Annotated in this window: 109 protein-coding genes (1 of these 109 running past the window's edge); 62 read left to right on the forward strand and 47 right to left on the reverse strand. The window is 59.6% G+C overall.

Annotation, left to right across the window (positions count from 1 at the left end):
- Positions 1 to 50 precede the first annotated feature (50 nt).
- Complete coding sequence (locus ACP3TY_RS24990) at positions 51 to 1,271, reverse strand: CaiB/BaiF CoA transferase family protein (protein WP_053116419.1); 1,221 nt, start codon at positions 1,269 to 1,271, stop codon at positions 51 to 53.
- A gap of 13 nt (positions 1,272 to 1,284) precedes the next feature.
- Positions 1,285 to 2,466 (reverse strand): acyl-CoA dehydrogenase, encoded by a 1,182-nt coding sequence (locus ACP3TY_RS24995; RefSeq protein ID WP_426618724.1) that lies wholly within the window; start codon positions 2,464 to 2,466, stop codon positions 1,285 to 1,287.
- 158 nt (positions 2,467 to 2,624) lie between these two features.
- On the opposite strand from ACP3TY_RS24995, the gene ACP3TY_RS25000 reads away from it, so the two are divergent.
- The 10 genes from ACP3TY_RS25000 (at position 2,625) to ACP3TY_RS25045 (ending at position 12,534) form a co-directional block, all read left to right on the forward strand.
- Positions 2,625 to 3,524 carry a LysR family transcriptional regulator gene (locus ACP3TY_RS25000; RefSeq protein ID WP_426618725.1) on the forward strand — a complete coding sequence of 300 codons (900 nt, stop codon included), beginning with the start codon at positions 2,625 to 2,627 and terminating at the stop codon, positions 3,522 to 3,524.
- A 434-nt stretch (positions 3,525 to 3,958) separates the two neighbouring features.
- Positions 3,959 to 5,080 (forward strand): Re/Si-specific NAD(P)(+) transhydrogenase subunit alpha, encoded by a 1,122-nt coding sequence (locus ACP3TY_RS25005; RefSeq protein ID WP_122604768.1) that lies wholly within the window; start codon positions 3,959 to 3,961, stop codon positions 5,078 to 5,080.
- Positions 5,081 to 5,095: 15 nt separating this feature from the next.
- Positions 5,096 to 5,416, forward strand: coding sequence for an NAD(P) transhydrogenase subunit alpha (locus tag ACP3TY_RS25010; RefSeq protein WP_003187417.1), 321 nt, complete (start codon positions 5,096 to 5,098; stop codon positions 5,414 to 5,416).
- Positions 5,416 to 6,849, forward strand: coding sequence for an NAD(P)(+) transhydrogenase (Re/Si-specific) subunit beta (locus tag ACP3TY_RS25015; protein WP_008081130.1), 1,434 nt, complete (start codon positions 5,416 to 5,418; stop codon positions 6,847 to 6,849). The genes ACP3TY_RS25010 and ACP3TY_RS25015 overlap by 1 nt, the downstream gene beginning before the upstream one ends.
- Positions 6,850 to 7,063: 214 nt before the next feature.
- Entirely contained in the window at positions 7,064 to 8,557 is a 1,494-nt protein-coding gene (locus ACP3TY_RS25020; RefSeq protein ID WP_426618726.1) for an acetyl-CoA hydrolase/transferase family protein, read from the forward strand.
- Positions 8,558 to 8,878: 321 nt separating this feature from the next.
- Positions 8,879 to 9,094 carry a DUF1127 domain-containing protein gene (locus tag ACP3TY_RS25025; protein WP_053116413.1) on the forward strand — a complete coding sequence of 72 codons (216 nt, stop codon included), beginning with the start codon at positions 8,879 to 8,881 and terminating at the stop codon, positions 9,092 to 9,094.
- Positions 9,095 to 9,470: 376 nt separating this feature from the next.
- Positions 9,471 to 9,788, forward strand: a complete 318-nt coding sequence (locus ACP3TY_RS25030) for a DUF2388 domain-containing protein (protein WP_008081137.1) — start codon at positions 9,471 to 9,473, stop codon at positions 9,786 to 9,788.
- 107 nt (positions 9,789 to 9,895) lie between these two features.
- Positions 9,896 to 10,213 (forward strand): DUF2388 domain-containing protein, encoded by a 318-nt coding sequence (locus ACP3TY_RS25035; RefSeq protein WP_053116412.1) that lies wholly within the window; start codon positions 9,896 to 9,898, stop codon positions 10,211 to 10,213.
- Between the two features lie 42 nt (positions 10,214 to 10,255).
- Positions 10,256 to 10,576, forward strand: a complete 321-nt coding sequence (locus ACP3TY_RS25040; RefSeq protein ID WP_007911662.1) for a DUF2388 domain-containing protein — start codon at positions 10,256 to 10,258, stop codon at positions 10,574 to 10,576.
- Entirely contained in the window at positions 10,573 to 12,534 is a 1,962-nt protein-coding gene (locus tag ACP3TY_RS25045) for a DUF4105 domain-containing protein (RefSeq protein WP_400650721.1), read from the forward strand. The genes ACP3TY_RS25040 and ACP3TY_RS25045 overlap by 4 nt, the downstream gene beginning before the upstream one ends.
- A gap of 95 nt (positions 12,535 to 12,629) precedes the next feature.
- On the opposite strand, the gene ACP3TY_RS25050 is transcribed toward ACP3TY_RS25045, so the two are convergent.
- The 3 genes from ACP3TY_RS25050 to trpB all read right to left on the reverse strand — a co-directional run bounded on the left by ACP3TY_RS25050 (position 12,630) and on the right by trpB (position 15,267).
- A complete protein-coding gene (locus ACP3TY_RS25050) occupies positions 12,630 to 13,085 on the reverse strand; it encodes an anti-virulence regulator CigR family protein (protein WP_426618727.1) in 456 nt (151 codons plus the stop codon).
- 122 nt (positions 13,086 to 13,207) lie between these two features.
- Positions 13,208 to 14,020, reverse strand: coding sequence for a tryptophan synthase subunit alpha (trpA, locus tag ACP3TY_RS25055; RefSeq protein ID WP_159813327.1), 813 nt, complete (start codon positions 14,018 to 14,020; stop codon positions 13,208 to 13,210).
- Positions 14,020 to 15,267: a tryptophan synthase subunit beta gene (gene trpB / locus ACP3TY_RS25060; RefSeq protein ID WP_426618728.1), complete on the reverse strand. Its 1,248-nt coding sequence runs from the start codon at positions 15,265 to 15,267 to the stop codon at positions 14,020 to 14,022. The genes trpA and trpB overlap by 1 nt, the downstream gene beginning before the upstream one ends.
- Before the next feature lie 114 nt (positions 15,268 to 15,381).
- On the opposite strand from trpB, the gene ACP3TY_RS25065 reads away from it, so the two are divergent.
- Entirely contained in the window at positions 15,382 to 16,299 is a 918-nt protein-coding gene (locus ACP3TY_RS25065) for a LysR family transcriptional regulator (RefSeq protein WP_053116407.1), read from the forward strand.
- Here ACP3TY_RS25065 and ACP3TY_RS25070 read toward each other — a convergent pair.
- Positions 16,272 to 16,598, reverse strand: a complete 327-nt coding sequence (locus ACP3TY_RS25070) for a DUF883 family protein (RefSeq protein WP_007911686.1) — start codon at positions 16,596 to 16,598, stop codon at positions 16,272 to 16,274. The two genes, ACP3TY_RS25065 and ACP3TY_RS25070, sit on opposite strands and share 28 nt — an antisense overlap.
- Positions 16,599 to 16,755: 157 nt before the next feature.
- Here ACP3TY_RS25070 and ACP3TY_RS25075 point away from each other — a divergent pair, with 157 nt between their 5' ends.
- Both ACP3TY_RS25075 and ACP3TY_RS25080 read left to right on the forward strand, forming a co-directional pair.
- Positions 16,756 to 16,971, forward strand: a complete 216-nt coding sequence (locus tag ACP3TY_RS25075; protein WP_159813329.1) for a dodecin — start codon at positions 16,756 to 16,758, stop codon at positions 16,969 to 16,971.
- A 128-nt stretch (positions 16,972 to 17,099) separates the two neighbouring features.
- Positions 17,100 to 17,324, forward strand: a complete 225-nt coding sequence (locus ACP3TY_RS25080; protein WP_053116405.1) for a DUF1161 domain-containing protein — start codon at positions 17,100 to 17,102, stop codon at positions 17,322 to 17,324.
- A gap of 157 nt (positions 17,325 to 17,481) precedes the next feature.
- On the opposite strand, the gene ACP3TY_RS25085 is transcribed toward ACP3TY_RS25080, so the two are convergent.
- A complete protein-coding gene (locus ACP3TY_RS25085) occupies positions 17,482 to 18,483 on the reverse strand; it encodes an LLM class flavin-dependent oxidoreductase (RefSeq protein ID WP_426618729.1) in 1,002 nt (333 codons plus the stop codon).
- Positions 18,484 to 18,726: 243 nt separating this feature from the next.
- Here ACP3TY_RS25085 and ACP3TY_RS25090 point away from each other — a divergent pair, with 243 nt between their 5' ends.
- Together ACP3TY_RS25090 and ACP3TY_RS25095 are read left to right on the forward strand one after the other, a co-directional pair.
- Positions 18,727 to 19,158: an OsmC family protein gene (locus ACP3TY_RS25090; RefSeq protein ID WP_053116403.1), complete on the forward strand. Its 432-nt coding sequence runs from the start codon at positions 18,727 to 18,729 to the stop codon at positions 19,156 to 19,158.
- Between the two features lie 259 nt (positions 19,159 to 19,417).
- A complete protein-coding gene (locus ACP3TY_RS25095) occupies positions 19,418 to 19,657 on the forward strand; it encodes a DUF1161 domain-containing protein (protein WP_426618730.1) in 240 nt (79 codons plus the stop codon).
- Positions 19,658 to 19,663: 6 nt separating this feature from the next.
- Here the strand turns inward: ACP3TY_RS25095 and ACP3TY_RS25100 are convergent, their stop codons facing one another.
- Both ACP3TY_RS25100 and ACP3TY_RS25105 read right to left on the reverse strand, forming a co-directional pair.
- The gene (locus ACP3TY_RS25100) at positions 19,664 to 20,083 is read right to left on the reverse strand and encodes a hypothetical protein (RefSeq protein ID WP_008081161.1); all 420 of its coding nucleotides are present in this window, start codon (positions 20,081 to 20,083) and stop codon (positions 19,664 to 19,666) included.
- Between the two features lie 40 nt (positions 20,084 to 20,123).
- Complete coding sequence (locus ACP3TY_RS25105; RefSeq protein ID WP_053116402.1) at positions 20,124 to 20,546, reverse strand: hypothetical protein; 423 nt, start codon at positions 20,544 to 20,546, stop codon at positions 20,124 to 20,126.
- 60 nt (positions 20,547 to 20,606) lie between these two features.
- Here ACP3TY_RS25105 and ACP3TY_RS25110 point away from each other — a divergent pair, with 60 nt between their 5' ends.
- Positions 20,607 to 21,683, forward strand: coding sequence for an aminopeptidase (locus ACP3TY_RS25110; RefSeq protein WP_426618731.1), 1,077 nt, complete (start codon positions 20,607 to 20,609; stop codon positions 21,681 to 21,683).
- A gap of 98 nt (positions 21,684 to 21,781) precedes the next feature.
- On the opposite strand, the gene ACP3TY_RS25115 is transcribed toward ACP3TY_RS25110, so the two are convergent.
- Both ACP3TY_RS25115 and ACP3TY_RS25120 read right to left on the reverse strand, forming a co-directional pair.
- The gene (locus ACP3TY_RS25115) at positions 21,782 to 22,432 is read right to left on the reverse strand and encodes an HAD family hydrolase (protein ID WP_053116399.1); all 651 of its coding nucleotides are present in this window, start codon (positions 22,430 to 22,432) and stop codon (positions 21,782 to 21,784) included.
- Between the two features lie 29 nt (positions 22,433 to 22,461).
- Positions 22,462 to 23,007, reverse strand: a complete 546-nt coding sequence (locus ACP3TY_RS25120) for a gamma carbonic anhydrase family protein (protein WP_053116398.1) — start codon at positions 23,005 to 23,007, stop codon at positions 22,462 to 22,464.
- 88 nt (positions 23,008 to 23,095) lie between these two features.
- Here ACP3TY_RS25120 and prlC point away from each other — a divergent pair, with 88 nt between their 5' ends.
- The 3 genes from prlC (at position 23,096) to ACP3TY_RS25135 (ending at position 27,599) form a co-directional block, all read left to right on the forward strand.
- A complete protein-coding gene (gene prlC, locus ACP3TY_RS25125; protein WP_212545472.1) occupies positions 23,096 to 25,147 on the forward strand; it encodes an oligopeptidase A in 2,052 nt (683 codons plus the stop codon).
- Positions 25,144 to 25,437 (forward strand): YheV family putative zinc ribbon protein, encoded by a 294-nt coding sequence (locus ACP3TY_RS25130; RefSeq protein WP_053116396.1) that lies wholly within the window; start codon positions 25,144 to 25,146, stop codon positions 25,435 to 25,437. Before prlC ends, ACP3TY_RS25130 begins: the two co-directional genes overlap by 4 nt.
- Positions 25,438 to 25,550: 113 nt before the next feature.
- Positions 25,551 to 27,599, forward strand: a complete 2,049-nt coding sequence (locus tag ACP3TY_RS25135; protein ID WP_426618732.1) for a M3 family metallopeptidase — start codon at positions 25,551 to 25,553, stop codon at positions 27,597 to 27,599.
- Here the strand turns inward: ACP3TY_RS25135 and ACP3TY_RS25140 are convergent.
- Positions 27,586 to 28,230 carry a dual specificity protein phosphatase family protein gene (locus tag ACP3TY_RS25140; RefSeq protein ID WP_159813343.1) on the reverse strand — a complete coding sequence of 215 codons (645 nt, stop codon included), beginning with the start codon at positions 28,228 to 28,230 and terminating at the stop codon, positions 27,586 to 27,588. The genes ACP3TY_RS25135 and ACP3TY_RS25140 overlap by 14 nt on opposite strands.
- Positions 28,231 to 28,539: 309 nt before the next feature.
- Here ACP3TY_RS25140 and ACP3TY_RS25145 point away from each other — a divergent pair, with 309 nt between their 5' ends.
- The 3 genes from ACP3TY_RS25145 to ACP3TY_RS25155 are packed head-to-tail and all read left to right on the forward strand — an operon-like array spanning position 28,540 to position 32,357.
- Entirely contained in the window at positions 28,540 to 29,286 is a 747-nt protein-coding gene (locus ACP3TY_RS25145) for a gluconate 2-dehydrogenase subunit 3 family protein (RefSeq protein ID WP_426618733.1), read from the forward strand.
- A 2-nt stretch (positions 29,287 to 29,288) separates the two neighbouring features.
- Complete coding sequence (locus ACP3TY_RS25150; RefSeq protein WP_212550237.1) at positions 29,289 to 31,073, forward strand: GMC family oxidoreductase; 1,785 nt, start codon at positions 29,289 to 29,291, stop codon at positions 31,071 to 31,073.
- A gap of 12 nt (positions 31,074 to 31,085) precedes the next feature.
- On the forward strand, positions 31,086 to 32,357 hold the full coding sequence (locus tag ACP3TY_RS25155) for a c-type cytochrome (RefSeq protein WP_426618734.1): 1,272 nt from the start codon (positions 31,086 to 31,088) through the stop codon (positions 32,355 to 32,357).
- A 150-nt stretch (positions 32,358 to 32,507) separates the two neighbouring features.
- Here the strand turns inward: ACP3TY_RS25155 and ACP3TY_RS25160 are convergent, their stop codons facing one another.
- The gene (locus ACP3TY_RS25160; RefSeq protein WP_400650692.1) at positions 32,508 to 32,810 is read right to left on the reverse strand and encodes a hypothetical protein; all 303 of its coding nucleotides are present in this window, start codon (positions 32,808 to 32,810) and stop codon (positions 32,508 to 32,510) included.
- Between the two features lie 227 nt (positions 32,811 to 33,037).
- Between ACP3TY_RS25160 and ACP3TY_RS25165 the strand changes: the two genes are divergently transcribed.
- A complete protein-coding gene (locus ACP3TY_RS25165; protein ID WP_426618735.1) occupies positions 33,038 to 34,096 on the forward strand; it encodes a PA0069 family radical SAM protein in 1,059 nt (352 codons plus the stop codon).
- A gap of 85 nt (positions 34,097 to 34,181) precedes the next feature.
- Here ACP3TY_RS25165 and ACP3TY_RS25170 read toward each other — a convergent pair whose 3' ends face one another.
- A complete protein-coding gene (locus tag ACP3TY_RS25170) occupies positions 34,182 to 34,760 on the reverse strand; it encodes a hypothetical protein (protein ID WP_156316116.1) in 579 nt (192 codons plus the stop codon).
- A 499-nt stretch (positions 34,761 to 35,259) separates the two neighbouring features.
- On the opposite strand from ACP3TY_RS25170, the gene ACP3TY_RS25175 reads away from it, so the two are divergent.
- The gene (locus ACP3TY_RS25175) at positions 35,260 to 35,988 is read left to right on the forward strand and encodes a carbonic anhydrase (protein ID WP_053116387.1); all 729 of its coding nucleotides are present in this window, start codon (positions 35,260 to 35,262) and stop codon (positions 35,986 to 35,988) included.
- Between the two features lie 90 nt (positions 35,989 to 36,078).
- Positions 36,079 to 37,605: a SulP family inorganic anion transporter gene (locus tag ACP3TY_RS25180; RefSeq protein WP_053116386.1), complete on the forward strand. Its 1,527-nt coding sequence runs from the start codon at positions 36,079 to 36,081 to the stop codon at positions 37,603 to 37,605.
- Positions 37,606 to 37,730: 125 nt separating this feature from the next.
- Here the strand turns inward: ACP3TY_RS25180 and ACP3TY_RS25185 are convergent, their stop codons facing one another.
- On the reverse strand, positions 37,731 to 38,381 hold the full coding sequence (locus ACP3TY_RS25185) for a hypothetical protein (RefSeq protein ID WP_053125446.1): 651 nt from the start codon (positions 38,379 to 38,381) through the stop codon (positions 37,731 to 37,733).
- A gap of 369 nt (positions 38,382 to 38,750) precedes the next feature.
- On the opposite strand from ACP3TY_RS25185, the gene coxB reads away from it, so the two are divergent.
- The 4 genes from coxB (at position 38,751) to ACP3TY_RS25205 (ending at position 43,258) form a co-directional block, all read left to right on the forward strand.
- Positions 38,751 to 39,878: a cytochrome c oxidase subunit II gene (gene coxB, locus ACP3TY_RS25190; protein ID WP_008081192.1), complete on the forward strand. Its 1,128-nt coding sequence runs from the start codon at positions 38,751 to 38,753 to the stop codon at positions 39,876 to 39,878.
- A gap of 82 nt (positions 39,879 to 39,960) precedes the next feature.
- Entirely contained in the window at positions 39,961 to 41,547 is a 1,587-nt protein-coding gene (ctaD, locus tag ACP3TY_RS25195) for a cytochrome c oxidase subunit I (RefSeq protein WP_016986466.1), read from the forward strand.
- 246 nt (positions 41,548 to 41,793) lie between these two features.
- Positions 41,794 to 42,345 carry a cytochrome c oxidase assembly protein gene (locus ACP3TY_RS25200; RefSeq protein ID WP_426618736.1) on the forward strand — a complete coding sequence of 184 codons (552 nt, stop codon included), beginning with the start codon at positions 41,794 to 41,796 and terminating at the stop codon, positions 42,343 to 42,345.
- Between the two features lie 25 nt (positions 42,346 to 42,370).
- Positions 42,371 to 43,258 carry a cytochrome c oxidase subunit 3 gene (locus ACP3TY_RS25205; RefSeq protein WP_053125435.1) on the forward strand — a complete coding sequence of 296 codons (888 nt, stop codon included), beginning with the start codon at positions 42,371 to 42,373 and terminating at the stop codon, positions 43,256 to 43,258.
- A 95-nt stretch (positions 43,259 to 43,353) separates the two neighbouring features.
- Here ACP3TY_RS25205 and ACP3TY_RS25210 read toward each other — a convergent pair whose 3' ends face one another.
- On the reverse strand, positions 43,354 to 43,557 hold the full coding sequence (locus ACP3TY_RS25210; RefSeq protein WP_102902573.1) for a twin transmembrane helix small protein: 204 nt from the start codon (positions 43,555 to 43,557) through the stop codon (positions 43,354 to 43,356).
- A 71-nt stretch (positions 43,558 to 43,628) separates the two neighbouring features.
- Here ACP3TY_RS25210 and ACP3TY_RS25215 point away from each other — a divergent pair, with 71 nt between their 5' ends.
- From ACP3TY_RS25215 to ACP3TY_RS25235, 5 genes are read left to right on the forward strand one after another with little or no spacing between them, the layout of a single operon-like run.
- Entirely contained in the window at positions 43,629 to 44,369 is a 741-nt protein-coding gene (locus tag ACP3TY_RS25215) for an SURF1 family protein (protein WP_426618737.1), read from the forward strand.
- Positions 44,335 to 44,928, forward strand: coding sequence for a hypothetical protein (locus ACP3TY_RS25220; protein WP_159813363.1), 594 nt, complete (start codon positions 44,335 to 44,337; stop codon positions 44,926 to 44,928). Before ACP3TY_RS25215 ends, ACP3TY_RS25220 begins: the two co-directional genes overlap by 35 nt.
- A 10-nt stretch (positions 44,929 to 44,938) precedes the next feature.
- Positions 44,939 to 46,018 carry a COX15/CtaA family protein gene (locus tag ACP3TY_RS25225; RefSeq protein ID WP_426618738.1) on the forward strand — a complete coding sequence of 360 codons (1,080 nt, stop codon included), beginning with the start codon at positions 44,939 to 44,941 and terminating at the stop codon, positions 46,016 to 46,018.
- On the forward strand, positions 46,006 to 46,905 hold the full coding sequence (gene cyoE, locus ACP3TY_RS25230) for a heme o synthase (protein ID WP_426618739.1): 900 nt from the start codon (positions 46,006 to 46,008) through the stop codon (positions 46,903 to 46,905). The genes ACP3TY_RS25225 and cyoE overlap by 13 nt, the downstream gene beginning before the upstream one ends.
- Positions 46,902 to 47,537 (forward strand): SCO family protein, encoded by a 636-nt coding sequence (locus tag ACP3TY_RS25235; RefSeq protein WP_007911741.1) that lies wholly within the window; start codon positions 46,902 to 46,904, stop codon positions 47,535 to 47,537. Before cyoE ends, ACP3TY_RS25235 begins: the two co-directional genes overlap by 4 nt.
- 253 nt (positions 47,538 to 47,790) lie before the next feature.
- Here the strand turns inward: ACP3TY_RS25235 and ACP3TY_RS25240 are convergent, their stop codons facing one another.
- The 3 genes from ACP3TY_RS25240 to ACP3TY_RS25250 form a co-directional block, all read right to left on the reverse strand.
- Complete coding sequence (locus ACP3TY_RS25240) at positions 47,791 to 48,561, reverse strand: MetQ/NlpA family ABC transporter substrate-binding protein (protein ID WP_159813371.1); 771 nt, start codon at positions 48,559 to 48,561, stop codon at positions 47,791 to 47,793.
- 76 nt (positions 48,562 to 48,637) lie between these two features.
- Positions 48,638 to 49,348: a methionine ABC transporter permease gene (locus ACP3TY_RS25245; RefSeq protein ID WP_172680176.1), complete on the reverse strand. Its 711-nt coding sequence runs from the start codon at positions 49,346 to 49,348 to the stop codon at positions 48,638 to 48,640.
- A 5-nt stretch (positions 49,349 to 49,353) separates the two neighbouring features.
- A complete protein-coding gene (locus ACP3TY_RS25250) occupies positions 49,354 to 50,361 on the reverse strand; it encodes a methionine ABC transporter ATP-binding protein (RefSeq protein WP_007911748.1) in 1,008 nt (335 codons plus the stop codon).
- Positions 50,362 to 50,620: 259 nt separating this feature from the next.
- On the opposite strand from ACP3TY_RS25250, the gene katE reads away from it, so the two are divergent.
- Positions 50,621 to 52,762, forward strand: a complete 2,142-nt coding sequence (gene katE / locus ACP3TY_RS25255) for a catalase HPII (RefSeq protein ID WP_426620524.1) — start codon at positions 50,621 to 50,623, stop codon at positions 52,760 to 52,762.
- 82 nt (positions 52,763 to 52,844) lie between these two features.
- On the opposite strand, the gene ACP3TY_RS25260 is transcribed toward katE, so the two are convergent.
- Genes ACP3TY_RS25260 through ACP3TY_RS25275 form a run of 4 tightly spaced genes read right to left on the reverse strand, consistent with a single transcriptional unit; the run spans position 52,845 to position 55,644 of the window.
- Positions 52,845 to 53,558, reverse strand: a complete 714-nt coding sequence (locus tag ACP3TY_RS25260; RefSeq protein WP_426618740.1) for a PA5502 family lipoprotein — start codon at positions 53,556 to 53,558, stop codon at positions 52,845 to 52,847.
- 37 nt (positions 53,559 to 53,595) lie between these two features.
- A complete protein-coding gene (znuB, locus tag ACP3TY_RS25265; RefSeq protein ID WP_426618741.1) occupies positions 53,596 to 54,384 on the reverse strand; it encodes a zinc ABC transporter permease subunit ZnuB in 789 nt (262 codons plus the stop codon).
- Positions 54,377 to 55,162 carry a zinc ABC transporter ATP-binding protein ZnuC gene (gene znuC, locus ACP3TY_RS25270; RefSeq protein ID WP_053125416.1) on the reverse strand — a complete coding sequence of 262 codons (786 nt, stop codon included), beginning with the start codon at positions 55,160 to 55,162 and terminating at the stop codon, positions 54,377 to 54,379. The genes znuB and znuC overlap by 8 nt, the downstream gene beginning before the upstream one ends.
- On the reverse strand, positions 55,162 to 55,644 hold the full coding sequence (locus ACP3TY_RS25275) for a Fur family transcriptional regulator (protein ID WP_053125415.1): 483 nt from the start codon (positions 55,642 to 55,644) through the stop codon (positions 55,162 to 55,164). Before ACP3TY_RS25275 ends, znuC begins: the two co-directional genes overlap by 1 nt.
- Before the next feature lie 66 nt (positions 55,645 to 55,710).
- Between ACP3TY_RS25275 and ACP3TY_RS25280 the strand changes: the two genes are divergently transcribed.
- The gene (locus ACP3TY_RS25280) at positions 55,711 to 56,631 is read left to right on the forward strand and encodes a zinc ABC transporter substrate-binding protein (protein WP_158959395.1); all 921 of its coding nucleotides are present in this window, start codon (positions 55,711 to 55,713) and stop codon (positions 56,629 to 56,631) included.
- Positions 56,632 to 56,729: 98 nt separating this feature from the next.
- Here ACP3TY_RS25280 and ACP3TY_RS25285 read toward each other — a convergent pair whose 3' ends face one another.
- Positions 56,730 to 57,683, reverse strand: a complete 954-nt coding sequence (locus ACP3TY_RS25285; protein WP_426618742.1) for a homoserine kinase — start codon at positions 57,681 to 57,683, stop codon at positions 56,730 to 56,732.
- 54 nt (positions 57,684 to 57,737) lie between these two features.
- Positions 57,738 to 58,028: a DUF2782 domain-containing protein gene (locus ACP3TY_RS25290; protein WP_159813381.1), complete on the reverse strand. Its 291-nt coding sequence runs from the start codon at positions 58,026 to 58,028 to the stop codon at positions 57,738 to 57,740.
- A 74-nt stretch (positions 58,029 to 58,102) separates the two neighbouring features.
- Here ACP3TY_RS25290 and polA point away from each other — a divergent pair, with 74 nt between their 5' ends.
- On the forward strand, positions 58,103 to 60,907 hold the full coding sequence (gene polA / locus ACP3TY_RS25295; RefSeq protein WP_159813383.1) for a DNA polymerase I: 2,805 nt from the start codon (positions 58,103 to 58,105) through the stop codon (positions 60,905 to 60,907).
- 408 nt (positions 60,908 to 61,315) lie between these two features.
- Here polA and yihA read toward each other — a convergent pair whose 3' ends face one another.
- A complete protein-coding gene (gene yihA, locus ACP3TY_RS25300) occupies positions 61,316 to 61,960 on the reverse strand; it encodes a ribosome biogenesis GTP-binding protein YihA/YsxC (protein WP_122604724.1) in 645 nt (214 codons plus the stop codon).
- Positions 61,961 to 62,151: 191 nt separating this feature from the next.
- On the opposite strand from yihA, the gene ACP3TY_RS25305 reads away from it, so the two are divergent.
- From ACP3TY_RS25305 to ACP3TY_RS25335, 7 genes are all read left to right on the forward strand, one after another.
- Positions 62,152 to 62,442 (forward strand): c-type cytochrome, encoded by a 291-nt coding sequence (locus ACP3TY_RS25305; protein WP_053125398.1) that lies wholly within the window; start codon positions 62,152 to 62,154, stop codon positions 62,440 to 62,442.
- 43 nt (positions 62,443 to 62,485) lie between these two features.
- On the forward strand, positions 62,486 to 63,097 hold the full coding sequence (locus ACP3TY_RS25310) for a c-type cytochrome (RefSeq protein ID WP_426618743.1): 612 nt from the start codon (positions 62,486 to 62,488) through the stop codon (positions 63,095 to 63,097).
- A gap of 266 nt (positions 63,098 to 63,363) precedes the next feature.
- Positions 63,364 to 64,005, forward strand: a complete 642-nt coding sequence (dsbA, locus tag ACP3TY_RS25315; protein ID WP_159813385.1) for a thiol:disulfide interchange protein DsbA — start codon at positions 63,364 to 63,366, stop codon at positions 64,003 to 64,005.
- 14 nt (positions 64,006 to 64,019) lie between these two features.
- The gene (locus ACP3TY_RS25320) at positions 64,020 to 64,898 is read left to right on the forward strand and encodes an endonuclease/exonuclease/phosphatase family protein (protein WP_426618744.1); all 879 of its coding nucleotides are present in this window, start codon (positions 64,020 to 64,022) and stop codon (positions 64,896 to 64,898) included.
- Positions 64,895 to 66,919: a diguanylate cyclase gene (locus tag ACP3TY_RS25325; RefSeq protein ID WP_426618745.1), complete on the forward strand. Its 2,025-nt coding sequence runs from the start codon at positions 64,895 to 64,897 to the stop codon at positions 66,917 to 66,919. The genes ACP3TY_RS25320 and ACP3TY_RS25325 overlap by 4 nt, the downstream gene beginning before the upstream one ends.
- A gap of 101 nt (positions 66,920 to 67,020) precedes the next feature.
- On the forward strand, positions 67,021 to 67,803 hold the full coding sequence (locus ACP3TY_RS25330; RefSeq protein WP_212545456.1) for an N-acetylmuramoyl-L-alanine amidase: 783 nt from the start codon (positions 67,021 to 67,023) through the stop codon (positions 67,801 to 67,803).
- A 75-nt stretch (positions 67,804 to 67,878) separates the two neighbouring features.
- The gene (locus tag ACP3TY_RS25335; protein WP_426618746.1) at positions 67,879 to 69,492 is read left to right on the forward strand and encodes an EAL domain-containing protein; all 1,614 of its coding nucleotides are present in this window, start codon (positions 67,879 to 67,881) and stop codon (positions 69,490 to 69,492) included.
- Here the strand turns inward: ACP3TY_RS25335 and ACP3TY_RS25340 are convergent.
- Positions 69,489 to 71,279, reverse strand: a complete 1,791-nt coding sequence (locus ACP3TY_RS25340; protein WP_426618747.1) for a KinB sensor domain-containing domain — start codon at positions 71,277 to 71,279, stop codon at positions 69,489 to 69,491. The two genes, ACP3TY_RS25335 and ACP3TY_RS25340, sit on opposite strands and share 4 nt — an antisense overlap.
- Before the next feature lie 10 nt (positions 71,280 to 71,289).
- On the reverse strand, positions 71,290 to 72,636 hold the full coding sequence (gene algB / locus ACP3TY_RS25345; RefSeq protein WP_053125387.1) for a sigma-54-dependent response regulator transcription factor AlgB: 1,347 nt from the start codon (positions 72,634 to 72,636) through the stop codon (positions 71,290 to 71,292).
- 430 nt (positions 72,637 to 73,066) lie between these two features.
- On the opposite strand from algB, the gene ACP3TY_RS25350 reads away from it, so the two are divergent.
- The 5 genes from ACP3TY_RS25350 (at position 73,067) to ACP3TY_RS25370 (ending at position 77,553) form a co-directional block, all read left to right on the forward strand.
- Positions 73,067 to 73,354, forward strand: a complete 288-nt coding sequence (locus tag ACP3TY_RS25350) for a hypothetical protein (RefSeq protein WP_053125385.1) — start codon at positions 73,067 to 73,069, stop codon at positions 73,352 to 73,354.
- A gap of 78 nt (positions 73,355 to 73,432) precedes the next feature.
- Entirely contained in the window at positions 73,433 to 73,597 is a 165-nt protein-coding gene (locus ACP3TY_RS25355) for a DUF1328 domain-containing protein (protein ID WP_003177151.1), read from the forward strand.
- A 2-nt stretch (positions 73,598 to 73,599) separates the two neighbouring features.
- A complete protein-coding gene (locus ACP3TY_RS25360) occupies positions 73,600 to 74,064 on the forward strand; it encodes an inhibitor of vertebrate lysozyme family protein (protein WP_053125383.1) in 465 nt (154 codons plus the stop codon).
- 712 nt (positions 74,065 to 74,776) lie between these two features.
- A complete protein-coding gene (gltP, locus tag ACP3TY_RS25365; RefSeq protein ID WP_053125381.1) occupies positions 74,777 to 76,108 on the forward strand; it encodes a glutamate/aspartate:proton symporter GltP in 1,332 nt (443 codons plus the stop codon).
- 215 nt (positions 76,109 to 76,323) lie between these two features.
- Entirely contained in the window at positions 76,324 to 77,553 is a 1,230-nt protein-coding gene (locus ACP3TY_RS25370) for a nucleoside recognition domain-containing protein (protein ID WP_426618748.1), read from the forward strand.
- Positions 77,554 to 77,637: 84 nt separating this feature from the next.
- On the opposite strand, the gene ACP3TY_RS25375 is transcribed toward ACP3TY_RS25370, so the two are convergent.
- The 9 genes from ACP3TY_RS25375 to ACP3TY_RS25415 all read right to left on the reverse strand — a co-directional run bounded on the left by ACP3TY_RS25375 (position 77,638) and on the right by ACP3TY_RS25415 (position 88,228).
- Complete coding sequence (locus tag ACP3TY_RS25375) at positions 77,638 to 78,261, reverse strand: ABC-type transport auxiliary lipoprotein family protein (RefSeq protein WP_426618749.1); 624 nt, start codon at positions 78,259 to 78,261, stop codon at positions 77,638 to 77,640.
- A complete protein-coding gene (locus ACP3TY_RS25380) occupies positions 78,258 to 79,196 on the reverse strand; it encodes an MlaD family protein (RefSeq protein WP_212545451.1) in 939 nt (312 codons plus the stop codon). Before ACP3TY_RS25380 ends, ACP3TY_RS25375 begins: the two co-directional genes overlap by 4 nt.
- A 1-nt stretch (position 79,197) precedes the next feature.
- On the reverse strand, positions 79,198 to 80,001 hold the full coding sequence (locus tag ACP3TY_RS25385) for an ABC transporter ATP-binding protein (RefSeq protein WP_053125373.1): 804 nt from the start codon (positions 79,999 to 80,001) through the stop codon (positions 79,198 to 79,200).
- Complete coding sequence (locus ACP3TY_RS25390; RefSeq protein ID WP_053125372.1) at positions 79,998 to 81,146, reverse strand: ABC transporter permease; 1,149 nt, start codon at positions 81,144 to 81,146, stop codon at positions 79,998 to 80,000. Before ACP3TY_RS25390 ends, ACP3TY_RS25385 begins: the two co-directional genes overlap by 4 nt.
- 54 nt (positions 81,147 to 81,200) lie before the next feature.
- Entirely contained in the window at positions 81,201 to 82,229 is a 1,029-nt protein-coding gene (locus ACP3TY_RS25395) for a DUF5924 family protein (RefSeq protein WP_053125370.1), read from the reverse strand.
- Positions 82,230 to 82,413: 184 nt separating this feature from the next.
- On the reverse strand, positions 82,414 to 83,793 hold the full coding sequence (locus ACP3TY_RS25400) for a M16 family metallopeptidase (RefSeq protein WP_053125368.1): 1,380 nt from the start codon (positions 83,791 to 83,793) through the stop codon (positions 82,414 to 82,416).
- A 166-nt stretch (positions 83,794 to 83,959) separates the two neighbouring features.
- A complete protein-coding gene (locus ACP3TY_RS25405; RefSeq protein ID WP_053125366.1) occupies positions 83,960 to 85,618 on the reverse strand; it encodes a Na/Pi cotransporter family protein in 1,659 nt (552 codons plus the stop codon).
- 464 nt (positions 85,619 to 86,082) lie between these two features.
- A complete protein-coding gene (locus ACP3TY_RS25410; protein ID WP_159813404.1) occupies positions 86,083 to 86,850 on the reverse strand; it encodes a TerC family protein in 768 nt (255 codons plus the stop codon).
- 70 nt (positions 86,851 to 86,920) lie between these two features.
- Complete coding sequence (locus ACP3TY_RS25415) at positions 86,921 to 88,228, reverse strand: CitMHS family transporter (RefSeq protein ID WP_053125357.1); 1,308 nt, start codon at positions 88,226 to 88,228, stop codon at positions 86,921 to 86,923.
- Positions 88,229 to 88,551: 323 nt separating this feature from the next.
- On the opposite strand from ACP3TY_RS25415, the gene ACP3TY_RS25420 reads away from it, so the two are divergent.
- Complete coding sequence (locus tag ACP3TY_RS25420) at positions 88,552 to 88,953, forward strand: GFA family protein (RefSeq protein WP_426618750.1); 402 nt, start codon at positions 88,552 to 88,554, stop codon at positions 88,951 to 88,953.
- Here the strand turns inward: ACP3TY_RS25420 and ACP3TY_RS25425 are convergent, their stop codons facing one another.
- Complete coding sequence (locus ACP3TY_RS25425) at positions 88,954 to 89,280, reverse strand: DOPA 4,5-dioxygenase family protein (RefSeq protein ID WP_426618751.1); 327 nt, start codon at positions 89,278 to 89,280, stop codon at positions 88,954 to 88,956.
- A gap of 82 nt (positions 89,281 to 89,362) precedes the next feature.
- On the opposite strand from ACP3TY_RS25425, the gene ACP3TY_RS25430 reads away from it, so the two are divergent.
- Entirely contained in the window at positions 89,363 to 90,028 is a 666-nt protein-coding gene (locus ACP3TY_RS25430; protein WP_400650273.1) for an NAD(P)-dependent oxidoreductase, read from the forward strand.
- A gap of 80 nt (positions 90,029 to 90,108) precedes the next feature.
- Here ACP3TY_RS25430 and ACP3TY_RS25435 read toward each other — a convergent pair whose 3' ends face one another.
- Positions 90,109 to 91,059 carry a choline sulfate utilization transcriptional regulator gene (locus ACP3TY_RS25435; protein WP_426618752.1) on the reverse strand — a complete coding sequence of 317 codons (951 nt, stop codon included), beginning with the start codon at positions 91,057 to 91,059 and terminating at the stop codon, positions 90,109 to 90,111.
- Between the two features lie 114 nt (positions 91,060 to 91,173).
- Between ACP3TY_RS25435 and betC the strand changes: the two genes are divergently transcribed.
- From betC to ACP3TY_RS25450, 3 genes are all read left to right on the forward strand, one after another.
- Positions 91,174 to 92,688 carry a choline-sulfatase gene (gene betC, locus ACP3TY_RS25440; protein ID WP_426618753.1) on the forward strand — a complete coding sequence of 505 codons (1,515 nt, stop codon included), beginning with the start codon at positions 91,174 to 91,176 and terminating at the stop codon, positions 92,686 to 92,688.
- Between the two features lie 16 nt (positions 92,689 to 92,704).
- Positions 92,705 to 93,625 carry a choline ABC transporter substrate-binding protein gene (choX, locus tag ACP3TY_RS25445; protein ID WP_426618754.1) on the forward strand — a complete coding sequence of 307 codons (921 nt, stop codon included), beginning with the start codon at positions 92,705 to 92,707 and terminating at the stop codon, positions 93,623 to 93,625.
- A gap of 171 nt (positions 93,626 to 93,796) precedes the next feature.
- Complete coding sequence (locus ACP3TY_RS25450; protein WP_426618755.1) at positions 93,797 to 95,365, forward strand: SulP family inorganic anion transporter; 1,569 nt, start codon at positions 93,797 to 93,799, stop codon at positions 95,363 to 95,365.
- A gap of 116 nt (positions 95,366 to 95,481) precedes the next feature.
- On the opposite strand, the gene aroE is transcribed toward ACP3TY_RS25450, so the two are convergent.
- Entirely contained in the window at positions 95,482 to 96,303 is an 822-nt protein-coding gene (gene aroE, locus ACP3TY_RS25455) for a shikimate dehydrogenase (protein ID WP_426618756.1), read from the reverse strand.
- A gap of 9 nt (positions 96,304 to 96,312) precedes the next feature.
- Complete coding sequence (hemF, locus tag ACP3TY_RS25460; protein WP_053125461.1) at positions 96,313 to 97,227, reverse strand: oxygen-dependent coproporphyrinogen oxidase; 915 nt, start codon at positions 97,225 to 97,227, stop codon at positions 96,313 to 96,315.
- A gap of 149 nt (positions 97,228 to 97,376) precedes the next feature.
- Between hemF and ACP3TY_RS25465 the strand changes: the two genes are divergently transcribed.
- Positions 97,377 to 98,354: a quinone oxidoreductase family protein gene (locus ACP3TY_RS25465; RefSeq protein WP_008084345.1), complete on the forward strand. Its 978-nt coding sequence runs from the start codon at positions 97,377 to 97,379 to the stop codon at positions 98,352 to 98,354.
- 100 nt (positions 98,355 to 98,454) lie between these two features.
- On the opposite strand, the gene ACP3TY_RS25470 is transcribed toward ACP3TY_RS25465, so the two are convergent.
- From ACP3TY_RS25470 to ACP3TY_RS25480, 3 genes are all read right to left on the reverse strand, one after another.
- Positions 98,455 to 99,012: an L-threonylcarbamoyladenylate synthase gene (locus ACP3TY_RS25470; RefSeq protein ID WP_053125335.1), complete on the reverse strand. Its 558-nt coding sequence runs from the start codon at positions 99,010 to 99,012 to the stop codon at positions 98,455 to 98,457.
- Between the two features lie 55 nt (positions 99,013 to 99,067).
- Complete coding sequence (dprA, locus tag ACP3TY_RS25475) at positions 99,068 to 100,168, reverse strand: DNA-processing protein DprA (protein WP_212550265.1); 1,101 nt, start codon at positions 100,166 to 100,168, stop codon at positions 99,068 to 99,070.
- An 80-nt stretch (positions 100,169 to 100,248) separates the two neighbouring features.
- Complete coding sequence (locus ACP3TY_RS25480; RefSeq protein WP_053125331.1) at positions 100,249 to 101,274, reverse strand: LysM peptidoglycan-binding domain-containing protein; 1,026 nt, start codon at positions 101,272 to 101,274, stop codon at positions 100,249 to 100,251.
- 162 nt (positions 101,275 to 101,436) lie between these two features.
- Here ACP3TY_RS25480 and def point away from each other — a divergent pair, with 162 nt between their 5' ends.
- The 5 genes from def to ACP3TY_RS25505 all read left to right on the forward strand — a co-directional run bounded on the left by def (position 101,437) and on the right by ACP3TY_RS25505 (position 106,113).
- The gene (gene def, locus ACP3TY_RS25485; RefSeq protein WP_053125329.1) at positions 101,437 to 101,943 is read left to right on the forward strand and encodes a peptide deformylase; all 507 of its coding nucleotides are present in this window, start codon (positions 101,437 to 101,439) and stop codon (positions 101,941 to 101,943) included.
- 58 nt (positions 101,944 to 102,001) lie between these two features.
- A complete protein-coding gene (gene fmt, locus ACP3TY_RS25490; protein WP_401244397.1) occupies positions 102,002 to 102,961 on the forward strand; it encodes a methionyl-tRNA formyltransferase in 960 nt (319 codons plus the stop codon).
- Positions 102,958 to 104,268 (forward strand): 16S rRNA (cytosine(967)-C(5))-methyltransferase RsmB, encoded by a 1,311-nt coding sequence (rsmB, locus tag ACP3TY_RS25495; RefSeq protein ID WP_426618757.1) that lies wholly within the window; start codon positions 102,958 to 102,960, stop codon positions 104,266 to 104,268. Before fmt ends, rsmB begins: the two co-directional genes overlap by 4 nt.
- Before the next feature lie 22 nt (positions 104,269 to 104,290).
- Positions 104,291 to 105,667: a Trk system potassium transporter TrkA gene (gene trkA, locus ACP3TY_RS25500; RefSeq protein WP_426618758.1), complete on the forward strand. Its 1,377-nt coding sequence runs from the start codon at positions 104,291 to 104,293 to the stop codon at positions 105,665 to 105,667.
- 131 nt (positions 105,668 to 105,798) lie between these two features.
- A complete protein-coding gene (locus tag ACP3TY_RS25505) occupies positions 105,799 to 106,113 on the forward strand; it encodes a hypothetical protein (RefSeq protein ID WP_426618759.1) in 315 nt (104 codons plus the stop codon).
- 4 nt (positions 106,114 to 106,117) lie between these two features.
- On the opposite strand, the gene ACP3TY_RS25510 is transcribed toward ACP3TY_RS25505, so the two are convergent.
- The 3 genes from ACP3TY_RS25510 to ACP3TY_RS25520 all read right to left on the reverse strand — a co-directional run bounded on the left by ACP3TY_RS25510 (position 106,118) and on the right by ACP3TY_RS25520 (position 107,951).
- Positions 106,118 to 106,357 carry a PilZ domain-containing protein gene (locus ACP3TY_RS25510; RefSeq protein WP_053125318.1) on the reverse strand — a complete coding sequence of 80 codons (240 nt, stop codon included), beginning with the start codon at positions 106,355 to 106,357 and terminating at the stop codon, positions 106,118 to 106,120.
- Between the two features lie 108 nt (positions 106,358 to 106,465).
- The gene (locus ACP3TY_RS25515) at positions 106,466 to 107,353 is read right to left on the reverse strand and encodes a lysophospholipid acyltransferase (RefSeq protein WP_426618760.1); all 888 of its coding nucleotides are present in this window, start codon (positions 107,351 to 107,353) and stop codon (positions 106,466 to 106,468) included.
- A 40-nt stretch (positions 107,354 to 107,393) separates the two neighbouring features.
- Positions 107,394 to 107,951 carry a DNA-3-methyladenine glycosylase I gene (locus ACP3TY_RS25520; RefSeq protein ID WP_212545435.1) on the reverse strand — a complete coding sequence of 186 codons (558 nt, stop codon included), beginning with the start codon at positions 107,949 to 107,951 and terminating at the stop codon, positions 107,394 to 107,396.
- Positions 107,952 to 108,032: 81 nt separating this feature from the next.
- Here ACP3TY_RS25520 and glyQ point away from each other — a divergent pair, with 81 nt between their 5' ends.
- Both glyQ and glyS read left to right on the forward strand, forming a co-directional pair.
- Entirely contained in the window at positions 108,033 to 108,986 is a 954-nt protein-coding gene (gene glyQ, locus ACP3TY_RS25525; protein ID WP_025112261.1) for a glycine--tRNA ligase subunit alpha, read from the forward strand.
- Positions 108,983 to 110,794, forward strand: the 5' portion of a protein-coding gene (gene glyS, locus ACP3TY_RS25530) for a glycine--tRNA ligase subunit beta (protein WP_159813435.1). 243 nt of this gene lie beyond the right edge of the window; 1,812 of the gene's 2,055 nt are visible here — the first part of the coding sequence; its start codon is at positions 108,983 to 108,985; the stop codon falls past the right edge of the window. The genes glyQ and glyS overlap by 4 nt, the downstream gene beginning before the upstream one ends.

A 110,794-nucleotide genomic window follows, 5' to 3' on the forward strand; every position in this document is an offset into this window, starting at 1 on the left:
TGCACCTATATAAAGGAAGCAACGTGATCCCTTCTTTATAGAAGGGATCTTTAGAGCACCCCAGCCGCCTTCAGCTCAGCCACCGCACCCGCGCCCAAGCCCAGCACACCTTGAAGAACCTCCAGCGTATGCTCACCCAATAAAGGAGGGGCGCGCCGATACTCAACCGGTGTCTGCGACATGCGGATAGGGCTGGCCACTTGCGGCACCATTCCCGCCAGTGCGTGCGGCAGCTCTATCGCCAGACCACGCGCCTTCACCTGCGGATCCTCGAACACCTGCGACAGATCATTGATCGGCCCACAAGGCACGCCCGCCTGCTCCAGCTCGGCAACCCACTCGGCAGTCGTCTTGAACACCGTCGCCTGGCGAATCAGCGGAATCAACACCGCCCGGTTCGCCACCCGCAGCTTATTAGTAGCGAAGCGCGGATCGTCAGCCCACTGTGGCTGCCCCGCCACTTCGGCAAACTTGCGGAACTGCCCGTCGTTACCCACGGTAAGAATGAAATCGCCGTCGGCCGTAGGAAAGTCCTGATAAGGCACGATGTTCGGATGCGCATTACCCAGACGCTTAGGCGCATTGCCCGTGGTCAGATAATTCATCGCCTGGTTGGCCAGACACGCAACTTGCACATCCAGCAACGCCATATCGATGTGTTGGCCGCCCCCGTCGTGATCGCGATGTGCCAACGCCGCAAGAATCGCCACCGTCGAATACAGACCGGTAAGAATATCCGTCAACGCCACACCGACCTTTACCGGCCCGGCACCCTCATCACCCTCGGGACGACCAGTCAGGCTCATCAGCCCGCCCAACCCCTGAATCATGAAGTCATAGCCAGCGCGCTTGGCATACGGCCCGGTCTGGCCGAACCCGGTGATCGAGCAATAGATCAGGTTCGGATTGATCGCCTTCAGCGATTCATAGTCCAGCCCATACGCCGCCAGACCACCGACCTTGAAATTCTCGATAAGGATGTCCGACTTCGCCGCCAGCTCGCGCACCAGCTTCTGCCCCTCAGGACGAGTGAAGTCGATAGTCACCGATTGCTTGTTGCGGTTGGCCGACAGGTAATAAGCCGCTTCCGAGGTGTTCTCGCCATAAGCGTCTTTAAGGAAGGGCGGCCCCCAGGCGCGCGTGTCGTCACCATTACCCGGGCGCTCAACCTTGATCACTTCGGCGCCAAGGTCGGCGAGGATCTGCCCGGCCCACGGCCCGGCCAACACTCGCGATAAATCCAGTACCCGCAGATGCGACAGCGCGCCCATGGTCGCTCTCCTATTAATAGAACGCCTGCAGACCGGTTTGCGCACGACCCAAAATCAGCGCGTGAACGTCATGAGTACCTTCATAGGTATTCACCACTTCCAGGTTGACCAGGTGACGGGCCACGCCGAATTCATCGGAGATACCGTTGCCGCCCAACATGTCGCGCGCCATACGGGCGATGTCCAGCGACTTGCCGCAAGAGTTGCGCTTCATGATCGAAGTGATTTCGACCGCAGCGGTACCTTCGTCCTTCATGCGACCCAGACGCAGGCAGCCTTGCAGCGCCAACGTGATCTCGGTCTGCATGTCGGCCAGTTTCTTCTGGATCAACTGAGTAGCGGCCAATGGGCGACCGAACTGTTGACGATCCAGCGTGTACTGGCGAGCGGTGTGCCAGCAGAACTCGGCAGCGCCCAGTGCGCCCCAGGAAATGCCGTAGCGCGCAGAGTTGAGGCAAGTGAACGGGCCTTTCAGACCGCGCACGTCCGGGAAGATGTTCTCTTCCGGTACAAACACGTTGTCCATGACGATCTCGCCGGTAATCGACGCACGCAGGCCGACCTTGCCGTGAATCGCCGGAGCGCTCAGGCCTTTCCAGCCCTTCTCCAGGACGAAGCCACGAATGTCGCCGGCATCGTCCTTACCCCAGACCACGAACACGTCGGCCATCGGGCTGTTAGTGATCCACATCTTCGCGCCGGTCAGGCTGTATCCGCCGTCGACTTTGCGGGCCCGAGTAATCATCGCGCCCGGGTCGGAACCGTGGTTTGGCTCGGTCAGACCGAAGCAGCCGATCCACTCGCCGGAAGCCAGTTTCGGCAGGTATTTCTGTTTCTGTGCTTCGGTGCCGAATTCGTTGATCGGTACCATTACCAGCGACGATTGCACGCTCATCATCGAGCGATAGCCGGAGTCGACCCGCTCCACTTCGCGAGCAATCAGGCCGTAGCTGACGTAGTTGAGGCCGCTGCCACCGTACTGCTCAGGGATGGTCGCGCCCAACAGGCCGACTTCGCCCATTTCGCGGAAGATCGCCGGATCAGTCTTCTCATGACGGAAAGCTTCAAGAACACGCGGCGCGAGCTTCTGCTGAGCGAACTGCTCGGCGGTGTCGCGGATCATGCGCTCTTCTTCGGTGAGCTGTTGATCCAGCAGCAGGGGATCGATCCAGTTGAAGCTAGCTTTACCGCCCATGAGTGTGTCCTCGTAAATCGGGTGAATTAACGTGGCATTGATCCTAGGCGCGGTTCGCCGTCGCGGCAAACGAGGATTTCGCATTGTGTTGTGCTAATTTCTCACTCCGAAACGTCGCGAAATGCCTTTTATGCGGCGCATTAGTGAGGTTGACGTACATGCGCAGGAAGATCCCCAGCACCACCGCCCTGATCAGCTTCGAAGCCGCCGCACGTCACGAAAGCTTTACCCGCGCCGCCGAAGAACTTTCTCTCACCCAGGGTGCGATTTGCCGACAAATCGCCAGCCTTGAGGAATTCCTCAGCGTCGAACTGTTCCGGCGTTCGCGACGAGGAGTGAAACTGACCGAAGCAGGACTTTCCTACAGTCGTCGGGTCGCAATGCAACTCGATGCGGTTGAGCGCGACACCCTCTCGGTGATGGGCCAGCAAGGCACCAATGTGATCGAACTGGCGGTGGTGCCGACGTTCGGCACGCAATGGTTGCTACCTCGCCTGAAGGATTTCCAGCTCAAGCACCCGGAAGTCACGGTCAACCTGACCAACCGCACGCGGCCCTTCCTGTTTGCCGACACTGAGTTCGATGCGGCGATCTACTTCGGCGACGCCGATTGGTCGGGTACCGAATCCCACAGGCTGATGGGTGAAAATCCAATGCCGGTGTGCAGCCCCGCCCTACTCGGCAACAAGACGCTTCTGACAGCCGATGAGATTGCCGATCTGCCGCTGCTGCAACAAACCACTCGCCCTTATGCCTGGCGTCAGTGGTTCAACTCGCAACACATGAATATCCCCCGCGACATGACAGGTCCGCGCTACGAGCTATTCTCCATGCTCGCCCAAGCGGCCATGCACGACATGGGGATTGCGCTGATTCCACCGTTTCTGATTCAGCGGGAATTGGCGGAGAAACGCCTGGTAATTGCCAACCCGCAGGCACTCTCCAGCATCAAAGCCTATTACTTGATGATTCCCGAACGAAAGGTCGAATCGGCGTCTCTGAAGGCTTTTCGTGACTGGCTGGTAAATCAGGCACAGAGCTACAGCCTTGAAGGCTAAAGGCTTTCAGCATTTGCTGACCTCGTAGTCAGAAAAACAAAAGCCCTACAGATATAACTATTTGTCGCATATGCACAGACTGTATCCGAAAGTCGTACAGACGTCCTACAAGCGCCTGCGGACGTGGCTTTGAGCCTCCATTCACGACGCATTGCGGCCTATTCACGTCACCGATGAGAAATTTTTACATATTGCGCCAGAATCCTTGCAGGGCACGGCCTGTAAGGGATTCGACCGTGCATGTGCGACATTCGGTCACGGCATGACTTGTAGTTAATTTTCCGTCACCCGTCATAATCCCTTGAAGGGCATAAAGTTCGCCTGCAAAATGCCGCGCCCCGCCCTGATTTGGCGGGATCGTGCTGATCGGCCGCCCCAGTCGCACCATCCGTAGTGCATGGGTTTACTCAATAAGATCACGCAGGAGATTTGACGTGCACATTGGTGTTCCTCTCGAAACCCAGACCGGTGAAACACGGGTTGCTGCAACCCCGGAAACCATTAAAAAGCTGATCAGCCAAGGTCATAAGGTCACTGTGCAAACCGGCGCCGGCGTTAAAGCCAGTGTGGTCGACAGTGCCTATGAAGCGGCAGGCGCAACCATTGGCAGTGCCAATGACGCGTTTGGCGCCGAGCTGATTCTCAAAGTGGTCGCGCCAAGCGATGCCGAACTGACGCTGATCAAGCGCGGTACGGTATTGGTCGGCATGCTCAACCCGTTCAACAACGAAACCATCGCGAAGATGGCCGAGTGCGGCATTACCGCGTTCGCCCTCGAAGCGGCGCCGCGCACCTCGCGCGCGCAGAGTCTCGATGTGTTGTCGTCGCAGGCGAACATTGCCGGCTATAAGGCTGTGTTGCTGGCCGCCCACCATTACCCTCGCTTCATGCCAATGCTGATGACCGCTGCGGGCACCGTGAAAGCGGCGCGCGTACTGATTCTTGGCGCCGGTGTGGCCGGGTTGCAGGCAATTGCCACGGCGAAACGTCTGGGTGCGGTGATCGAAGCGTCCGACGTGCGTCCGGCGGTAAAAGAGCAGATCGAATCCCTCGGGGCGAAGTTCGTCGACGTGCCTTACGAGACCGATGAAGAGCGCGAATGCGCCGTCGGTGTCGGTGGTTACGCGCGGCCAATGCCGGCGAGCTGGATGCAGCGTCAGGCCCAGGCAGTGCACGAGCGCGCCAAGCAGGCTGACATCGTCATCACCACCGCGCTGATTCCGGGCCGCAAGGCACCGACGCTGTTGAGCGCGGACACCGTGGCGCAGATGAAACCGGGTTCGGTGGTCATCGACCTCGCGGCGGCTCAGGGCGGCAACTGCCCGCTGACCGTGGCTGATCAGGTCGTGGTCGAGAATGGCGTGACCATTTGCGGCCCGACCAATCTGGCCGGCGAAGTCGCTGCAGACGCTTCGGCACTGTACGCACGCAACCTGCTGGACTTCCTCAAGCTGGTCTTCACCAAAGAAGGCCAGTTCGACGTCAACCTCGAAGACGACATCGTCGCCGCGTGCCTGATGTGCCGCGACGGCCAAGTCATCCGCAAAAACGCCTAAGCAGGGATTCAGACGATGGAAGAGCTTATCTCCCCCGGTATCTACAACCTGATCATCTTCGTGCTGGCGATTTATGTCGGTTACCACGTGGTCTGGAACGTTACACCTGCGCTGCACACGCCGTTGATGGCGGTGACCAACGCGATCTCGGCGATCGTGATTGTCGGCGCCATGCTCGCGGCGGCACTAACTGTCACGCCGCTGGGCAAAACCATGGGCACCCTCGCCGTGGCACTGGCCGCGGTCAACGTGTTCGGTGGCTTCCTGGTCACCCGCCGCATGCTTGAGATGTTCAAGAAGAAAGCCCCGAAAGTAAAAGAAGAGGCGCCGAAGTAATGAGCATGAATCTCGTCACGACGCTCTACCTGATCGCGTCGATCTGCTTTATCCAGGCCCTCAAAGGCCTGTCGCACCCGACTACTTCGCGGCGCGGCAACCTGTTCGGCATGCTCGGCATGGCCTTGGCCATCCTGACCACCGTCGGCCTCATCTATAAGTTGGGCGCTGAGCTCGCGACTGCCGGTATCGGTTACGTCATCGTTGGCCTGTTGGTCGGCGGCACGGCCGGTTCGATCATGGCCAAGCGCGTTGAAATGACCAAGATGCCGGAACTGGTCGCCTTCATGCACAGCATGATCGGCCTCGCGGCAGTGTTCATCGCCATCGCTGCGGTGGTTGAGCCGCAATCGCTGGGCATCGTTAAACAGCTGGGCGACTCGATCCCGGCGGGCAATCGTCTGGAGTTGTTCCTCGGCGCTGCCATCGGTGCAATCACCTTCTCCGGTTCGGTGATTGCGTTCGGCAAGCTGTCGGGCAAGTACAAGTTCCGCCTGTTCCAGGGCGCACCGGTACAGTTCACCGGTCAGCACAAGTTGAATGCGGTACTGGGCCTGGCGACACTGGCGCTCGGCCTGACCTTCATGTTCACCGGCAACCTCACCGCGTTCGCGCTGATGCTGGCGCTGGCGTTCGTGATGGGCGTGCTGATCATCATCCCGATTGGCGGTGCAGACATGCCGGTCGTGGTGTCGATGCTCAACAGCTATTCGGGATGGGCGGCGGCAGGTATCGGCTTCTCGCTGAACAACTCGATGCTGATCATTGCCGGCTCGCTGGTGGGTTCGAGCGGTGCGATCCTCTCGTACATCATGTGCAAGGCGATGAACCGTTCCTTCTTTAATGTACTGCTCGGCGGTTTCGGCAACACAGCCGATGCAGGCCCTGCGGGTGCGAAAGAAGCCCGTCCGGTAAAATCCGGTTCGGCTGACGACGCGACTTTCCTGCTGACCAACGCCGACACCGTGATCATCGTGCCGGGTTATGGCTTGGCAGTAGCGCGTGCACAACATGCGCTGAAAGAGCTGACCGAGAAGCTGACCCACCGTGGCGTGACCGTGAAGTACGCGATCCACCCGGTTGCCGGCCGTATGCCGGGGCACATGAACGTTCTGCTCGCCGAGGCCGAAGTGCCTTACGATCAGGTGTTCGAGATGGAAGACATCAACTCCGAGTTCGGCCAGGCCGACGTGGTGTTGGTACTCGGCGCGAACGACGTGGTCAACCCGGCCGCGAAGAACGATCCGAAGTCGCCGATTGCCGGCATGCCGATTCTCGAAGCGTTCAAGGCCAAGACCATCATCGTCAACAAGCGCTCGATGGCCAGCGGCTATGCCGGCCTGGACAACGAACTGTTCTATCTGGACAAGACCATGATGGTGTTCGGCGACGCGAAGAAAGTCATCGAAGACATGGTTAAAGCGGTCGAATAATTCCCCGCTGCAACACCGAACGCCCCGACTTGTCGGGGCGTTTTTGTTTGCGCAAACAGTCGGACAATTTGCCGCGTTGTTGCAGATCCAGTAACGGTGTTTTACTTGAAACCCGCTGAATAGACGTCTCGTTTGCGACCTTGGTAGCGGGACAGGCGCCCGTCAAATTCACTAGACTGCGCATCCTGCTACTCGCTTCCCGAGATAATAATCCATGTACCGTGACCGTATTCGCCTGCCTTCGTTGTTGGACAAAGTGATGAGCGCCGCCGACGCAGCCGCTCTGATTGAGGACGGCATGACCGTTGGCATGAGCGGCTTCACCCGTGCCGGCGAAGCCAAAGCCGTCCCTCACGCATTGGCCGAGCGCGCCAAGGTCACGCCGCTGAAGATCAGCCTGATGACCGGCGCCAGCCTGGGCAACGACCTCGACAAGCAATTGACCGAGGCCGGCGTGCTGTCGCGGCGCATGCCGTTCCAGGTCGACAGCACTTTGCGCAAGGCGATCAACGCCGGCCAGGTGATGTTCATCGACCAGCATCTGTCGGAAACCGTTGAGCAACTGCGCAACCAGCAACTGAAGCTGCCGGACATTGCGGTCATCGAAGCCGTGGCCATCACCGAACAGGGCCACATCGTGCCGACCACCTCGGTGGGCAACTCGGCGAGCTTCGCGATTTTCGCCAAACAGGTGATCGTCGAGATCAACCTGGCGCACAACGCTAATCTCGAAGGCCTGCACGACATCTATATCCCGACCTACCGCCCAACGCGCACGCCGATCCCGCTGGTAAAAGTCGACGACCGCATCGGCAGCACGGCGATTCCGATTCCGCCGGAGAAGATTGTCGCCATCGTCATCACCCAACAGTCGGATTCGCCGTCCACCGTGTCGACGCCGGACGTCGATACCAACGCCATCGCCGAGCACCTGATCACCTTCTTCAAGCAGGAAGTCGACGCCGGGCGCATGACCAACAAGCTCGGCCCGTTGCAGGCGGGGATCGGCAACATTGCCAACGCAGTGATGTGCGGCCTGATTGACTCGCCGTTCGAAGACCTGACCATGTACTCCGAAGTGTTGCAGGATTCGACCTTCGACCTGATCGACGCCGGCAAGCTGAGCTTTGCTTCGGGCAGCTCGATCACCTTGTCGGAGCGCCGCACCAGCGACGTGTTCGGCAATCTCGAGAAGTACAAGGACAAACTGGTACTGCGTCCACAGGAGATCTCCAACCACCCGGAAGTGGTTCGTCGTCTGGGCATTATCGGGATCAATACGGCGCTGGAGTTCGACATCTACGGCAACGTCAATTCCACCCACGTCTGCGGTACGCGGATGATGAACGGCATCGGCGGTTCGGGCGACTTCGCGCGCAATGCGCACCTGGCGGTGTTCGTGACCAAGTCGATCGCCAAGGGCGGCGCAATTTCCAGCGTGGTGCCGATGGTCAGCCACGTTGACCACACCGAGCATGACGTCGACATTCTGGTGACCGAAGTCGGCCTGGCCGACCTGCGTGGCCTGGCGCCACGGGAGCGCGCGCGGGTCATCATCGACAACTGTGTGCACCCGGACTTCCGCCAGGCGCTCAACGATTACTTCACGGCGGCCTGTGCGATCGGTGGTCACACCCCGCACATCCTGCGTGAAGCGTTGAGCTGGCACATGAATCTGGAAGAAACCGGGCGCATGCTCGCGGTGTAATTCACACAGATAAACCGCTGATGCAAACACAGTTTGTGTCAGCGGACTCTCGCAAGTCCCCCGCCTTACAAAAACTGTACTGCTGTACTGGTCATTTCCTACAGCATTTGCCAACCTTTCCTGACGAATTGAGCAAAAACGCACTACTTAAGTGCGGATAGGTACAGTTTGCTCTATTTCGACCCGTACACCGCCTATAAACAGTTAACTGGTCACTCACAATACAGTTGAACTGTATCTAGAGAGACTAGGCAAACGAGAGGATCATGGGCACCAGTCAAACCACTACCTGATCCCGCCACAAGCGGAAGGATGTCAACCATGGAACGTACACTCAGTTCCGAACTGTTCTTCGAAGACAAAGCTGCAAAAAACCAGGCTTCCATGCCTCTGCGCGTTCTTGCCAACCTGATGTTGTGGCAGCGCCGCATCTCCAGCCGCCACCAATTGGCCCGTCTGGATTCGCGTTTGCTGGCTGACGCCGGTATCAGCGAAGCTCAACGCTACGAAGAGCTGAGCAAGCCATTCTGGCGCTAAGCAGCGTCGCTGGCTCTGGTCGTTAGACCCACCGCCAGCAACCCGAATTGCACAAACGAAACCCGTCGTGGGAAACCACGACGGGTTTTGTCGTTTCAGCCCCTGAAAAACCCAAACCAGTACAGTTCAAATAATTCTAAATCAGACCATTACAATTGTAGGAGCTGCCGAAGGCTGCGATCTTTTGATCTTGAAAATCCAAAGCAAAAGATCGCAGCCTTCGGCAGCTCCTACAGGTTTTTCGTCTGGATGCTGGTTTGGCGAACGCATCTGCGCCTAATATCCACACAGAACGTGGCGAATGATGCGCAACAGGCGTCTGACTCCTCAGATACCGAGCCACCTCTCAATACGGTTTATTCACAGGAGTTACATCATGTCCCGTCTTCGCCTGCTCAGCGCTGCTGCCCTTCTGGCCGTTGCTGCCAACGCCAGCGCCACCAGTTTCATCGTCACCACCGACGCCGTCGTCGGTGCGCTGAAATCTTCGTCCGACGCCACTTCCGATGTGACCTCGTCGTTCCGTGACGACAAAATCGTCCTCGCTGCCCGTGATGACGCGGCCAGCTTCGTCGCTACCCAAGGCGATATCCGTGGCGTGAAACTGGAAAGCGCGCTGGATCACATCCGCCACCAGGCTCCACAACTGAACGCGACCGACGCAGAGCTGGCTCAGGCCATCCTGACGATCTAAGCGATTCGAGCATTGCGGGACACGCCAGCCGTGTCCCGATGTTTCGAGACTGGCTCTGGCCCGGGCATTGCGCTAGCCTTGCGGCTCGCTAACAGTTACCGAGTCCGATGCGTTTTCTTCCAAATCTGCTGATCCCTTCCGTATTGCTGAGCGCCTGTTGGGCGACGTCGGTCGATGCCTATGATGCTTTCAATGCGTCGACCCAAGGCATTGTCGTCAGTGGTTACGCCACCAGCATGGTGTCTTCCGCGCCTTTCGACCGTAAACTGCTGTTCGCCGCTCACGATGACGCGGCAGCGTTCGTGGCCAGTGACGGCCAATTGCGCGGGGCGCAGCTGGAATCCGCGCTGAATTATCTGCGTAAAAAACGGCCGAAACTTCATGTCTCTGACCTTGAACTGGCAGAAGCAATTCTCGTCCAATAGTTAACCCAGCCCTTAGTTAACCTGTCCCTCCGGAGTCGTTCCATGCGTAGCCCGCTGATTGCTGCCGCCCTTGGCCTGTTTTTGTTGGCCGACGTGGCCCAGGCGCACACCCTGGTAGCCACCAGTAACATCATCGTTCGTGCCTCCCAGCGCACCATCGATTTCACCTCCGACACCACCACCTCGATCCGCGACTCGAAAATCATCCGCGAAGCGCACGATGACGCCGCCAGCTTCGTCGCCACCAACGGTGATATCCGTGGCGCGCACCTTGAAGCCGCCCTCAACACATTGCGCACGCGCGTCCCGGAAGCCCGCGACGCCAGTGATCAGGTACTCGCCGAAGCCATCCTCGCACTGTGAAGTCACTCGGCGCCTGGCTGCTGGCCGGCGCGTTGTTGCTACTTGGCAACAGCGCCCACGCCGGCCTGCAATTGCGGCTCAAGACCGACGGTCTGAGCCCCGCCCAACAACAGGCCAGCCAGGCGCTGATCGATGAGGCGATGCAAAAACTGCCGCCGAGCTTTATCGAGCGGCTGGATCGGCGCATCGATGTCGGCTGGACTGACGACATGCCCGCCAACGCCTACGGCCAGGCGACGCTGGTTGCCGAACTCGATCTGAACCGCAAACTGCTCGCCGGCCTCACCGATGGCAGCGCCGCGAAAGAAAAAACCAATCGCCCCCACGGCACTGTGCGCCAGGAATTGCTCGCCACCGTGCTGCACGAAATTACCCACATTTATGACCGCGCCCGCTTGTGGCCGGACGCCGAGCGCACGCTGATCCAGCGTTGCACCCGCCGCTTCAACAGCGCCGGATTGATCGGCATCCCCGATGAATGCCGTGGCCAGAACGGCCGTCGCTTTACCCTCAGCGATGATCCGCGCTTGCTCGACCTCGCCGGTTGGCAGCAATACGTCGGCCGTCGCGGTGAGCGTGAGCAGCACAATCGGCAGATCGCCCGCAGCCCCGATCTCTACGAGATTTCCAGCCCGAAAGAGTTCGTCGCGGTCAACATGGAGTACTTCCTCCTCGACCCGAGCTACGCCTGCCGCCGCCCCGCGCTGTACCGCTATTACCAGCAACATTTCGGCTGGGCGCCACCGGCCAAAGACACTTGCAGCAAGACCTTCGCGTTTTTGAACGCCGGTAACGACTTCGCCAAGCAGCCACTGGGGCACGTCGATCCGGAGCGGGTTTACGCGGTTGATTACTTGCTCGCAGAGGCCAATCAGAACTGGGTCAGCCGCTGGGGCCACAGCATGTTGCGCCTGGTGATCTGCGCGCCGGGCCGTCCGCGTGGGCCGGATTGCCGACTCGATCTCGATCAGCATCTGGTGCTGTCGTACCGCGCCTTTGTCGGCGATGTGCAGTTATCGAGCTGGGACGGACTGGTCGGTAAATACCCCTCACGGCTATTCGTACTGCCGCTTGCGCAGGTGATCGACGAATACACCAAGACCGAATTGCGCAGCCTCGCTTCCGTGCCGATCAACCTGTCACGGGAAGAGATCGAAGGCGTGGTCGAACACGCTGCCGAGATGCATTGGAGCTACGACGGCAACTACTTCTTCCTCTCCAACAACTGCGCGGTGGAAGGTTTGAAACTGTTGCGCAGCGGCAGTGATAACAGCCGGTTCGTTGGACTCGACAGCATCATGCCCAACGGCTTGCTGGAAGTGATGAAGGGCCGTGGCCTGGCGGATACCAGCGTCCTCGATGATCCGAAAGAAGCGCTGCGTCTGGGTTATCGTTTCGACTCGTTCCGCGATCGCTATCAGGCGATGTTTGATGTGTTGAAGAAGCAGCTGCCGATCAAACAGACCACCGTTGAGGAATGGCTGTCGCTCACCGCCGAAGAACGCCGCGAGTGGTTCGAGCGTGCGGATCTGCGCACCAGCGCCGCCTTGTTGTTGCTGGAGCAGGCGAGTTATCGACGTCAGTTGTTGTTGGCTCAGGATGAGGTCAAGCAGCGCTACCTCGGCGCGCGCGAGCTGGAGAACGGCGGCATGGACAAGGCCAACGCGACGCTGCAGGAAATCCTCGCCAACAGTGGTTTCCTCAGTCGTCCGGCGGAGCTTCTTGATAGTCGTGGTTATGGGTTGCCACAGCCGAGCGAGTTCAAGCGACTGGAAGATGAAAGCAGCCAGCGGCAGAAGAAGTTGCTGGTGCTGTCGGGTGATCTGGACGCGGAAGTGCGCAAGTTGCTGGAGCCGAAACGCGCTGCCGAGATTGCGGCGAGTGAGGAGAATGTGAAGCAGATTGGTGCGCATCTGCGCAAATTGCACAAGGCATCGGGTGGACTTGAATTGCCTTGAAAGCAAAAGATCGCAGCCTGCGGCAGCTCCTACAGGGATTTGTGGATATTCCTGTAGGAGCTGCCGCAGGCTGCGATCTTTTGACTGACTAACGATTAATACAGCACGCCATCGAGGATTTCGTACACGATCCCGGTGCCCACCGCGATCAGCACGATATCGCCCCCCGTCCGGCGCCATTCGTAGCCCGGATACACCGGCAAGCGACCCAACGCGCGACTGTCCAGACGCTCGCCGTAATAGCCGTGCGGCAGCGGCCGGCCACGCTCCAGATGAATCCCCGGAGGCGGCGGTGCACCGCGTACAAAGTAGCCATGATTGTCACGAATGGTCTGGCGCACCGGGCCGAAGTCGTGCGGTGGCGGGCCGCCACGATGGTCGTTCTGCGGGCCACGGTGATCGTCGCGATGATCATCACCGTGGTTATCGTAATGGCCCTGCGACGGGCCGCCGTGGTCGTGATCGTCGCGCTGATCGGCGCTGGCCAGCAGCGGCGTTGCACTGAGCATCAGTACGCCCAATCCGGCTATCAGACGTTTCGGCATTTTCATCGGGTCTTTCCTCACGGCACAAACAGCAAAAAGGGCTGCAGAACGATGTACTGAAGCCCTCGGTCTTGCTGGATTAGTCTGCGCTTTGAGGTGCTAATTCCTCTGTATCAGGAACTTTACCTTCAGCTGACGCGGGCCTTACGCACGCCTTCGGACAGTGCCGAGCACAGACCCAACACACCGTCGATGGCTTGTGCAGGAGTGGTCGCGTTGGCGATGTGATCAATCAATGCCGAACCCACCACCACACCGTCAGCCAGACGCGCGATCGCCGCTGCTTGCTCCGGGGTACGGATGCCGAAACCAATGCTGATTGGCAGATCGGTGTGGCGACGCAGACGGGTCACCGCCTCTTCGACGTGCTCCAGCGTTGCAGCGCCAGCACCGGTCACACCGGCCACCGACACGTAGTAAACGAAACCGGAGCTGCCATTGAGCACTCGCGGCAGACGCGCATCGTCAGTGGTCGGCGTGGTCAGACGGATAAAGTCCAGACCGGCAGCCTGCGCCGGGTCGCAGAGTTCTGCGTTGTGCTCAGGCGGCATGTCGACCACGATCAGGCCATCGACACCGGCCTCTTTCGCGTCAGCGATGAAGCGCTCAACGCCATACATGTGGATCGGGTTGAAGTAACCCATCAGCACCAGCGGCGTGTCACTGTTGCCTTCGCGGAATTCGCGAACCATTTGCAGGGTTTTCACCAGATTCTGTTTGGCGCCCAAGGCACGGATGTTCGCCAACTGGATCGCCGGGCCATCGGCCATCGGGTCGGTGAACGGCATGCCCAACTCGATCACGTCGGCGCCGGCACCCGGCAAACCTTTGAGGATCGCCAGCGAAGTGTCGTAGTCCGGATCACCGGCAGTGACGAAGGTCACCAGCGCGGCGCGGTTCTGTTCTTTGAGGTCGGCAAAACGGGTTTGCAGGCGGCTCATCAGTGTTTCTCCTGCTTTGACTGCTCTTGCTGAGAGTGTTCCATGTGATGCATGACGGTCTGCATGTCTTTGTCGCCACGGCCCGACAGGTTGACCACCATCAGGTGATCCTTCGGCAGCTTCGGTGCGCGTTTGAACACTTCAGCCAAGGCGTGGGCGCTTTCCAGTGCAGGAATAATCCCTTCCAGTCGGCAGCATTTGTGGAACGCATCCAGCGCTTCGTCGTCGGTCACCGAGGTGTACTGAACGCGACCGATGTCATGCAACCACGCGTGTTCCGGGCCGATACCCGGGTAGTCGAGACCGGCGGAAATCGAGTGGGCGTCGATGATCTGGCCATCGTCGTCCTGCAACAGGAAAGTACGGTTGCCGTGCAACACACCCGGAACGCCGCCATTCAGGCTCGCCGCGTGCTTGCCGGTTTCGATGCCGTAACCGGCGGCTTCAACCCCGATGATCTCAACGCTCTTGTCGTCGAGGAACGGGTGGAACAGGCCCATCGCGTTGGAACCACCACCGATGCACGCCACCAGGCTGTCCGGCAGACGACCTTCCTGCGCTTGCAACTGATCGCGGGTTTCCTTGCCGATCACGGCCTGGAAGTCGCGAACCATCGCTGGGTATGGATGCGGGCCCGCCACGGTGCCGATCAGGTAGAACGTGTTGTCGACGTTGGTCACCCAGTCACGCAAGGCTTCGTTCATCGCGTCTTTCAGGGTGCCAGTGCCGGCAACAACCGGAATCACTTCAGCGCCCAGTAATTTCATGCGGAAGACGTTGGCCTGCTGACGTTCGATGTCAGTGGTGCCCATGTAGATCACGCAATCCAGACCGAAACGGGCGGCGACGGTGGCCGTGGCCACGCCGTGCATGCCAGCGCCGGTCTCGGCGATGATGCGTTTCTTGCCCATGCGCCGCGCCAGCAGAATCTGGCCGATGCAGTTGTTGATCTTGTGCGCGCCGGTGTGGTTCAGCTCTTCGCGCTTGAGATAAATCTTCGCGCCGCCGCAGAATTCGGTCAGGCGTTCAGCGAAATACAGCGGGCTCGGACGTCCGACGTAGTCACGCTGGAAGTAGGCCAATTCTTCTTTGAATGCCGGATCTTCCTTGGCCGCTTCGTATTCGCGGGCCAGATCGAGGATCAACGGCATCAGGGTTTCCGCGACGTAGCGGCCACCGAACGAGCCGAACAGGCCGTTATCGTCCGGGCCGTTACGCAGATCAGAGGTGTTCGAAGTCTGGGTCATGAGTCGCTCCAGGTGAATTCGGGTGATAAGACAATGACGACCACTCTACCCCTGACCTACTACGCTGAAAACCGATAAGATCGCCACAACCTGTCAGGAAAACTCACAGATACCATGAGCCACGATCTTCCCCCGCTGAACGCCCTGCGCGCGTTCGAAGCCACCGCCCGTCTGAACAGTGTCAGTCAGGCTGCCGAGCAGCTACACGTTACTCACGGTGCGGTCAGTCGGCAGCTCAAAGTGCTGGAGGAGCACCTCGGCGTCAGCCTGTTCGTCAAGGATGGTCGCGGCTTGAAACTCACAGATGCCGGCATGCGTTTGCGTGATGCCAGTGGCGAAGCTTTTGATCGGCTGCGCAGTGTTTGCGCCGAGTTAACCCAGAGCACCGCCGATGCGCCGTTTGTACTCGGCTGTTCTGGAAGCTTGCTGGCGCGTTGGTTTATTCCGCGCTTGGGGCGATTGAATGCTGATCTGCCGGATTTGCGCCTGCATCTGTCGGCGGGTGAAGGCGATCTCGATCCACGACGTCCGGGGCTGGATGCTTTGCTGCTGTTCGCCGAACCGCCGTGGCCAGCAGACATGCAGGTTTACGAATTGGCCGCAGAACGCATCGGCCCGGTCATGAGCCCCCTGTTCAGCGGCTATCAGCGCCTGCAAGCCGCGCCAGCCTCGGCCCTGCTCAATGAACCGCTGCTGCACACCACCTCGCGCCCACAAGCGTGGCCAAGCTGGGCACAGCAAAGCGACCTCGACGCAAAAGCGCTGAAGCTCGGGCAAGGTTTTGAGCATTTGTATTATTTGCTGGAAGCAGCCGTTGCTGGTCTCGGCGTGGCCATCGCGCCGGAGCCGCTGGTGACGGAAGATTTGAAGGCCGGTCGCCTGGTTGCGCCGTGGGGCTTCAGTGAAACCCCGGCGCAACTGGCGTTGTGGCTACCCAAGCGCGCCGCAGACGGACGCGCTCGGCAACTGGCGCAATGGCTCAAGAACGAGCTGCGCCAGAGCGATCACTCGCCGCGCTTGAACAGCAAGTAAGCGGCCAGCAGACCGATCGCACCGACCGCGACACCGGCGGTCGTCCACGGATGTTCCTGCGCGTAATCACGGGTGGCGATCCCGGTCTCGCGAGTTTTCACTTTGACTTCTTCATAGGCGTCGCTGAGCAAGTGACGCGAATGTTTCAGCGCGCTTTCAGCATTGCTTTTCAGCGCCTTGAGGGTCTTGCGCGACTCGTCCGAAGCGTCGTCCTTCAGGCTTTCCAACGACTTGAGCAGACTCTCGATCTCGGCTTCCATGCTTTGCAACGAGGCTTTACGTAAAGAGGTGTTGGCCATGGTGGCTCTCCTGCATTGGTGATGAGTGGCGTGTGTTGGTTGGGACTTCGGCGGTTCGAGAAAGTGCAGAAAATCTGAACTTCGCCTGCTCAGCGCCGCCGAAATCAACAGTGCAGATTCACTGCTAGTCTCAATCCCACACGCCAAGGAGTTCGTTATGAGTGACCATCACACGTACAAGAAAGTCGAGCTGGTCGGTTCCTCGACCACTAGCATCGAAGACGCTATCAACAACGCAATTGCCGAAGCCAACAAGACCATTCGCAACCTGGAATGGTTTGAAGTCACCGAAACCCGTGGTCATATCGAAAACGGTAAGGCTGCGCACTTTCAGGTCACGCTAAAAGTCGGCTTCAAGATTGCCAGCAGCTGAGTTTGGACTAGTCTTCTGAACTTGCGCGCTGGCCGAGTGCCATAGGAATGGCAAAGCGCTATAGGGTGAGCGCATCGGGTGGATGACCCGATGCCCGCCTCTTTCAATCCGACCAGGGAGTGCGACCGATGAAGAAGTTTATGTTGGCAGTAGGTTTGTTGAGCCTTGCGGGTGGTGCGTTTGCTGCCGGTAAGCCATGTGAAGAGCTGAAAAGCGAGATCGCGGCGAAGATTGATGCCAAGGGTGCTTCCGGGTATTCGCTGGAGATTGTCGACAAGGGCGCAGATGCTGGCGCTAAAGTTGTTGGCACCTGCGAAGGTGGTACCAAGGAAATCGTCTACAAGCGCGGTTGATTGCGCCTGAAGTACAAAAGCCGACGTGAATGCGTCGGCTTTTTTGTGTCCCATGTAGGAGCTGCGGCACGCTGCGATCTTTTGATCTTGCTCTAAAAACCTAGATCAAAAGATCGCAGCCTCGTTTCACTCGACAGCTCCTACAGGGGGCCGCGCGTTATCCTTTCATGACTTGCGCCAGCAGTTCGTACGAATGCACGCGATCAGCATGCTCATACAAATCGCTGGTAAAAATCAGTTCATCCGCCTGCGTCTGCTCAATCAGCACTTCCAGCTTCGCGCGGATCTTCTGCGGGCCACCCACCATCGCCAGCCCAAGGAAATCACCCACCGCCTCACGCTCATGCGGCATCCACAGGCCATCCATGGTTTTCACCGGCGGACGCTGCACCAGGCTCTGCCCGCGCATCAGCGCCAGAATGCGCTGGTACACCGACGTCGCCAGATAATCCGCCTGCTCATCGGTATCTGCGGCCACCAATGGCACCCCGAGCATCACGTACGGCTTGTCGAGCACTGCCGACGGTTTGAAGTGATTGCGATAAACGCGGATCGCCTCATGCATGAAGCGCGGGGCGAAGTGCGAGGCGAAGGCGTATGGCAAACCGCGTTCACCGGCCAGTTGTGCACTGAACAGGCTGGAACCGAGCAACCAGATCGGCACATTGGTGCCCGTGCCCGGCATCGCGATCACCCGTTGATCCGGGGTGCGCGGGCCGAGGAAGCGCACCAGTTCGGCGACGTCCTCGGGGAAATCATCAGCGCTGCCTGAACGCTCGCGGCGCAGCGCACGCGCGGTCATCTGATCGGAACCAGGCGCACGGCCCAGACCCAGATCAATCCGCCCCGGATACAGGCTTTCCAGGGTGCCGAACTGTTCGGCGATCACCAGCGGCGCATGGTTGGGCAGCATTACGCCGCCGGAGCCGACGCGAATGGTCGACGTACCGCCGGCTAGATAGCCGAGCAATACCGACGTCGCCGAGCTGGCGATGCCGTCCATGTTGTGGTGTTCCGCCACCCAGAACCGCGTGTAGCCGAATTTCTCGACGTGCTGCGCCAGATCCAGCGAATTGCGCAGTGCTTGCGCCGGGCTGCCGTTTTCGCGTACCGGCACCAGATCGAGGGTGGAAAATTTTACGTCGGACAGTTGCTTCATAAACCTGCGTCTCCGAGTGAGGCGGCAGGTTTTTCTTAGCGAACGAAATCCTGCCGAATCCATAAGCGTGTTTCATGCAATGAGGGCATATACCCGAGTTTCAATAGCAGCGAAGATATTTCCTACTAAAAAAGTCAACGATTCAGACGGGCTGAACTTTGTTCCGACGTCTATCCTCAGAAGCCTTGCAAGCAAAAACCACGACGACGCGGCGTTTCCGCGTCAGATCTTGAGGAGGCAGACATGGCTATCGTGAAGAAAGCATCCGCACATTGGGCAGGCGATCTGAAAACCGGCATCGGCTCGATCTCCACCGAAACCGGTGTCCTCAGAGAAGCACCGTACGGCTTCAAGGCCCGCTTCGAGGGCGGCAAGGGCACCAACCCGGAAGAACTGATCGGCGCTGCACATGCCGGTTGTTTCTCCATGGCGTTCTCGATGATTCTCGGCGATGCGGGCCTGACGGCTGACAGCATCGATACTCAGGCTGAAGTGACCCTTGATCAGGTGGACGGCGGGTTTGCGATCACCGCGGTGAAGCTGATTCTCAAGGCGAAAATCCCTGGGGCGACCCAAGCGCAGTTTGATGAGCTGAGCAAAAAGGCCAAGGAAGGGTGCCCGGTGTCGAAAGTGCTGAATGCGCAGATCAGCCTGGAAGCAACGCTGGTCAGCTGATTCTGCGTCAGCAGGTCTGACGCTTTCGCGAGCAGGCTCACTCCTACAGGGGATTTCGGTCGATCACAGAAATTGTGTCCGCCAGTGATCAAATGTAGGAGTGAGCCTGCTCGCGATAGCGATCTCAACATCACCGCGAATCAGAAACCGTGCGTACATCTTGTGCGCAAAGTCAGAACTCGCTTCACGAAAATATGGTCGAATACGTGACAGCAGCTTCAGCGCACGCCCGTGCGCGCTGCCTCAGGGAGCTTCACTCATGAAACGTATTGGCTTGGCGATCCTTTGCAGTGCACTGGCCACCTCGGTAGTTGCAGCACCGAAAGACTGCGAAGAATTGAAAAAAGAAATCGAGATCAAGATCCAGGCCAAAGCCGTGCCCACGTACACGCTGGAAATCGTCAGCAAGGAAGAGGCGGCCAAACACGATATCGCCATGGTGGTGGGTTCGTGTGAGAACGGCACTAAAGCGATCATCTATCAGAAAAACAACAACTGAGTCCGCTTACGGCACGCAGTTGATCTGCCGTTCTTCGGCAACGATCTGCCCCTGACGATTGATCAACCGGGCGCTTGGCGTGAAGGCCAGCGACCGTGCTTCGAGCCGGTAACGTTGCCCGGCTTCGAAGTGGTCATAGGGTACGGTCATGTAACACAGGCGTTCCTGCGGATCGGTATCCATGCCCTGACCGCCGCCGAAAATCTCGAAATCGAAGCGCACCGTCAATTCATGGCTGCCCGGCGTGACCTGGAAAAAACGCCCGTCGCGTAGACGCTGATTATCCAGGCGTTCAGCCATCAACACTTTGCCGCCGGGTGTCGGCATCGAAAAGTCGACCCAGGCCATTTGCGGATCGACCGCTGGCAGCGGGCTCTGGCAGCCGGCAAGCACACTTCCTACCAGCAACAACGTCAACCTGCGCATGATCAATGTCCTTTGATGTGGACAGCCAGCATAACGCCGATCAAGTCTTCTGACAGCCAGCCGGTGTGCCCTGTCCGACGACTTTGCGCTGCTCATCATAAAGTTTGGCCCATGGCCGGAAACCAATACTGCCCGCCTGCAACTGATAGCGTTGGCCGGCGTTGAAATCCTTGAATTTCACGTTCAACTGGCAATCGCGCCACAGCGGTTCAGCGTCGGGGCCGATGTTGCTGGCGTCTACCGGGAACTGATAGCGCACCTTCAATTCATGGCTGCCGGGCTCGACTTCAAAATAGCGTTTATCAATCGCGGCCTGGCTGTCGACCTTCAGCGCTTGCAGGGTCGTGTCCTGTTGCCGGGCATCGAGATCGATCCAGGCTTGTGAGGGGTCAGGGTCGGGCATTCCGAAATTGGCACAACCGGCCAGCGTCAGCAGGCCTCCCGTCAGCATCAACATGCGCATAGCGGTGCTCCTTAAGGCGGGATAGTCTTGCGAGCAGACTTTCCGGGGGGATTTCTTATTGTGATCAGGCCGTTTGCAAGCCATGGGTTACTTGATCGCGTTTTTCGGATTTTGTTTCCGGGTGTGATGTTTTTGTTGCTCAACGGTTGCGCCGGCGTCAGCTATTACAGCCAGTTGGCCAGCGGGCAGCTGCAACTGCTGCGGGCGCGCGAGCCGGTCGAGAAGGTGATTGCCGACCCGGGCCGCGATGCGAAGTTGCGCGCACACCTGAGCCAATCGCAAAAGGCTCGTGCCTTCGCCAGCGAACATCTGCACTTGCCCGACAACCAAAGCTATCGCCTGTACGCCGACATTGGCCGGCCGTTCGTGGTGTGGAATGTGTTCGCCACTCAGGAGTTTTCCCTGACGCCGCAGAACCATTGCTTCCCGATTGCCGGGTGTGTGGCTTATCGCGGCTATTACAGCCAAGGCGCGGCGCGAGGCGAGGCGGCGATCCAGCGGTTGCAGGGCATGGACGTATCGATTGGCGGCGTCGAGGCCTATTCGACGCTGGGCTGGTTCAACGACCCGATCATCAACACGATGATGGGCTGGGGCGACGAACGCCTGGCCACGCTGATCTTTCATGAACTGGCGCATCAGCGCTTTTATGTGAAGGATGACACCGAGTTCAACGAGTCTTTCGCCACGTTCGTCGAACAGGAAGGCACGCGGCAATGGCGCGTGTTTCGCGGGTTGCCGGCGGATACCGACTCGCGGTTGCAGCAGCGGGATCAGTTCATTGAGCTGGTGCTGGATGTGCGCTCACGGCTGGAGAAGCTGTATGCAGAGCCATTGCCGGCTGAGCAAATGCGCGAACGTAAAGCGGCTGAGTTCGAACAGTTTCGTCGGGATTATCGCGTGATGCGCGATAGCCAGTGGGCTGGGGATAAACGCTATGACGCCTGGGTGAACGCGCCTCTGAACAATGCGCGGTTGTTGCCGTTTGGCCTGTACGACCAGTGGGTGCCGGCGTTTGCGGCCTTGTTCAAACAGGTCGGGGGAGATTGGCTGAGGTTTTATGCCGAGGTTGAGCGGTTGGGTGGGTTGCCGGTGACTGAGCGTAAGGCGGCGCTCAAGGCATTGGCGGGATACTAATTTCGTGTTGGCTGGGCTGGCGTCTTCGCGGGCAAGCCTTGCTCCTACAGACCATGTTTCCTTTGTAGGAGCAAAGCTTGCTCGCGAAGACGGACTGATCAGCGCCGCAAAAACGCCTGATGTAACTCATCCAGCGTTTCAAAGTGATAAGCCGGCGCTTCGGCATTCAGCTCTTCAAAACTGCCAAATCCATAACCGACCGCCGCCGCGTCCAGCCCATTGCTGCGTGCGCCAATCAGGTCGTGCTTACGGTCGCCGATCATCAGCGTATTCGCCGGATCCAGCCCTTCTTCCTTCACCAGATGCGCAATCAGCTCAACCTTATTGGTGCGGGTGCCATCCAGTTCGCTGCCGTAGATCACTTTGAAGTGCCGGGCGAAATCAAAGTGCCGGGCGATCTCGCGGGCGAATATCCACGGCTTGGACGTCGCGATATACAGCTGCCGGCCTTGGCCGCCGAGGGTTTCCAGCAACGGCGTAACGCCATCAAACACGCGGTTCTCATACAGACCGGTGACCTTGAAGCGCTCGCGATAGAAATTCACCGCCTCCCACGCTTTGGCTTCATCAAAATCGTAGAACTGCATAAACGCCTGCAACAGCGGCGGGCCGATGAAGTGTTCGAGCTTGGTCAGATCCGGCTCATCGATGCCAAGTTTGGCCAAGGCAAACTGAATGGAACGGGTGATGCCTTCACGCGGGTCAGTGAGGGTGCCATCGAGGTCGAACAGTACGGTTTGGTAATGCATGGGAATTCCTGGGCAGTCGCCAATTCGATTCAGAGTGTGTCGTAGCCTTCGGCCAGATGCAGATCCTTTAGCTTCACGTAATTGGCCGCGCTGTAGGTGAAGAAGGCGCGTTCCTTGTCGCTCAGCGGGCGAACCTGTTTTACCGGGCTACCGACATAAAGGAAGCCGCTTTCCAGACGTTTGCCCGGCGGCACCAGGCTGCCGGCGCCGATGATCACGTCGTCTTCAACCACCGCGCCGTCCATGACGATGCTGCCCATGCCGATCAACACGCGGCTGCCGACGCTGCAGCCATGCAGCATGACTTTGTGGGCGATGGTCACGTCATCGCCGATCAGCAGCGGGAAGCCGTCGGGGTTGAACGGGCCGGCGTGAGTGATGTGCAACACGCAGCCGTCCTGCACGCTGGTGCGCGCACCGATGCGGATGCGGTGCATGTCGCCACGGATCACGGTCAGCGGCCAGACCGAGCTGTCTTCGCCAATTTCCACATCGCCGATCACCACCGCCGAGCGGTCAACAAACGCGCCTTTGCTCAGGCTGGGGGTGTGATTCTGGTACTTGCGAACGGACACGATAATTTCTCTCTCTGTCGCCGATAGCTGCGGTGAATGCCGATTGTAATTAAGATGGGGCAATGTTTCCCCAGCCAAGGTGCCAACCGTGAGCGTGAACAACCCTCTGCTGCAGTCCTACGACCTGCCACCGTTCTCCACGATCCGTGCCGAACACGTCCTGCCAGCCATTGAAACCATCCTGGCCGACAACCGCGCCGCCATCGCCGAAATCCTCAAGACCCAAGTCCAGAACCCTACCTGGGCCGGCCTGGTACTGGCGATGGACGAACTCAATGATCGCCTCGGCGCCGCATGGAGCCCGGTCAGCCACCTCAACGCCGTGTGCAACAGCGCCGAATTGCGCGAAGCCTACGAGTCGTGCCTGCCGGCCTTGAGCGCCTACTCCACCGAGATGGGCCAGAACCGCGAACTGTTCCAGGCGTTTGAAGCGCTGGCCAACAGCCCGGAAGCCGCCGGTTTCGACGTGGCGCAGAAGACTATTCTGGAACACGCCCTGCGTGACTTCCGTCTGTCGGGTATCGACCTGCCGGAAGCCGAACAGAAACGCTACGCCGAAGTGCAGAGCAAACTGTCCGAGCTCGGCAGTCGTTTCTCCAATCAACTGCTCGACGCTACTCAGGCGTGGACCAAGCACGTCAGCGACGAAGCCGCGCTCGCCGGCCTGACCGATTCGGCCAAGGCGCAAATGGCCGCCGCCGCTCAGGCCAAAGGCCTCGATGGCTGGCTGATCACCCTGGAATTCCCGAGCTACTACGCGGTGATGACCTACGCGCAAGACCGTGCGCTGCGTGAAGAAGTCTACGCCGCCTACTGCACCCGCGCCTCGGATCAAGGCCCGAACGCCGGCCAGAACGATAACGGCCCGGTGATGGAAGAGATCCTCGACCTGCGTCAGGAACTGGCCAGGTTGCTGGGTTTCGCCAGCTTCTCCGAACTGAGCCTGGCGACGAAAATGGCTGAATCCAGCGATCAGGTACTGAGCTTCCTGCGCGATCTGGCCAAGCGCAGCAAACCGTTCGCCGCACAAGATCTGCAACAGCTGCGCGCTTACGCCGCCGAACAGGGCTGCGCCGATCTGCAAAGCTGGGACAGCGGTTTCTACGGCGAAAAACTTCGCGAACAACGCTACAGCGTTGCTCAGGAAACCCTGCGCGCCTACTTCCCGATCGATAAAGTCCTGGGCGGTCTGTTCGCCATTGTTCAGCGCCTGTACGGCATCGAAATCGCCGAACAGAAAGGCTTCGACACCTGGCACCCGGACGTTCGCCTGTTCGAGATCAAGGAAAACGGCCAGCACGTCGGCCGCTTCTTCTTCGACCTCTACGCCCGCGCCAACAAGCGTGGCGGTGCATGGATGGACGGCGCCCGCGACCGTCGCCGCACCATCGACGGCGTGCTGCAAAGCCCGGTGGCCAATCTGGTGTGCAACTTCACCCCGGCTGACAGCGGCAAGCCTGCGCTGCTGACCCACGATGAAGTAACCACGCTGTTCCACGAGTTCGGCCATGGCCTGCATCACCTGCTGACCCGCGTTGATCACGCCGGTGTTTCCGGGATCAACGGTGTGGCGTGGGACGCGGTCGAGCTGCCAAGTCAGTTCATGGAAAACTGGTGCTGGGAGCCGGAAGGCCTCGCGCTGATTTCCGCTCACTACGAAAGCGGTGAGCCGCTGCCGCAGGATCTGCTGGAAAAAATGCTCGCGGCGAAGAACTTCCAGTCCGGCTTGATGATGGTGCGTCAACTGGAGTTCTCGCTGTTCGACTTCGAACTGCACGCCACCCACGGCGACGGCCGCAGCGTTGCACAGGTACTCGAAGGTATCCGCGACGAGGTGTCGGTGATGCGTCCGCCAGCCTACAACCGCTTCCCGAACAGCTTCGCGCACATCTTCGCCGGCGGTTACGCGGCGGGTTACTACAGCTACAAGTGGGCTGAAGTGTTGTCGGCCGATGCCTTCTCGAAATTCGAAGAAGACGGCGTGCTCAACGCAGAAACCGGTCGCGCCTTCCGCGAAGCGATTCTGGCGCGCGGCGGTTCGCAGGCACCGATGGTGCTGTTCGTCGACTTCCGTGGCCGTGAGCCGTCGATTGACGCACTGTTGCGCCACAGCGGCCTGAGTGAGGACGCGGCAGCATGAGTGAGGGGCCTGTGATTACCAAAAAACGCTTTATCGCCGGGGCGGTCTGCCCGGCGTGCAGCGAGCCGGACAAGTTGATGATGTGGAACGAAGACAGCGTGCCGCACCGTGAATGTGTGGCTTGCGGTTACTCCGACACGCTCAACGAGCAAGGGTTGTCGGTGCCAAAAGAGTTGGGCACGCGGGTCAACACCAGCGCTATCAGCAAACCTGCGCCGGACAAAACCGTGCAAGCCGTACAGTTTTTCCCCAACCCGAAGCTGAAGAAAAAGCCTGACGAGCAACACTGATGCGTAAACCACCTTTCACCGTTTTGGCGGTGAAAGGTGGTAACTATGTACCACCCTTCCCCCGCGCTTCCTGATTAGGCTGGCTCTTTCAGCCATCCCTCAAGGAAGACGCCATGCCTGACTCCAATCCGCTGTTACAACGCTGGACGCTGCCGCCGTGGTCAACCGTGCACGCTGAACATCTGGTGCCTGCGATCACAACGATTGTGGCCAACAACCAACTGATCATTGAACAAGTAATCGCCAGCCAGACCGAGCAGCCGAACTGGGACGATCTGATCCTCGCCGTCGATGAAGCCGATGCCACATTGGCTGAAGCCATGGCGGTGATCGAATACCTTTCGATGGGCAAGTCCGCCGATAGCGCGTGGGAAAAAGCCAGCGCGCAGTGCAGCCAGATCGCCGGGCAATACCGGACTGACACGTTGGCGAGCGTGCCGTTGTTCCGTACTTTTCAACGCTTGGAAGACAGTGCGGTCGCCGTCCATTTCGATGCTTCACGCAAAGCGTCACTGGCCAAAATCCTGCGCACGTTTCGCTTGTCCGGAGTTGAGTTACCGGCGGCGCAACAGGAGAAACTCGCTCGTTTGAATCGCGTCATCGGTCTGCTCGAACAGCTGTTCGCCAGTCAGATCGATCTCGCCAACGCTGCATGGACAAAACACATCACCGACGCCGCGCGGCTCGACGGTCTGAGCCCGCACAGCCAGGCGCAACTGGCACTCAAGGCCAGACAGGCCGGGCTCGATGGCTGGCTACTCACGCTGGATCAAAACACCTGCCACCAAATCCTGACGTACGCGCGCGACCGCGCCTTGCGCGAGGAATATTTCATTGCCTGGACGACCCGCGCATCCGATCAAGGCCCGCAGGCGGATCAGTTCGATAACGAGCCGGTGCTGAGTTTGCTGCTGATGTTGCGGCATGAGAAAGCCGAAATTCTCGGCTTCGATAACTTCGCGCAACTGCGCCTCAACGATCGGATGGTCACCTCCACCGCGCAAGTCAGCGCCTTCCTGCAGCGACAAGTCGCGCAAGCCAAACCGCTGATGGAGCAAGAGTCGAAAACGCTGCAGGCGTTCGCCGATCAGCAGGGCTTTGGAACCATTCAGGCCTGGGATCAGGAATTCCTCGCCGAACGGTTACGCGTGCAGCAACTGGACGGCGCGCTGCAAGGCTTGCGGCAGTATTTCCCGCTGGACGCAACCGTGCAGCGGTTATGCCGGTTCAGCGAACATTTGTTCGGCATCACGGTTCACGAGCAGCGCACGTTTGATCGCTGGCATGAGCATGTCCGCTTGTATGAAGTCAGCGAACATGGCCAAGTCATCGGGCATATCTACCTCGACCCTTACGCGGGCAAACACGCTGCGGACTATGCCTGGACGGGCACGGTGCGCAATCGGCGAATCGATGCCGAAGGTCGGGCGTCGACGCCGATCGCCGTGCTGTCCAGTAACTTCACCGCCCCCACGCCCGAACACCCGTGCCTGCTGTCGCATCAGGATTTGCGGGTGCTGTTCCATGAATTCGGGCATTGCCTGCAACACGTGCTGACGCGCTCACCGCATCACAACCTGTCGGGCATTTCCCAGTTCCCACGCGACACCGCGGAATTCGCCGGGCAGTTGTTTGAGCAATGGTGTATGTCGCGAGAATTTATCTTGTGGCTGGCGGCGCATCATCAAACCGCAGAGCGCCTGTCTGAAGCGCGTGTGAACACCGCGCTCACGGCTTTGAGCGCGCAATCCAGTCGAGCGACCGGGATGTTGCTGATGGGCGCTTTGTTCGATTTCGAGTTGCACCACCGCCACGGCGACGGCCGCAGCATTGCGCAGGTGTTCGATGGGGTGCAGCGCCAGTTTGCCGAGCTGCAAATGCCGGACTACTGCCGGTTTGCCAACAGCTTCGACTATTTGGTCACCGGTTATGAAGCTTCGGTGTACGCCTATAAATGGTCGGGCGTGCTGGCGACCGAGGCGTTCAAACGCTTCGAGCACGACGGCGTGTTCAACCCGCAAACCGGTCGGGCGTTTCGCGAGGCATTTTTTTCCGGCGACTCGCCGACGTTGCTGAGTGCTCTGGAAAAATTTCTCGGGCGCCCCGTCAGCGCGGAGTTGTTTGAAACCGCGCCCGATCCAACCACTGTTACTTCAAATTGACCGACTGAAACCAGCTCTTCATCGAGCACGTGGCGAACGCGCTGGTGCTGCAATCACCATTGGCCAGCGCGGTGCGCAGCTTGTCAGCATCGGCCTGCATCACATAGCGCACGCTGTCGCGGAAATGCCCACTCTCGCCGAATCCGCCTTGGGTCATTTCGCTCAGCGCGTCTTCTTTGCTCCAGCCTTGCACAACCACACGGTACATCGCCGCCATCAATCCGGTGCGGTCGGAGCCGTGTTTGCAGTGCAGCAACACTGGGCCGTTGGCTTCGGCAGCTTGAATGGCGCGCAGGGTTTTCAGCACGTCAGCATCGTCGACGTGGTTGGTGCGGTAAGGCAGTTGCACCTGATTGATGTCGGAGTCCGACAGCCAGTTCTGGTCGGATTCCGGCAAAAAGGTAATCACCGTGGCGACTTTGAGATTTTTCAGCAACGGCACCGCGCCACTATCGGGCAAGGCGCTGCGGTAGAGCGTCGGTGACATCTGAAACAGGTTGTATTGCACTTCAACCGGTTGCGCCCATTCAGTCGGGCGAACCGGGGTGGCGGCGTCAGCCGGAGTCGGCATCCACTGCAACAGCGCTACAAGCGATAAACACAAAACAGGAAACAAACGCACTGGGGACATGCTGAGCTGACCGTGTCGGAATTCTTCAGGAATAGGAGCCGTAGCTTCGATGTTGCGCGGTCAAAGCCCCGTGAGGCGTTTGTCAAAGAAACGTGAATCCGCGTTGTTTCATCGATTTCATCCAGGAAATCCGGGCTTTTTTTCACTGAATCGGTTCATCCCGATGCTTAGCCTGCTACCATTTGTCACATGATGTTGCAGACGCTTTACCTTCACCGGGTCTTCTCCCGGCCATGTCGCGACGAAAAATCCTCAAGCCGTTCGCAGAAACGGTTGACCACCATTGATGCCTGATGAGGTACACCTTCCATGTCTGATCAAGATCGAGACAACCCGCGGCGTGAGTTTTTGCGCAAATCCCTGACCCTGATTCCGGTCGTGACCCTCGCCGGCACCGGCCTGGGCAGCAGCGTCCTGCAAGCCGCGCCTGAAGCGGCGCCCGCTGCACCGGCCGCGCCAGCCGCTCGCGCTGACGCCGAGGTGTATAAACCGAGCTATTTCACCGCCGAAGAATGGGCATTCATCAATGCCGCCGTCGCGCAGTTGATCCCCAACGATGCCCAAGGCCCGGGCGCGCTTGAAGCCGGTGTGCCGGAATACATCGACCGTCAAATGAACACGCCGTACGCCGCCGGAGCCCTTTGGTACATGCAAGGCCCGTTCAATGCCGACGCTGCGCCGGAAATGGGCTGGCAGAGCAAACTGGTGCCGAAAGAAATCTATCGCCTCGGCATCGCCGCCACGGATCAATGGGCAAAATCCCTCAACGGTAAAGTATTTGCTGAGCAAGACAGCGCTACCCGAGAAGATTTGCTCAAGCAACTCGAAGCCGGCAAGCCGCAGTTCGATGCGGTTCCGGCAAAGATTTTCTTCAATCTGCTGCTGCAAAACACCAAGGAAGGCTTCTTCTGCGACCCGATCCACGGTGGCAATAAAGGCATGGTTGGCTGGACGATGATCGGTTTCCCCGGCGCCCGCGCCGATTTCATGGATTGGGTGGAACGCAACGAGCAATACCCCTTCCCGGCAGTGTCGATTCGCGGCGAGAGGGCGTAAGCATGGCAACGGTATTGAAGAAAGTGGACGCAGTCATCATCGGTTTCGGCTGGACTGGCGCGATCATGGCCAAGGAGCTGACCGAAGCGGGTCTCAATGTGCTGGCGCTGGAGCGCGGGCCGATGCAGGACACTTACCCCGACGGCAACTATCCACAGGTGATCGACGAACTCACCTACAGCGTGCGGAAAAAACTCTTTCAGGACATCTCCAAAGAGACTGTCACCATCCGCCACAGCGTCAACGACATCGCCCTGCCGAACCGCCAGTTGGGCGCGTTCTTGCCGGGCAACGGTGTTGGCGGCGCCGGTCTGCACTGGTCGGGCGTGCACTTCCGCGTCGATCCGATCGAGTTGCGCATGCGCAGCCATTACGAAGAGCGCTACGGCAAAAGCTTTATCCCCAAGGACATGACTATCCAGGACTTCGGCGTCAGCTACGAAGAGCTGGAGCCGTTCTTCGATTACGCCGAAAAAGTCTTTGGCACCTCGGGTCAAGCGTGGACGGTGAAAGGCCAACTGGTCGGTCAGGGCAAGGGCGGCAACCCGTACGCGCCGGATCGCTCCAACCCGTTCCCGTTGGAAGCACAGAAGAATACGGTTTCCGCACAGCTGTTCGGCAAAGCGGCTACAGAAGTCGGTTACAAACCCTACAACCTGCCGTCCGCGAATACGTCGGGGCCGTACACCAACCCTTACGGCGCACAAATGGGCCCGTGCAACTTCTGCGGTTTTTGCAGCGGTTATGTTTGCTACATGTACTCCAAGGCGTCGCCGAACGTGAACATTTTGCCGGCGCTGAAGCCGCTGCCGAATTTCGAGTTGCGCGCCAACGCTCACGTGCTGCGGATCAACCTCGACAGCACCAAGAGCAAAGCCACCGGCGTCACTTACATCGACGCACAGGGTCGCGAAATGGAGCAACCGGCGGATCTGGTGATCCTCGGCGCGTTCCAGTTGCACAACGTACGTCTGATGCTGCTCTCCGGCATCGGCAAACCGTACGACCCGAAGACTGGCGAAGGCGTGATCGGGCGTAACTTCGCCTACCAGAACATGGCGACCATCAAGGCGTTCTTTGACAAAGACACCCACACCAACAACTTCATCGGCGCTGGCGGCAATGGCGTGGCGCTGGACGACTTCAACGCCGACAACTTCGACCACGGCCCGCACGGCTTCGTCGGCGGCTCGCCGATGTGGGTCAACCAGGCGGGCAGCCGGCCGATTGCCGGTACCTCGAACCCGCCGGGCACACCCGCGTGGGGCAGTGCGTGGAAACGCGCGACCGCCGATTACTACACCCACCAAGTGTCGATGGACGCCCACGGCGCGCATCAGTCCTACCGTGGCAACTACCTCGATCTCGACCCGGTGTACCGCGATGCCTACGGTTTACCGCTGCTGCGGATGACTTTCGACTGGCAGGAAAACGACATCAAGATGAACCGCTTCATGGTCGAGAAAATGGGCAAGGTCGCCGAAGCGATGGGCCCGAAAGCCATCGCGGTGATCGGCAAACAGGTCGGTGATCACTTCAACACCGCCGCGTACCAGACCACCCACCTCAACGGTGGCGCGATCATGGGCACCGATCCGAAGACCAGCGCATTGAACCGCTATTTGCAGAGCTGGGACGTGCACAACGTCTTCGTTCCGGGCGCCTCGGCGTTCCCGCAAGGCCTGGGCTACAACCCGACCGGGCTGGTGGCTGCACTGACCTACTGGTCGGCAAAAGCGATCCGCGAGCAGTACCTGAAAAACCCCGGCCCGCTGGTTCAGGCTTAAGGAGCGATGACCATGAAGAATTTCGTTATCGCGACCCTGGCGCTGCTCGGCAGTGCCTCAATCCATGCGGCTGACGTTGATCAGGCATTGATCAAACAAGGCGAATACCTCGCCCGCGCCGGTGACTGCGTGGCTTGCCACACGGCCAAGGGCGGCAAGCCGTTCGCCGGTGGTCTGCCGATGGAAACGCCGATCGGCACGATTTACTCGACCAACATCACCCCGGATAAAACCGGCGTCGGTGAATACAGCTTCGAAGACTTCGATCAGGCCGTACGCCATGGCGTCGCCAAAAACGGTAGTACGTTGTACCCGGCGATGCCATATCCGTCCTACGCGCGTGTCAGCGAAACCGACATTCAGGCGCTGTATGCGTACTTTATGCACGGCGTCGAACCGGTCGCGCAGGAAAACAAGGCCAGCGACATTCCGTGGCCATTGAGCATGCGCTGGCCGCTGATGGGCTGGCGCTGGATGTTTGCGCCGAAGGTCGAGGACTACAAAGCAACGAGTACCGACCCGGTGATCGACCGTGGCGCGTATCTGGTTGAAGGCCTCGGCCATTGCGGTGCCTGTCACACGCCACGGGCGCTGACCATGCAGGAAAAATCCTTGAGCGCAGCCGATGGCAGCAACTTCCTCGCCGGCAGTGCGCCGCTGGAAGGCTGGATCGCCAAGAGCCTGCGCGGCGATCACAAGGATGGCCTCGGCGGCTGGAGCGAAGAGCAACTGGTGCAGTTCCTCAAAACCGGTCGCAGTGATCGCAGCGCGGTGTTCGGCGGCATGAGCGATGTGGTCACCCACAGCATGCAATACATGACCGACGCCGACCTGACCGCCATCGCCCGCTATCTCAAGTCGCTGCCGGCCAATGATCCTGCCGATCAGCCGCATCAGTACGACGAGAAAGCCGCCAAAGCCTTGTGGAATGGCGACGACAGCCAGCGCGGCGCTTCGGTGTACATCGACAACTGCGCGGCCTGCCACCGCACTGACGGCCACGGTTACACGCGTATGTTCCCGGCACTGGCGGGCAATCCGGTGCTGCAATCGGAAGACCCGACCTCGCTGATTCACATCGTGCTCAAGGGCGGCACCCTGCCCGCGACGCACACCGCGCCTTCTACTTTCACCATGCCGGGTTTGGCCTGGCGTTTGTCGGATCAGGAAGTGGCGGATGTGGTGAGTTTTATTCGTGGGAGTTGGGGTAACAAGGGCGCAGCCGTCAAACCTGACGAGGTTAAAAACTTGCGCAAGCCTGAGCAAACGAAAAATGATCTGTAAATATATATAGCGTAACAAGCAAAAGGCCTGCCGGAACTTCGGCAGGCCTTTTTATTATCGACTGACAATACCGCTGCAGGCATTGGCTGATGTATCGATATAAGAACTACCGATAGATAATGTATTCAAGCGCATCATCGTTCCGCGTCATCAAGGCGTGTTGATACTTGCATAAGCTTTCGCTAGGGCGAGCAACTTGGCTTGATCTTCAGCATCGATGTCGCCGTCGCCGTCCACATCTTTTTCATTGCGGATGCTGAACGTATGGCCGCCGTCATAAGACGCCGCCGTGACAAAGCTGGAATCTTCAAGCTGAAAGGTTTCTGCGGACTTCTCAGCATCCCAGCCCGAATTCACATAAGCGAAATGCATCTGCACCAGAACTTCTTTCGGATCGACCACAGTGGGGCCAAGTTTTTGTAGAAAGATACCGCGACGGTTCAGGGAACCCATATCAAAATCCTTTTATAATAATTTTTCGTCAAAAGTGACGCGACTCGGATACTACTCAACAATCAATAACAATCACCAGACTCAAGATGTATCGCCAAACTACCAGCCTTGACTTCCTTGTATCTAACTTAGCGTTTTATATATCACGTTATGCGGACGCCGAACGGCACTGTTCACACGCCTGGGTTCGCGATACTGTATGCGCATACAGTCACGGCGATCTGAACATGAACACCTCGATGCCACCACGTGGCCGCGGCACCGCGACCAACCCGCACAACCGCTTCGCGCCGAGCCGTTCGGTAGCTGAGGACGACGGCTGGTATCAGGAAGTGCCCGAAACACAGAACACCGAGGTGATGATCGAGACCGCGAAAACCATCATCACCCGTAACACATCGCCCGACCTGCCCTTCGATCGCTCGATCAATCCCTACCGAGGCTGCGAACACGGCTGCATTTATTGCTACGCGCGACCCAGTCACGCCTATTGGGACATGTCGCCGGGGCTGGATTTCGAAACGCGGCTCATCGCCAAGACCAACGCCGCGCAAGTGCTGGAAGAACAGCTGAGCAAACGCGCCTATCAATGTGCGCCGATCAATCTGGGCTCCAACACCGATCCGTATCAGCCGATCGAACGTGAGCACAAGATCACCCGGCAGATCCTCGAAGTGCTGCTGCGCTACCGGCATCCGGTGACCATCGTCACCAAGGGCTCGCTGATTCTTCGCGATCTCGACCTGCTGACTGAATTGGCGCAGCAGCGGCTGGTGGCGGTGATGATCAGCCTGACCACGCTGGACGATGAACTCAAACGCATCCTCGAACCGCGTGCCGCTGCGCCGAAAGCACGCTTGCGCGCGATTCGGGTGATGCGCGAAGCGGGGATTCCGGTCGGCGTGCTGTGTTCGCCGATGATTCCGATGATCAACGACAGCGAAATCGAAAACCTGCTCAACGAGGCGCACGCCGCTGGTGCGCAAAGCGCTGCCTACATGATGTTGCGCTTACCGCTGGAAGTGGCGCCGCTGTTCGAGGAATGGTTGGCCGCGCACTACCCGCAACGCGCTACGCATGTGCTGAGCCTGATCCGCCAGAGCCGTGGCGGCGAGCTTTACGACAGCCGTTTCGGCGCCCGCATGCGTGGCGAAGGGCCGTTTGCCGACCTGCTCGCACAACGCTTTGCCAAAGCCATCAAACGGCTTGGTCTCAATCATCGCGAAGGCTACAACCTCGATTGCACAGCTTTTTGCCCGCCGGGCGCACAAATGTCGCTGTTGTAGATGGGCGTCGCAAAAAAAACGCCTGATCGAGCCTAAGCTCGACCAGGCGATTAATTACAACTTGATTAATTAAGCAAGAAGCTGATTAGAACCAACCCTTAATCCAGTCGACGATGGTATTGAAAGTATTTTTGATGTTTTCCCAAGCGTTTTTTACCCACACTACGAACTTCTCAACGATATTGCTGATCCAGAAATAAATCTCGTTGTACAGGTTACTGAAGAACGCCATGATCTTGTCAGCAACGGAAAGAATAGCGCCTTGGGTAGCAGGATACTTCTCGCCAATACCGATGGCCTTATCGTACATTTGGTCGATCTGTTTATTCGATGCTTCTTTTTGGCTTGCCCGTTTCTCCTCCATGCGTTTGCGGAATTCGGCAGCGGCGTCATCACCGCCGTTGGTTTTCTTGAAGTCCTCGGTATCCGCAGTGATCTGGGTCTGGATCACGGTAGTGCTAACTGTACCGCTTCGCTGAGAGTCGTTTTTCAGATCATCAATTGCAGCCTGCTCTTCAGGGTTCAGGGCAGTCAGTGTCGATAAAGTCGAATAAACCGGTTTAACCAGCGCCTGACGACGTGCACCAGGCGTATGGTCACAGTGCGCCTTATGATATTCGCGCAGCGCATTCATGGTAGTTGCAAAAATAGTCGAAGTAGTCATTTTCAATCCTTGAAAGTTTTAATAAGAGCGCGAAAGTTGCGCCCACCGAAAAACTATAAAAATTAAACTATCAGACCGCAACTAGTTAGTTATTTCAAAAAATAAACACCCTTATCAACAACAACGAAACTTCGTTATTAACAACTAACTCATTACATCGCAACAGCTCTTGGATCAATGTAGCCCGATCGCTAAAAGGCAGACTGAGAGCGGCATCACCAAACCTTCTGTCTGCTACCTCGCCAGACGTCATTGATTTAGCGACAATTAGCACAGGTTTGAGGGGCTGGTATCCCCCCGTCGAAAACTGCCAGTCACGTTTTTTGTGACCTGGAACACACGTTCTAGAGCGGTTGATTCAGTTTCAGTTAAGTTTCGGCGGCTACCTTGTTCATCGAGTGACTGACCGGTCGGGATGACCGCGATAGTTTTAAACAGCCACTGGCTTCATACCGGAATACCGGGGAAGATTCCCTGAATCCGTCAAAGAGGATGAATCATGAGTGATAAGGATAAACAGCCGCTGGCTGCGTCGGCGCCGTCCCCAGAAGCGGAATCCGCCGATGCAGCGCTGCGCCAGATCGTAGATGGCTTTTTGCATTTTCATCATGAGATTTTTCCGCAGCAGGAAGAACTCTTCAAGAAACTCGCCACGGCCCAGGCGCCGAAAGCGATGTTCATCACCTGCGCCGACTCGCGCATCGTCCCCGAGCTGATTACGCACAGTTCGCCCGGCGATCTGTTCGTGACCCGTAACGTCGGCAACGTGGTTCCGCCTTACGGCCAGATGAACGGCGGCGTTTCCACCGCGATCGAATACGCGGTACTGGCGCTCGGCGTGCAGCACATCATCATCTGCGGCCACTCCGATTGCGGCGCCATGCGTGCGGTGCTCAACCCGGACAGCCTGGAAAAAATGCCGACGGTCAAAGCTTGGCTGCGCCACGCTGAAGTCGCGAAAACCATGGTGCATGAAAACTGTAACTGCGCCGACGAAAAAGAAAGCATGCCGATCCTCACCGAGGAAAACGTCATCGCCCAACTGCAGCACTTGCGTACCCATCCTTCAGTAGCCTCGCGCATGGCGAACGGTCATCTGTTCATCCATGGCTGGGTTTACGACATCGAAACCAGCGAAATCAAAGCTTACGACGCGGATCAGGGACGCTTCCTGCCGCTCGACGGCAGCCATCCGATTCCGGTGGCGACGCCCAAAGCGCGCTTCTAAATCTTCCTAAACATCTGTGTGGTTTGACGCCGGTCGCTGATTCAGCGACCCGGCCTTGCCATGCCTGAAGAAAACGTCGGGAGAATCGCCATGCGTGCGGCTCAATTGAAAGCGGTGTTGCCACGGGAGCTGCTTGCTTCCGTGGTTGTGTTTCTGGTCGCTCTGCCGCTGTGCATGGGCATTGCGATTGCGTCAGGGTTGCCGCCGGCCAAAGGCCTGATCACCGGGATCATCGGTGGGCTGGTGGTCGGTTGGCTGGCGGGCTCGCCGTTGCAGGTCAGTGGACCGGCGGCGGGTCTGGCGGTGTTGGTGTTCGAGCTGGTGCGCCAGCACGGCATCGAGATGCTCGGGCCGATTCTGTTGCTCGCCGGTTTTCTGCAACTGGTGGCCGGGCGCTTGAAGCTCGGTTGCTGGTTCCGGGTGACGGCGCCAGCGGTGGTCTACGGGATGCTGGCGGGGATTGGCGTGTTGATCGTGCTGTCGCAGGTGCATGTGATGCTCGATGCGTCACCGAAACCTTCCGGGCTGGATAACCTCGCCGCATTCCCGGCGGCGGTGGCTCAGGCCGTGCCGTCGTTCGGTTGGCAGGCCGGGTTGCTCGGGCTGTCGACGATTGCAGTGATGTGGTTGTGGGAAAAATTCCGTCCGCATTCGCTACGGTTTATTCCCGGGGCGCTGCTTGGCGTGGGGCTGGCGACGGGTGCCAGCCTGATGCTGGCCTTGCAGGTGAAACGCGTTGAGGTGCCGGCGAATCTCGCGGAAGCCATCGACTGGTTGAAGCCGACAGATCTGCTCAGCCTGGCTGATCCGACGCTGTTGATCGCGGCGTTCGCTGTAGCGTTTATTGCCAGCGCCGAAACGCTGTTATCTGCTGCTGCGGTAGATCGCATGCACAGTGGCGTGCGTTCGGATTTCGACCGTGAACTGTCGGCGCAGGGTGTAGGCAATATGCTCTGCGGACTGGTTGGCGCGCTGCCGATGACCGGGGTAATCGTGCGCAGTTCGGCCAACGTCCAGGCCGGTGCGACCACACGCTATTCGACGATTTTCCATGGCTTGTGGCTGCTGGCGTTCGTGCTGTTGCTGTCGAGTGTGCTGCAAAGCATTCCGGTGGCGAGTCTGGCCGGTGTGCTGGTGTATACCGGTTTCAAACTGGTCGACCTGAAAGCCTTTCGCGGTCTAAGCCGTTATGGGCGGATGCCGATGTTTACCTATGCCGCGACGGCGCTGGCGATCATCTTCACCGACCTGCTGACCGGTGTGCTGCTGGGTTTCGGTCTGACGTTGTTGAAGCTGGCATTCAAGGCGTCGCGGTTGAAGATCAGCCTGATCGATCTGCCGCAGGACGGCGAGATGGAATTGCGTTTGATCGGTGCGGCGACCTTCCTCAAAGTGCCAGCGCTGACGCAGGTGCTCAACAGTATTCCGGCAGGCGTGACGGTGCATGTGCCGCTCAATAATCTGAGCTACATCGACCATTCGTGTCTGGAGTTGCTGGAGGAATGGGGCCGGGCGAATGCGGCGAAGGGGTCGAAGCTGTTGATCGAGTCGCGCGGGTTGAAGCGCAGGCTTGAAGGACGGATTCGCACCACCACCGGCATCGGTGCAGCCGGCTAAACCTCCCGGTCGAACTCAACCCCTGTAGGAGCTGCCGCAGGCTGCGATCTTTTGATCTTGATCTTCTTAAAAACAAGATCAAAAGATCGCAGCCTGCGGCAGCTCCTACATTGGATCGTGTGAAATCAGGCGGCGGGCTGGTCGAGTTCCAGGCCTACGCCCAATCGGCGGCTCATGCACGGCCAGCGTTTCCACGCGGCGCCGGTGTCCGGGCTGCTGAGTTTTTCGCGGTAGGCTTCTACCGATTCCAGCGCAAAACTTTCGTCGTTGAGCATCTCGTCGATCGCGTGATGCACCGCTTCGTCCAGTTGGTTGGCAAATTCCTCACCGATCAATTGGTGAGCAATCAAGTTGGCGACCGTCATGTCCAAGGGGATCAGTGGCTGGCCGAAATGCTTGATGTACAGGTCGTTGACCTCTTCGACAAAACGGTGCGCCAGATAGGCTTCATCCAGCAGGCTATCCAGGCCAACATGCCCGGCCATGATGGCGGGCGGCTGGAGGAAATACTGCTCGGCGATTTTCAGCACCGGTTTGATCTGCGATTCGATTCCCGCTTCCCTGGCGACTTCATTGGCTGCATCCAGCAGGTCTGGCACTTCATCGATGTAGGCGGCGACAAAACGCGTCAGCACGCCTTGGGCGTCGGCTTCCGGCAGTTGAATGGCCGGGTGTAAATGAGGCAGCTTGCTTTCCAGCTGACGGGTCAGCAGGCCGGTGTCTTTCTCGTGCTGTTGGGCTGTTTGGATCTGCTCGCGCAATGCGGCGGTGTTCATGAAAACTCCAGGGAACAAGGCAATGAATTAGGGAAGACATAACTTAGCTGGCTTACGAAAATTGCTAAGACGCATTTGTCATAATTATTTCATCCTTGATGCAGCTGCGTTATATCGATTTGCCACCACTCGTCTGCATCCTTCTCCATTCGTGCCCTTGAACGCAAGTTCCAGCTGTTTCAGATCATTTACCTCGCCACGTTGCAATTCTCAGCCGCTGACTATACTCGCCAGTGAATGGAGTTAGCTGATGACGCCCGACTGCACCCGCAGCAAGGCCCGGCGATTCAAGTTCGTAGTCTGATGCAGCCGCTCCCTTGCCGCAGGCGAAAGCCGGCGGGATAACAAGAACGATAAGGGGAACCCGCAATGATGCGACATCCACACGTCTGGATGGGCCTCCTGTTGTGGTCGATTTTCAGTCCGGCACACGCCGCATGGACTGTGAATATGGCGCCTGGAGCGACTGAAATCAGTCACGCAGTATTCGACCTGCACATGACCATTTTCTGGATCTGTGTGGTGATCGGGATCATCGTCTTCGGCGCCATGTTCTGGTCGATGATGGTGCACCGCCGTTCTACCGGGCAGGTCGCCGCAAAATTCCACGAAAGCACCACCGTCGAAATTCTCTGGACCGTCGTGCCGTTCCTGATTCTGGTAGCGATGGCCGTGCCGGCGACCGCCACCCTGATCAAGATGTATGACACCAGTGAACCGGATATCGATATCCAGATCACCGGTTATCAGTGGAAGTGGCACTACAAATACCTGGGCCAGGACGTCGAGTTCTTCAGCAACCTGGCCACCCCCGCCGAGCAAATCCACAACAAGGAAGCCAAGGGCGAGCACTATTTGCTCGAGGTCGATAAGCCGTTGGTGCTGCCGACCGGGGCCAAGGTGCGCTTCCTCGTGACCTCCGCCGACGTTATCCACTCGTGGTGGGTGCCGGCCTTCGCGGTCAAACGCGATGCGATCCCGGGGTTCGTCAACGAAGCGTGGACGCGCATCGATAAGCCCGGCATCTACCGTGGCCAGTGCGCCGAACTGTGCGGCAAGGATCACGGCTTCATGCCGATCGTGGTCGAGGTCAAGGACAAGGCTGACTACGACAAGTGGCTCGCCGAGCGCAAAGCCGAAGCCGCGCAGCTCAAAGAGCTGACCAGCAAGGAGTGGACGCTCGACGAACTTAAAGAGCGCGGCGACAAGATTTATCACACCACCTGCGTCGCCTGTCACCAGGCCGAAGGTCAGGGCCTGCCGCCAATGTTCCCGGCGCTCAAGGGCTCGAAAATCGCCACAGGACCGAAAGAAGGCCACTTGAGCATCGTCTTCCACGGCAAGCCAGGCACCGCCATGGCGGCGTTCGGCAAGCAGCTGTCGGAAGTCGATATCGCAGCGGTCGTGACCTACGAACGTAACGCCTGGGGCAACAACAAGGGCGACATGGTCACGCCAAAAGAAGTGCTGGAGCTGAAACAGGCGGAAAGCAAATGAGCCGGTCTATCGCGTACTTCGTGAACCGGTCGGGGCAGCGCGCCCCGGCCTGCCCCGCCCACTCACGTAAAGGAGACCGGCCATGAGCGCTGTCATCGATGACCATGGTCATGCCGACCACGCCCACGGCCCCGCCAAAGGCCTGATGCGCTGGGTGCTGACCACCAACCACAAGGACATCGGCACGCTATACCTGTGGTTTGCGTTCTGCATGTTTTTGCTCGGCGGTACGTTCGCGATGGTGATTCGCGCCGAACTGTTCCAGCCGGGGCTGCAAATCGTCGAGCCGGCGTTCTTCAACCAGATGACCACCATGCACGGTCTGGTGATGGTCTTCGGTGCGGTGATGCCGGCCTTCGTCGGTCTCGCCAACTGGATGATCCCGTTGATGATCGGCGCGCCGGACATGGCCCTGCCGCGGATGAACAACTTCAGCTTCTGGCTGTTGCCGGCGGCGTTCCTGATCCTGGTATCGACCCTGTTCACCCCCGGTGGCGGGCCGAACTTCGGCTGGACGTTCTACGCGCCGCTGTCGACGACGTATGCGCCGGAAAGCGTGACCTTCTTTATCTTCGCCATCCACTTGATGGGGATCAGCTCGATCATGGGCGCGATCAACGTGATCGCGACCATTCTCAACCTGCGCGCCCCCGGCATGACGCTGATGAAAATGCCGCTGTTCGTCTGGACCTGGCTGATCACCGCGTTCCTGCTGATCGCGGTGATGCCGGTGCTGGCCGGGTGCGTGACGATGATGCTGATGGACATCCACTTCGGCACCAGTTTCTTCAGTGCTGCCGGTGGCGGTGACCCGGTGTTGTTCCAGCATGTGTTCTGGTTCTTCGGGCATCCCGAGGTGTACATCATGATTCTGCCGGCCTTCGGCGCGGTCAGCTCGATCATCCCGACCTTTTCGCGCAAGCCGCTGTTTGGCTACACCTCGATGGTTTATGCGACGGCGAGCATCGCGTTCCTGTCGTTCATCGTCTGGGCGCACCACATGTTCGTGGTCGGCATTCCGTTGGTGGGCGAGTTGTTCTTCATGTACGCGACGCTGCTGATCGCGGTGCCGACCGGGGTGAAAGTGTTCAACTGGGCGAGCACCATGTGGCAAGGCTCGCTGACCTTCGAGACGCCGATGCTGTTTGCCGTGGCGTTCGTGATCCTGTTCTCCATCGGCGGTTTCTCCGGGCTGATGCTGGCCATCGCCCCGGCGGACTTCCAGTATCAGGACACCTACTTTGTCGTCGCGCATTTCCACTACGTGCTGGTGCCGGGGGCGATCTTCGGGATCTTCGCGTCGACCTATTACTGGCTGCCGAAATGGACCGGCCACATGTACGACGAAACCCTCGGCAAGCTGCATTTCTGGCTGTCGTTCGTCGGCATGAACCTGACCTTCTTCCCGATGCACTTCGTGGGACTGGCGGGGATGCCGCGACGGATTCCGGACTACAACCTGCAATTCGCCGACTTCAACATGGTCTCGTCGATCGGCGCGTTCATGTTTGGCGCGACGCAGATTTTCTTCCTGTTCATCGTGATCAAAACCATTCGCGGCGGCCCGCCAGCACCGGCCAAGCCTTGGGATGGTGCGGAAGGTCTGGAGTGGAGCGTGCCGTCACCGGCGCCGTACCACACCTTCACCACACCGCCGGAAGTGAAATGAATATCCAGCCTTTTGTGAAATTGGTGCAAAGGCACAGATCCCCTGTGGATGCTCACAACTCTTATTGGGCAGTACACAGATCCTTTGTGGCGAGGGGATTTATCCCCGTTGGGCTGCGAAGCAGCCCCAAAACCTGCAACCGAGATTTATCAGGCAAACCGTGTGTGCTGGATTCAGGGCTGCTGCGCAGCCCAACGGGGATAAATCCCCTCGCCACAAAGGCATCACCGATAAGGGGTGGAAGCCATGGCTGATTCGGTATCGATGAAAAAGCTCGTCACCCGCCTCCTCGGGGTGGTGGTGGCGATGTTCGTGTTCGGTTTTGCTTTGGTGCCGATCTACGACGTGATGTGCAAAGCCTTCGGCATCAACGGCAAGACCGGTGGGCAGTACGAGGGTGAGCAAGTGGTCGACACCTCGCGCCAGGTGCGCGTGCAGTTTCTGTCGACCAACAACGTCGACATGCCGTGGGATTTTTATCCCAAACATGACGAACTCACCGCCAACCCTGGTGCAGTCAACGAAATGATCTTCATCGCGCGCAACCCCACCGACAAACCGATGAGTGCGCAAGCCGTGCCGAGCATCGCGCCGAGCAACGCGGCGGCGTATTTCCACAAGACCGAATGCTTCTGCTTTACCCAGCAAGTGCTGCAGCCCGGTCAGCAGATCGAGATGCCGGTGCGCTTCATTGTTGACCGCGACATGCCCAAGGATGTGAAGCACCTGACGCTGTCCTACACGCTGTTCGATATCACCGCCCGACATCCGCCAGTGGCTGTAAACACTGGCGGTTGAGCGTGCCCGATAAGGAGAACAATAAATGGCAACTCATGAGCATTATTACGTTCCGCCGCAAAGCAAATGGCCGATCATTGCGACCTTCGGCATGGCCATCACCGTGTACGGCTTGGCCGTCTGGTTCAACGATCTGAAGGCGGCGCGCCCGGAATCCCACGGCCCGTACATCTTTTTCGTCGGTGGCCTGTTGCTGGCGTACATGCTGTTCGGCTGGTTCGGCGCGGTGATCAAGGAAAGCCGCGCGGGCCTCTATAGCGCGCAGCTGGATCGCTCGTTTCGCTGGGGCATGAGTTGGTTCATCTTTTCCGAGGTGATGTTCTTCGTCGCCTTCTTCGGCGCGCTGTTTTACGTGCGCCACGTCTCCGGCCCGGCGCTCGGCGGGGAAGGCACCAAAGGCATCGCGCATATGCTCTGGCCGAACTTCCAGTTCACCTGGCCGCTGCTGCACACGCCGGATCCGAAACTGTTCCCGCCGCCCAAGGACGTCATCAGCCCGTGGGGCCTGCCGCTGATCAACACGATCCTGCTGGTCAGCTCCAGCGTGACCATCACCATCGCCCACCATGCCTTGAAGAAGGGCCATCGCGGCGCGCTGAAAATCTGGCTGGCGATCACCGTGCTGCTCGGTTGCGCGTTTCTCGGTTTCCAGGCTGAGGAATACATTCACGCCTATCACGAACTGGGGCTGACCCTCGGTTCGGGCATTTATGGCGCGACGTTCTTCATGCTCACCGGTTTCCACGGCGCCCACGTGACCATCGGCACGATCATTCTGTTTGTGATGCTGATGCGGATCATGAAGGGCCACTTCGACAACGAGCACCAGTTCGGCTTCGAAGCGGCGAGCTGGTATTGGCACTTCGTCGACGTGGTGTGGATCGGCCTGTTTATCTTCGTTTACGTACTTTAACAACAGCTGCAAGCCACAACAAAAGCTGCAAGCTTCGAGCTTCAATGCAAAGCGGTAAGGCTTTTAGCTTGTAGCTTGCAGCTTGCAGCTAGTGTCTACCACGTCACGTGGGACACCAATTGGCCGCTGTAAAAGCCCCAGGCGATCAAGCCGACGGTGGCAGCGGCCAATGCCACCCGAACACTCAAGGCGATGACCAGGCGATTGGAACTGCTGTCGTCCTTGACCAGGAAAAACAGGCCGCTGAACAGGCTGATCACCGTGGCAATCAGCATCAGGACGATCGCTGTTTTGAGCATGGGAAGAACTCCGGGGGACAGGCGATGCAATTGAGTATAGCGATCGCAATGACTGACTTTGTGGCGCAGCCATGAAGCGCTTTCGTCCGGGCGTGATTCCGACCGTGGTGGTGGCGTTATTGTTGCCGCTATTGGTGTCTTTGGGATTCTGGCAACTGAGCCGAGGCGCGGAGAAAACCGCCCTGCTCGCCAGTTACGCCGAACGTCGCGCGGCCGAGCCGATGGCCAGCACCGAGTTGCCACACACATCCGATCCGGCCTATCGCCGCGTGCACCTGCACGGCCAGTTCGATGCCGCGCACAGTCTGTTGCTGGATAACCGCCAGCGTAACGGCAAGGTCGGCGTCGAGTTGCTGCAACCGTTTCAGGATCAACGCAGCGGTTTGTGGATGCTGGTCAATCGCGGCTGGTTGCCGTGGCCGGATCGCCGTGTACCGCCGCAATTCACTACGCCCACTGAAGCGTTGAATGTCGATGCCTGGGTCTACGTCGCCCCCGGCGCCACTTTCCAGTTGCACGCTGATCCAGTCAGCAGCACCTGGCCACAAACCATCACCGCCGTCGAACCCGCCAAGCTGTGGCAAACCCTCGACCGCGACGGCTTCGCCTACGAATTACGCGCCGAACCCGGCCCGGCCAGCTACGAGGCCGATTGGCGGGTGGTTGCGATGGGCCCGGAAAAACACCTCGGTTACGCCGTGCAGTGGTTCGCCATGGCCACCGCCCTGCTCGGTCTCTACGTCTATTTGGGCTTGCACAACGCAAAGGAGAAACACCATGGGAACGGCCATGAATCCACCCAGCATGTCTGAGGCGAAACCTGCCGCCAGTCGCCGTCGCGGGCGCATTCAGCTGCTGCTGATTTTGCTCGGCGTGATTGGCCCGATGGTGCTCGCCACCGGCATGTACAAATTGCAGTTCTGGGTGCCGGAGGGTCGCAGCTATCACGGCGAACTGATCGGCAACGGCCAGACCCGCGCCGACCTCGGCGTGCAGGCCGACGAGGATCGTTGGCAGATCCTGGTCACCGCGCCGAAAGATTGCGCGGTGGATTGCCAGCAACTGGTGTATCTGGCGCGGCAGATCCAGATCGGTCTCGGCCGTGACGCCGGCCGCGCCAGCCATGCCCTCGCCGCTGCACAACCGGTCAGCGCTGATTACGACGCCAAGCTCAACCGCGAATATCCACAGCTGCAACGCTACCCGCTGGACGCCGCTGTGTTCAGTAAAACCACGGGCGACAAAGCCACGCCGCAACTGTGGATCATCGACCCGCACGGCAATCTCGTGCTGCGTTACGAGCCGAATGTGAAAGGCAAGGATCTGCTCAACGACCTGCGTCATCTGCTGAAACTGTCGAACATCGGATAAGGGCATCGTCATGGCCAAACCTGGATTTCGCCTCGCGCTGTTTGCCACCCTGCTGGCACTGATTGTGGTGCTGCTCGGCGCCTACACGCGCCTGACCCACGCCGGCCTCGGCTGTCCGGACTGGCCGGGCTGCTACGGGTTTATCAGCGTGCCGAAAAGCGAAGCGCAACTGGCCCATGCCGAACTGCATTACCCCGACTCGCCGGTGGAGGCGCACAAGGGCTGGAACGAGATGATCCACCGCTACTTCGCCGGCACCCTCGGCCTGCTCATTTCGATTCTGGCCGGGCGCGCGTGGGTTAACCGTCGTCATCCGGGGCAGCCGGTGAAGCTGCCACTGTTTCTGCTGGCGGTGGTGTTTGCGCAAGCAGCGTTCGGCATGTGGACGGTGACGCTCAAGCTCTGGCCGCAAGTGGTCACCGGGCATTTGCTTGGCGGTTTTGCGACGTTGAGTCTGCTGTTTTTGCTGACCTTGAGATTGTCCGGCGTGCTGCCGGCGCTGACCGTGCCCAAGCGTTTGCAGTATTGGGCGACGGCGGGATTGTTGTTGGTGATTGGCCAGATCGCGCTGGGTGGCTGGGTCAGTTCCAACTACGCGGCGGTGGCGTGTATCGACTTCCCGACCTGCCACGGGCAGTGGTTGCCACCGGCGGATTTCGCCAACGGCTTTCACCTGACTCAACACATCGGCCCGAATTATCTCGGCGGGCAACTCGACAGCGATGCGCGCACGGCGATTCACCTGACTCACCGGATCGGCGCGCTATTGGTGACTTTGGTGCTCCTCGGTTTGGCGTGGCAATTGAAAGTCGTCGGCATGACGCGGTTGGCCGGTCTTGTTCTCGTCGCCCTCGCGGCGCAGATCACCCTCGGCATCAGCAACGTGTTGTTCCATCTGCCGCTGCCAGTGGCGGTCGCGCATAACGCCGGCGGGGCCGCGTTGTTGCTGACCATGGTGCTGGTCAATTACCACGCGCGCACCAGTCTGGTTCGGGTCAAACAACCGGTGCTCGCACGCTGGCGCCTGAGTCCGCGTAAACACGCGGCCGCGCCCATCACTATTAAAGGAGAAACGCCGTGGCGATTCTGATTGGCGAACGTCCGCATCAGGCGATCTGGCGTGATTATCTGGAACTGACCAAACCGAAAGTCGTGGTGCTGATGCTGATCACCTCGCTGGTCGGCATGTTCCTCGCGACCCGCGCCGGGGTGCCATGGACGGTGCTGGTGTTCGGCAACCTGGGTATCGCGTTGTGTGCCGGTGGTGCGGCGGCGGTCAATCATGTGGTTGATCGGCGCATTGATGCGGTGATGGCGCGTACGCATAAACGGCCACTGGCCGAGGGCCGGGTTTCGCCCGCAGCGGCGCTGACCTTTGCGTTGGTGCTGGCGCTGCTCGGTCAGGCTTTGTTGCTGACCTTCACCAATCCGCTGACCGCTTGGCTGACCTTGGCCTCGCTGCTCGGTTACGCGGTGATCTACACCGGGTTCCTCAAACGTGCGACGCCACAGAACATCGTCATCGGTGGCCTCGCCGGCGCCGCCCCACCTCTGTTGGGTTGGACAGCCGCCACCGGCCACGTCAGCGCCGAACCGTTGTTGCTGGTGCTGATCATCTTCGCCTGGACGCCGCCGCACTTCTGGGCGCTGGCGATCCATCGCAAAGAGGAATACGCCAAAGCCGACATCCCGATGCTGCCGGTCACCCACGGCGAGCACTACACCAAAGTGCACATTCTGCTGTACACCTTCACGCTGCTGGCGGTGAGTCTGCTGCCGTACGTGATCCACATGAGCGGCGTGCTCTACCTGATTTGCGCGCTCGGTCTGGGCGCGAAGTTTCTGCAATGGGCCGTGGTGCTGTACCGTGGCACTCGGCCGCACGCGGCGATCAACACCTTCAAGTACTCTATTTGGTACTTGTTTCTGCTGTTCATCGCCCTGCTCGTAGACCACTACTTACTGTTGAACCTATGACTCGAACCCAGAAAACCGTCTTCATCCTCGTCGCCGTGATCGCGCTGATCCTCGGCCTGACCGTCAACAAAGTGCTGAGCGGCAAGGGCCAGGGCGACCCGACCGCGTTGATCGACGCCGGCATCATCCTGCTGCCGCAGAGCAGGAATCTACCGGACGTAACGATGACCGATCAGGACGGAAAACCGGTCGCGATCAATGAGTTGAAGGGTAAGTGGAGTCTGTTGTTCTTCGGCTACACCTTCTGCCCGGACATCTGCCCGACTACCCTCGCCCAACTGCGCCAGATCAAGAGTGAACTGCCGAAAGACGCCGTGGATAAGTTGCAGATCGTGCTGGTCAGCGTTGACCCGAACCGCGATAACCCGAAGCAGTTGAAGCAGTATCTGGGCTACTTTGATCCGCAGTTTGTTGGTCTGACGCCGACTTCGATTGAAGAGCTGCAGAAGGTGGCGAATGCGGTGAGTATTCCGTTTATTCCAGCGGATACCAGTAAGCCGAATTACACCGTCGACCATAGCGGCAACCTCGCGGTGATTGGCCCGGACGGGACACAGCGTGGGTTTATTCGGGCGCCGTTGAACAACGCCAAACTGGTTGCGCAACTCCCGGTCATGCTTAACCGTAAGTGACAGTTTAAAAGCCAAGAGCCCCTCACCCTAACCCTCTCCCGGAGGGAGAGGGGACTGACCTAGGTGTTTTTTCGAGTTGCGCCGACCTGCAATTGTGAGTCGAACTCAGGCTCGAAAATCTTGAAGATCGGCCCCCTCTCCCTCGGGAGAGGGCTGGGGTGAGGGGCAGCTTCACAACAGTTCCAAAGCCGAACACCAGACACAAAAAAGGGGACGCTCATGGCGTCCCCTTTTTTCGTTGCAGCAATCTAAATCAGAACGCCGGCAGCACCGCGCCTTTGTACTTCTCGGTAATGAATTTCTTCACTTCCGGGCTGTGCAGCGCAGCAGCGAGTTTCTGCATCGCGTCGCTGTCCTTGTTGTCCGGGCGGGACACGAGGATGTTCACGTACGGCGAATCATTACCTTCAATCACCAGCGCATCCTTGGACGGATCGAGCTTGGCTTCCAGCGCATAGTTGGTGTTGATCAGCGCCAGGTCGACCTGTGTCAGCACGCGCGGGATGGTCGCGGCTTCCAGTTCACGGATTTTCAGGTCTTTCGGGTTGGTCGCGATGTCTTTGACGGTCGACAGGATGTTGGTCGGATCCTTCAACGTGATCACGCCAGCCTTGGCCAGCAGCAACAGCGCACGGCCGCCGTTGGTGGCGTCGTTCGGGATCACCACGTTGGCGCCGCTTGGCAGGTCTTTCAGATCTTTGATCTTGCTCGAGTAAGCACCCAGCGGCTCCAGGTGCACACCGGTCACGGCGACCAGATTAGTGCCTTTGGCCTTGTTGAACTCATCGAGGTACGGCTGGTGCTGGAAGAAGTTGGCGTCCAGACGCTTTTCGGCGACCTGTACGTTCGGCTGAATGTAGTCGGTGAAGACCTTGACCTTCAGATCCACGCCTTCTTTGGCCAGGGCTGGCTTCACGAACTCGAGGATTTCTGCGTGCGGCACCGGAGTGGCGGCAACGGTCAGGGTTTCGGCGTGGGCCGAGAATGCTGCAACGGCAGCGAAAGCAGCGATCAGTTTTTTCATTCAGCTAACTCCTTATGAGGCGCCCGTCTGGCGCCTGCCAGCGAATGGCCGGCTCATCTGTTCAATACAAAACCGCTTATTTGCGCGAGAAATGCACGACCAAACGGTCGCCCACCATCTGCAGCACTTGCACCAGAATCAGCAGCAACACCACGGTGACGATCATCACGTCAGTCTGGAAACGCTGGTAGCCGAAACGGATCGCCAGATCACCCAGACCACCGGCGCCGACCACACCGGCCATTGCCGTGTAGGAAACCAGTGTAATCGCCGTCACCGTAATCGCTGCATAGATGCCCGGACGGGCTTCTGGCAGCAATGCGTTGAGAATGATCTGCCGCGTGGTCGCGCCCATGGCCTGGGTCGCTTCGATGATGCCGCGATCGACTTCACGCAGCGCGGTTTCCACCAGACGCGCGAAGAACGGCGTGGCACCCACCACCAGCGGCGGAATCGCACCGGCCACGCCCAGCGACGTACCCGTGATCAGCACGGTGAGCGGGATCATCACGATCAACAGAATAATGAACGGCAGCGAACGCAGGATGTTCACCGCCAACGACATGATCGCGTAGAGAACGCGGTTTTCCAGCAACTGGCGCGGGCTGCAGAGAAACAGCAACACGCCCAGCGGCAGGCCGAGCAACACGGTGAACAGCAGCGAGCCGCCGAGCATCATCATGGTGTCGTTGGTCGCCAGGCCGATTTCCAGCCAGTCGATGTTCTGGAAGAACAGCTTGATGGCTTCTATCGCGGCGTCGTAATTCTTGATTGCAGCGTCGAACATTTCCATTAACGCAGCACCTCCATGTGGACATCAGCGGCGGTGAAGCGGGCGAAGGCCGCTTCCATGTCGCCACCGGTGACGGCCAGGGTCAATTGCCCGTAGGGGATGTCTTTGATGCGGTCGATGCGACCGGCGAGGATGCTGTAGTCGACCCCGGTTTCCCGGGCGACGGTACCAAGCAACGGTGCGTAGGTCGCTTCGCCCTGGAACGTCAGACGGACGATACGGCCCGGCACGTGCGCGAAATCATCACGCTGCTCGCCTTCATCGACCTGCTCGTCTTCCTGGACAAAACGCTTGGTGGTCGGGTGCTGCGGATGCAGGAACACATCGGCCACCGAACCTTGCTCGACGATCACGCCAGCGTCCATCACCGCCACTTGATCGCAGACGCGACGGATCACGTCCATCTCGTGGGTGATCAGGACGATGGTCAGTTTCAGCTCGCGGTTGATCTCGGCCAGCAGTTGCAGCACCGAGGCCGTGGTCTGCGGGTCGAGGGCACTGGTGGCCTCGTCGCACAGCAGAATCTTCGGCTTGGTCGCCAGAGCGCGGGCGATGCCGACGCGCTGCTTCTGGCCGCCGGACAATTGCGCCGGGTACTTTTTGGCGTGGTCGGACAAACCAACGCGCGCCAGCAGTTCAGCCACACGCTGATTGATCTCGCTGGTCGATAATTCACCGGCCAGGGTCAGCGGCAACGCAACGTTGTCGGCGACGGTCTTGGAGGCCAACAGGTTGAAGTGCTGGAAGATCATCCCGACTTGCTGACGGAAACGGCGCAGGCCTTTGGCGTCGAGCGCGGTGACTTCTTCACCGTCGACAAAGATCTTGCCGCCGCTGGAATCTTCCAGGCGATTGATCAGACGCAGCAGGGTACTTTTTCCCGCACCGGAATGGCCGATCAGGCCGTAGACCTGACCGTTCTCAATCGAGAGACTGGTCGGGTGCAGCGCGGGAATATCCTTACCGGCGACGCGGTAAGTCTTGTGGACGTTTTGAAACTCGATCACGTAGCGAACCTTGTGGGGCGCGTTAGAAAAGGATCAGCGGTTAGCCGGGCGCGCATTTTAGCCTGTCCGTATAGAGGTTCTTAGCATTTATTTCGCAATTAACCTTCGATTTGGCAATAACAAGATCAAAGGTCATAAAAAAGGAACGCTCCGAGCGCCTCATCAGTCACTAAGTAAGCGACTTGAAAACCCTGGGTGCCGTGCCCGGGAACCACTCAAGAGTCCCCGGCAAACACGGGGTCAACCGAGGAGTTTACGACTGATGAGCAAGAAGCCTACGTCCGACAAAAGCCAGATGGCCGGAACCGATGCCCCGGATCGAGCCAACACCAACGCCAAACTCGACAGCCTGGAGAAATTCCGCTCCGACGCCACTGGCCAAGCCCTGCGCACCAATCAGGGCGTCAAGATTGCTGACAACCAGAACACCCTGAAGGCCGGCCCGCGCGGGCCATCGCTGCTTGAAGACTTCATCATGCGTGAAAAAATCACGCACTTTGACCATGAACGCATCCCGGAGCGCATCGTCCACGCGCGCGGCACTGGCGCGCATGGTTTCTTTCAGGCTTACGAGAACCATTCGACGCTGACCAAGGCCGGTTTCCTACAGGATCCGGGGAAAAAGACGCCGGTGTTTGTGCGCTTTTCCACCGTGCAGGGCCCGCGTGGTTCCGGCGATACCGTACGCGACGTGCGTGGCTTCGCGGTGAAGTTCTTCACCGATGAAGGCAACTTCGACCTGGTCGGCAACAACATGCCGGTCTTCTTCATTCAGGACGCGATTAAGTTTCCCGACTTCGTCCACGCAGTGAAACCCGAGCCGCACAATGAAATCCCTACCGGTGGCTCTGCCCACGACACCTTCTGGGATTTCGTCTCGCTGGTGCCGGAATCAGCACACATGGTCATCTGGGCGATGTCTGACCGGGCGATCCCGAAAAGCCTGCGCAGCATGCAAGGCTTCGGCGTGCACACCTTCCGGCTGATCAACGCCGAAGGCAAATCGCGCTTCGTCAAATTCCACTGGCGCCCTACTGCCGGCACTTGCTCGCTGGTGTGGGACGAGGCGCAGAAGCTTGCCGGTAAAGACACTGACTACCACCGTCGCGACCTCTGGGAAGCGATCGAGATGGGCGACTACCCGGAATGGGAACTTGGTGTGCAGATCATCGAGGAGGAAAACGAGCACGACTTCGATTTCGACATCCTCGACCCGACCAAGCTGATCCCCGAAGAAATCGTGCCGATCACGCCGCTGGGCAAAATGACGTTGAACCGTAACCCGGACAACTTCTTCGCCGAGACCGAGCAGGTTGCGTTCTGCCCTGGCCACATCGTGCCGGGCATCGACTTCTCCAATGACCCGCTGCTGCAAGGTCGGTTGTTTTCCTACACCGATACGCAAATCAGCCGACTCGGTGGGCCGAATTTTCATGAGCTGCCGATCAACCGCCCGGTCGCGCCATTCCACAACGGTCAGCGCGATGCGCAGCACCGTACGGTGATCGACAAGGGCCGTGCTTCCTACGAGCCGAACTCGATTGATGGCGGCTGGCCGAAAGAAACCCCGCCTGCCGCGCAGGACGGTGGTTTTGAAAGTTATCCAGAGCGTATCGACGCGAACAAGATCCGTCAGCGCAGCGAGTCGTTCAGCGATCACTTTTCCCAAGCGACGTTGTTCTTCAACAGCATGAGCGACCACGAGAAAGAGCACATCATCGCCGCTTACAGCTTCGAGCTGGGCAAGGTTGAACGCGAGTTCATCCGCGCGCGCGAGGTGAACGAGATTCTGGCCAACATCGATCTGGAACTGGCCAAGCGTGTCGCGGCCAACCTGGGTCTGCCTGCGCCTACCAAAGGCACGGTGGATGCACGCAAGGTGTCGTTCGATCACTCGCCAGCGTTGAGCCAGGCGAATCTGCTGCCAGAGAACATCAAAACCCGCAAAGTGGCGATCCTTGCTGCCAACGGTGTCGATGGTGCGGCGATTGATGCGATGAAGAAGGCATTGGCGGCGGAAGGTGCGCACGCCAAATTGCTCGGCCCGACTTCGGCGCCGGTGAAAACTGCGGACGGTAAAATGTTGCCTGTGGATGCTTCGATGGAAGGCATGCCGTCGGTGATTTTCGATGCGGTGTTTGTGCCGGGTGGTGCGGCGTCGGTCAAGGCGCTGAGCGGTGACGGCGTGGCGTTGCACTACGTGCTGGAGGCCTACAAGCATTTGAAGGCGATTGCGTTGCAGGGTGATGCCAAGCAGCTGCAGGATCTGCTGAAACTGGAAGCGGATGCCGGGTTGTTGCAAGGCAAGGATGTACCGGGGCTGACCAAGCCGTTCTTTGCTGCGATTGGGCAGCATCGGGTTTGGGATCGTGAGCCTAAGGCGAAAGCGATTCCAGCTTAAAAAGCAAAAGATCGCAGCCTTCGGCAGCTCCTACAGGGTGTACCTCAATCCCATGTAGGAGCTGCCGCAGGCTGCGATCTTTTTACGGTTTACGCGGACTCAAAACCATCTGCGCCGGCACCGTGCGCACGATCTGCTTCTCGATTTTCAGATCAAAATCCGGGTTGAGCTTCTTAACCCGCTTGGTCAGCAACGTCGACAACCAAGGATAATCATTCGTCCGTGGTGCCTGAATCGTCACCCCACACTCATAATTCACCACATCGGCGGCGATCGCATCCAGTTGGCGGCGAAGTTTGTGGCTATCGGTGATGTTCAGCGCAACCGTGGTGCTCTCGGCGGTCGGATCGATCACCTTGGCTTTCGGCTTGGCCTCAGCGGCCAGCAGCGCTGCTTCAGCCTTCTCCAGCTCAGCCTTGCGCGCTTCAGTAATCGCGCCGTTGACGCCACCGGTCAGCGCCGGCGCTTTCGGCATCAGCACGCGGGCACGGCTCAGCGCCGTAGCGGCGGCATTCACATCACCCTTCTGCAACACGATCTGGCTGCGACGCAGATACGCTTCGGCCAATTGCCGCTGGTATTGCTCAAGGGATTGATCATTGGGAGTTTCTTTCTGCAAAGCGGCCAATTGGTCTTCAGCGGTGGCCAATTCGCTGCTGGCCAGGCTTTGCTCCAGCTGTGTGATGGCCGTAGCCCGCGCATCGGGGGTTTCAACCACCGGTGGGGTACTTTGGCAGGCGCCCAGTAGCACTGAAAATGCGACAAGGAGCAGATAACGGGAGGCGAACGGCTTCATTCCTGCGACTCTCTATTTGCGCAAAAAGCGGCCAAGTCTACACCCCACGATGGGGCAGAACAAAACTCAGCAGAAACAGTGCGGCCGCCGTCACAACGATTGACGGGCCTGCCGGGGTGTCCTTGAACCATGACAAAGCAAGGCCGCCACACACCGCGACCATACCCAGCAGGCTCGCGCCGACCGCCATTTGCTCCGGCGATCGGGCGTGACGCTGTGCCGCAGCCGCCGGAATGATCAGCAGTGAAGTAATCAGCAACACACCGACGATTTTCATCGCCACCGCAATCACCACCGCAATCAACAACATCAGCGCCATGCGCAGGCCAGCGACCGGCAGGCCTTCGACCTTGGCCAATTCTTCGTGCACGGTGATCGCCAGCAATGGCCGCCACAACGTCACCAGCAACACCAGCACCGCCGCGCTGCCGCCGAGGATCCACGCCAGATCAGTCGGGCTGATCGCCAGCAGGTCGCCGAACAGATAGGCCATCAGGTCGATCCGCACTTCATGCATGAAGCTTAGTACCACCAGGCCGAGAGAGAGCGTGCTCGGTGCGAGAATTCCCAAAAGCGTGTCAGACGCCAGCGGTTGGCGCTGTTGCAAAGTCACCAAAAGCACCGCCAGCAGCAGGCAGCCTACGGTAACCGCGACCGTCGGGCTGACATCCAGCAAAAAGCCCAGCGCCACACCGAGCAGCGCGGCGTGGGACAGGGTGTCGCCGAAATAGGCCATGCGCCGCCAGACCACGAACGAACCCAGCGGACCTGCAACGATCGCCAGCGCCAGACCTGCAAGCAGGGCATACAACAGAAAATCAGCCATGCTTGCAGTTGTCTCCGTGAACGTGAGGTTGGCCAATCACCGGCCCTTTGACCACCGAACCGTGCAGGTCGTGAGCGTGATCGTGATGGTGGTGATAGACCGCCAGGCTCTGCGCGTTCTTGCCGAACAGCTCGACAAACGCCGGATCGCCGCTGACCTGCTCGGGATGCCCGGAGCAGCAGACGTGACGGTTGAGGCAGACCACCTGGTCGGTAGTGCTCATCACCAGATGCAAATCGTGGGACACCATCAGCACGCCGCAGCCATGGCGATCGCGCAGACGTGTGATCAGGCTGTACAACTCGGCTTGCCCAGCGACGTCGACGCCTTGCACCGGCTCGTCGAGCACCAGCAATTCCGGCTCGCGCAGCAATGCCCGCGCCAGCAATACGCGCTGCATTTCACCGCCGGAAACGCTTTGCACCGGGCTGTCGATGACGTGCTCGGCGCCGACTTCTTTCAACGCGGCCAGCGCACGCGGACGGTCAACGCCTGGCACCAGACGCAGAAAGCGCAGCACCGACAGCGGCAAGGTCGGATCGACGTGGAGTTTTTGCGGCATGTAGCCGACGCGCAGTTTCGGCTTGCGCCAGACGCTGCCGCTGTTCGGTTTCAACAGCCCGAGCACGGCGCGCACCAGCGTGGTCTTGCCGGCGCCGTTGGGGCCGATCAGTGTAACGATCTGCCCCGGCTCGACGCTCAGCTCGATGTTGTCCAGGACGGTCTGCCCGGCAAACGTGACGGCGACCTGTTCCAGACGGATCAGCGCATTGCTCATCAAGCCCCCTGGCAACCGGAGCACAGACCGACGACTTCGACGGTCTGCGCTTCGACGATGAAACCAACGTCTTTGGCGCTGTTGATGATCGCGTCGCTGATCACTTTTTGCTCAAGTTCGATGGCGGCGTGGCATTCGCGGCAAATCAAGAACTGGCCCTGATGCGCGTGCTCCGGATGGACGCAGCCTACGAAGGCGTTGAGCGAAGAGATGCGGTGCACCAGGCCGTTTTCCAGGAGGAAGTCCAGCGCACGGTACACGGTTGGCGGCGCGGCGCGGCGGCCATCCTGCTCGCTGAGCACGGCGAGAATGTCGTAGGCGCCCAGCGGCTTGTGGCTTTGCCACACCAATTCCAGCACCCGGCGGCGCAACGCGGTCAGGCGCAAGCCTTTCTGGGCGCACAAGGTATCGGCCTCGGACAAAGCGCTGTGCACGCAATGAGAGTGGTCGTGGGGACGGCTGGCAATCGGTGTAATAGGCATGGGCGGCGACGAGTTTTGATAGAGACGTTATTATGTTACCCGTTCTCGCCTCCTTGAGTGGTCATCGTGTCCCGACTTTTTTCTGTTTTTGTGGCTTTTGTCGCCAGTTTTCTGCTGATCGGTTCGGCTCAGGCCGAGGTCAAAGTCCTCACCAGCATCAAGCCGTTGCAGCTGATTGCAGCGGCCGTGCAGGACGGTGTGGCGATTCCCGAAGTGCTGCTGCCGCCGGGTGCCTCGCCACACAATTACGCGCTGCGGCCATCCGACGTACGGAAGGTGCAATCGGTGGATCTGCTTTACTGGATCGGCCCGGACATGGAAGGTTTCCTGCCGCGCGTGCTGAACGGTCGTACGCTGCCGAGCGTGGCGGTGCAGGATCTGCCAGGTATGAAGCTGCGCCGTTTCGCTGAAGACAGCCATTCCCACGCCGAAGACGCCGACGAGCATGATCACGATCACCGCCCAGGCACACTGGATGCGCATTTGTGGCTGTCGCCGGTGAATGCGCGAGTGATCGCCGACAAGATGGCCGCAGACCTCAGCGCTGCCGACCCGGCGAATGCCGAGCGCTATCAGAGCAATGCCAAGGCGTTTGATGAGCGTCTGGATGCATTGGATCAGCGCTTGAAGCAGCGTCTGGCCAGCGTAGAAGGCAAGCCGTACTTCGTCTTTCACGAGGCGTTTGATTACTTTGAAGAGGCTTACGGCCTGAAGCACACCGGGGTGTTCAGCGTGGCCGCCGAAGTGCAACCGGGCGCGCAGCATGTCGCAGCGATGCGCAAGCGTTTGCAGGAAGTGGGCAAGACTTGTGTGTTCAGCGAGCCACCGTTGCGTCCGCGTCTGGCCGAAACCTTGGTCGCTGGCCTGCCAGTGAAACTGGCTGAGCTGGATGCGTTGGGCGGGTACACCCCGGCGACGGCTCAGGGCTATGAGCAGGTGTTGGAAAAGTTGGGTAATGATTTGGCCGGGTGCCTGGAATCTCTGTAAACCCATAGAAAAAAGATCGTCCGAACGCGGCCCGAGCCTTCGGCAGCTCCTACAGGTGATTTCATGTAGGAGCTGCCGAAGGCTGCGATCTTTAGATCTTAAAGCGCGAAAGGCAACGGTGTGTGCACCTGCTGCCGCTGCGCCAATTTCTGCTCAAACTCTTTTGGATCGTGAATCAACACGTCCTGCCCGGCAAACTGCTCCGCCGCGATCAACCGCGACAGCCAGAACCGCACACACGCCACCCGCAGCATCGTTGGCCACAACTCAGCCTCCGCCGCCGTGAACGGCCGTAGCGCCGCATAAGCGCCAAGGAATGCGCGGGCACGCGGGCCATCGATCAAACCTTCTTCATCCGAACACCAGTCGTTCAAGGCAATCGCCACGTCGTACAACATCGGCCCTGAGCAGGCGTTGTAGAAGTCGATCAGCCCGGTCAGGTGCGTGCCTTCGAACATCGCGTTATCGCGAAACAAATCCGCATGAATGTTCGCCCGAGGCAGCGCGAGAATCTTCTCTTTACGCTCGCTGATTTCATCCAGCGCCTTTTGCAGCAAGGCCCGTGGCTCATCGCTCAGGTGTGAGAGAAATTCATTGCCCTCCTCCAGCATCCAGTCGAGGCCACGATCAGTCTTGCGCTTGATCATGCGCTCGCCCTGCGTCGCCAGGTGCAGATGCGCCTGCAATTCGCCGACCTGCACGCAATGCTGGGCATTGGCGACCTTGATGTGCTTGCCCGACAGGCGCGGTTGCAGCAGCGCCGGTTTGCCTTTCAGCTCACGTAACGCCACGCCGTCTGTGGTGCGCAGTGCGTACGGCACCGGCAGATCAGCTTCGTGGAGCACGTCGAGCAGGTCGATGAAGAACGGCATCTCCTGCACCGGGCCGCGTTCAACCAGGGTCAGGACAAATTCGCCCTGCTCCAGGCTGATAAAGAAATTGGTGTTTTCGCTGCCGGCGGCGATCCCCTGGAAATCAAGCAGACGGCCTAGCCCGTAAGGGGCGAGAAAGGTTTCCAGCTCGGGCCGAGCCAGGGGCGTGAACACAGACATGTTTTAACTGCCAGTACGGGCGCCGCCAATTGCGGCGCCGGGTGAATTAAAAACTTACTTCCATTCGAAAATCTTCCATGACGGAATCAGCATATCCGGCTGATCCGAGCGGATGAAGTTGGCATCCGTCCCGTCGGCACGCACCAGAAAGTATGGCGGAAAGCCTTTCTGGGTCACTTTGATCGCATAGAGGAAACCGTTCTGGCGGTACTCCTGAATGGTCTTGTCGCCTTCCGTGCGGATGGTAACTTCCGGCTCCCCTGTCGGTGCATCATCCGCCGCCATCGCGGCCAACGGTGAGGCAGCAATCAGACCGACCAGCAGCAAGCGATTTAACGTACGCATGATAACCTTGTCCCTTTGTCGTCAACGGTCCCGCTATTCTAGCGCCGGACCCGCCGAAAAGGTTGATCCTGCTCATGAGCCAAGCCCCCCTCGTCCTGGTGGACGGTTCGTCTTACCTGTACCGCGCCTTTCACGCGCTGCCACCACTGACCACTTCCAAAGGCCTGCCGACCGGTGCGGTCAAAGGCGTGCTGAACATGCTCAAGAGTCTGCGCAAGCAGTACCCGGACAGCCCGTTCGCCGTGGTGTTCGACGCCAAGGGTGGGACATTTCGCGATGAGATGTACGCCGAATACAAAGCCAATCGCCCAAGCATGCCCGACGACATGCGCGTGCAGATCGAGCCGTTGCACCAGAGCGTGATCGCCCTCGGTTTCCCGCTGCTGTGCGTGGAAGGCGTCGAGGCCGATGACGTGATCGGCACCCTCGCCCGCAGCAGCGCGGCGGCGGATCGTCCGGTGATCATCTCCACCGGCGACAAGGACATGGCGCAACTGGTCGATGGCCACATTACCTTGGTCAACACCATGTCCGGTAGCTCGATGGACGTGGAAGGCGTGAAGGAGAAATTCGGCGTCGCACCGGAGCAGATCATCGATTATCTGGCGCTGATGGGCGATTCGTCCGACAACATTCCGGGCGTTCCAGGCATCGGCCCGAAGACCGCTTCCGGCTTGCTGGTCGGCGTCAACGGTGGCCTCACCGAGTTGTACGCCAATCTCGACATCGTCCCGACCCTGCCGATTCGCGGCGCGAAAACCCTGCCGGCCAAGCTCGAAGAGCACAAGGAGATGGCATTCCTCTCCTATCAACTGGCGACGATCAAGATCGACGTGCCGCTGGACGTCGAACTCGACGATCTGCAAATGGGCGCAGAAGACCCGGCCAAGCTCTACGAGCTGTACTCGCTGCTGGAATTCAAAAGCTGGATCAATGATCTGGATCGCGACGCCAAACGCCTGGAATTGAGCGCGGCCAGCGAGCCTGCGCCGGCTGGCGATCTTTTCAGCGCGCCAGACATCGAAACTCCTGCTGCTCCGACCGAAGCGGCGTACGAAACCATCCTCGATCAGGCACGTTTTGATGTCTGGCTGGAAAAACTCAATAACGCCAAACTGTTCGCCTTCGACACCGAAACCACCGGCATCGACGCGCAGCAGGCGCAACTGGTCGGTCTGTCGTTCGCCGTGCAGGCCAACGAGGCCGCGTACATTCCGCTGACCCACTCCTACATCGGCGTGCCAGAGCAGCTCGATCGCGACACCGTGCTGCGTGCACTCAAGCCGATTCTGGAAGATCCGAGCAAGCTCAAGGTCGGCCAGCACGCCAAGTTCGACATGAATATTCTGGCCAACTGCGCCATCGGTGGTGATCAGAGCCAAGGCATCACCGTGCGCGGCATCGCCTTCGACACGATGCTTGAGTCCTACGTGCTCAACTCCACCGCCACCCGCCACGACATGGACAGCCTCGCGCAGAAGTATCTGGATCACACCACCGTGAGCTTCCAGGACATCGCCGGCAAAGGCGCCAAGCAGCTGACTTTCGACCAGATCGCCTTGGAACAGGCCGGGCCGTACGCCGCCGAAGACGCTGACATCACGTTGCGTTTGCACCAGACTTTGTTCGAAAAGCTCAGCGCGATCCCGAGTCTGGCCAGCGTGCTGACCGACATCGAAATCCCGTTGGTGCCGGTGCTGGCGCGCATCGAACGCCAGGGCGCGTTCGTTGACGCGGAGCTGCTCGGCATCCAGAGCATCGAGTTGGGCAACAAAATGGTCGCGCTGGAGCGCGAAGCGTTCGAGATCGCCGGTGAAGAATTCAACCTCGGCTCGCCGAAGCAGTTGGGCGTGATTCTTTACGAGAAACTCGGTCTGCCAGTGCTGAAGAAGACCGCCAAGGGTCAGCCGTCCACCGCTGAAGAAGTGTTGGCGAAACTCGCTGAAGACGATCACCGCTTGCCGAAGGTGCTGATGGAGCACCGCTCGATGAGCAAGCTGAAAAGCACTTACACCGATCGCCTGCCGGAGCAGATCAACCCGCGTACCGGGCGTATCCACACTTCGTATCATCAGGCGGTAGCGTCGACCGGTCGCTTGTCCTCCAGCGATCCCAACCTGCAGAACATTCCGGTGCGTACCGCTGAAGGCCGCCGTATCCGTCAGGCGTTCGTCGCGCCGAAAGGCTACAAACTGCTGGCAGCGGACTATTCGCAGATCGAACTGCGGATCATGGCGCACCTGTCCAAGGACGAAGGCCTGATGAACGCCTTCCGCAACAATCTCGACGTGCACACCGCCACCGCTGCCGAAGTGTTCAAGGTCGAACTGCACGAAGTCAGCTCCGATCAGCGCCGTGGCGCCAAGGCGATCAACTTCGGCCTGATTTACGGCATGGGCGCGCAGAAGCTCGGCAAGGACATCGGCGTCGACACCAAGACTGCCAAGGCTTACATCGACACTTACTTCGCCCGTTATCCGGGGGTTCGCGAGTACATGGATCGCACCCGCGCGCAGGCAGCGGATCAGGGTTATGTCGAGACGTTCTTTGGTCGTCGTCTGTATTTGCCGGAGATCAACTCGAACAAGCCGCAGGAACGCGCTGCCGCCGAGCGCACGGCGATCAACGCGCCGATGCAGGGCACGGCTGCCGATATCATCAAGAAAGCCATGGTGGCTGTTGATGAATGGCTGGCGACGTCCGGGCTGGACGCTCGCGTCATCCTGCAGGTACACGATGAATTGGTGCTGGAGGTTCGCGAGGATCTGGTCGAGCAGGTCAGCGCCGAAATCCGCGTGCACATGAGCGAAGCGGCGAAACTGGATGTACCGCTGCTGGTCGAAGTGGGTGTGGGCAACAATTGGGATGAGGCTCACTGAGCCATTTGATGCCGGTCGCCGCGACATAGCGTCGCGGCAGACCTGATAAATCCTGCTTATTTCGAAAAGCGCTTGGGGTTATTCCAAAGCTTTTTGAAAATAATCTGAACTAATCTGGAAGGTCACTACTCAGAGTTACTGAATGGCTGGTGAAGCCCTTCAATGCTCCTATGTTGTGTTAAGTGTTGGCAGATATCTGAACCCCGCCCTAGCGGTTCGGAACTTAAACCCCGGAATTTCTCCCTCCCCAATGAAATCCGGGGCTTTTTTTGCCCAAAATTTGTCTGTAGCGCGTTCATGCTGCGTTGAAAGCGCAGCTCAAATGCTCATTTAGGTCCCCTAAACTCCGCTTTTCACTGCCCTTTCGCCTTGCCTGAACACACTACAAACAAATTTCCATATCCCGACTTACTCGGCTGCCGCCTCGGCGCCTTTGTCAGCCAGTTCCATCCAGCCGGCCAGTACAGTGTAGGCCTCTTCCAGACCCATGCGTTTTGGTGCGGAGAACAGTTGGATGGTGACTTGATCGCCCCAGCCTTTGCGAATTTCCGACTGCACTTTGAGCAGGGTGTTTTTGGCTGCGCCGTAGGTCAGTTTGTCGGCCTTGGTCAGCAGGATGTGCATCGGCATGCCGGCCGCAACGGCCCAGTCGAGCATCAGCAGGTCGAAGTCGGTCATTGGATGACGGATGTCCATCATCAAAATCAAACCCTTCAAACTCTCGCGGCCACCGAGGTAAGCCTCAAGGTGACGCTGCCAGTGCATCTTCAGCGGGATCGGTACTTTTGCATAACCGTAGCCCGGCAGGTCGACCAGACGGCGATCTTCGTCTAGCTTGAAGAAGTTCAACAGCTGTGTGCGACCCGGCGTTTTCGAGGTGCGCGCCAGGCTGGCGTGAGTCAATGTGTTCAGCGCGCTGGATTTACCGGCGTTGGAACGGCCGGCAAACGCTACTTCGAAGCCTTCGTCGTCAGGGCATTGATCGACTTTGGCGGCACTGAGCATGAACGTGGACTGTTGGCACAGGCCGAGGATGGGATTCTTGAGTTGCATGGGATTTCCGATGTGGGCGGCGCCGGGATTGGGCGCGGAACGCGGTGTCGCTTCCGTTTCAGTGACGCCAGTATATAATGCCGCAGATTTTGTGTGTGCTTTGTCCCAGCGAAGGATGAAGTTCACGAGAGCGACAGACTTTGATTGCGCATTAGAACGCAGAACGCTCTCAACCCTGAAAAGGTCGTTTTATGACGAAATGGCTGCTGGCTGCCGGAGTCTTGATGCCGCTTTACAGCGCACAGGCTACACAGGATCCGGAAGCTGTGTACAACCGTGTTTGTGGTGCCTGTCATTCCGGCCAACTACCCATGGCGCCCAAAAGAGGCGATCAGGAAGCTTGGACGCCGAGGTTGGCGAAAGGTATGGAGACGCTGGTGCAACACGTGACCCAGGGTTTCAAGGCGATGCCGCCGCGTGGTTTGTGCATGGACTGCAGTGCCGAGGATTACCAAGCCATCATCCTTTGGATGAGCGAGTAAACCCGGTCCATAACTTAACCCTTAGCCGTAGTTGGATTAGCTGATGAACAAATTGATCGTGAGTCTGCTGTTGACCGTGGGAATCTCAGGCTTCGCCCATGCTGCCGGTGATGCCGCAGCGGGCCAGGCAAAAGCCGCCGTTTGCGGAGCCTGCCATGGCCCGGACGGCAACAGCATGGCGCCAAACTTTCCAAAACTGGCCGGTCAAGGTGAACGCTACCTGACCAAGCAACTGCACGACATCAAGTCGGGCAAGCGCACCGTTCTGGAAATGACCGGCTTGCTGACCAACCTGAGCGATCAGGATCTGGCCGACATCGCCGCCTACTTCGCCAGCCAGAAAGGCAGCGTCGGCGCCGCCGATCCGAAGATCGTCGCTCGCGGTGAAGCGCTGTTCCGTGGCGGCAACCTCGCCAAAGGCCTGCCAGCCTGCACCGGTTGCCACTCGCCGAATGGCGCCGGCAACGCCGCTGCCGGCTTCCCGCACCTGGGTGGCCAACACGCTCAATACATCGCCAAGCAGCTGAGCGATTTCCGCAAGGAAGAAGGCGGCCGTACCAACGACGGCGACACCATGACCATGCAGACTATCGCCAAGCGCTTGAGTGACGAAGACATCGCAGCGGTCTCCAGCTACATTCAGGGTCTGCACTAAGCGCGCCGGATCGGGCGTTGAGCGAGGCTTAAGATCAAAAGATCGCAGCCTTCGGCAGCTCCTACAGGGGGGTTGCGTGATCCAATGCTGGAGTTGATATCTCCTGCAATGTTAACGCTCGATTAATCCGTCGCAGCAAGTATAAAAAGGGTGGCTTTGGCCGCCCTTTTTTGTGGCCGCTGCCGTTACACTACAGAACTCATGCCCGCCAGGATCTGTCTGAAAACAGGTCGCGCGAGGCGACCAAAATTGTCCAGGAGTAAAGCATGCGTAATCTGATCATCAGCGCCGCTCTCGTCGCTGCCAGCCTGTTCGGCGTCACCGCCCAAGCCGCCGAAGCCCCAGCCGCCCCTTATGTGGAACTGGCCAACCCGGTACCGGTTGCAGAGCCTGGCAAGATCGAAGTGGTCGAGCTGTTCTGGTACGGCTGCCCGCACTGCTACGCCTTTGAGCCAGTGATCAACCCGTGGGTTGAAAAACTGCCGTCCGACGTTAACTTCGTGCGTATCCCGGCGATGTTCGGCGGCCCGTGGGACGCTCACGGCCAAATGTTCCTGACCCTGGAAGCGATGGGTGTCGAGCACAAGGTTCACGCGGCGGTTTTCGAAGCCATCCAGAAACAACACAAAAAGTTGACCGACAAGAACGAGATGGCTGACTTCCTCGCCACCCAAGGCGTGGACAAGGACAAGTTCCTCGCCACTTTCGACTCGTTCGCCATCAAAGGTCAGATCGTAAAAGCTCGCGAACTGGCCAAGAAGTATGAAATCACTGGCGTTCCAACCATGATCGTCAACGGCAAGTACCGCTTTGACATCGGCTCTGCCGGTGGTGCCGAACAAGCGCTGCAACTGGCTGACCAACTGGTCGCCAAAGAGCGAGCGGCAACCAAGGCTGCAGCCAACTAAGCGCCGCCCCCGCCATGCGCCGCTGGAAGTCTGAACGCATCGTTGGCCTACATGACCCGCAGGTCAACGAGCATCACCTGGAGTCCACGGGCTTGCCCGCAGACCAACGTCTGCGCCTGCTCAGTTTCAATATCCAGGTGGGCATCAGCACCGAGCGCTATCGGCATTACCTGACCCGTAGCTGGCAGCACCTGCTGCCGCACAACGGTCGCTCAGGCAATCTGCAAAAGATCGGCGACCTGCTCGGCGACTTCGATCTGGTCGCCTTGCAGGAAGCCGATGGCGGCAGCCTGCGTTCGGGCTACGTCAATCAGGTCGAACACCTGGCCCAGCTCGGCGCCTTCCCTTACTGGTATCAACAACTCAATCGCAATCTCGGCCGACTGGCCCAGCACAGCAACGGCGTGCTCAGTCGGCTGAAACCGTCGGCGATTGAAGATCACCCGCTGCCCGGCCCGAAAGGTCGTGGCGCGATTCTGCTGCGCTTCGGCGAAGGCCCGGAAGCGCTGGTGGTGGTGATGATGCACCTGGCCCTTGGCGCGCGAACCCGCTGCCTGCAACTGGCCTATATTCGTGAACTGATCGGTGGCTACAAACACCAGGTGTTGATGGGCGACATGAACACCCACGCCAGCGATCTGCTACAACATTCTCCGTTACGCGATCTCGGCCTGCTGGCCCCGCAGGTGGAAGCGACATTCCCCAGCTGGCGTCCTCAGCGTTGCCTTGATCATATTTTGCTCAGCCCGACCCTGACCCTGGAAAAGGTCGAAGTGCTGGCGCATCCCATTTCCGATCACCTGCCGGTCGCGGTAGAGATTCGTCTGCCGGGTTCGCTCACGGCTGATGCATTGCCCGCGTTGAGTCCTGACCCTCGCGGAACCCCTGAATGAGCGACGACGCCCAGCGCTGGAAAGAGAAATACCTCAAAAGCATCGAACAACAGGACAAACTCGAACGCCGCTGGGCCGCCAGGCTCGACCTGCTGCGTCGCGGGCTGGTGCGCAGCACATTGGCCGCCGAAGGCACCGACAAAGTCGTTGATCAGTGCATGAAAGAGATGCGCGACGTGGTGCGCACCGACGACATGGACGCCGGCCTCGCCGCCCTGCTACCGCGTCTGGAAAAAGCCGTGCTCGACTCCGAGCAACGCCGCGAAACCCGCATCGATCAGGTCAGCACCGCGCTGACAGCGCTGGTGACGCAACTGCAAGCCTTGCCGTTGCCTCGCGAAGTCGCGCAACCGCTGAAAAAATTCGCCAAGCAACTGGATGGCCGCGTCGGTTCAGCGCGGGAAATGCCGCTGCTGCTGAGTGAGCTCAGTGGTTTGCAGGGTAAAGCGTTGAGTCAGTTGGACGCGCCTGCCGAACCTGAGCGACCAGGATTGTTGCAGCGTCTGTTTGGCGGTCGTGACAGCGATGAAGCGCCGACACCAGAAGCGCCCGCGCCGGTTCAAGCTGCTCAACCGGTTGCTGCACCCGAACCGATTGCGCCTGCCGCAACCATTGAACCGGTAAAAGCTGCGCCTCCGATCCAGGAAGCCCCTTGCGTTGCGATCACTGAAACACCCGCTACGGCGATTCAGGCAGAACCGGACGTCTTCGCCTTCGTACCGCCAACCGTCGCCAGCGAAGCCGTCAGCGCTCCAGCAGAAGTCATCGCCGTCGAGCCGGAACCGCAGGTCATTGCCGCCCCTGCCCCCCACGTTGCCTTCAACCCCGACGAACTGATCCACCACAGCGATCCGTCCCCGCTGATCCTCGACAGCCTGCCGCTGCCCGAACCCATCGCCCAGGCACTGGCCGCGATCGACCCGGAACAACCCGAGCAAGATATTCTCTTTTCTCTGCCGGACACCCCGGAGCCGTCCTACAGCTCCGTGGCCAAACACATCGAAGACACCCTGATCGGTCTGCTCGACGACCTGACCCTGCCCGAACGCCATCGTCCGCAAGCCGAGGCGATGCGCGAGCGGCTGAAACACGGCTTGAACTGGTACGAACTGATCCCGATCCTCGACGATCTGGCGACGTTGATGCTGGCGATCACTGACAGCGGCCAGCACGAATTCGAAGCCTATCTGCAACAACTCAACGAACGCCTCGAAGCGTTTCAAAGCAATCTGCAAGCCGCCAGTGACGGCCATGCCGACAACAGCTCGGCGGCGCGGGCGATGGACACGCAAATTCGCGAGCAAGTCGATGGTTTGCAGACCAGCGTGCAGGAAGCGGCGGATCTGGATGACCTCAAGCAAGTGCTGGAGAACCATTTGGAAGGCCTGCTCGGCACCATGGATCAGCACCAGAAGCAGCGCGACGCCCGCGAGCAGGAAGTGGCGACGCGGCTCAAAGGCCTGTCCGAGCGCGTGGCGCACATGGAACAGGAAGCCCAAGGCTTCCGCGAACACCTTGAGGAACAACGCCAGAAAGCCCTGATCGACCCGCTCACCGGCCTGCCCAACCGCGCCGCGTGGAGCGAACGCCTTGAGCACGAAATCAAGCAGTGGCAGCAGCACGGCAACACCCTGAGCCTGGCGATGCTCGATCTCGATCACTTCAAGCGCATCAACGACAACTACGGCCACTTGGCCGGCGACAAGGTGCTGAAAATCATCGCCATCGTATTGCGCAAACGCCTGCGCGGTTCCGATTTCATTGCCCGTTTTGGCGGTGAAGAGTTTGTGCTGTTGCTGCCAGCCACGCCGCCAGCGCTCGGCGCGAAACTGTTGGAAACGCTGCGCGCAGCGATCGAGGCCTGCCCGTTCCACTTCAAGGGCGAACGCGTGACCATCACCATTTCCATGGGACTGGCATCGTTCAAGGCCGGAGAACACAGCGATCTGGTGCTGAAAAGAGCCGATCAGGCGCTGTACCGGGCGAAAAATGCAGGACGAAATCGGGTCGAGCTCGGCTGAGCAATTTGTTCCATTTTGTTTAAATCCGCCCGCTGACCGTCGAGACGCAAGGCAGTACGTTACACTGTTGCATTACTGTCTTGCGTGTATTGCCCTCAGCCATGAAATTTTTTGCCCTCCTCGCGTCGCTGCTCGTTCTGGCCGGTTGTGCCAGCGCCCCGCGTTACGACACCAGCCACCCTTCGGCCAATTACGACAGCCGCATTCAGTTCGTGATCGTCCATTACACCTCGGCTTCGCTGGAGCGTTCGCTGCAACTGCTGACCCACGGCGAAGTCAGCAGCCATTACCTGATCAGCGATGACAAGAACGCGACCGTCTACAAGCTGATGGATGAAAACCAGCGCGCCTGGCACGCCGGCGAAAGCCAATGGCAGGGCCGCACCTGGCTCAACTCCAGCTCGATCGGCATCGAAATCGTTAACCCGGGCTTCAAAGACACGCCAACCGGCCGCCTCTGGTATCCGTACAGCGAAGCGCAGATCCAAGGGCTGATCGCCCTGCTCAAAGACATCAGCAAACGCAACGGCATCAGCCCGCGCCACATCATCGGCCACAGCGACATCGCGCCGTTGCGCAAACTCGATCCGGGCCCGCTATTTCCGTGGAAACGTCTGGCGGCCGAAGGCCTCGGCCTGTGGCCGAACGAACAAGCGGTGGCGCGCCAGCAGGCGCTGTTCAACAGCGGCGAACTGCCAAGCATCAGCTGGTTCCAGGGGCAACTCGCGCACCTTGGTTACGACACGCCGCAGACCGGCGAACTCGACGTCGCCACCCGTCATGTCCTCGCCGCGTTCCAGATGCACTACCGCCCTTCGCGCTTCGATGGCACCCCGGATGCGCAAACGGCGGCGCTGTTGTTGGTACTTAATCAGACAAAATAATGACGCCCGCCCGACGGTCAGGGCGAAATCGCAATCAGCAGCTATAACTCATTGGTAATTCTTCGGATATTCCATATGGTTGCTACCCGAGAGACGCTGCGTAGCTGGTTTTATCGCCCTTGGTTTTTGGCGACGATCGCGGCTGTCCTCAGTGCCAGCCTGCTGATCGCCGGCGGTATGTTCTTTGCGATGCATCAGATTGAGCAAAGCGAAAGCCGCGAAATGAACGCGCAAGGCGAACGTTTCCTCGCCCGCCTCGAACAATTGTTCGGCCAGTTGCGGGAAAGTCTCGACGACCTCGAAGCACAGCCGTTGCGCAGTTGTGACGGCGACATGATTGCCACCCTGCAGCAAGTCACCTTCAACTATCGCTTCGTCTATGAAGCCGCCTACAGCGACGGCACCCGAACCTGTTCCAATCGTCCGCGTCAGGAAGGTTTGACGGTTGCTCGCCAACCCGACATCAAAGGCCCGACCTACAGCTATTGGCTGAACACCACCACCGAACCCGATGAAAACCGCGCCGCACTGATGCTGGGTCGCGGCAATTTTCGCGTGGCCACTTCGCGCGGGCATCTGACCGACATGGTCGACCTGTCACCCGGCAGCAGCCTGCTGGTGGTGCTCGATCATGGCACTCGGGCGATCCCGGTACTCGGCACGGCGCAGGCCTGGCCGCCAACCGAGCACTGGCCACCGAAAAACCGCGAAGCACTGCAAGTCACGCAAACTCGCCTCGTCTACCGCATGCCCACCGATAACCCGGAATATCAATTGGTGCTGATCTCGCCGCGCAGCGGCATGCACATTCCCGCCGTCTGGTGGTGGATGGTGCCAGCCTGCCTCTTGCTCGGCGCACTGGCCGGGTTCCTGGTGTTTTTGCTGGTGCGCCAGCGTCAGTCGATAGACGCCGAGCTGCACGGCGCGATTCGCCGTGGCGAGTTGCAGGTGCTCTATCAACCGATCTTCGACCTCGACAGTCGCAACTGCGTCGGCGCTGAAGCCTTGCTTCGTTGGCGGCGCCCGGACGGCACGCTGACCAGCCCTGACCTGTTTATCCCGATGGCGGAGAACACCGGACAGATCAGGCAGATGACCGACTTCGTCCTCCAGCGATTGCTGGAGCAGCTCGGTCAGCTCCTGCGCGCCAACCCACAGCTGTACATCTCGGTGAACCTCGCAGCGTGCGACGTGATGGTGCCGCGCATCGGCCAGGTCATGGCGCGCCTGCTGACATTGCACCGGGTGGCCGCGCGGCAGATTGCTTTCGAAGTGACTGAACGTGGATTGATCGATGTGGTGGTGGCGCGGGAAAACCTGCAAGCCCTGCGCGATGTCGGCCACCAAGTGCTGATCGACGATTTCGGCACTGGCTATTGCAGCCTCGCCTACCTGCAAACCCTGCCGGTGGACTGCCTGAAAATCGACAAAGCCTTTATCGACGCACTCGGCCATGACGCCGCCAGCAGCGGCGTTGCCCCGCACATCATTCACATGGCGCAGGCGCTGGATCTGAAGGTGATTGCCGAAGGCATCGAGCTGGAATCGCAAGCCGAGTTGCTCAGCAGCGAAGGGGTGAAATTTGGTCAGGGCTGGCTGTTCGCTCATGCCTTGAGCGCGGTGCAGTTTATCGAACTGATCACCCGTGGCCGACGACTCGCTGGCCGTCGCATGGATGACGAAGCCTAGACTGCCAACGCCATGTAGAACTGCGTGCCCTGCCCCGGCCGTGAATACACGCCCATGCGCCCGCCATGCAGCTGGACGATTTCCTTGCACAGCGCCATACCAAGCCCGGCGCCGCCCTTCTTGCGCCCGACCTGCACGAACGGTTCGAAGATCCGCCCCTGCTGGCCGTAGGCAATCCCTTCGCCGTTGTCTTCGACGCTGATGATCACCCGCTCGCCATGTCGACGGGCCTGCAAACGGATCTGGCCGTCGCGGGCGGTATGGCGCAAGGCGTTGTCGATCAGGTTGTCGAGCACGCGATCGAGTTGCGCCTGATCGGCTTGCAAACGCGGCAACGGGCCTTGCAACTCGACATTGAGGGCAATGCCCTTCGCCGCCGCCGAATCGGCGAACCGCAGCTGCGCCTGCTCGAGCAAATCTTCGATGGAGCACGGTGCCAGCGTGAGTTTCTGCAAACCGTTCTGGTAGCGCGAAAAGTTGAGCAAGTCGTTGATCAACTGCATCAGGCGCTGCATTTCTTCGTTCACGGTGTCGAGCAGATCAGCCTCGCGCGACTCCGGCGGAAATTTCGCCCGTTCGCGGAACAGGCCGAACGCCATGTGCATGCCGGTGACCGGCGTGCGCAATTCGTGGGAAGCACGCAAGACGAACTCACTGCGCACCCGCTCGAACGCACGCTGCTCGGTGACGTCGTGCAGCACCATCACCGCGCCGAGGATATGCCCTTGGGTGTGGCTGACCGGTGTCAGGCTGTAAGTCAGCAGACGCGATTCGCCATCGACCTCGATGCTCAAATCTTCCGGTGCGCGCTCCAGCGTGCCGCCACGCAGCACCAGTTGCAATTGCGCGTCCAGCTCAGGCCTTCCGAGCGCGGTACCGAGGCCTTGGCCGAGACGATCGTCCTCCCAGCCCAATTGGCGCTGCGCGACTGGGTTGAGGTGTTCCAGATGGCCTTGGCGGTCGATCATCAACAAGCCGTCGTCGATGCTGTCGAGCACGGCCTGTAAACGTTGCTGACCGGCGAGCAATTCGTCGACGTTGGTCGCTTGGTGCTCGCGCAGTGCTTCGGCCATCAGCCCGAAACGCCGGGACAAAAGGTTCACTTCCATCGCCGAGGAAATCGGCAGGGTTACTTCGAAGTTGCCCTGCCCGATGTTATCGGCAGCTTTCGCCAAGACCTCGATCGGCGCGCCGAAGCGTCGCGCAATGCCGTGAGCGGTGACGAAACCGATGATCAACACCGCCAGCCCGACCAGCCCCAGCAGGCCGGCAACCAGCAACGCCCGTTCGCGGGCGGCGTGTTGCACGGCATTAATGTTGTCCAGCGCATGCTTGTGCTCGGTGATCAAACCGTTGCGCAGCGCATTGAAGCGTTCCCTGAAGTTGGCATTGCTGCTCAACGCGGTCGCCGGGTCACGGGACAGGTCAAACGCCTGCAGAAAACTTATGTAATCCGCTTTGGCCTGGCTGAAGCCGTACTGGCGATCATCATCACCGCGTTCCTGGGCGATGCCTTCATCGAGCAGCTCGAAGTAATGCTGTTTGGACGCTTCGAACGCGGCGTCATCCGGCTTTTCGGCCAACATGAGGATCAGTTGATCACCCAGCGTTTGCCGCATCTTCAGGCCCAGATCAAGGGTGACGAAGTTGTTGCGCAACAGCGCTTCCTGCGAGCCGGCCATCTGCATCACGCTGACCAGCCCGAGCAGAAGCCCGAGCAACGCCACGGTGATCAAGGCGGAAATGCTCAGGAACAACCGTGTGCGCAACTTCATCGCCAGTTTCATCGCCCGGCACTCACAGGTTGTACTGCTTGCGCTTGCGATACAGGGTCGAGGCGTCGATGCCGAGGGTTTTCGCTGCTTGATCCAAGGTGCCGGCGGTGGCGAGAACCGCGCCGATGTGGGCTTTTTCCAACTCATCCAGGCTCAGCGCGGCGCCAACCCGTGGTGCGTTGTTGGCTGGCTGCTCGGCCATGCCGAGGTGGCTGATTTCCACGCGCTCCTGCGGGCAGATGATGCTCGCCCGCTCGACCACGTTGCGCAGTTCACGAATGTTGCCCGGCCAGCGATAACCCAGCAGTGCTTCACGGGCCTCGTCGCTGAAACCGCGTGCAGGACGTGCGTACTCTTTAACGAAGCGTGCGAGAAAGCGGTCAGCGAGGGTCAGAATGTCCTCGGCGCGCTCACGCAGCGGCGGTAAGTGCAGGGTAATGACGTTGAGGCGATAGAGCAGGTCTTCACGGAAGCGACCGTCGCGCACCATGTCTTCCAGATTGAGGTTGGTCGCCGCGAGAATTCGCACATCGGCGCGACGGGTAACCGGATCCCCTACCCGTTCGTATTCCTTGTCTTGAATAAAGCGCAGCAACTTGGGTTGCAACGTCAGTGGAAAATCGCCGATCTCGTCGAGAAACAGCGTGCCGCCGTCAGCTTGATTGACGCGACCCAGCGTGCTTTCACTGGCACCGGTAAACGCGCCGCGACTGTGACCGAACAGCTCGCTTTCCATCAATTCTGCGGTCAGCGACGGGCAGTTGATGGTGACGCAGGATTTCTTCTCACGCTTGCTCCAGCCGTGAATGGCGCGAGCCAGTTCACCTTTACCGGTACCGGACTCGCCGAGAATAAGAATGTTGGCGTCGGTGCCCGCGACCTGGCGTGCAGTTTCCAGTACGACTTTCATCGCCGGGCTGTGGGAATCGAGCCCGTCCTTCGGCTTGCGGATCTCGCCTTCGAGGGCTTCGAGGCGCGCCGACAGTTGGCGCACTTCCAGTTGTTTGGCGGTGGCCAGACGCAATTGATCAGGGCTGCACGGTTTGACCAGATAGTCGGCAGCACCGGCCTGGATCGCGTCCACAGCTGTATCAACAGCAGAATGCGCGGTGACGATCACCACGCGCATCCACGGCGCCTGAATGCGCATTTGCGCGAGAACGTCGAGACCGTTGTCTTCACCCAGACGCAAATCGAGGAAGCACAGGTCGAAGACCTGGCGTTGCAGCAGCGCGTCGGCCTGAGCGGCGCTGTTGGCCGTGGCCACCGTATAGCCTTCGTCTTCGAGGCAATAACGGAAGGTTCGCAGGATGGCGGATTCATCGTCCACCAGCAGAATGCGGCCTTGTTGCTCAGTGGCAGATTCCATTTTTCCTACGCTCCATAAAGATTGGTCTTGGGTTAGTCCCGGAAAAATCGGGCAAGTTGCATGGTTGATTCTGAACGATGCGAGCCATAGGAGGGTAGCTCTCTCCAGCCTTCAGGGCCAATACGTTGATTTTGTTGATTTTTTAAACAAACGGCGATTTGCAGGGGATTCCCTGCGTCCTTTTCTGACATCCAAGACCTCCACTCAATTCCATAAGAATGAATTCTCCTACGAAATAATCGTGCGGTTTGCACGACCGTGGAAGAGCCATCGTGCAGGATGCGTCGCGAAAGATTTTCAGATCGATCGTAACTTATTGTTTTTATTCGTTTTTTAATCAGATAAAAAACTGGCATGCAGTCTGCAATATCTCTATCAGCCCGGGCAGATCAGAACTGCCCCAACCGAATAAGAGAGTGAGGAACCCAGGATGACTCGCCAACGTGCCGCCCAAGTGCGTATCTCGCCACTGCATATCCAGCAAGGTCTGTTTGGCGTACTTGCGCTGCTGATCACCCTGATCGCTTGCCAGCAATACCTGCGCTGGGAAAACGCCCAGCAGCCAGAGGCACCGCTGATCTCGATGCAGCACGCGACACAGAGCCATTTCAGCGCTGTCAGCAGCGCCCAGGAAGACAGCGCGCCGATGCGCATGATGTCGGTCGACCAAGCGGAGCCACTGGATCAGCTGCCACGCGAAGAGCGCTGGGTTTTCTGATCGATCTGATTTTACAAATTCGGGCGCGCAGCGCCGGAACACGCCACACCCCTAAATAGAGAAGTAAGGAGAATCACCATGTTGAGCTGGGCAATTACATTCTTGATCATTGCCATCATCGCTGCAGTACTGGGCTTCGGTGGTATCGCGGGCACCGCCACGGGTATCGCCAAGATTCTCTTTGTCGTGTTCCTGGTGATGTTCATCGCTTCTTTCTTCTTTGGCCGCCGCGGCCGAGGTTAACGATGAATGCTTTAAAAGCATTGGCAGCCGCCCTGCTTCTGGGCGGCAGTGCCATGGCGATGGCGGCCAACGACGGCCAGACGCGGGTCAACGAACTGCTGAGTTCCGACCCGCAGTATCGGGAAACGTGGGAAGGCGTGGTGAAGAAGGAAGAGCGCCTGCCGGAATGGGTGATGAACCTCTCCGGTACACCTGACCAACAGATGAATGCCGTCACCGAAGACGGCGACAAGTACCTGGTTGGGCCGCTCTGCGAATCGCAGGACAAGTGCCTCAACCACCGCTTGATCGTCGCGTTCAGTTTCGACAAGAAAGATGCATACGCCATGCTCGTCGATGTGCCCGAAGGACTGCCGGCCGACAAGTCGCCCACGCGACATGCCACTTACCGCTTCCTCGGCAAACCCGATCAAGGCATGCAGGATCTGCTGATGGAAACCCTGAAGAAAGATCCGAACTGGTATTGAACATGAAGGCAGCAGCCCTGCTGCCTTCCTTTGCACCGAGCCGAGGAGGCTCGGCGCATGACCAAGGGGCCGGGACGTTCTGACTGTTGCAGGGTCGGAGTGACCTACGGGTACAGGGAGTGCCTGCGAGAGGGCCGGGTCAGGGCACGTCAAAGCTGCGACGCAGGTTCGCCAACCCCCAGTGGTTCGACGGATCTGCGCTGAGCTTCATCCTCAGCAAAAAACCATCAAAACATTGATCCAGAGCGACCTGCTCATGCTTTTTTGCGACCAGACTGTGCGCGAAAACATTACGCGGTGTTTCCGGGCGACCGTATATCGAGAAAGAAGACTTCTATTCAAGAGGACTTCTAGTCTTCCTGCGTAGGCTTTTTCCTCAAATTTCCGTCTATTTTTCCTGATTAAAAAACCACCAACCCAGGCTGTGATGGCCGGTTCACGGCAGTTATGCCGGCCGAAATGTCGCAATCGAACCGGTTGGGACGCCAGTTTCATTTAAAAAAGCTCATGCCGATTCGGCATAGGGTAGGCGTTTACGGCATTAGACGGCGCAACCTTGCATCGGAATAGTTGCGCCTTTTTTCGCCTGCCGGAGAGCCGTAAATACGCGCTTCGGGGCACCTTATACGGAGGCAGATGCACAGACTTTTCCGCTAAAAAGCGTTCCAGTTCCTGCATGTGCCTGAGTCAAACGCAAGTAAGGGTAAAGATAATGAAGAAGGCAAAACTCAGCCTCGCCTGGCAGATCCTCATCGGTCTGGTTTTGGGGATTGCAATTGGGGCGTTGCTCAACCACTTCAGTGCCGAAAAGGCCTGGTGGATCAGCAATGTCTTGCAACCGGCAGGCGATATCTTTATCCGTCTGATCAAGATGATCGTGATTCCGATCGTCATCTCTTCCCTGATCGTCGGCATTGCTGGCGTGGGCGACGCCAAGAAACTCGGGCGTATCGGCCTGAAAACCATCATCTACTTCGAAATCGTCACGACCATCGCGATCGTTGTCGGCTTGCTGTTGGCCAACGTGTTCCATCCGGGTGCCGGCATCGACATGAGCACGCTGGGCACAGTGGACATCTCCAAGTACCAGGCGACTGCCGCCGAGGTACAGCATGAACACGCGTTCATCGAGACCATCCTTAACCTGATCCCGTCGAACATCTTCGCGGCCATGGCCCGCGGCGAAATGCTGCCGATCATCTTCTTCTCCGTACTGTTCGGTCTCGGTCTGTCGAGCCTGCAGTCGGATCTGCGCGAGCCGCTGGTGAAGATGTTCCAGGGCGTCTCGGAAAGCATGTTCAAAGTCACCCACATGATCATGAACTATGCGCCAATCGGCGTATTCGCTCTGATCGCGGTGACCGTGGCCAACTTCGGTTTCGCCTCGCTGGTGCCGCTGGCCAAACTGGTGATCCTGGTTTACTTCGCCATCGCTTTCTTCGCCTTCGTGGTGTTGGGCCTGATCGCCAAGATGTTCGGTTTCTCGGTGTTCAAGCTGATGCGCATCTTCAAGGATGAGCTGGTGCTGGCCTACTCCACCGCTTCTTCGGAAACCGTGCTGCCGCGCGTGATCGAGAAGATGGAAGCCTACGGCGCACCGAAAGCCATCTGCAGCTTCGTGGTGCCGACCGGTTACTCGTTCAACCTCGACGGTTCGACTCTGTATCAGTCGATCGCGGCAATCTTCATCGCGCAGCTGTATGGCATCGACTTGTCGATCAGCCAGCAACTGTTGCTGGTGCTGACCCTGATGGTCACCTCCAAAGGCATCGCCGGTGTGCCGGGCGTGTCCTTCGTGGTGCTGCTGGCTACCTTGGGCAGCGTCGGTATTCCGCTGGAAGGACTGGCATTCATCGCCGGTGTCGACCGCGTCATGGACATGGCCCGTACCGCACTGAACGTGATCGGTAACGCGCTGGCCGTGCTGGTTATCTCGCGCTGGGAAGGCATGTACGACGACGCCAAAGGCGAGCGCTACTGGAACTCCCTGCCACACTGGCGCACCAAGACCAAACTGCCAGCGGGCGAAATCTCCAAGAACTGACACACCCCTGTAGGAGCTGCCGCAGGCTGCGATCTTTTGATCTTGCTTTGTAAAAACAAAATCAAAAGATCGCAGCCTTCGGCAGCTCCTACAGGAGATTGAGGTCGCCCGGTAAATTGGGGGCGGCAGATCCAGACGAACCCCGGAGAAATCCGGGGTTTGTCGTTTCTGGCCACGCCGTTATCATTCGCGGCATTCTTCGGGGGATTTGACTGATGCTTAATGGCCTGTGGCTTGGCTTCTTCATCGTGGCAGCCGTGTCGGCGCTGGCGCAGTGGCTGATCGGCGGCAACGCCGGGATCTTTGCGGCGATGGTGGAGAGCATTTTCGCCATGGCCAAGCTCTCGGTCGAAGTCATGGTGCTGCTGTTCGGCACCCTCACCCTGTGGCTGGGCTTTCTGCGCATCGCCGAGAAAGCCGGGATCGTCGACTGGTTGGCGAAAGTCCTCGGCCCGCTGTTCCTGCGGCTGATGCCGGAAGTCCCGGCCGGCCACCCTGCCCTTGGCCTGATCACCCTGAACTTCGCCGCTAACGGTCTGGGCCTCGACAACGCCGCCACGCCCATCGGCCTGAAAGCCATGAAGGCGCTGCAGGAGCTCAATCCCAGCGCGACCATCGCCAGTAACGCGCAAATCCTCTTCCTGGTGCTCAACGCCTCCTCCCTGACCCTGCTGCCGGTAACGATCTTCATGTACCGCGCCCAGCAAGGCGCGCCGGATCCGACGCTGGTGTTCCTGCCGATCCTGCTGGCGACCAGTTGCTCGACGATTGTCGGCTTCCTCTCGGTAGCATTCATGCAGCGCCTGCGGATCTGGGATCCGGTGGTGTTGGCTTATCTGATTCCCGGCGCGCTGGTTCTCGGTGGCTTTATGGCGCTGCTGGGCACGCTGTCGGCGACGGCGTTGGCGGGATTGTCGTCGATCCTCGGCAATCTCACGCTGTTCGGATTGATCATGCTGTTTCTGATCATCGGCGCGTTGAGGAAAGTGAAGGTTTACGAAGCGTTCGTTGAAGGCGCCAAAGAAGGTTTCGACGTTGCGAAGAATCTGCTGCCGTATCTGGTGGCGATGCTCTGTGCGGTGGGCGTGCTGCGTGCTTCCGGGGCGCTGGATTTTGGTCTGGACGGTATTCGCCATCTGGTCGAATGGGCCGGTTGGGACACGCGGTTTGTCGATGCGCTGCCGACGGCGATGGTCAAACCGTTCTCCGGCAGTGCGGCACGGGCGATGTTGATCGAGACGATGAAAACCTCGGGCGTCGACAGCTTCCCGGCGTTGGTCGCGGCGACGATTCAGGGCAGTACCGAAACGACGTTCTATGTGCTGGCGGTGTATTTCGGCGCGGTGGGGATCCAGCGCGCAAGGCATGCGGTGGGGTGTGCGTTGCTGGCGGAGTTTGCCGGCGTGGTTGGCGCGATCGCCGTTTGCTACTGGTTCTTTGGTTGAAGCAAAAGATCGCAGCCTTCGGCAGCTCCTACAGAGGTATGCATAACCCTGTAGGAGCTGCCGAAGGCTGCGATCTTGGCGATTTCAGGGTTTAACCGGAGCCAAATGCCGGCCTTGATCGACGGCCCACGCGACAACCTTCGCAGTCAGCCGATCACTGGCCTGGCCAAACCCGGCGACCACCGCCGGCACCTGCACATCACTCAACGGCTGGCGCTCTTCAAAGCGGCGACTGGCGAGAATCCGCTGGTCATAACCGCGCACCAGCAACGCATCGACCCGCACCACAACGCTGGCCTGCGTGCCCTGATACTCGGTCTGAAACGCCTGCAAACTCCCGCCCAGTTCCAGATCCGCAGCAAAGTTGCTGTCATCCGTGCTCAGCAACGTCACCCGTCCATCACGCTGAAAGCCGTCGAGCAGGCGATTACGTACCAGCACCGGCGCCGGATCGCTCCAGCGCGAAGCCTTGTAACTGCTGATCACATCGCCCTGCGGTATCACCGCGATGTTCGAGCGGTTCAGCGCTTCGCTGGACTGCAATTTATTCAAGCGTAACGACCAGGTCTGAGCCGCCGCCGAACGGGTCGAGGCGGGCGCCTGTGCGGCTGGCAAGCGATACACATCCGACGGTTCGGACTTGGGCAGGATCGAGCACGCACTGATCAAGGTGAAGCCAGCGAGGAGGGCGAGGCGAGTCAGCTTCATGGCGTGAATTCCTTGTTCTTGTCACGGCCCAGCAAATAGCCGCTAGGGTTGGCCTCAAGCCGTTGCGAGATGGCGCGCAGCGAGGTCAGCGTTTCACGCAGTTCGCGGATCGCCGGGGCCAGGCCATTGAGGCCCTGCATGCCGTTGTCGAGGGAGTTTTCGTTTTTGTTGAGCAGGGCGCTGATCGTCGTCGTGCTTTGCTCCAGCGACTTCATCGCCTGCTCGGCGCTGCCCAGCGCTTGTTTGCCCTGATCGTTGAGCAAGCCGTTGGCGTTGCGCATCAGCAACGAAGTCTGTTCGAGCATGCTGCCAGCCTGTTTGCCGACCGTCGCCAGTTGTTGCATCGCCTGTTTGATGTCGCCGCGTTGATCGTTGATGGTGCCGGTGGTTTGCTCCAGATGCGCGAGGGTTTTGCTGACGCGCTCAACGTTCTCTGGGGAGAACATCTGATTGGCGTTCTGCAGCAGCGCGCTGATGCCGGTCATCAAGTCGTTGCTGTCATTGAGCAAACGCGAGATCGGCGAAGGCGAGGCGACGATCAGCGGCAGCTTACCGTCATGCCCACGCAGTTTCGCGCTCTGCGGCGTGCCACCGCTGAGCTGGATGATCGACGTGCCAGTGATCCCGGCCAGCGCCAGTTTCGCCTGGGTGTCTTCTTTGACCGGGGTGTCACCGGCCAGACGAATCCGCGCCAGCACCCGGCGTGGATCCTGCGGATCGAGGCGCAGGCTGATCACGTCGCCGACCTTGATCCCGCTGTACTGCACCGAACTGCCTTTGGACAGACCGCTGACCGCCTCGTTGAAGACGATTTCGTAATCCTTGAACTCGGTGTCGACGCTGGACTTGGCCAGAAACAGACCGAAGAGCAGGGCGCCTGCCACCACAATCACGGTGAACAGGCCGATCAACACATGATGCGCTCGGGTTTCCATATCAGACCTCGTTGAGCAATTTGGCGGCGTCCAGCGCCGAGCGGCCGCGCGGGCCGTGGAAGTATTCGTGAATCCAGGCGTCGTCGGTCTCCGAAACGACGTCGATCGGGCCGGCGACCAGCACTTTCTTCTGCGCCAGCACCGCCACGCGATCGGTGATGGTGTAGAGCGTGTCGAGGTCGTGGGTCACCAGAAACACGCTGAGGCCGAGCGCATCGCGCAGGGTCAGGATCAATTGGTCGAATTGCGCGGCGCCAATCGGATCGAGGCCGGCGGTGGGTTCATCGAGAAACAGAATGTCCGGATCCAGCGCCAAGGCCCGGGCCAGAGCGGCGCGCTTGATCATGCCGCCGGACAGCGACGAAGGATATTTATCCGCTGCCGACAATGGCAACCCGGCCAGCGCCAGCTTCACGGCGGCCAAGTGTTCGGCGTCGTTACGGCTGAGGCCGGCGTGTTCAATGAGGGGCAGGGCGACGTTCTCGGTCACCGTCAGCGAGGAAAACAGCGCGCCCTTCTGGAACAAGACGCCGAAGCGTCGTTCAACCATCGAACGCTCGTGCTCCGACAGACTCGGCAGGTTCTTGCCGAACACTTTGACGATACCTTCGCTGGGCCGACGCAGGCCAACAATGCTGCGCAACAACACCGATTTGCCGCTGCCGGAGCCACCGACCACGGCGAGGATTTCGCCTTTGTACAAATCCAGATCGAGGTTCTCATGCACGCTCTGGCTGCCGAAGCGATTGCACAGGCCACGGACTTCGATCACCGCCTCCGAGGGCGCGCGGGGTAGACGACTCACCAGCCCATCTCCATGAAGAACAGCGCGGCCACCGCGTCGAGCACGATCACCACGAAAATCGACTGCACCACGGCAGACGTCGTGTGGGCGCCGACCGACTCGGCGCTGCCGCTGACCTTGAAGCCTTCCAGGCAACCAATCGCGGCAATGATGAAGGCGAAGATCGGCGCTTTTACCAAGCCGACCAGAAAGTGCTGCACGCCGATGTCCGACTGCAACAGCGTCAGGAACATCGCCGGCGAGATATCAAGCGACACCGCGCACACCACGCCGCCGCCAATGATCCCGCAGAGCATCGCCAGAAAGGTCAGCATCGGCAGCGCCACCAGCATCGCCAGCACGCGCGGCACCACCAGCAACTCCATCGGGTCGAGGCCGAGGGTGCGGATCGCGTCGATTTCTTCGTTGGCCTTCATCGAGCCGATCTGCGCGGTGAAGGCACTGGCGGTGCGCCCGGCCATGAGGATCGCGGTGAGCAGCACGCCAAATTCACGCAGGAACGAGAAACCGACCAGATCCACGGTAAAAATCGTCGCGCCGAAACTGGCCAGCACCGTCGCGCCGAGGAACGCCACCACCGCGCCGACCAGAAAGGTCAGCAACGCCACGATCGGTGCGGCGTCGAGGCCGGTCTGTTCGATGTGCGCAATCATTGGCGTGATGCGCCAGCGCTTGGGCCGGAACAGGTTGCGAGCGATGGTTTCCAGAATCAGGCCGACGAAGCCGAGCAGTTGCAGGGTGTCCTGCCAGACCGTATCGACCGCACGACCGATGCGCGTGAGCAATTGCACGCTGACGCTGATTTCCGCTTCCTTGATCGGCACGCAGAAATCGGTCATCGAGCGATACACGGTTTGCAGCAGCGCGCGGTCGGCGGTGGAAATCGTGCAATCAGGGTGCTCGGCAGATTTACCGAGGCGCTCGGAGCCGAGCAGTTCGACCAGCAGCGAAGCGCCAGCAGTGTCGAGGGCGCCGAGGCTGTTGAGGTCAATCGGGGTGTTGGCGTCGTACTGGCCGTGGAGCTTTTCGCTGAGGGTCTTGAGCTCGGCGTAATGGGCAAGCGTCCAGTCCCCGGTCACGCGCAGGCGGGCAGGGCTGATCGACGTGTCCAGTTGGGCATTGCCGCTGATCGAACTGCTGGTCATAAGCTCCGTGCTTTTCGGCTGATTACGCTGGGATAGGTAATAGCACGAACCGGACTACTTTTCTTTGATCGCTGTGCTGTCGGTGATTTCGAAGCGCAGCACGCCGATCACCTGGCCATCCTCGGTCAACACGCGCACCTGCCATTTGCCCGCCGGGTTACCGGGGAAATTCTGCTTGTGCGTCCACGCCCGGTAGCCTTCCTTGCGCCCGCCATGGATGTCGAGCGGGATGCGATCGACCTCTTTGCCGTTGAACTGCCAGACGTGATAAATCCGCTCATCGAGCCCGCGTGGCGCGTTGATCGCGGTGTAGGCGTAGAGGCCATCGCCACGAATCTGCTCGGCGCTGACCGTGTCGAGGCTGGCGCCGGGGGTGCGATCCTGCAATTGCGTGCTGATCGCCACGTCGGTCATCCATAAAGTCGCCGGCGGTACCCACGAACGCAGCACCCAACCGACGCCGCCGATGCCGACGGTGATGCACAGAATCGCCAGCGCGTTACGCACCGTGCGAATCGGGAAGATCGACGCCAGGCTCGGGAACGACAACAGCACGGCAATGCCCAGCGCCCACTTGAAGCTCTGCGAGGTGGTCAGGTGCATGATCACCGGCAACGCGGTGAGCAGGGCGGCGAACAGGGTCAGGGTGTGCAACGCGAGGAACGCCCAGCGCCGTGGCGCCAGCCATTTGTAATAAAGCGGATCGACGATCGAGATCAGTGCCGCGACGCTGAGCAGGCCGGTGAAAACCAACTGACCGCTGTTCCACGTCGTGGTGATGAAGAAGAACGGCAAGACGAAAAACAGGCTTTCCTGATGGATCATCTGCGTCGCGTAACGCAGCAACGGCTGAGGAATTTCGCGTTTGAAGATGCGGGTGAACAGGCCGGTGAGGGTGTTTTCCAGCATCAGCCAGATCCAGCTGAGCAGCATGATCACCGTGATCCAGCTCGCCAGCCCTTGCTGACGATCGACCATGATGAAACTGCCGACCCCGGAGATAAAACCACCGAGCGCAATGACCCCGGGATAGCGCTTCATCAGTTCGAGAATGCGCTGGATCAGGAGCTGTATTTTCGGCATGTCGGAGTTCACAACGCTGTAGGAAAAATCCTCGACAGAGTAGCGCCCGCCGGGCGCTGTGGCGAGGCTGCCGGTCACTTATTCGGTGTATTTCAGGGCCTCAAAAGATCGCAGCCTTCGGCAGCTCCTACATTTGGAATGCAACCCCCTGTAGGAGCTGCCGAAGGCTGCGATCTTTTGATCTTCAACCCCGCTTACGATGCAAACGCCAGCCGATCAGGATCAGTAGCACCAGGCCCAAGCCACCCGCACTCAACCACAACACCTGATCATCACTGATCAACGGCTTCTCGATTCGCAAATACCCCGGCTGCAGCAGCAACTCACGCATGGCTTTGTTCGCCGCTTCCAGCGTCACCCCTTGCAGCTCGCGCGCCGGGTTGGCGAAGCGGCCGTCCTCGTAATCGCTCAGCGCGCTCCAGTAATAATCCGCCATCGCGCTATTACCCTGCACCGCCCACGCCTGATGGGCGATGGATGCCTGTTTGATACGGGCGAAGGTCGCCGGGTCGAGTCCGTTTTTCAGCAGGTCGGCTTTGAGGTCTTCGAGCACCTGGATGGCTTCGTCGACGTCATCGCGATCCAGATCAGCATTCAGGCTCATGAAGCCGACACCACCAAACACTTCGCGCTCAGCCCACGGCCCGTACGACAAACCGTGGTTGAGGCGGATCTGCCGGTACAGCGCCCAGTCCAGATAATCCTTGAGGATGTCGAACGTCTCGTCGTACTGATCGTCAATCACCGGTTCCGGCACCAGCCAGTGCAGCTTAGCGCTGTCGCCGATAAAGCCACGGGTGAGGGTGCGTTCATGGGCGGCGCTGGTGCGGATGTCCGGCAGCGGACGATGCTCGCTCGGCTCAACCGCTTCGAGCGCGCCCCAGGCGCGTTCGAGATAGGCCGGCAGCAGTTTGTCGAGTTCACCGACGACGATCAGGGTCATGTTGTTTGGTGCGTACCAGGCCTTGCGCACCTTCTCCAGTTGCTCTTGGGTCAGGTGGCCGACCTCGGCGCGTTGCGGGCATTTCAGGCCGAGTTCGACGGCGAGCTGATTGCTCGCGGTGTGGCCGAGATCCTGGCGATCGAGGAAGCGTTGCAGACGCGTGTAATGGCCGCCGTCCTCGCGCTCGACTACACGTTTGGCGGCGTTGATCGCGTTTTCGTCGATGCGTGTTTGCGTGAGCAGATCGAGCAGCAGGTCGAGCACCTTGCGCTGGTTCTTCGCCGGGGCTTCGATAACGAACGTGGTGTCGGCGTTGCTGGTGAAAGCGTTCCAGTCACCGCCCAGTGCCTGCATGCGTTCCTCTAAACCACCTTCGCCGGTGGCGTCGATACCGCTGAACAACAAGTGTTCGAGCAGGTGCGGCAGCTCTTTGTCGTCGCAATCGAAATCATCGAGGCCGACGCCGACCACCAAGCGGATCGCCACATGCCCGCGTTCGGTGCCGGGTTTGAGCAGCAACTGCAAACCGTTGGGCAGCGCATAGCCTTCGACCTGAAAGCGATCCAGGGCGAAGACGGGCAGGGAACCGAGCAACAGACAGGCGAACAACAGGCAACGCATAACAGGCTTCCATACGGCTGATTTGGAGATCCGTGTCGCTATTCAGGCCGCCATTCGCGAGCAGGCTCGCTCCCACTTTTGAAACGCATTCCCCTGTGGGAGCGAGCCTGCTCGCGAAGGTCTTAAAGCTGAATCAATGTTACTGACTAACCCCAGCCCCAGACGTTCAAGGCGAATGCGTGATGTCGGCAATATCATCCGACGCCAGTGCCCCGGTGTCCGCCGTTTCCAGCACCACATACGCACTGCCGCAAAACAGCGAATTCAAACGCTTCATGTCAGCAATCAATTCCAGGTGCAGCGAACTGGTTTCAATACTCTGCACGATCTTGCGTTGCAAACGGCTGACATGCGCGTGGGCCAAACGGCGTTCCTGCGCGCGGAAGCGGCGTTTTTCACGCAGCAATTGCCGGGCGCTTTCGCGATCACCGCTGAGGAATACCGACAGCCCCAAACGCAGGTTGGAGATCAATTGCTGCTGCAGCCCGGCCAGATCTTCCAGGCCTTCTTCGGAGAACGAGCGGCGCTGCGAGGTTTTCTGCTGCTGGATCTTGCGCAGCATGCGCTCGATCAGATCACTGGCGAGTTTCAGGTTGATCGCCAGTTCGATGATCTCGGCCCAGCGTCGACTGTCCTGCTCGCCGAGGTCTTCGCGCGGCATCTGCGCCAGGTAGAGCTTGATCGCGCTGTACAGCGATTCGATGTCGTCGGTCTGCCGGCGGATTTCCTGAGTGACGGCAGTCTGCTTGCCGCGCAGCACATCGAGGGTGGCGTCGAGCATGTTCTCCAGCAGATCGCCCATGCGCAGGGTTTCCCGCGCGGCGTTGGCCAGCGCCAGACTCGGTGTGACCAGCGCGGTGGCATCGAGGTGACGCGGTTTGGCGGTGCCGTTGAGCTCCGGCCGCTCCGGCAGCAGCCAGGCGCAGAGTCGCGCCATCGGGCCGACGCTCGGCAGCAGAATCAGGCAGCGCGCGGTGTTGTAGAGCAGGTGGAAGCCGATGACCATTTCCTGCGGGCTGAAATCGAGGCTGTCGATCCAGTGCACCAGCGGGTCGAGCACCGGGATGATCAGCAGCAGGCCGATCAGCTTGTACAACAGACTGCCCAGCGCTACTTGCCGGCCAGCGGCGTTCTGCATGCTGGTGCTCATGAACGCCAGCACGCCGCTGCCGATGTTGGCGCCGATCACCAGACCGATCGCCACCGGCAGACTGATCACCGCTGCGCCGGCCAGTGTGGCAGTGAGCAGCACGGCGGCGAGGCTGGAGTAGGAAATCATCGCGAACAGCGCGCCGACCAAGGCGTCGAGGAGGATGTCGCCGGTCAGGGAAGCAAAAATCACCTTCACGCCCTGAGCGTGGGTAATCGGCGCGGCGGCCTCAACGATCAGTTGCAGCGCGAGAATGATCAGCCCGAGACCGATCGACACCCGGCCCATCTGCCCGAGCCGCGTCTGTTTGCGCGACAGAAAGAAAATCACCCCGAGGAAAATCAGCAGCGGCGACAGCCACGACAGGTCGAACGTCAGCACCCGCGCCATCAGCGCGGTACCGACGTCGGCGCCGAGCATGGTCGCCAGCGCCGGGGTCAGCGCCATCAGGCCCTGGCCGACGAAAGAGGTGACGAGCATGGCGGTGGCGTTGCTGCTCTGCACCATGGCGGTCACGAGGATGCCGGCCACGAACGCGAGCCAGCGCTTGGACATGTTCTGGCCAATCACATGGCGCAGATTGGTGCCGTACACCCGCAGGATGCCGGTTCGAACGATGTGCGTGCCCCAGATCAGCAGGGCGACGGCGGAAAGCAGATTGAGCAGGGTGAGCATGCAGACCCCCTGTAATAGCAGTGCCCCAAAGGAGCAAGTTGACGGTACCGCGCGGTTTCTACGTTTTTGATACTTAAGCTGTAGTTGGCTAACGGACTGGGCGCCAGCATTGCACAGCTAAAGTGTTGATTGAAACAAAAGTGTCATGAAAAGCGCTTCATGCACCTCTCAGATTTCCAATCCACCAATGATCCTGTGGCGAGGGGATTTATCCCCGATGGGTCGCGCAGCGGCCCCCGTTGTTTAAGCCAAAAGCAGGGGACTGCTGCGCAGTCCATCGGGGATAAATCCCCTCGCCACAGGTTTTTGCGGGTACAAAAAAGTCTGGATATCGCCCAAAACAAATGTGGGAGCGAGCCTGCTCGCGAATGCGGTGGATCAGTCAACATTTCTGTCGACTGACACTCCGTCTTCGCGAGCAGGCTCGCTCCCACAGGGGTAATGCGTATTGCCGGACTACCGGGTTACTGGCCCGGGATGTCCTTGCGCAGTTTCACCGGATCTTGCTGCTTTTTCTTGCGGGCAATCGCGCCGCGCAGTTTGATGTTGATCGCCTCAACCGCCAGCGAGAAGCCCATCGCGAAGTAGACGTAGCCTTTCGGCACATGCACGTCGAACGACTCGGCAATCAGCACGGTACCAACCACCAGCAGGAACGACAGCGCCAGCATCTTCAGCGACGGGTGCTTGTCGATGAATTCGCTGATCTTGCCCGACGCCAGCATCATCACCAGCACCGCCACAACAATCGCCGCGACCATCACCGGCACGTGAGAAACCATGCCGACAGCAGTGATCACCGAATCCAGCGAGAAGACGATGTCGATAATCGCGATCTGGATGATGGTGTAGAGGAAGTTGCCGCCCTTGCCGCCGGGGGTGTCGTCGCTTTCGTCTTCACCTTCCAGCGCGTGATACATCTCCTGCGAGCTCTTCCACAGCAGGAACAGACCACCAAAGAACAGGATCAGGTCGCGGCCGGAAATGCCCTGGCCGAACACTTCGAACAGGTCGGCGGTGAGGCGCATGACCCAAGTGATCGACAGCAGCAACAGGATCCGCGTGATCATGGCCAGGCCAAGACCGAAGATCCGGGTGCGCTGCTGCATGTGCTTGGGCATGCGGCTGACCAGGATCGAAATCATGATGATGTTATCGATGCCGAGGACGATTTCCAGGGCGGTCAGGGTGAAGAAGGCAACCCAGATTTCGGGGTTGGTCAGCCATTCCATGTGTATTCCTTTGAGCGTGTGTTAAACCAAGACGCCAGCAAGCAGCTGGCGTGTTGGTGAGTTGATGCCGTTACAAAGTGCTGAACAGCGGGAAAGTCCCCAACAGCAATGCCGCCACAAGTATGCACATGCAGACCAGCACTGCCCACTTCAGGGTGAAACGTTGATGGTCACCGAACTCGATACCGGCCAAAGCCACCAGCAGGTAAGTCGACGGCACCAGCGGACTGAGCAAGTGGACGGGCTGACCGACGATCGAGGCACGTGCCATTTCCACAGCGGTGATGCCGTAATGGCTGGCCGCTTCGGACAACACCGGCAACACACCGTAGTAGAACGCGTCGTTCGACATGAAGAACGTGAACGGCATGCTCACCAGCGCCGTGATCACCGCCAGGTACGGGCCGAGGAAATCCGGAATCACTGCCAACAGGCTTTTCGACATGGCGTCGACCATGCCGGTTCCGGAGAGGATACCGGTGAAGATACCCGCAGCGAAAATCAGACTGACCACCGACAGCACACTACCGGCGTGGGCCGCGACACGATCCTTCTGCATTTGCAGGCAAGGGTAGTTGACGATCATCGCGATACTGAACGCCACCATGAACAGCACCGGCAGTGGCAACAGGCCGGCGATCAGCGTGCACATCAGCACCAGAGTCAGCAGACCGTTGAACCAGATCAGCTTCGGACGACGGGCATCCGGGAACTGCGAGACGCTGATTTCGCTGTGATCCATTTCATCGCCGATCAGGTGCAATTCACCGAGGCGCGCACGCTCACGTTTACCGTAGAAGTAGGCAATGATCAGGATCGCCACCACACCGGCGGCCATGGCCGGAATCATCGGTACGAAAATGTCCGACGGATCGACATGCAGCGCACTCGCCGCACGGGCAGTCGGGCCGCCCCACGGGGTCATGTTCATCACGCCACCGGCAAGAATGATCAGACCGGCCATGATCCGCGGGCTCATGCCGATGCGGCTGTACAGCGGCAGCATGGCGGCCACGCAGATCATGTAAGTGGTCGCGCCGTCACCATCGAGGGAAACCACGAGCGCCAGGACGGCGGTACCGACCGAAACTTTCAGCGGGTCGCCCTTGACCAGTTTGAGGATCTTGCGCACGGCCGGGTCGAACAGGCCGGAGTCGATCATCAGGGCGAAATACAGAATGGCGAACATCAGCATCACGCCGGTCGGCGCCAGCTTGGTGATGCCTTCGAGCATCATCGGGCCGATCTTCGGTGCAAAACCACCGAACAGAGCGAACAGAATCGGGATCACGATCAGAGCGATCAGCGCGGACAGGCGCTTGGTCATGATCAGGAACATGAACGTGATGACCATGGCGAAGCCAAGGAAAGTCAGCATGGGAATACTCCAGGCGTAGCGCGGCTAGTGAGGTGAGCGGATCGGCGAGGGATCAGCGCAGAACGGCAAGCACGAGGCGTACGGGCGGAGTTACAGCGAGGAGGCGGGCTACAGAGGACATCAGAATCACCATTGTTGTTGTTAATTGGGCCGCGCGAGCGAGACATCACACGCATTGGCCAACCGGTCTGTTGCCGGAAGTGGAGGCGATCCTAATCGCGGAAGCTTTCAGCTACCTTTCGCTGATGAAAGCTTTGAATGAACGGTCAACCGGCCGTCGGATGCGAACTTGAGTGAATAAACACGGGAGGAGGGCGTTCAACATGAGCCAATTGCACAGCGGCGGCTGCCATTGCGGAAACATTCGTTATCAGTTCAGCGGGTCGTTGCATGACATCGCCCACTGCCATTGTTCAATCTGCCGCAAGGTCAGCGGCGGGATTGTCACGACATGGATCAGCGTGCCGGCGGCGAATTTCCAATGGCTGGCCGGGACGCCGTCGCGGTATGACTCATCGGAAAGTTGCGCGAGGTTCTTCTGCCCGAATTGTGGCGCGCAACTGGCGCTGGTCACATTGCTCAGCCCCGAGAGCATCGACGTGACCATCGCCACGCTGGATCAGTCGGAGCTGGCGCCGGCCGAGCGGCATATCTGGACGGACAGCCAATTGCCGTGGCTGCATCTGGACGAACATCTACCGGGTGAAGCCGAAGAAACGCTTTGATTAAAAAATAGACAGATTCAGCGGCCGGATCGCGCCCATCCAGATCGCGTGTTCCGTGTGGTCGAGCAAGTCATTCCCCGTGTCCGGGTGCAGAAACACCACCAGGCCTTTGCGGTTCAGCGCCAGCCACGGCAGCACATCGGCAATCAGCTCGGGGCCGAAGGCCAGTTGGCAGCTCCAGTCCGGGTGCGGGCCGACCGGGCGTTCGTGGACGCGGCCCATTTTCAACGGAAACAACTGCGCGCCCTGCTCGCACAATGTCCGCGCTTGCTCAATGGTGCTGGCGTCGAAATAGACGTGGGCGTGATAACCCTTGATCGCTTGCATCTGAAAGCCTCTGAATCGGTTCGAACCCTCGGCGTTACCCGTATGTCACACGTCATACAAGGGATAACAAAAGGGATCAGCCATGAAAAATGCCGAAACCCCGGCGGTAAAAGTGGTGCTCTATGGTGCCATGAGTAGCCTGGGCGGTGCGTTGATGGCTGAGTTGCTGCGTCGCCAGCACGAAGTCATCGCCATCCTCGACGACCTCACCGCGCTCGCGCCGCGTCCGGGTCTACGTACGAAAAGCGGTGATCTGTTCGATTCCGAGCGGGTCAATCAAAGTGTGGCAGGCAGTTCGGCGGTCATCTGTTTATTGGATGCGCCGGGGTTGCCGTTCAGTAGCGACCACGTTGAACGCTCAGTGGTGCTCGGGCCAGTGGAGCAGGTACTGGCCGTAGATGCTTTGGTCGATGGCCTGCAAGCGGCGAATGTTTCGCGACTGTTTTTGGTAGGAGAGTTCTCGGTGCTCGACGAACCGGAACTGGACGATCGCCTGCAACGCCACGCCGCCGAGGAAATCCGTGAAGCGCTGCAAAGCAGCCCGCTGCAGTGGACGCTGGTCAATGCCCCGCACGGCGTGGCCGGGCTGACGATTGAGCATTTCAGTCAGGTTGGCGGCAATCTTGAACCGGGATTGGCTGAGCCCCTGGAAAGACTGAATCGCGTAGCGGTGGGGATTGCTGATGAGCTGCGGCTGAATTTGCATGTGGGTCAGCATGTAAATTTTGTGGCGGCTTCAGACTCGTAAAAGATCGCAGCCTTCGGCAGCTCCTACAGGGGACCGCGTTCTTAATGTAGGAGCTGCCGCAGGCTGCGATCTCTTGACTTTCAAACCGCGATCGAAGGCAGTGCGAGTCCATCAAGCGATTCGGCGCTGCTCGCCTGCTCCGCCATCAACCAATCCACAAACTGTTGAATCAACACCCCACGCCGTTTGCGCTGCGGCAACACCACGTAATACCCCAACCGCGACAGCGTCGTTTCAGCAATTGGCCGACACAACAAACCTTGCGTCAGCAAGTTATCCACAAGGTGGCGCCAACCGATCGCCACCCCCTGCCCGCCAATCGCCGCCTGGATCAACAGCGTGTAATTGTCGAAGCGCAACTGCCCCGGCGCCGGCGGCGTGCTGATGCCTAACTCGCGAAACAGTCCGCTCCAGTCAAACCAGTTGCTGCTGTTTTCGCCACGCAAGTGCAACAACGGCAACTCAAGCAACGCCTGAGCGGGCAAGGGCAGGGCGCGTTCCTTGAGCAATTGCGGGCTGCACACCGGGAACACTTCTTCGCTGAACAACCAATGGCTCTCGCCCTGCTTGAAGCGCCCGTCGCCAAACAGGATCGCCACGTCGATGTCGGTGCGCAGCATGTTGTGGTTGCGTTCGCTGGTGACCAGGCTGACGTCGACGTGGGGATTGGCCTCATGGAAGCGGTGCAGACGCGGCATCAGCCAGTACGCGGCGAAGGCGAAGTCGGTGGCAACTTGCAGTACCTCATGTTGCTGCTGTGCGCTGATCGCGCTCAACCCGGCGTCGATATTCTGCAAACCCAGGCTTACTTGCTCGAAAAGGATTGCACCGACTTCGGTTAACTCGATGCCTCGGTAAATGCGATCAAACAGCCGCGTGCCGAGCTGTTCCTCCAGCCGTTTGATCTGCTGGCTGATTGCCGGTTGCGTGGTGCCCAGTTCAACCGCTGCCGCAGTAAAACTGCGATGACGAGCGGCGGCTTCGAAGGCGCGTAGCAGGTCGAGCGACAGATCGCCCAAGGCTTCATACATAAGCTGTGCTTATCCTAGTCATTGCCCGGCGCGGGCTTTACCCGACAGAGCATGGACTCCATGCTCGATCGCAGCAATGTCGCATAAATATTCACTATGGAATGCCGCGATCACATGAAGCGCAAGAATATTCTTTTCATCATGGCCGATCAGATGGCCGCGCCAATGTTGCCGTTCTACGGCCCATCGCCGATCAAACTGCCGAATCTTTCCCGTCTCGCCGAACAAGGCGTGGTGTTCGATGCCGCTTACTGCAACAGCCCGTTGTGCGCGCCGTCGCGTTTCACCCTGGTCAGTGGCCAGTTGCCGAGCAAGATCGGCGCCTACGACAACGCTGCCGATTTCCCTGCCGATGTGCCGACCTACGCCCACTACTTGCGCCGTCTCGGCTACCGCACGGCGCTGTCGGGCAAGATGCATTTCTGCGGCCCGGATCAGTTGCACGGCTATGAAGAGCGTCTGACCAGCGACATCTACCCGGCCGATTACGGTTGGTCAGTCAACTGGGATGAGCCGGACGTGCGGCCGACCTGGTATCACAACATGTCCTCGGTATTGCAGGCCGGGCCGTGCGTGCGCACCAACCAACTCGATTTCGACGAAGAGGTGGTGTTCAAGGCGCAGCAGTACCTGTTCGATCACATCCGCGAAGATGGCGATCAGCCGTTTTGCCTGACGGTATCGATGACTCACCCACACGACCCGTACACGATTCCCAAAGCGTTCTGGGATTTGTACGACGATGCCGATATCCCTTTGCCTACAACCCCGGATCAACACGAACTCGATCCGCACTCACAGCGCCTGCTCAAGGTTTATGACCTGTGGGATAAACCGCTGCCTGTGGATAAGATCCGCGATGCGCGTCGGGCGTATTTTGGGGCATGCAGTTATATAGACGCCAACGTCGGCAAACTTCTGCAAACCCTCGAGGAAACCGGACTGATCGACGACACGATCATTGTGTTCTCCGGCGACCACGGCGACATGCTCGGCGAGAAAAGCCTCTGGTACAAAATGCACTGGTACGAAATGGCCGCCCGCGTGCCGCTGTTGATCAGTGCGCCGGGGCAGTTCGCTTCGGGCCGCATCAGTTCTGCCGTGTCGACCGCCGACCTGCTACCAACCTTCGTTGAACTGGCCGGCGGCACCCTGGAGCCGGGCTTGCCACTGGATGGCCGCTCGCTGGTCTCGCATCTGCAAGGGCAGGGCGGTCACGACGAAGTGTTCGGCGAGTACATGGCCGAGGGCACCGTCAGCCCGTTGATGATGATCCGTCGCGGCGCCTACAAATTTATCTACAGTGAAAGCGACCCTTGCCTACTCTTCGACGTAAGCAACGACCCGCGCGAACTGGAAGAACTCAGTCAATCGCCCCAACATCGCCAGCTGTTCGACGATTTTCTCGCTGAAGCGCGGGCCAAATGGGACATTCCGGCGATTCACCAAGAGGTGCTCGCCAGCCAGCGCCGCCGCCGTTTTGTCGCCGACGCACTAACGATCGGCAAGCTGAAGAGCTGGGATCACCAGCCGCTGGTGGACGCCAGTCAGCAGTACATGCGCAACCATATCGACCTCGATGATCTGGAACGCAAAGCACGTTATCCACAACCCTGCCAAAACCAATAATGTTAAGGGGAAGTCCATGCGTAAGTTATCCACAGTAGTGACGGTTGGCCTGCTCGCACTGAGCAGCGCCTCGGCGTTCGCCGAGCAGAGTTGCGACACGGTGAAAATGGCCGACCCGGGCTGGAGCGACATTGCCGCGACCAACGCGATCACCGGATTTCTGCTGGACGGCATGGGCTACAAGGCCAAGGTCGACACCCTCGCGGTGCCTATCACCTTTGGCGGTTTGAAGGATGGCCAGGTGGATGTGTTTCTCGGTAATTGGATGCCGGCGCAGCAGGGCTTCTACGACAAGTTCGTCGCTACCGGTGACGTCACGCAATTGGCGAAAAACCTCGACGGCACCGAATTCACCCTCGCCGTGCCGGACTACGTGTGGGACGCGGGTGTGCATAACTTTGCCGATCTGAATAAGTATGCCGACAAGTTTGATCGCAAGATTTACGGCATCGGCTCGGGTGCGCCGGCGAACATCTCGTTGCAGGAAATCATCAAAAAGAACGACTTCGACATGGGGCAGTGGAAGCTGATCGAGTCCAGCGAACAGGCGATGCTGGCGGAAGTGTCGCGAGCGGTGAAGAAACAGAAATTCGTCACCTTCCTTGGCTGGACGCCGCACCCGATGAACGTGCAGTTGAAGATGCATTACCTGAAAGGTGGCGAGAAGTACTTTGGCGACACCGGCAGCGTATTTACGTTGACTCGTAAGGGCTATGCCGAGGCGTGTCCGAATGTGGGTAAATTGCTGACCAATCTGTCGTTCACGCAGGAGATGGAGAACAGCATCATGGCTGAGGTGGTGAACAAGAAGATCACTAATGCCGCGGCGGCGAAGGCGTGGATCAAGGCGAATCCGGCGGTGTTGGACAAGTGGCTGGACGGGGTGAAGACGGTTGACGGGAAGGATGCGTTGGCGGCAGTAAAAGCCAAGCTTTGATTTAGCGCGCACCGATCGTTCCCACGCTCCGCGTGGGAATGCCTCAACGGACGCTCCGCGTTCGGCTTTGAATGGGACGCGGAGCGTCCCGGGCTGCATTCCCACGCAGAGCGTGGGAACGATCAGCGTACGGGCTGATACCCTAGCTAAAAATTTCAACCGCGAGGATCCATGGCCTTCCCCAGCCGCCACTCTCTCTTCCCCTTCCTCACCTGGCTCCCGCGGCAATCCCGCGCCAGCGTAGGACGGGATCTGATCGTCGGCCTCAGCGGCGCAATTCTCGCGTTACCCCAGTCGATTGCCTACGCACTGATTGCCGGTCTCCCACCCGAATACGGCCTCTACGCTGCGATCATCCCAGTGTTGATCGCCTGCCTGTGGGGCTCATCGTGGCACCTGATCTGCGGACCGACCGCCGCCATTTCCATCGTGCTGTTCGCCAGCGTCAGCCCTTTGGCCGTGCCGGCGTCGCAGGACTACATCACCCTCATTCTTCTACTGACCTTCCTCGCTGGAATTTTCCAGTGGCTGCTCGGCCTGCTGCGCTTCGGCGCGCTGGTGAATTTCGTCTCGCATTCAGTGGTGCTCGGCTTCACCCTCGGCGCGGCGGTGGTGATTGCCATCGGACAATTGCCGAACCTGCTGGGGCTGGAGTTACCGGCGAAAGCCACGGCGTTGGCGAGTCTGATGGATCTGCTGCAACACCTCAGGGCTGTGGATAAACCTTCGCTGGTGCTCGGCTTGGCCACGGTGGTGGTCGGCATCGTCCTGAAACAACTGCTGCCGCGCTGGCCGACGCTGTTGATCACGCTGGTGCTCGCCAGTCTGTTGGTGTGGCTGTGGCCGGCGATGTTCGGCCATGTGCACCTGGTCAGTGCGTTTGTCGGGCGCTTGCCGCCGTTCAGTGGCTTGCCGCTGGATCTGGATTTGATCCTGCGTCTGCTGCCGAGCGCCGTGGCGGTAGGCATGCTCGGGCTGGTCACCAGCCTGTCGATCGCGCGCTCGATTTCCGCTCGGTCACAGCAGTTGCTCGACGCCAATCAGGAAGTCCGCGCGCAGGGTCTATCGAATATTGTCGGGGCGTTTTTTTCCGGGTCGTTGTCGGCCGGATCGTTTACCCGCTCGGGATTGAGTTATGAGGCGGGCGCCTGTTCGCCACTGGCCGGGGTGTTTTCGGCGATCTGGGTGGCGCTGTTTGCGATTTTGGGTGCGGGGCTGATTTCACACATTCCGATTCCCGCCATGGCCGGCAGCATTCTGTTGATTGCCTGGGGACTGGTCGATCATCGCGGCATCCGCGCATTGCTGCGGGTCAGCCGTGCCGAGTTCGTGGTCATGGCGCTGACCTGCCTCGCGACATTGTTACTGGAATTGCAGACGGCGATTTATGCCGGGGTGTTGGCGTCGCTGTTCTTCTACCTCAAGCGCACCTCGCAACCGCGCGTGCAGCATTGGCGCGACGGTGAGGATGATGTGTTGCGGGTCGGCGGTTCGATTTTTTTCGGCGCTAGCCATTACCTGCAAGTGCGCTTGCAGCGGATGCACGGCGCGCGGGTGGTGATCGAGGCGCAGCAGATCAACTTCATCGATTATTCGGGGGTGGAGATGCTGCATCAGGAGGCGCGGCGGCTGTTGAGCCAGAATCGCAGCCTGACCTTGCGCCGGGCGCGGCCGCAGGTGGTGGATGAGTTGAGGAAGCTTGAGGGGCCGGAGAAATGTCCGATCCGGTTTGAGGATTGATTTGAGATCAGCACATACCTTGTGGGAGCGAGCCTGCTCGCGAAGACTGCGGCACATCCAACATTAATGTGTCAGACAGACCGCTTTCGCGAGCAGGCTCGCTCCCACAAGGTTATTTATTGGGCCAACTGGCGGCGCAGTTCGGCCAATACTGGCGCCGTGTCTGGCCGCACACCCCGCCACAGGAAGAATGCCTCAGCCGCCTGCTCGGCGAGCATCCCCAACCCATCCATCGCCACCGCCGCGCCATGCTCGCTGGCCCAGCGGCAGAACGCCGTCGGTTCCTTGCCATACATCATGTCGTAACACAGGGTTTTGCCCGGTTCGATCAGGCTCGGCGCAATCGGCGGTACATCACCGGTCAGGCTCGCCGACGTCGCATTGATGATCACGTCCACCGGCTCACGCAGCCAGTCAAAACCACTGGCGGATACCGGCCCGAGGTCGCAGAACAACTCGGCCAGCAACTCAGCCTTGTCCACCGTGCGATTGGCGATGATCACCGAGGCCGGTTTCTCCGCCAGCAACGGCTCCAGCGCGCCACGCACTGCACCGCCCGCACCAAGCAGCAAAATGCGTTTGCCGGTCAGGCTGAACCCGGCGTTTACCGTCAGATCCCGCACCAGTCCGGCGCCGTCGGTGTTGTCGCCGAGCAATGACCCGTCGGCGAGTTTGCTCAAGGTGTTCACCGCGCCAGCACGTTCTGCTCGGGCGGTCAGGCTTTTGGCCAGACGATAGGCGTCTTCCTTGAACGGCACGGTCACATTGGCGCCGCGACCTTGTACGAAAAAGGCTTTAGCGCAGCCGGAAAAATCGTCGAGCGGCGCCAGCAGGGTGCTGTAGTCGAGGCTCTGGCCGGTCTGTTCGGCGAACAATTTGTGAATCATCGGCGATTTGCTGTGGCCGATCGGGTTACCGAAAACGACGTAACGATCCATCAAAAATCCTCAGGCCTCGGCCAACCAGTCGCGGTCTTGCAGGAAGTACTCGGTCAGGCGCGCTTCTTCGCTGCCCGGTTCAGCCTTCCAGTCATAGCCCCAGCGCACTTGCGGCGGCAGCGACATCAGAATCGACTCGGTACGTCCGCCCGATTGCAGGCCGAACAACGTGCCACGGTCATAAACCAGGTTGAACTCGACGTAACGGCCACGGCGGAATTCCTGAAATTCGCGCTGCTGCGCGGTGAACGCAGCGTTTTTGCGGCGCTGCACAATCGGCAGATAAGCATCGATGTAGGCGTCGCCGATGGCGCGCATGAAAGCGAAGCTGGTGTCGAAGTCCCACTCGTTCAAGTCATCGAAGAACAGCCCGCCGATGCCGCGCGGTTCGTGGCGGTGCTTGATGTGGAAGTAGGTGTCGCACCAGGCCTTGTAGCGCGGATAAACGTCGGTGCCGAATGGCGCGCAGGCTTGCTCGGCGACGCGATGCCAGTGGATGCAGTCTTCTTCGTTGCCGTAATACGGGGTCAGGTCGAAGCCGCCACCGAACCACCAGACCGGCTCTTCGCCTTCTTTCTCGGCGATGAAAAAACGCACATTGGCGTGAGACGTCGGCACATGCGGGTTGTGCGGGTGGATCACCAGCGACACGCCGAGGGCCTCGAAACCGCGACCGGCCAATTCCGGACGATGAGCGCTGGCGGACGGCGGCAGGCCACTGCCGAAGACGTGGGAGAAGTTGACGCCGCCCTTTTCGATCAGCGTGCCATTCTCGATCACGCGGGTGCGACCGCCACCGCCGGCAGGCCGGGTCCAGGCGTCTTCGACGAAGCGCGTGCCGCCGTCTTCGCTTTCGAGTGCGGCGCAGATGCGGTCTTGCAGGTCGAGCAGATAGGCCTTTACGGCGTCGGTGCGGGTCGTCATGGCTTCACCTTGAATCGGGCGGCGCCCCGCAGGCGGGCGACGCAAATGGGCGCGTAGCATACCACCGCAGAACAGCGCGCCGCAGTTGACGAAGATCAAGCATGGGAGTTGGATAGGGGGCTCACGAAAGACCCAAGGAGAGCAGGCAGATGGCAAAGCGTATCCAGTTCCGCGCCCACGGCGGCCCCGAAGTGCTCGAATTTGTTGATTACGAACCCGCCGCGCCCGGCCCGAATCAAGTGCGCGTGGCGAACAAGGCGATTGGCCTGAATTTCATCGACACCTATTACCGCAGCGGTCTGTATGCGCCGCCAGCCTTGCCATCCGGCCTCGGCGCCGAAGGTGCAGGCGTTGTTGATGCGGTCGGCAGCGGCGTCACCCGTTTCAAGGTCGGTGATCGCGTGGCCTACGGCAGTGGCCCGCTGGGCGCCTACAGTGAGTTGCACGTTTTGCCTGAAGCCAATCTGGTGAAACTGCCGGATGAAATAAGTTTCGAAACCGCCGCCGGCGTGATGCTCAAGGGCCTCACCGTGCAGTACCTGCTGCGCCAGACCTATGAATTGAAGGGTGGCGAAACCATTTTGTTCCACGCCGCTGCCGGTGGTGTCGGTTCGCTGGCCTGCCAATGGGCCAAGGCGCTGGGCGTGAAGTTGATCGGCACCGTCAGCTCGAAAGAGAAGGCTGAGTTGGCCAAGGCCAATGGCGCTTGGGCGACCATCGATTACAGCCACGAAAACGTTGCCGAACGCGTGCTGGCGCTGACCGATGGCAAGAAAGTACCGGTGGTTTACGACGGTGTGGGCAAGGACACGTGGCTGACGTCGCTGGACAGCGTTGCACCGCGTGGTTTGCTGGTGAGTTTCGGTAATGCGTCGGGCGCGGTGGACGGCGTGAATCTGGGGATTCTTGCGGCGAAGGGTTCGCTGTACGTGACCCGGCCGACGTTGGCGACTTACGCCAATAACGCGGAGAACTTGCAGCGGATGGCGGATGAGCTGTTTGAGATGATCATCAGCGGGAAGTTGAAGGTGGATATCAGCCAGCGTTATTCGTTGGCAGAGGCGGCTAAGGCGCAGACTGAGTTGTCGGCGCGACGCACGACAGGGTCGACAATTCTGTTGCCTTGACGGGCCCCTTCGCGAGCAAGCTCTGCTCCTACAGTTGATGTATGTCGTTCACAAATCATTTGTAGGAGCAAAGCTTGCTCGCGATGGAGGCAACGCGGTTTTAGGCCGGGCGCACGATGTTGCCCGTGGCCAAATCACGAATCAGGCTCGGGTTCTTGCGCCCACCCAATTCCCCGCCCAACACCAGATCAATCTGCCCACGGAAATACTGTTCAACACGCAACCGCGTGCGCGCTGCCGGGCGTCCTTGCGGGTTGGCCGAGGTCGAAATCAACGGCCCGACCATCGAGCACAGATCCCGCACCTGCGGATGATCGCTAACGCGCAGCGCCACCGTGTCGTGCACACCCGTCACCCATTCCGGCAACAAGCCCTGATGCGGCACCAGCCAGGTGTTAGGTCCCGGCCAGGTGCTGGCCATGCGGTCGAGCCACTCTTGCGGGAAGTCTTCGAACAGGAAGTCGAACTGGCGAATGTTGTCGGCGACCAGAATCAGGCCCTTATTGACCGAGCGATTCTTGATCGCCAGCAGCCGATCCACCGCTTCTTCATTCCACGGGTCGCAACCCAGGCCCCAGACGGCTTCGGTTGGATAGGCAATCACCGCCCCGGCGCGAATCTCTCGTGCGGCTTGTTGCACACGCCAACTGTTGACCATGAAAAAACTCTCCACAAACAGGTTTCGCGCAGTTTACCGATCTTCCTTGTAAAACCTAGCTCACCCGCGCAAACCAGCGGCCGTTTTCACTCACCGCGCGGCCATCCATTTCCAGTTCGGTCAGCGCTGCCAGCACTTTCGGTAACGCCCAGCCGCTGCTGTCGGCCAGACCTTCGCTGGTATGCGGCGCGGCGTGCAGCAACATCAGCAGTGGATGATCGACTTGCGGCGTGTCTGTGGACAGCGGCAAACGCTGCCAGCCGCGCAGGGCTTCAAGGATGTGCTCGATGGTTTCCACGAGCACCGCGCCATCGCGAATCAACTGGTGACAACCGCGCGCGCCGGGGTGATGAATCGAGCCGGGAATCGCGTAAACCTCGCGCCCCTGTTCCGCTGCCAGCCGCGCCGTGATCAAGGATCCGCTAGCAACGCTGGCCTCGACCACCAGAACGCCAAGGGACAAACCGCTGATGATCCGGTTGCGCCGGGGGAAGTTGCTCGCGGTCGGCCCGGCGTCCAGCGGAAACTCCGAAAGCACCGCGCTGCCGGACGCGATCATCGCGTCGCAGAGGCGTCGATTGCGCTGTGGATAAAAGTTTTCCAGCCCGGTGCCGAGCACCCCGACGGTCAGCCCGCCGACATCCAGCGCGGCTTGATGCGCAGCAGCATCAATGCCCAGCGCCAGACCGCTGGTGATGACAAAACCGGCCCCGGCGAGGCTGCGGGAAAACGCCGCCGCCGTGTCCATTCCCGGACGCGAAGCGCGGCGACTGCCGACCATCGCCAACTGCGGTTTCTCCAGAATCAGCGGGTCACCCGCGACAAACAGCAGCGGCGGCGGATCAGGAATCTGCGCCAGCAGTGCCGGGTAATCCGGCTGATCCCACATCAGCAAATGATGCTCCGGCCGCTCTAGCCAGCGCATTGCGTGGCTGGCGCCATCGCGCACTTGCGGGCAACGGCGCGCTTCAGCACTCGCCGCCGGCATTCCAAGCGAACGCCAGGCACTCGCGGGCGCGCTGATGGCTTTTGAGGCCGAGCCAAAGGCTTCGAGCAATTTACTAAAACGCTTCGGGCCGATTTCCGGCAAGCGGTGCAGGCGCAGGCGCGCTTCCAGTTCTGCCGGGGAAACCGGCGCGGAGGCAGACATCATCATGGATCATCCTTGATCGTTATAAGCTCCGAACCATTCGGAACAAGCTGTGGATAACTCTGTTGGTAACTTGTGAAGCAAGCTTACGGATTTCGCACCTTGTCGAGCACCGCCAGCGAGCGCGATGCGTTAAGGACGAGGCCGTAACTGAGTTTGTCGTAGGTGCGGAACACCATCAGCAACCCGGCGCGTTCGTCGGGAATTTTCAGCGGTTGGCCAGTGATGCGGTCGCGCACGGTTTCGCCGGTTTTCATGACCTCCAGCACGTTGCCTTCGACCAATCCGTCGCGTTTGCCCTTGTTCAGGGTGACCACGTCCATCACGCCGATCTGAGTGACGCCGCGTGGCACGTCGATGATCACGCCGTTGATCTGGGTAGCGGGTGCGCTGGGCATGAACGTCGAGTTGATTGAACGCTCTTCGCCGCTGAACAAACGGTCGCCGAGGCGCACTTCCTGCGTGGTGCGTTGCAGGGCGAGGGTGGCAACGTCACCTTCGGTCGCGACTATTTCACCGCCGCCGATGTCGTCGGCGTTGATGCCGAGGAACTCCTTGGTCTGCGGATCGGTGTAGACCTTGCCCTGGCGGAAGATGCCGTAGACCGGTTGATTCGGGTCGAAATGGCCGCGCGCGTAGATGCGGTCGCCGGTGCCGCTGAGCACTCGTTCGGCATCGCCGGCGACGATATACGGCGCCTTGTCGAAATCTTCGGCCTTGTCGACGATGCGGTTGCTCAGCAGAAAACTGTTGATCGATTTCAGCGGAATGCTCGGAATCGCCTCGGCCACCGGGCTGGTGCGAATCCGAGGCGAGAGTTTGATGGTGCCGCGCGACTCGCCGCGATTGAGCGTCAGACGCGGCTGGCCATTGACGTAGCTGAGCGTCAGCGTGTCGCCGGGATAGATCAGGTTGGGGTTCTCAATTTGCGGATTGGCCCGCCACAACTGCGGCCATTGCCAGGGCTCGCGCAGGTATTTGCCGGAAATGTCCCAGAGTGTGTCACCCGTAACCACCGTGTATTGCTGTGGAAAACCATCCCTGAGTTGCACTTGCCCTTGCGCTACGCCGGCCGAAGCCAGCAACAGCAGGGCGAGTAGTGTTTTCCTCATGCAGTGAATCCCTTTATCATGTGCGTTCGCGTGAACCGTCAGAGCCCCCGTGGCTCGCTTGAGCAAAATGCACAAGCTACGCTTCACAAACGGTAGCCTGCATCTTCGGACCTGCCAGGCCATCGACCCGACTTTACTCAACACGTGCAGCAATCAAAGCCTATGGCCATTTTAGACATCCTCGAATTTCCGGACCCGCGTCTGCGCACTATCGCCAAACCTGTGGCTGTAGTGGACGACGAAGTGCGTCAGTTGGTCGACGACATGTTTGAAACAATGTATGAAGCGCCGGGCATCGGCCTCGCCGCGACCCAGGTCAACGTGCACAAACGTATCGTCGTGATGGACCTTTCCGAAGACCGTACCGAGCCCCGGGTGTTCATCAACCCCGAGTTCGAATCGCTGACCGAAGAAATGGAGCAATACCAGGAAGGCTGCCTCTCGGTACCGGGTTTCTACGAAAACGTCGACCGCCCGCAGAAGGTCAAGATCAAGGCGCTGGACCGCGACGGCAAGCCCTATGAACTGATCGCCGAAGGCCTGCTCGCGGTGTGCATCCAGCACGAATGCGACCACCTCAACGGCAAATTGTTCGTCGATTACCTGTCCACGCTCAAACGCGACCGGATCAAGAAGAAACTGGAAAAGCTCCACCGCCAGAACGCTTGATGCCCCTCCTTCAAAGGCTTGCTGCGGCAAGCCTTTTTCTTTTCAAGAGACGCCTTCCATGACTGAGCCACTGCGCATCGTTTTTGCCGGTACCCCGGAATTTGCCGCCGAACACCTCAAGGCCCTGCTGAGCAGCCCTTACGAGATCGTTGCGGTCTACACCCAACCGGATCGTCCGGCCGGTCGCGGGCAAAAACTGATGCCGAGCCCGGTCAAACAGCTCGCGCTGGAAAATAATATCCAGGTGTTGCAGCCGCCGACGTTGCGCAACGCTGACGCTCAAGCCGAGCTGGCCGCGCTGAAGCCGGATTTGCTGGTGGTGGTCGCCTACGGCCTGATCCTGCCGCAAGTGGTGCTGGATATTCCGCGCTTGGGTTGCATCAACAGTCACGCCTCGTTGCTGCCACGCTGGCGCGGTGCGGCGCCGATTCAGCGCGCCGTCGAACACGGTGATGCCGAAAGCGGCGTGACCGTGATGCGCATGGAAGCCGGCCTCGACACCGGGCCGATGCTGCTCAAGGTCGTCACGCCGATCACGGGCGAAGACACTGGCGGTTCGTTGCATGATCGCCTCGCCGAGATGGGCCCGCCGGCCGTGGTGCAAGCGATTGCCGGTCTGGCCGCAGGCACGCTGGAAGGTGAAGTGCAGAACGATGAACTCGCCACCTACGCGCACAAATTGAACAAAGACGAAGCACGCATCGACTGGAGCCGTCCGGCGGTTGAACTGGAGCGACTGGTGCGCGCCTTCAATCCATGGCCGATCACCCACAGCACCCTCAACGGTGAAGCGCTGAAAGTGCTGGCGGCGACCATTGCCGAAGGCAATGGCGCGCCGGGTGAAATCCTCAGCGCCAGCAAGGACGGCCTGGTCGTCGCGTGCGGCGAACAGGCGCTGTGCCTGACCCGCCTGCAGTTGCCCGGCGGTAAAGCGCTGAACTTCAGCGATCTGTTCAACAGCCGTCGCGAGAAATTCGCTGTCGGCACGGTGCTCGGCGCAGCGGTGGACGCGCAATGAACCCGCGTCTGGCCGCCGCCAAGGCACTCGCCGCCGTGCTCAGCGGCAAAGCTTCGCTGAACAGTTCGCTGCCGACACAACTGGACAAGGTCGAGGATCGCGATCGCGGTTTCACTCAGGATCTAGCGTTCGGCACCGCGCGCTGGCAGCCGCGCCTGTCGGCACTGGCGGAAAAACTTCTGCAGAAGCCGTTCAAAACCGCCGACGCCGATGTCGAGGCGTTGCTGCTGGTCGGCCTCTACCAATTGCTCTACACCCGCGTGCCGGCCCACGCCGCCATCGGCGAAACCGTCGGTTGCGCCGACAAGCTGAAAAAACCGTGGGCCAAAGGCCTGCTCAACGCGGTGCTGCGCAACGCTCAGCGCGAAAGCGAAACGATTTTTGCCGAACTGGAGCGTGATCCGGTGGTGCGTACCGCCCATCCGCGCTGGCTGCAGAAATCCCTCAAGGCTTTCTGGCCGGAACAGTGGGAAGCCATCTGCGAAGCGAACAACGCGCATCCGCCGATGATCCTCCGGGTCAACCGCCGCCATCACAGCCGCGACGCCTACCTCGGCTTGCTGACTGAAGCCGGAATTGCCGCAACGCCCTGCGTTTACAGCCGCGACGGCATCATTCTCGAAGCCGCCGCCGATGTGCGCAGCCTGCCGGGTTTCGCCGAAGGCTGGATCAGCGTGCAGGACGAAGCGGCGCAACTGGCCGCCGACCTGCTCGACCTGGCGCCAGGCCAACGTGTGCTCGACGCCTGCTGCGCGCCGGGTGGCAAGACTTGTCACATCCTCGAAGCCGAAGCGGCGCTGGCCGGCGTGGTCGCGGTGGATCTGGAAGCCAAGCGTCTGGTGCGCGTGAAGGAAAACCTTGAGCGCCTCGGCCTCAACGCCGAACTGATCGCCGCTGACGGTCGCGACACCGAAAAATGGTGGGACGGCAAATCGTTCCAGCGCATCCTGCTCGACGCGCCGTGCTCGGCCACCGGCGTGATCCGTCGCCATCCGGACATCAAGCTGACTCGTCAGCCGGACGACATCGTCGCCCTCGCGCAACTGCAAGGCGAGCTGCTCGACGCCATGTGGAAAACCCTCGAAGTCGGCGGCATTCTGCTTTACGCCACCTGCTCGACGCTGCCGACCGAGAACACCGAAGTCATCGCCGCGTTTCTTGAGCGCACACCGGGCGCCCGCGAACTGGATCTGGCCACCACGGCCGGAATCAAACAGCCCCATGGTCGCCAATTACTGGCCCAGCAGGGCGGGCATGACGGGTTCTACTACGCCAAGCTGATCAAGATCGCTGCCGCACGCGGCTAAATGGATTCAATGGAGTGACTGGATGAAAATCATCATCCTCGGGGCAGGGCAGGTCGGCGGTTCGCTGGCTGAGCATCTCGCCAGCGAAGCCAACGACATCACCGTGGTCGACACCGACGGCGAACGCCTGCGCGACCTCGGCGACCGTCTCGACATCCGCACCATTCAGGGCCGTGGCTCGTTGCCGACGGTGCTGCGTCAGGCCGGCGCAGACGACGCCGACATGCTGGTGGCGGTGACCAACAGCGACGAAACCAACATGGTCGCCTGTCAGGTCGCCCACACGTTGTTTCACACGCCGACGAAAATCGCCCGGGTGCGCGAAGCTTCGTACCTGACGCGCGAAGAGCAGTTGTTCCAGAACGAAGCGATTCCGGTCGACGTATTGATCAGTCCCGAGCAAGTGGTGACCAACTACATCAAGCGCCTGATCGAATATCCGGGCGCGTTGCAAGTGATCGACTTCGCCGGAGGCCAGGCGCAACTGGTCGCGGTGCGTGCCTATTACGGCGGGCCGCTGGTCGGTCAGCAACTGCGCCAGTTGCGCGAGCACATGCCGAATGTCGAAACCCGCGTCGCAGCGATTTTCCGTCGTGACCGGCCGATCTTGCCGCAGGGCGACACGGTGATCGAGGCCGACGACGAAGTCTTCTTCATCGCCGCGCGTGAGAATATTCGCGCAGTGATGAGCGAAATGCGCCGTCTCGACGAAACCTACAAACGCATCGTCATTGCTGGCGGCGGGCAGATCGGTGAGCGCCTGGCCGAGGCCATCGAAAGCCGCTATCAGGTGAAAATCATCGAGATGAACCCGGCGCGCTGCCGCTACCTCTCCGACACCCTCGACAGCACCGTGGTGCTGCAGGGCAGCGCGTCCGACCGCGATTTGCTGCTGGAAGAGAACATCGCCGACGCCGATATCTTCCTCGCGCTGACCAACGATGACGAAGCCAACATCATGTCGTCGCTGCTGGCCAAACGGCTGGGGGCGAAGAAGGTCATGACGATCATCAACAACCCGGCCTACGTCGACCTGATTCAGGGCGGCGACATCGACATCGCCATCAGCCCGCAACTGGCGACCATCGGCACGTTGCTGGCGCACGTACGCCGTGGCGATATCGTCAGCGTGCACTCACTGCGGCGCGGCGCGGCGGAAGCGATCGAGGCGATTGCCCACGGTGATGCGAAATCGAGCAAGGTCATTGGCAAGCCGATCGAGAAGATCGGACTGCCGCCGGGCACCACGATTGGCGCGGTGATCCGCAACGAACAAGTGATCATTGCCCACGACCATACGGTGATCGAAGCGGGCGACCATGTGATTCTGTTCCTTGTGGATAAAAAGCATATTCGCGATGTGGAGAAGCTGTTTCATGTGGGGCTGAGCTTTTTCTGAGGTTGATCGTTCCCACGCTCCGCGTGGAAATGCAGCCCGGGGCGCTCTGCGTCCCAAGAGCGGACGCAGAGCGTCCATTGAGGCATTCCCACGCGGAGCGTGGGAACGATCACTGAAGCGAGGGTGCAAAAATGCTCGAATCCCTGGAAAAAATGCTCGCCAAGGGTGTGGATAACTCCCTGCTGCGCTTCGGCCTGGGCAAGGGCTATCTGGATCTGGGCGAAGACGCCAAGGCTGCCGAGCATTTCCAGCGCTGCGTCGGCTTCGATCCGAAGTATTCCGCCGCGTGGAAACTGTTGGGCAAGGCGCAACTCGCGCTGGGCGACAATGCCGCCGCGCGTCAGGCATGGGAACAAGGTCTGGAAGCCGCCCGCGCCCATGGCGACAAGCAGGCCGAGAAGGAAATGACGGTGTTTTTGAAGAAACTCGATCGTCAGGCGCAGTGACGTTCTACAAGTAGCGCAAGCCGATGCCTTCGGCGTCGACCGTTACCACTTCCATTCGCACCCGTGGCGCGCCTGTGGGTAAATCCTGAACCTGGCCATAGACGACCGCGCCTTTGGGCAATGATGCCAGGCTCGGATGCTGCACATAGACCCCGGTTGGCGACAAATTGCGGGTTTGCCCGAGACATTCGCCGAAGCTGTCGTGGGTGATTTTGATGCGGAAGGATTTGCGGTGTTCGGACATCTTGGTGCGCCCTTTTTTTGAACGGTTCTGTGGATAACCTCAAGCAAGATCAAAAGATCGCAGCCTGCGGCAGCTCCTACAAGTTATCCACAGAGTGTGCCAACTTTTTCAGTACCAGCGTTCTTCGCCGGGTGGGCGCTTTTTGAAGCGCTTCATGCTCCACATGTACTGGCTTGGGTACGCAGCAACGTAGCGCTCGACGACTTTGCTCATCGCTGCGCAGGATTCGGCGGTATCGGTGCTGTACATGGCTTCGGGCGCGGCTTCGAGGATCACTTTGTAGCCAGAACCGTCGGGCAGGCGCAGCGCATGCAGGAACACGCCGACGGCTTTGCCACCGGCCAACATGTTCGGCACGAATTTGCTGGTCAGCGCCTGCGTGGCGAAGAACGGCACGAAGATCCCGGCGGATTCGGCCGGTTCCGGGTCAGCGGGAATGCCCACTGCACCACCTTTGCGCACTTCCTTGATCACGCTGAGAATGCCTTCCTTGGTGGAGGCGGCGACCTTGTTGCCCAGTTGCACGCGCTGTTTGCGCAGCAATTCGTCCACAGCTTTGAGCTTCGGCGGGCGATAGAAAATGATCGGTTTGCACTGGCTGCAATAGAAGTGGTTGAGCACTTCCCAGTTGCCGAGGTGGCTTGTGATGCCGACCACGCCTTTGCCCGAGGCCAAAGCGTCTTTCAGCACGTCGAGGCCCTCGACTTCGCGCACCAGATCGATCGAACGCTGCGCCGGCCAGATCCACGCGCAGGCGCTTTCGGTCAGCGACTTGCCGATGTCTTTCAGGCTCTGCCCGACCAGACGCTCACGTTCGGCCGGATCCATCTGTGGAAAACATTTGGCTAGGTTGATCCGCACCACGTCGCGGGAGCGGTTGGGGGTTTTCCACATGGTCCAGCCGATCGCCGAACCCACGGCCTGCACGGCCCGCCATGGCAGCAGGGCAAACAGCCGCAGAGCGCCTACCAGCAAGGCGCCTTTAAACTTTTCCACAGGTCACTCCTGATCTTGTGCGGTGCGCGAGGCGGCCATTCTAACCGGCGTTGACGAGCTGCGCGTAGCGGTCGCAGTCGCGGGTGTGATCCATGACCATGCCCGAAGCCTGCATCAGCGCGTAGCAAATGGTCGGGCCGACGAACGTGAAACCGGCCTTTTTCAGGGCTTTGCTCATCGCCAGTGCTTCGGGGGTGATCGCCGGGACTTCGCTGCGATCCTTGAAATGATTGATGATCGGTTGGTCGTTGACGAACGACCAAAGGAAGGCCACCGGATCCTCCAGCGCCAGCCAGGCCTGGGCATTGCGGCGGGCGGCGTTGAGTTTGAGGCGGTTGCGGATGATCCCCGGATCGAGCATCAATTCGTCGATTTCGGCGTCGCTCATCTGCGCCACGCGCTGCACGTCGAAGCCGAACAGCACCTCGCGATAACGCTCGCGTTTGCGCAGCACGGTGATCCACGACAGGCCAGCCTGGAACCCTTCGAGCAAAAGCAACTCGAACAAACCCTGCGCATCGCGTAGCGGCGTGCCCCACTCCTGATCGTGATAAGCCATGTACAGCGGATCTTCGGTACACCAAAAGCAGCGTGGCATAAGGCTCCAGGGGGTGGAGGTGCGACTGAATCGGGTATACTCCCGCTCTTTAAATCGCAGCCCAAGAAACAGGTGAATTTCGTGAGCCAGCCTACGCCAGCCGTGCGTACCTTCCAAGACTTGATCCTCGCGCTCCAGCAATACTGGGCCGAGCAAGGTTGCGTGGTACTTCAGCCCTACGATATGGAAGTAGGCGCCGGCACTTTCCACACCGCGACCTTCCTCCGTGCCATCGGCCCGGAAACCTGGAACGCCGCTTACGTGCAGCCAAGCCGCCGTCCGACTGACGGCCGTTACGGCGAAAACCCGAACCGTCTGCAGCACTACTATCAGTTCCAGGTCGTGCTCAAGCCGAACCCGGACAACTTCCAGGAACTGTACCTGGGCTCCCTCAAGCATGTCGGCCTCGATCCACTGGTTCACGACATCCGCTTCGTCGAAGACAACTGGGAATCGCCGACCCTCGGCGCCTGGGGTCTGGGCTGGGAAGTCTGGCTGAACGGTATGGAAGTGACGCAGTTCACTTACTTCCAACAGGCGGGCGGCATCGAGTGCTACCCGGTGACCGGCGAGATCACATACGGTCTTGAGCGTCTGGCCATGTACCTGCAAGGCGTGGATTCGGTCTACGACCTGGTCTGGGCTGACGGCCCGATGGGCAAAGTCACCTACGGCGACGTGTTCCACCAGAACGAAGTGGAGCAGTCCACTTACAACTTCGAACACGCCAACGTCGACAAACTGTTCGAACTGTTCGACTTCTATGAAAGCGAAGCCAAGCGCCTGATCGAACTCGACCAGCCGCTGCCGTTGCCGAGCTACGAAATGGTGTTGAAGGCCTCGCACACCTTCAACCTGCTGGATGCGCGCCGGGCGATCTCGGTGACCGCGCGTCAGCAATACATTCTGCGCGTACGCACCCTGGCGCGTTCCGTTGCGCAAGCCTACCTGCTGGCGCGCGCCAAGCTGGGCTTCCCGATGGCGACCCCGGACCTGCGTGACGAAGTACTGGCCAAGCTGGAGGCAGCACAATGAGTGCGCAAGATTTTCTGGTTGAACTGGGCACCGAAGAACTGCCACCGAAAGCCCTGAACACCCTGGCTGACGCGTTCCTCGCCGGTATCGACAAGGGCCTGCAAGCCGCCGGCCTGAGCTACGAGACTAAAACCGTCTACGCCGCGCCGCGCCGTCTGGCTGTGCTGATCACCGCGCTGGCCACCCAGCAACCGGATCGCAGCATCAACCTCGACGGCCCGCCACGTCAGGCGGCGTTCGACGCTGAAGGTAATCCAACGCAAGCAGCACTGGGTTTCGCCAAGAAGTGCGGCGTTGATCTGAGCGAAATCGACCAGAGCGGCCCGAAACTGCGTTACAGCCAGAGCATCGCCGGCAAGCCGACCGCGAGCCTGCTGCCGACCATCGTCGAAGATTCGCTGAACGACCTGCCGATCCCGAAACGCATGCGTTGGGGTGCGCGCAAGGAAGAGTTCGTGCGTCCGACCCAATGGCTGGTGATGCTGCTCGGTGACCAGGTCATCGACTGCACGATCCTCGCGCAGAAGGCTGGCCGTGATTCCCGTGGTCACCGTTTCCATCACCCGGAAAGCGTGCGCATCGGTTCGCCGTCGAGCTACCTCGCCGACCTGCGTGCCGCTTACGTGCTGGCCGACGCCAACGAGCGTCGCGAGATCATCAGCAAGCGCACCGAAGAGCTGGCCACCCGTCAGGAAGGCACCGCAATCGTTCCGCCGGCGCTGCTCGACGAAGTCACCGCGCTGGTTGAATGGCCGGTGCCGCTGGTGTGCTCGTTCGAGGAACGTTTCCTCGACGTGCCGCAAGAAGCGCTGATCACCACCATGCAGGACAACCAGAAGTACTTCTGCCTGCTGGATGCCGACGGCAAGTTGCTGCCACGTTTCATCACCGTGGCCAACATCGAAAGCAAAGATCCACAGCAGATCATCGCCGGTAACGAGAAAGTGGTTCGCCCACGCCTGACCGACGCCGAGTTCTTCTTCAAGCAAGACAAGAAGCAGAAACTCGAAGACTTCAACCTGCGCCTGCAGAACGTGGTGTTCCAGGAAAAACTCGGCAGCGTCTACGACAAGGCCGAGCGCGTATCGAAACTGGCTGCGTACATCGCCGCTCGCATTGGCGGCAACGCTTCGTGGGCGGCACGCGCTGGCCTGCTGTCGAAGTGCGACCTGGCCACCGAAATGGTTGGCGAGTTCCCGGAAATGCAAGGTGTTGCCGGTTACTACTACGCCCTCAATGACGGCGAGCCGGAAGACGTCGCGCTGGCGCTGAACGAGCAGTACATGCCACGCGGTGCCGGTGCTGAACTGCCAGCCACCCTGACCGGTGCGGCCGTCGCGATCGCTGACAAGCTCGACACTCTGGTCGGTATCTTCGGTATCGGCATGCTGCCAACCGGTAGCAAAGACCCGTACGCCCTGCGCCGTGCGGCACTCGGCGTGCTGCGTATCCTCATCGAGAAGAAGCTCGATCTCGACCTGAATGACGCCGTGGCTTTCGCCGTTAATGCGTTCGGCACCAAGGTCAAGGCTGCCGGCCTCAACGAGTCCGTGCTGGAATTCATCTTCGACCGTCTGCGTGCGCGTTATGAAGACGAAGGCGTTGAAGTCGCCACTTACCTGTCGGTACGTGCCCTGAAGCCGGGTTCGGCGCTGGACTTCGATCAGCGTGTGCAAGCGGTGCAGGCCTTCCGCAAACTGCCGGAAGCAGCAGCGCTGGCGGCGGTGAACAAGCGTGTATCGAACCTGTTGAGCAAACTCGAAGGCGCGGTACCGACCGAGGTACAAGCGAAGTACTTCGACAACGCC

It is taken from the genome of Pseudomonas rustica (genome assembly GCF_049959085.1).
Taxonomy (GTDB): domain Bacteria; phylum Pseudomonadota; class Gammaproteobacteria; order Pseudomonadales; family Pseudomonadaceae; genus Aquipseudomonas; species Aquipseudomonas rustica.

What these genes read in the sequence shown, in the direction of transcription:
- ACP3TY_RS24990 (WP_053116419.1), bottom strand. Translation starts at nt 1,271, where the DNA reads ATGGGCGCGCTGTCGCATCTGCGGGTACTGGATTTATCGCGAGTGTTG.
- ACP3TY_RS24995 (WP_426618724.1), bottom strand. Translation starts at nt 2,466, where the DNA reads ATGGGCGGTAAAGCTAGCTTCAACTGGATCGATCCCCTGCTGCTGGAT.
- ACP3TY_RS25000 (WP_426618725.1), top strand. Translation starts at nt 2,625, where the DNA reads ATGCGCAGGAAGATCCCCAGCACCACCGCCCTGATCAGCTTCGAAGCC.
- ACP3TY_RS25010 (WP_003187417.1), top strand. Translation starts at nt 5,096, where the DNA reads ATGGAAGAGCTTATCTCCCCCGGTATCTACAACCTGATCATCTTCGTG.
- ACP3TY_RS25015 (WP_008081130.1), top strand. Translation starts at nt 5,416, where the DNA reads ATGAGCATGAATCTCGTCACGACGCTCTACCTGATCGCGTCGATCTGC.
- ACP3TY_RS25020 (WP_426618726.1), top strand. Translation starts at nt 7,064, where the DNA reads ATGTACCGTGACCGTATTCGCCTGCCTTCGTTGTTGGACAAAGTGATG.
- ACP3TY_RS25025 (WP_053116413.1), top strand. Translation starts at nt 8,879, where the DNA reads ATGGAACGTACACTCAGTTCCGAACTGTTCTTCGAAGACAAAGCTGCA.
- ACP3TY_RS25030 (WP_008081137.1), top strand. Translation starts at nt 9,471, where the DNA reads ATGTCCCGTCTTCGCCTGCTCAGCGCTGCTGCCCTTCTGGCCGTTGCT.
- ACP3TY_RS25035 (WP_053116412.1), top strand. Translation starts at nt 9,896, where the DNA reads ATGCGTTTTCTTCCAAATCTGCTGATCCCTTCCGTATTGCTGAGCGCC.
- ACP3TY_RS25040 (WP_007911662.1), top strand. Translation starts at nt 10,256, where the DNA reads ATGCGTAGCCCGCTGATTGCTGCCGCCCTTGGCCTGTTTTTGTTGGCC.
- ACP3TY_RS25050 (WP_426618727.1), bottom strand. Translation starts at nt 13,085, where the DNA reads ATGAAAATGCCGAAACGTCTGATAGCCGGATTGGGCGTACTGATGCTC.
- trpA (WP_159813327.1), bottom strand. Translation starts at nt 14,020, where the DNA reads ATGAGCCGCCTGCAAACCCGTTTTGCCGACCTCAAAGAACAGAACCGC.
- trpB (WP_426618728.1), bottom strand. Translation starts at nt 15,267, where the DNA reads ATGACCCAGACTTCGAACACCTCTGATCTGCGTAACGGCCCGGACGAT.
- ACP3TY_RS25065 (WP_053116407.1), top strand. Translation starts at nt 15,382, where the DNA reads ATGAGCCACGATCTTCCCCCGCTGAACGCCCTGCGCGCGTTCGAAGCC.
- ACP3TY_RS25070 (WP_007911686.1), bottom strand. Translation starts at nt 16,598, where the DNA reads ATGGCCAACACCTCTTTACGTAAAGCCTCGTTGCAAAGCATGGAAGCC.
- ACP3TY_RS25075 (WP_159813329.1), top strand. Translation starts at nt 16,756, where the DNA reads ATGAGTGACCATCACACGTACAAGAAAGTCGAGCTGGTCGGTTCCTCG.
- ACP3TY_RS25080 (WP_053116405.1), top strand. Translation starts at nt 17,100, where the DNA reads ATGAAGAAGTTTATGTTGGCAGTAGGTTTGTTGAGCCTTGCGGGTGGT.
- ACP3TY_RS25085 (WP_426618729.1), bottom strand. Translation starts at nt 18,483, where the DNA reads ATGAAGCAACTGTCCGACGTAAAATTTTCCACCCTCGATCTGGTGCCG.
- ACP3TY_RS25090 (WP_053116403.1), top strand. Translation starts at nt 18,727, where the DNA reads ATGGCTATCGTGAAGAAAGCATCCGCACATTGGGCAGGCGATCTGAAA.
- ACP3TY_RS25095 (WP_426618730.1), top strand. Translation starts at nt 19,418, where the DNA reads ATGAAACGTATTGGCTTGGCGATCCTTTGCAGTGCACTGGCCACCTCG.
- ACP3TY_RS25100 (WP_008081161.1), bottom strand. Translation starts at nt 20,083, where the DNA reads ATGCGCAGGTTGACGTTGTTGCTGGTAGGAAGTGTGCTTGCCGGCTGC.
- ACP3TY_RS25105 (WP_053116402.1), bottom strand. Translation starts at nt 20,546, where the DNA reads ATGCGCATGTTGATGCTGACGGGAGGCCTGCTGACGCTGGCCGGTTGT.
- ACP3TY_RS25115 (WP_053116399.1), bottom strand. Translation starts at nt 22,432, where the DNA reads ATGCATTACCAAACCGTACTGTTCGACCTCGATGGCACCCTCACTGAC.
- ACP3TY_RS25130 (WP_053116396.1), top strand. Translation starts at nt 25,144, where the DNA reads ATGAGTGAGGGGCCTGTGATTACCAAAAAACGCTTTATCGCCGGGGCG.
- ACP3TY_RS25135 (WP_426618732.1), top strand. Translation starts at nt 25,551, where the DNA reads ATGCCTGACTCCAATCCGCTGTTACAACGCTGGACGCTGCCGCCGTGG.
- ACP3TY_RS25140 (WP_159813343.1), bottom strand. Translation starts at nt 28,230, where the DNA reads ATGTCCCCAGTGCGTTTGTTTCCTGTTTTGTGTTTATCGCTTGTAGCG.
- ACP3TY_RS25145 (WP_426618733.1), top strand. Translation starts at nt 28,540, where the DNA reads ATGTCTGATCAAGATCGAGACAACCCGCGGCGTGAGTTTTTGCGCAAA.
- ACP3TY_RS25150 (WP_212550237.1), top strand. Translation starts at nt 29,289, where the DNA reads ATGGCAACGGTATTGAAGAAAGTGGACGCAGTCATCATCGGTTTCGGC.
- ACP3TY_RS25155 (WP_426618734.1), top strand. Translation starts at nt 31,086, where the DNA reads ATGAAGAATTTCGTTATCGCGACCCTGGCGCTGCTCGGCAGTGCCTCA.
- ACP3TY_RS25160 (WP_400650692.1), bottom strand. Translation starts at nt 32,810, where the DNA reads ATGGGTTCCCTGAACCGTCGCGGTATCTTTCTACAAAAACTTGGCCCC.
- ACP3TY_RS25165 (WP_426618735.1), top strand. Translation starts at nt 33,038, where the DNA reads ATGAACACCTCGATGCCACCACGTGGCCGCGGCACCGCGACCAACCCG.
- ACP3TY_RS25170 (WP_156316116.1), bottom strand. Translation starts at nt 34,760, where the DNA reads ATGACTACTTCGACTATTTTTGCAACTACCATGAATGCGCTGCGCGAA.
- ACP3TY_RS25175 (WP_053116387.1), top strand. Translation starts at nt 35,260, where the DNA reads ATGAGTGATAAGGATAAACAGCCGCTGGCTGCGTCGGCGCCGTCCCCA.
- ACP3TY_RS25180 (WP_053116386.1), top strand. Translation starts at nt 36,079, where the DNA reads ATGCGTGCGGCTCAATTGAAAGCGGTGTTGCCACGGGAGCTGCTTGCT.
- ACP3TY_RS25185 (WP_053125446.1), bottom strand. Translation starts at nt 38,381, where the DNA reads ATGAACACCGCCGCATTGCGCGAGCAGATCCAAACAGCCCAACAGCAC.
- coxB (WP_008081192.1), top strand. Translation starts at nt 38,751, where the DNA reads ATGATGCGACATCCACACGTCTGGATGGGCCTCCTGTTGTGGTCGATT.
- ctaD (WP_016986466.1), top strand. Translation starts at nt 39,961, where the DNA reads ATGAGCGCTGTCATCGATGACCATGGTCATGCCGACCACGCCCACGGC.
- ACP3TY_RS25200 (WP_426618736.1), top strand. Translation starts at nt 41,794, where the DNA reads ATGGCTGATTCGGTATCGATGAAAAAGCTCGTCACCCGCCTCCTCGGG.
- ACP3TY_RS25205 (WP_053125435.1), top strand. Translation starts at nt 42,371, where the DNA reads ATGGCAACTCATGAGCATTATTACGTTCCGCCGCAAAGCAAATGGCCG.
- ACP3TY_RS25210 (WP_102902573.1), bottom strand. Translation starts at nt 43,557, where the DNA reads ATGCTCAAAACAGCGATCGTCCTGATGCTGATTGCCACGGTGATCAGC.
- ACP3TY_RS25215 (WP_426618737.1), top strand. Translation starts at nt 43,629, where the DNA reads ATGAAGCGCTTTCGTCCGGGCGTGATTCCGACCGTGGTGGTGGCGTTA.
- ACP3TY_RS25220 (WP_159813363.1), top strand. Translation starts at nt 44,335, where the DNA reads ATGGGAACGGCCATGAATCCACCCAGCATGTCTGAGGCGAAACCTGCC.
- ACP3TY_RS25225 (WP_426618738.1), top strand. Translation starts at nt 44,939, where the DNA reads ATGGCCAAACCTGGATTTCGCCTCGCGCTGTTTGCCACCCTGCTGGCA.
- ACP3TY_RS25235 (WP_007911741.1), top strand. Translation starts at nt 46,902, where the DNA reads ATGACTCGAACCCAGAAAACCGTCTTCATCCTCGTCGCCGTGATCGCG.
- ACP3TY_RS25240 (WP_159813371.1), bottom strand. Translation starts at nt 48,561, where the DNA reads ATGAAAAAACTGATCGCTGCTTTCGCTGCCGTTGCAGCATTCTCGGCC.
- ACP3TY_RS25245 (WP_172680176.1), bottom strand. Translation starts at nt 49,348, where the DNA reads ATGTTCGACGCTGCAATCAAGAATTACGACGCCGCGATAGAAGCCATC.
- ACP3TY_RS25260 (WP_426618740.1), bottom strand. Translation starts at nt 53,558, where the DNA reads ATGAAGCCGTTCGCCTCCCGTTATCTGCTCCTTGTCGCATTTTCAGTG.
- znuB (WP_426618741.1), bottom strand. Translation starts at nt 54,384, where the DNA reads ATGGCTGATTTTCTGTTGTATGCCCTGCTTGCAGGTCTGGCGCTGGCG.
- znuC (WP_053125416.1), bottom strand. Translation starts at nt 55,162, where the DNA reads ATGAGCAATGCGCTGATCCGTCTGGAACAGGTCGCCGTCACGTTTGCC.
- ACP3TY_RS25275 (WP_053125415.1), bottom strand. Translation starts at nt 55,644, where the DNA reads ATGCCTATTACACCGATTGCCAGCCGTCCCCACGACCACTCTCATTGC.
- ACP3TY_RS25285 (WP_426618742.1), bottom strand. Translation starts at nt 57,683, where the DNA reads ATGTCTGTGTTCACGCCCCTGGCTCGGCCCGAGCTGGAAACCTTTCTC.
- ACP3TY_RS25290 (WP_159813381.1), bottom strand. Translation starts at nt 58,028, where the DNA reads ATGCGTACGTTAAATCGCTTGCTGCTGGTCGGTCTGATTGCTGCCTCA.
- polA (WP_159813383.1), top strand. Translation starts at nt 58,103, where the DNA reads ATGAGCCAAGCCCCCCTCGTCCTGGTGGACGGTTCGTCTTACCTGTAC.
- yihA (WP_122604724.1), bottom strand. Translation starts at nt 61,960, where the DNA reads ATGCAACTCAAGAATCCCATCCTCGGCCTGTGCCAACAGTCCACGTTC.
- ACP3TY_RS25305 (WP_053125398.1), top strand. Translation starts at nt 62,152, where the DNA reads ATGACGAAATGGCTGCTGGCTGCCGGAGTCTTGATGCCGCTTTACAGC.
- ACP3TY_RS25310 (WP_426618743.1), top strand. Translation starts at nt 62,486, where the DNA reads ATGAACAAATTGATCGTGAGTCTGCTGTTGACCGTGGGAATCTCAGGC.
- dsbA (WP_159813385.1), top strand. Translation starts at nt 63,364, where the DNA reads ATGCGTAATCTGATCATCAGCGCCGCTCTCGTCGCTGCCAGCCTGTTC.
- ACP3TY_RS25320 (WP_426618744.1), top strand. Translation starts at nt 64,020, where the DNA reads ATGCGCCGCTGGAAGTCTGAACGCATCGTTGGCCTACATGACCCGCAG.
- ACP3TY_RS25325 (WP_426618745.1), top strand. Translation starts at nt 64,895, where the DNA reads ATGAGCGACGACGCCCAGCGCTGGAAAGAGAAATACCTCAAAAGCATC.
- ACP3TY_RS25330 (WP_212545456.1), top strand. Translation starts at nt 67,021, where the DNA reads ATGAAATTTTTTGCCCTCCTCGCGTCGCTGCTCGTTCTGGCCGGTTGT.
- ACP3TY_RS25335 (WP_426618746.1), top strand. Translation starts at nt 67,879, where the DNA reads ATGGTTGCTACCCGAGAGACGCTGCGTAGCTGGTTTTATCGCCCTTGG.
- ACP3TY_RS25340 (WP_426618747.1), bottom strand. Translation starts at nt 71,279, where the DNA reads ATGAAACTGGCGATGAAGTTGCGCACACGGTTGTTCCTGAGCATTTCC.
- algB (WP_053125387.1), bottom strand. Translation starts at nt 72,636, where the DNA reads ATGGAATCTGCCACTGAGCAACAAGGCCGCATTCTGCTGGTGGACGAT.
- ACP3TY_RS25350 (WP_053125385.1), top strand. Translation starts at nt 73,067, where the DNA reads ATGACTCGCCAACGTGCCGCCCAAGTGCGTATCTCGCCACTGCATATC.
- ACP3TY_RS25355 (WP_003177151.1), top strand. Translation starts at nt 73,433, where the DNA reads ATGTTGAGCTGGGCAATTACATTCTTGATCATTGCCATCATCGCTGCA.
- ACP3TY_RS25360 (WP_053125383.1), top strand. Translation starts at nt 73,600, where the DNA reads ATGAATGCTTTAAAAGCATTGGCAGCCGCCCTGCTTCTGGGCGGCAGT.
- gltP (WP_053125381.1), top strand. Translation starts at nt 74,777, where the DNA reads ATGAAGAAGGCAAAACTCAGCCTCGCCTGGCAGATCCTCATCGGTCTG.
- ACP3TY_RS25370 (WP_426618748.1), top strand. Translation starts at nt 76,324, where the DNA reads ATGCTTAATGGCCTGTGGCTTGGCTTCTTCATCGTGGCAGCCGTGTCG.
- ACP3TY_RS25375 (WP_426618749.1), bottom strand. Translation starts at nt 78,261, where the DNA reads ATGAAGCTGACTCGCCTCGCCCTCCTCGCTGGCTTCACCTTGATCAGT.
- ACP3TY_RS25380 (WP_212545451.1), bottom strand. Translation starts at nt 79,196, where the DNA reads ATGGAAACCCGAGCGCATCATGTGTTGATCGGCCTGTTCACCGTGATT.
- ACP3TY_RS25390 (WP_053125372.1), bottom strand. Translation starts at nt 81,146, where the DNA reads ATGACCAGCAGTTCGATCAGCGGCAATGCCCAACTGGACACGTCGATC.
- ACP3TY_RS25395 (WP_053125370.1), bottom strand. Translation starts at nt 82,229, where the DNA reads ATGCCGAAAATACAGCTCCTGATCCAGCGCATTCTCGAACTGATGAAG.
- ACP3TY_RS25400 (WP_053125368.1), bottom strand. Translation starts at nt 83,793, where the DNA reads ATGCGTTGCCTGTTGTTCGCCTGTCTGTTGCTCGGTTCCCTGCCCGTC.
- ACP3TY_RS25405 (WP_053125366.1), bottom strand. Translation starts at nt 85,618, where the DNA reads ATGCTCACCCTGCTCAATCTGCTTTCCGCCGTCGCCCTGCTGATCTGG.
- ACP3TY_RS25410 (WP_159813404.1), bottom strand. Translation starts at nt 86,850, where the DNA reads ATGGAATGGCTGACCAACCCCGAAATCTGGGTTGCCTTCTTCACCCTG.
- ACP3TY_RS25415 (WP_053125357.1), bottom strand. Translation starts at nt 88,228, where the DNA reads ATGCTGACTTTCCTTGGCTTCGCCATGGTCATCACGTTCATGTTCCTG.
- ACP3TY_RS25420 (WP_426618750.1), top strand. Translation starts at nt 88,552, where the DNA reads ATGAGCCAATTGCACAGCGGCGGCTGCCATTGCGGAAACATTCGTTAT.
- ACP3TY_RS25425 (WP_426618751.1), bottom strand. Translation starts at nt 89,280, where the DNA reads ATGCAAGCGATCAAGGGTTATCACGCCCACGTCTATTTCGACGCCAGC.
- ACP3TY_RS25430 (WP_400650273.1), top strand. Translation starts at nt 89,363, where the DNA reads ATGAAAAATGCCGAAACCCCGGCGGTAAAAGTGGTGCTCTATGGTGCC.
- ACP3TY_RS25435 (WP_426618752.1), bottom strand. Translation starts at nt 91,059, where the DNA reads ATGTATGAAGCCTTGGGCGATCTGTCGCTCGACCTGCTACGCGCCTTC.
- betC (WP_426618753.1), top strand. Translation starts at nt 91,174, where the DNA reads ATGAAGCGCAAGAATATTCTTTTCATCATGGCCGATCAGATGGCCGCG.
- choX (WP_426618754.1), top strand. Translation starts at nt 92,705, where the DNA reads ATGCGTAAGTTATCCACAGTAGTGACGGTTGGCCTGCTCGCACTGAGC.
- ACP3TY_RS25450 (WP_426618755.1), top strand. Translation starts at nt 93,797, where the DNA reads ATGGCCTTCCCCAGCCGCCACTCTCTCTTCCCCTTCCTCACCTGGCTC.
- aroE (WP_426618756.1), bottom strand. Translation starts at nt 96,303, where the DNA reads ATGGATCGTTACGTCGTTTTCGGTAACCCGATCGGCCACAGCAAATCG.
- hemF (WP_053125461.1), bottom strand. Translation starts at nt 97,227, where the DNA reads ATGACGACCCGCACCGACGCCGTAAAGGCCTATCTGCTCGACCTGCAA.
- ACP3TY_RS25465 (WP_008084345.1), top strand. Translation starts at nt 97,377, where the DNA reads ATGGCAAAGCGTATCCAGTTCCGCGCCCACGGCGGCCCCGAAGTGCTC.
- ACP3TY_RS25470 (WP_053125335.1), bottom strand. Translation starts at nt 99,012, where the DNA reads ATGGTCAACAGTTGGCGTGTGCAACAAGCCGCACGAGAGATTCGCGCC.
- dprA (WP_212550265.1), bottom strand. Translation starts at nt 100,168, where the DNA reads ATGATGATGTCTGCCTCCGCGCCGGTTTCCCCGGCAGAACTGGAAGCG.
- ACP3TY_RS25480 (WP_053125331.1), bottom strand. Translation starts at nt 101,274, where the DNA reads ATGAGGAAAACACTACTCGCCCTGCTGTTGCTGGCTTCGGCCGGCGTA.
- def (WP_053125329.1), top strand. Translation starts at nt 101,437, where the DNA reads ATGGCCATTTTAGACATCCTCGAATTTCCGGACCCGCGTCTGCGCACT.
- fmt (WP_401244397.1), top strand. Translation starts at nt 102,002, where the DNA reads ATGACTGAGCCACTGCGCATCGTTTTTGCCGGTACCCCGGAATTTGCC.
- rsmB (WP_426618757.1), top strand. Translation starts at nt 102,958, where the DNA reads ATGAACCCGCGTCTGGCCGCCGCCAAGGCACTCGCCGCCGTGCTCAGC.
- trkA (WP_426618758.1), top strand. Translation starts at nt 104,291, where the DNA reads ATGAAAATCATCATCCTCGGGGCAGGGCAGGTCGGCGGTTCGCTGGCT.
- ACP3TY_RS25505 (WP_426618759.1), top strand. Translation starts at nt 105,799, where the DNA reads ATGCTCGAATCCCTGGAAAAAATGCTCGCCAAGGGTGTGGATAACTCC.
- ACP3TY_RS25510 (WP_053125318.1), bottom strand. Translation starts at nt 106,357, where the DNA reads ATGTCCGAACACCGCAAATCCTTCCGCATCAAAATCACCCACGACAGC.
- ACP3TY_RS25520 (WP_212545435.1), bottom strand. Translation starts at nt 107,951, where the DNA reads ATGCCACGCTGCTTTTGGTGTACCGAAGATCCGCTGTACATGGCTTAT.